This window comes from Alteromonas sp. 5E99-2 (assembly GCF_017368475.1).
Classification (GTDB): Bacteria; Pseudomonadota; Gammaproteobacteria; order Enterobacterales; family Alteromonadaceae; genus Alteromonas_F.
Window position 1 is genome coordinate 288,358 of the sequence record NZ_JAFNJE010000001.1, and the last position, 115,343, is coordinate 403,700.

Annotated in this window: 93 protein-coding genes, 1 tRNA gene and 1 pseudogene (2 of these 95 only partly in view); 46 read left to right on the top strand and 49 right to left on the bottom strand. The window is 40.3% G+C overall.

The genetic code is table 11. The annotated features are described in order from the left end of the window. The 4 genes in view from J3L16_RS01365 to J3L16_RS01380 are tightly spaced (at most 19 nt apart) and all read right to left on the bottom strand, a layout consistent with a single transcriptional unit that may run on beyond the window. On the bottom strand, positions 1 to 453 hold the 5' portion of the coding sequence (locus tag J3L16_RS01365) for a glycosyltransferase family 9 protein (RefSeq protein WP_207611070.1). Its footprint begins 666 nt before the window's first position; only the first 453 of its 1,119 coding nucleotides appear in the window; its start codon is at positions 451 to 453; the stop codon falls past the left edge of the window. A 4-nt stretch (positions 454 to 457) separates the two neighbouring features. Beyond that, a complete protein-coding gene (locus J3L16_RS01370) occupies positions 458 to 1,873 on the bottom strand; it encodes a capsule assembly Wzi family protein (RefSeq protein ID WP_207611071.1) in 1,416 nt (471 codons plus the stop codon). Between the two features lie 19 nt (positions 1,874 to 1,892). Continuing rightward, the gene (gene lysC / locus J3L16_RS01375; RefSeq protein ID WP_207611072.1) at positions 1,893 to 3,239 is read right to left on the bottom strand and encodes a lysine-sensitive aspartokinase 3; all 1,347 of its coding nucleotides are present in this window, start codon (positions 3,237 to 3,239) and stop codon (positions 1,893 to 1,895) included. 4 nt (positions 3,240 to 3,243) lie between these two features. Further along, the gene (locus J3L16_RS01380; RefSeq protein WP_207611073.1) at positions 3,244 to 3,702 is read right to left on the bottom strand and encodes a DUF192 domain-containing protein; all 459 of its coding nucleotides are present in this window, start codon (positions 3,700 to 3,702) and stop codon (positions 3,244 to 3,246) included. A gap of 621 nt (positions 3,703 to 4,323) precedes the next feature. Here J3L16_RS01380 and J3L16_RS01385 point away from each other — a divergent pair. Continuing rightward, a complete protein-coding gene (locus J3L16_RS01385; RefSeq protein ID WP_207611074.1) occupies positions 4,324 to 5,274 on the top strand; it encodes a D-2-hydroxyacid dehydrogenase in 951 nt (316 codons plus the stop codon). 10 nt (positions 5,275 to 5,284) lie between these two features. Here the strand turns inward: J3L16_RS01385 and erpA are convergent, their stop codons facing one another. Beyond that, complete coding sequence (gene erpA / locus J3L16_RS01390) at positions 5,285 to 5,629, bottom strand: iron-sulfur cluster insertion protein ErpA (RefSeq protein ID WP_207611075.1); 345 nt, start codon at positions 5,627 to 5,629, stop codon at positions 5,285 to 5,287. A gap of 227 nt (positions 5,630 to 5,856) precedes the next feature. On the opposite strand from erpA, the gene J3L16_RS01395 reads away from it, so the two are divergent. After that, entirely contained in the window at positions 5,857 to 6,552 is a 696-nt protein-coding gene (locus J3L16_RS01395) for a glutathione S-transferase N-terminal domain-containing protein (RefSeq protein ID WP_207611076.1), read from the top strand. Between the two features lie 19 nt (positions 6,553 to 6,571). Here J3L16_RS01395 and J3L16_RS01400 read toward each other — a convergent pair whose 3' ends face one another. Continuing rightward, a complete protein-coding gene (locus tag J3L16_RS01400) occupies positions 6,572 to 7,240 on the bottom strand; it encodes a DUF6776 family protein (protein WP_207611077.1) in 669 nt (222 codons plus the stop codon). 86 nt (positions 7,241 to 7,326) lie between these two features. On the opposite strand from J3L16_RS01400, the gene J3L16_RS01405 reads away from it, so the two are divergent. The 3 genes from J3L16_RS01405 (at position 7,327) to J3L16_RS01415 (ending at position 9,702) form a co-directional block, all read left to right on the top strand. Then, on the top strand, positions 7,327 to 8,997 hold the full coding sequence (locus tag J3L16_RS01405) for a chloride channel protein (RefSeq protein WP_347564629.1): 1,671 nt from the start codon (positions 7,327 to 7,329) through the stop codon (positions 8,995 to 8,997). 21 nt (positions 8,998 to 9,018) lie between these two features. Then, positions 9,019 to 9,447, top strand: coding sequence for a CopD family protein (locus J3L16_RS01410; RefSeq protein WP_207611223.1), 429 nt, complete (start codon positions 9,019 to 9,021; stop codon positions 9,445 to 9,447). Between the two features lie 90 nt (positions 9,448 to 9,537). After that, entirely contained in the window at positions 9,538 to 9,702 is a 165-nt protein-coding gene (locus J3L16_RS01415; protein ID WP_207611078.1) for a hypothetical protein, read from the top strand. Positions 9,703 to 9,719: 17 nt separating this feature from the next. Here J3L16_RS01415 and J3L16_RS01420 read toward each other — a convergent pair whose 3' ends face one another. Beyond that, positions 9,720 to 10,328, bottom strand: a complete 609-nt coding sequence (locus J3L16_RS01420) for a UPF0149 family protein (RefSeq protein ID WP_207611079.1) — start codon at positions 10,326 to 10,328, stop codon at positions 9,720 to 9,722. A 91-nt stretch (positions 10,329 to 10,419) separates the two neighbouring features. Here J3L16_RS01420 and J3L16_RS01425 point away from each other — a divergent pair, with 91 nt between their 5' ends. Both J3L16_RS01425 and J3L16_RS01430 read left to right on the top strand, forming a co-directional pair. After that, positions 10,420 to 11,613, top strand: coding sequence for an Nramp family divalent metal transporter (locus tag J3L16_RS01425; RefSeq protein WP_207611080.1), 1,194 nt, complete (start codon positions 10,420 to 10,422; stop codon positions 11,611 to 11,613). Between the two features lie 189 nt (positions 11,614 to 11,802). Next, positions 11,803 to 12,957, top strand: coding sequence for an HDOD domain-containing protein (locus J3L16_RS01430; RefSeq protein ID WP_207611081.1), 1,155 nt, complete (start codon positions 11,803 to 11,805; stop codon positions 12,955 to 12,957). A gap of 8 nt (positions 12,958 to 12,965) precedes the next feature. On the opposite strand, the gene J3L16_RS01435 is transcribed toward J3L16_RS01430, so the two are convergent. Beyond that, positions 12,966 to 14,087: a PatB family C-S lyase gene (locus J3L16_RS01435; protein ID WP_207611082.1), complete on the bottom strand. Its 1,122-nt coding sequence runs from the start codon at positions 14,085 to 14,087 to the stop codon at positions 12,966 to 12,968. Positions 14,088 to 14,232: 145 nt separating this feature from the next. Beyond that, entirely contained in the window at positions 14,233 to 16,059 is a 1,827-nt protein-coding gene (typA, locus tag J3L16_RS01440) for a translational GTPase TypA (protein ID WP_207611224.1), read from the bottom strand. Between the two features lie 451 nt (positions 16,060 to 16,510). Here typA and glnA point away from each other — a divergent pair, with 451 nt between their 5' ends. The 4 genes from glnA to glnG all read left to right on the top strand — a co-directional run bounded on the left by glnA (position 16,511) and on the right by glnG (position 21,181). After that, entirely contained in the window at positions 16,511 to 17,920 is a 1,410-nt protein-coding gene (gene glnA / locus J3L16_RS01445) for a glutamate--ammonia ligase (RefSeq protein ID WP_207611083.1), read from the top strand. A 131-nt stretch (positions 17,921 to 18,051) separates the two neighbouring features. Then, positions 18,052 to 18,603: a DUF4124 domain-containing protein gene (locus J3L16_RS01450; protein WP_207611084.1), complete on the top strand. Its 552-nt coding sequence runs from the start codon at positions 18,052 to 18,054 to the stop codon at positions 18,601 to 18,603. A gap of 80 nt (positions 18,604 to 18,683) precedes the next feature. Continuing rightward, on the top strand, positions 18,684 to 19,760 hold the full coding sequence (glnL, locus tag J3L16_RS01455; RefSeq protein ID WP_207611085.1) for a nitrogen regulation protein NR(II): 1,077 nt from the start codon (positions 18,684 to 18,686) through the stop codon (positions 19,758 to 19,760). After that, positions 19,760 to 21,181: a nitrogen regulation protein NR(I) gene (gene glnG / locus J3L16_RS01460; RefSeq protein WP_207611086.1), complete on the top strand. Its 1,422-nt coding sequence runs from the start codon at positions 19,760 to 19,762 to the stop codon at positions 21,179 to 21,181. Before glnL ends, glnG begins: the two co-directional genes overlap by 1 nt. Positions 21,182 to 21,215: 34 nt before the next feature. On the opposite strand, the gene J3L16_RS01465 is transcribed toward glnG, so the two are convergent. Next, positions 21,216 to 22,352, bottom strand: coding sequence for an HD domain-containing phosphohydrolase (locus J3L16_RS01465; RefSeq protein WP_207611087.1), 1,137 nt, complete (start codon positions 22,350 to 22,352; stop codon positions 21,216 to 21,218). A gap of 165 nt (positions 22,353 to 22,517) precedes the next feature. On the opposite strand from J3L16_RS01465, the gene J3L16_RS01470 reads away from it, so the two are divergent. From J3L16_RS01470 to J3L16_RS01485, 4 genes are all read left to right on the top strand, one after another. After that, entirely contained in the window at positions 22,518 to 23,198 is a 681-nt protein-coding gene (locus tag J3L16_RS01470) for a 1-acylglycerol-3-phosphate O-acyltransferase (RefSeq protein WP_207611225.1), read from the top strand. A gap of 17 nt (positions 23,199 to 23,215) precedes the next feature. Beyond that, complete coding sequence (gene rraB / locus J3L16_RS01475) at positions 23,216 to 23,584, top strand: ribonuclease E inhibitor RraB (protein WP_207611088.1); 369 nt, start codon at positions 23,216 to 23,218, stop codon at positions 23,582 to 23,584. Between the two features lie 91 nt (positions 23,585 to 23,675). Continuing rightward, complete coding sequence (locus tag J3L16_RS01480; RefSeq protein ID WP_207611089.1) at positions 23,676 to 25,004, top strand: nucleobase:cation symporter-2 family protein; 1,329 nt, start codon at positions 23,676 to 23,678, stop codon at positions 25,002 to 25,004. Positions 25,005 to 25,006: 2 nt separating this feature from the next. Beyond that, positions 25,007 to 26,368: an 8-oxoguanine deaminase gene (locus J3L16_RS01485; RefSeq protein ID WP_207611090.1), complete on the top strand. Its 1,362-nt coding sequence runs from the start codon at positions 25,007 to 25,009 to the stop codon at positions 26,366 to 26,368. Positions 26,369 to 26,420: 52 nt separating this feature from the next. Here the strand turns inward: J3L16_RS01485 and J3L16_RS01490 are convergent, their stop codons facing one another. Genes J3L16_RS01490 through pepA form a run of 3 tightly spaced genes read right to left on the bottom strand, consistent with a single transcriptional unit; the run spans position 26,421 to position 31,149 of the window. Then, a complete protein-coding gene (locus J3L16_RS01490; RefSeq protein WP_207611091.1) occupies positions 26,421 to 29,195 on the bottom strand; it encodes a valine--tRNA ligase in 2,775 nt (924 codons plus the stop codon). Positions 29,196 to 29,203: 8 nt separating this feature from the next. Then, complete coding sequence (locus J3L16_RS01495; protein WP_207611092.1) at positions 29,204 to 29,632, bottom strand: DNA polymerase III subunit chi; 429 nt, start codon at positions 29,630 to 29,632, stop codon at positions 29,204 to 29,206. A gap of 11 nt (positions 29,633 to 29,643) precedes the next feature. Further along, positions 29,644 to 31,149 (bottom strand): leucyl aminopeptidase, encoded by a 1,506-nt coding sequence (pepA, locus tag J3L16_RS01500; RefSeq protein WP_207611093.1) that lies wholly within the window; start codon positions 31,147 to 31,149, stop codon positions 29,644 to 29,646. A gap of 182 nt (positions 31,150 to 31,331) precedes the next feature. Between pepA and lptF the strand changes: the two genes are divergently transcribed. Together lptF and lptG are read left to right on the top strand one after the other, a co-directional pair. After that, on the top strand, positions 31,332 to 32,432 hold the full coding sequence (lptF, locus tag J3L16_RS01505; RefSeq protein WP_207611094.1) for an LPS export ABC transporter permease LptF: 1,101 nt from the start codon (positions 31,332 to 31,334) through the stop codon (positions 32,430 to 32,432). Then, positions 32,429 to 33,493: an LPS export ABC transporter permease LptG gene (gene lptG, locus J3L16_RS01510; RefSeq protein ID WP_207611095.1), complete on the top strand. Its 1,065-nt coding sequence runs from the start codon at positions 32,429 to 32,431 to the stop codon at positions 33,491 to 33,493. The genes lptF and lptG overlap by 4 nt, the downstream gene beginning before the upstream one ends. A gap of 5 nt (positions 33,494 to 33,498) precedes the next feature. Here lptG and J3L16_RS01515 read toward each other — a convergent pair whose 3' ends face one another. Further along, positions 33,499 to 34,500 carry a GGDEF domain-containing protein gene (locus J3L16_RS01515; protein WP_207611096.1) on the bottom strand — a complete coding sequence of 334 codons (1,002 nt, stop codon included), beginning with the start codon at positions 34,498 to 34,500 and terminating at the stop codon, positions 33,499 to 33,501. 545 nt (positions 34,501 to 35,045) lie between these two features. On the opposite strand from J3L16_RS01515, the gene J3L16_RS01520 reads away from it, so the two are divergent. The 4 genes from J3L16_RS01520 (at position 35,046) to J3L16_RS01535 (ending at position 40,359) form a co-directional block, all read left to right on the top strand. Continuing rightward, on the top strand, positions 35,046 to 36,374 hold the full coding sequence (locus J3L16_RS01520; RefSeq protein ID WP_207611097.1) for a dihydroorotase: 1,329 nt from the start codon (positions 35,046 to 35,048) through the stop codon (positions 36,372 to 36,374). 8 nt (positions 36,375 to 36,382) lie between these two features. Continuing rightward, positions 36,383 to 37,288 (top strand): GTP cyclohydrolase FolE2, encoded by a 906-nt coding sequence (folE2, locus tag J3L16_RS01525; protein WP_207611098.1) that lies wholly within the window; start codon positions 36,383 to 36,385, stop codon positions 37,286 to 37,288. Between the two features lie 32 nt (positions 37,289 to 37,320). Then, positions 37,321 to 39,552: a M3 family metallopeptidase gene (locus J3L16_RS01530; RefSeq protein WP_207611099.1), complete on the top strand. Its 2,232-nt coding sequence runs from the start codon at positions 37,321 to 37,323 to the stop codon at positions 39,550 to 39,552. Between the two features lie 90 nt (positions 39,553 to 39,642). Then, complete coding sequence (locus tag J3L16_RS01535) at positions 39,643 to 40,359, top strand: HupE/UreJ family protein (RefSeq protein ID WP_207611100.1); 717 nt, start codon at positions 39,643 to 39,645, stop codon at positions 40,357 to 40,359. Between the two features lie 20 nt (positions 40,360 to 40,379). On the opposite strand, the gene J3L16_RS01540 is transcribed toward J3L16_RS01535, so the two are convergent. Next, positions 40,380 to 44,678: a DEAD/DEAH box helicase gene (locus tag J3L16_RS01540; protein ID WP_207611101.1), complete on the bottom strand. Its 4,299-nt coding sequence runs from the start codon at positions 44,676 to 44,678 to the stop codon at positions 40,380 to 40,382. A 121-nt stretch (positions 44,679 to 44,799) separates the two neighbouring features. Continuing rightward, positions 44,800 to 45,303 (bottom strand): RDD family protein, encoded by a 504-nt coding sequence (locus J3L16_RS01545; protein WP_207611102.1) that lies wholly within the window; start codon positions 45,301 to 45,303, stop codon positions 44,800 to 44,802. Positions 45,304 to 45,394: 91 nt separating this feature from the next. Here J3L16_RS01545 and J3L16_RS01550 point away from each other — a divergent pair, with 91 nt between their 5' ends. Together J3L16_RS01550 and fghA are read left to right on the top strand one after the other, a co-directional pair. Beyond that, a complete protein-coding gene (locus J3L16_RS01550) occupies positions 45,395 to 46,501 on the top strand; it encodes an S-(hydroxymethyl)glutathione dehydrogenase/class III alcohol dehydrogenase (protein ID WP_207611103.1) in 1,107 nt (368 codons plus the stop codon). Between the two features lie 15 nt (positions 46,502 to 46,516). Continuing rightward, positions 46,517 to 47,359: an S-formylglutathione hydrolase gene (fghA, locus tag J3L16_RS01555; protein ID WP_347564625.1), complete on the top strand. Its 843-nt coding sequence runs from the start codon at positions 46,517 to 46,519 to the stop codon at positions 47,357 to 47,359. Here the strand turns inward: fghA and J3L16_RS01560 are convergent. The 4 genes from J3L16_RS01560 to J3L16_RS01575 all read right to left on the bottom strand — a co-directional run bounded on the left by J3L16_RS01560 (position 47,348) and on the right by J3L16_RS01575 (position 53,259). After that, positions 47,348 to 49,594, bottom strand: coding sequence for an FdhF/YdeP family oxidoreductase (locus J3L16_RS01560; protein WP_207611104.1), 2,247 nt, complete (start codon positions 49,592 to 49,594; stop codon positions 47,348 to 47,350). The genes fghA and J3L16_RS01560 overlap by 12 nt on opposite strands. Further along, positions 49,591 to 50,379, bottom strand: a complete 789-nt coding sequence (gene fdhD, locus J3L16_RS01565; RefSeq protein ID WP_207611105.1) for a formate dehydrogenase accessory sulfurtransferase FdhD — start codon at positions 50,377 to 50,379, stop codon at positions 49,591 to 49,593. Before fdhD ends, J3L16_RS01560 begins: the two co-directional genes overlap by 4 nt. An 81-nt stretch (positions 50,380 to 50,460) precedes the next feature. After that, the gene (locus tag J3L16_RS01570) at positions 50,461 to 51,372 is read right to left on the bottom strand and encodes a sulfotransferase family protein (protein WP_207611106.1); all 912 of its coding nucleotides are present in this window, start codon (positions 51,370 to 51,372) and stop codon (positions 50,461 to 50,463) included. 9 nt (positions 51,373 to 51,381) lie between these two features. Further along, complete coding sequence (locus tag J3L16_RS01575) at positions 51,382 to 53,259, bottom strand: tetratricopeptide repeat-containing diguanylate cyclase (protein WP_207611107.1); 1,878 nt, start codon at positions 53,257 to 53,259, stop codon at positions 51,382 to 51,384. Between the two features lie 342 nt (positions 53,260 to 53,601). Here J3L16_RS01575 and J3L16_RS01580 point away from each other — a divergent pair. Beyond that, positions 53,602 to 53,688: transfer RNA gene (locus J3L16_RS01580), tRNA-Leu, on the top strand. A 293-nt stretch (positions 53,689 to 53,981) separates the two neighbouring features. On the opposite strand, the gene J3L16_RS01585 is transcribed toward J3L16_RS01580, so the two are convergent. Beyond that, a complete protein-coding gene (locus J3L16_RS01585; protein WP_207611108.1) occupies positions 53,982 to 54,431 on the bottom strand; it encodes a hypothetical protein in 450 nt (149 codons plus the stop codon). A 274-nt stretch (positions 54,432 to 54,705) separates the two neighbouring features. Here J3L16_RS01585 and J3L16_RS01590 point away from each other — a divergent pair, with 274 nt between their 5' ends. Next, entirely contained in the window at positions 54,706 to 55,788 is a 1,083-nt protein-coding gene (locus J3L16_RS01590; RefSeq protein WP_207611109.1) for a purine nucleoside permease, read from the top strand. A gap of 39 nt (positions 55,789 to 55,827) precedes the next feature. On the opposite strand, the gene J3L16_RS01595 is transcribed toward J3L16_RS01590, so the two are convergent. Beyond that, positions 55,828 to 57,762 (bottom strand): BNR-4 repeat-containing protein, encoded by a 1,935-nt coding sequence (locus J3L16_RS01595; RefSeq protein WP_207611110.1) that lies wholly within the window; start codon positions 57,760 to 57,762, stop codon positions 55,828 to 55,830. Positions 57,763 to 58,458: 696 nt separating this feature from the next. On the opposite strand from J3L16_RS01595, the gene J3L16_RS01605 reads away from it, so the two are divergent. Beyond that, positions 58,459 to 60,342 (top strand): acyltransferase family protein, encoded by a 1,884-nt coding sequence (locus J3L16_RS01605; RefSeq protein ID WP_207611111.1) that lies wholly within the window; start codon positions 58,459 to 58,461, stop codon positions 60,340 to 60,342. Between the two features lie 80 nt (positions 60,343 to 60,422). Here the strand turns inward: J3L16_RS01605 and J3L16_RS01610 are convergent, their stop codons facing one another. After that, complete coding sequence (locus tag J3L16_RS01610) at positions 60,423 to 61,835, bottom strand: alpha/beta fold hydrolase (RefSeq protein ID WP_207611112.1); 1,413 nt, start codon at positions 61,833 to 61,835, stop codon at positions 60,423 to 60,425. A 481-nt stretch (positions 61,836 to 62,316) separates the two neighbouring features. On the opposite strand from J3L16_RS01610, the gene J3L16_RS16515 reads away from it, so the two are divergent. Further along, a complete protein-coding gene (locus tag J3L16_RS16515) occupies positions 62,317 to 64,104 on the top strand; it encodes a tetratricopeptide repeat-containing diguanylate cyclase (protein WP_207611113.1) in 1,788 nt (595 codons plus the stop codon). Between the two features lie 85 nt (positions 64,105 to 64,189). Here J3L16_RS16515 and J3L16_RS01620 read toward each other — a convergent pair whose 3' ends face one another. Genes J3L16_RS01620 through J3L16_RS01630 form a run of 3 tightly spaced genes read right to left on the bottom strand, consistent with a single transcriptional unit; the run spans position 64,190 to position 66,220 of the window. Beyond that, positions 64,190 to 65,137 carry a hypothetical protein gene (locus J3L16_RS01620; protein ID WP_207611114.1) on the bottom strand — a complete coding sequence of 316 codons (948 nt, stop codon included), beginning with the start codon at positions 65,135 to 65,137 and terminating at the stop codon, positions 64,190 to 64,192. Positions 65,138 to 65,163: 26 nt separating this feature from the next. Next, a complete protein-coding gene (locus J3L16_RS01625) occupies positions 65,164 to 65,664 on the bottom strand; it encodes a hypothetical protein (protein WP_207611115.1) in 501 nt (166 codons plus the stop codon). After that, positions 65,657 to 66,220 (bottom strand): sigma-70 family RNA polymerase sigma factor, encoded by a 564-nt coding sequence (locus J3L16_RS01630; RefSeq protein WP_207611116.1) that lies wholly within the window; start codon positions 66,218 to 66,220, stop codon positions 65,657 to 65,659. The genes J3L16_RS01625 and J3L16_RS01630 overlap by 8 nt, the downstream gene beginning before the upstream one ends. Before the next feature lie 169 nt (positions 66,221 to 66,389). Here J3L16_RS01630 and J3L16_RS01635 point away from each other — a divergent pair, with 169 nt between their 5' ends. Beyond that, positions 66,390 to 67,553 carry a tetratricopeptide repeat protein gene (locus J3L16_RS01635; RefSeq protein ID WP_207611117.1) on the top strand — a complete coding sequence of 388 codons (1,164 nt, stop codon included), beginning with the start codon at positions 66,390 to 66,392 and terminating at the stop codon, positions 67,551 to 67,553. A gap of 33 nt (positions 67,554 to 67,586) precedes the next feature. Here the strand turns inward: J3L16_RS01635 and J3L16_RS01640 are convergent, their stop codons facing one another. From J3L16_RS01640 to J3L16_RS01660, 5 genes are all read right to left on the bottom strand, one after another. Continuing rightward, a complete protein-coding gene (locus J3L16_RS01640) occupies positions 67,587 to 68,537 on the bottom strand; it encodes a hypothetical protein (RefSeq protein WP_207611118.1) in 951 nt (316 codons plus the stop codon). 290 nt (positions 68,538 to 68,827) lie between these two features. Then, on the bottom strand, positions 68,828 to 72,097 hold the full coding sequence (locus J3L16_RS01645; RefSeq protein ID WP_207611119.1) for a glycosyl hydrolase: 3,270 nt from the start codon (positions 72,095 to 72,097) through the stop codon (positions 68,828 to 68,830). A gap of 128 nt (positions 72,098 to 72,225) precedes the next feature. Beyond that, positions 72,226 to 72,690 carry a transcriptional repressor gene (locus J3L16_RS01650; RefSeq protein WP_207611120.1) on the bottom strand — a complete coding sequence of 155 codons (465 nt, stop codon included), beginning with the start codon at positions 72,688 to 72,690 and terminating at the stop codon, positions 72,226 to 72,228. Positions 72,691 to 72,713: 23 nt separating this feature from the next. Beyond that, positions 72,714 to 73,328, bottom strand: coding sequence for a DUF1826 domain-containing protein (locus J3L16_RS01655; protein ID WP_207611121.1), 615 nt, complete (start codon positions 73,326 to 73,328; stop codon positions 72,714 to 72,716). A gap of 168 nt (positions 73,329 to 73,496) precedes the next feature. After that, positions 73,497 to 74,390: a dienelactone hydrolase family protein gene (locus J3L16_RS01660; protein ID WP_207611122.1), complete on the bottom strand. Its 894-nt coding sequence runs from the start codon at positions 74,388 to 74,390 to the stop codon at positions 73,497 to 73,499. Positions 74,391 to 74,725: 335 nt separating this feature from the next. On the opposite strand from J3L16_RS01660, the gene J3L16_RS01665 reads away from it, so the two are divergent. Further along, on the top strand, positions 74,726 to 76,225 hold the full coding sequence (locus tag J3L16_RS01665; protein WP_207611123.1) for an oligosaccharide flippase family protein: 1,500 nt from the start codon (positions 74,726 to 74,728) through the stop codon (positions 76,223 to 76,225). Between the two features lie 134 nt (positions 76,226 to 76,359). Here J3L16_RS01665 and J3L16_RS01670 read toward each other — a convergent pair whose 3' ends face one another. The 7 genes from J3L16_RS01670 to J3L16_RS01700 form a co-directional block, all read right to left on the bottom strand. Continuing rightward, positions 76,360 to 78,357 carry an EAL domain-containing protein gene (locus tag J3L16_RS01670; protein ID WP_207611124.1) on the bottom strand — a complete coding sequence of 666 codons (1,998 nt, stop codon included), beginning with the start codon at positions 78,355 to 78,357 and terminating at the stop codon, positions 76,360 to 76,362. 112 nt (positions 78,358 to 78,469) lie between these two features. After that, the gene (locus J3L16_RS01675; RefSeq protein ID WP_207611125.1) at positions 78,470 to 79,735 is read right to left on the bottom strand and encodes a DUF1835 domain-containing protein; all 1,266 of its coding nucleotides are present in this window, start codon (positions 79,733 to 79,735) and stop codon (positions 78,470 to 78,472) included. Between the two features lie 199 nt (positions 79,736 to 79,934). Further along, entirely contained in the window at positions 79,935 to 80,300 is a 366-nt protein-coding gene (locus tag J3L16_RS01680; RefSeq protein ID WP_207611126.1) for a hypothetical protein, read from the bottom strand. A 153-nt stretch (positions 80,301 to 80,453) separates the two neighbouring features. Then, a complete protein-coding gene (locus J3L16_RS01685; RefSeq protein WP_207611127.1) occupies positions 80,454 to 81,731 on the bottom strand; it encodes a PepSY domain-containing protein in 1,278 nt (425 codons plus the stop codon). 20 nt (positions 81,732 to 81,751) lie between these two features. After that, positions 81,752 to 83,845 (bottom strand): TonB-dependent receptor, encoded by a 2,094-nt coding sequence (locus J3L16_RS01690; protein WP_207611128.1) that lies wholly within the window; start codon positions 83,843 to 83,845, stop codon positions 81,752 to 81,754. A 65-nt stretch (positions 83,846 to 83,910) separates the two neighbouring features. Beyond that, on the bottom strand, positions 83,911 to 84,336 hold the full coding sequence (locus tag J3L16_RS01695; protein WP_207611129.1) for a hypothetical protein: 426 nt from the start codon (positions 84,334 to 84,336) through the stop codon (positions 83,911 to 83,913). 84 nt (positions 84,337 to 84,420) lie between these two features. Next, positions 84,421 to 84,759 (bottom strand): hypothetical protein, encoded by a 339-nt coding sequence (locus tag J3L16_RS01700; RefSeq protein WP_207611130.1) that lies wholly within the window; start codon positions 84,757 to 84,759, stop codon positions 84,421 to 84,423. Between the two features lie 174 nt (positions 84,760 to 84,933). Here J3L16_RS01700 and J3L16_RS01705 point away from each other — a divergent pair, with 174 nt between their 5' ends. After that, complete coding sequence (locus tag J3L16_RS01705; RefSeq protein WP_207611131.1) at positions 84,934 to 85,761, top strand: sterol desaturase family protein; 828 nt, start codon at positions 84,934 to 84,936, stop codon at positions 85,759 to 85,761. Then, positions 85,754 to 86,272 carry a rhodanese-like domain-containing protein gene (locus J3L16_RS01710; RefSeq protein ID WP_207611132.1) on the top strand — a complete coding sequence of 173 codons (519 nt, stop codon included), beginning with the start codon at positions 85,754 to 85,756 and terminating at the stop codon, positions 86,270 to 86,272. The genes J3L16_RS01705 and J3L16_RS01710 overlap by 8 nt, the downstream gene beginning before the upstream one ends. Positions 86,273 to 86,286: 14 nt before the next feature. On the opposite strand, the gene J3L16_RS01715 is transcribed toward J3L16_RS01710, so the two are convergent. Continuing rightward, positions 86,287 to 87,780, bottom strand: a complete 1,494-nt coding sequence (locus J3L16_RS01715; RefSeq protein WP_207611133.1) for a methyl-accepting chemotaxis protein — start codon at positions 87,778 to 87,780, stop codon at positions 86,287 to 86,289. Positions 87,781 to 88,089: 309 nt separating this feature from the next. On the opposite strand from J3L16_RS01715, the gene J3L16_RS01720 reads away from it, so the two are divergent. From J3L16_RS01720 to J3L16_RS01730, 3 genes are all read left to right on the top strand, one after another. Beyond that, positions 88,090 to 88,701: a FlgO family outer membrane protein gene (locus J3L16_RS01720; RefSeq protein WP_207611134.1), complete on the top strand. Its 612-nt coding sequence runs from the start codon at positions 88,090 to 88,092 to the stop codon at positions 88,699 to 88,701. Between the two features lie 91 nt (positions 88,702 to 88,792). Then, positions 88,793 to 89,359: a FlgO family outer membrane protein gene (locus tag J3L16_RS01725; RefSeq protein ID WP_207611135.1), complete on the top strand. Its 567-nt coding sequence runs from the start codon at positions 88,793 to 88,795 to the stop codon at positions 89,357 to 89,359. 138 nt (positions 89,360 to 89,497) lie between these two features. Continuing rightward, positions 89,498 to 90,805 (top strand): DEAD/DEAH box helicase, encoded by a 1,308-nt coding sequence (locus J3L16_RS01730; RefSeq protein WP_207611136.1) that lies wholly within the window; start codon positions 89,498 to 89,500, stop codon positions 90,803 to 90,805. A gap of 50 nt (positions 90,806 to 90,855) precedes the next feature. Here J3L16_RS01730 and J3L16_RS01735 read toward each other — a convergent pair whose 3' ends face one another. Beyond that, positions 90,856 to 91,704 (bottom strand): hypothetical protein, encoded by an 849-nt coding sequence (locus J3L16_RS01735; protein ID WP_207611137.1) that lies wholly within the window; start codon positions 91,702 to 91,704, stop codon positions 90,856 to 90,858. A 213-nt stretch (positions 91,705 to 91,917) separates the two neighbouring features. On the opposite strand from J3L16_RS01735, the gene J3L16_RS01740 reads away from it, so the two are divergent. Further along, entirely contained in the window at positions 91,918 to 92,292 is a 375-nt protein-coding gene (locus J3L16_RS01740; protein ID WP_207611138.1) for a PH domain-containing protein, read from the top strand. A 45-nt stretch (positions 92,293 to 92,337) separates the two neighbouring features. Here J3L16_RS01740 and J3L16_RS16380 read toward each other — a convergent pair whose 3' ends face one another. Both J3L16_RS16380 and J3L16_RS01750 read right to left on the bottom strand, forming a co-directional pair. Beyond that, positions 92,338 to 93,435 carry a methyl-accepting chemotaxis protein gene (locus J3L16_RS16380; protein WP_207611139.1) on the bottom strand — a complete coding sequence of 366 codons (1,098 nt, stop codon included), beginning with the start codon at positions 93,433 to 93,435 and terminating at the stop codon, positions 92,338 to 92,340. Positions 93,436 to 93,562: 127 nt separating this feature from the next. Continuing rightward, complete coding sequence (locus J3L16_RS01750) at positions 93,563 to 94,342, bottom strand: hypothetical protein (RefSeq protein WP_207611140.1); 780 nt, start codon at positions 94,340 to 94,342, stop codon at positions 93,563 to 93,565. 252 nt (positions 94,343 to 94,594) lie between these two features. Here J3L16_RS01750 and J3L16_RS01755 point away from each other — a divergent pair, with 252 nt between their 5' ends. From J3L16_RS01755 to J3L16_RS16165, 8 genes and pseudogenes are all read left to right on the top strand, one after another. Beyond that, the gene (locus J3L16_RS01755) at positions 94,595 to 95,671 is read left to right on the top strand and encodes a class I mannose-6-phosphate isomerase (protein WP_207611141.1); all 1,077 of its coding nucleotides are present in this window, start codon (positions 94,595 to 94,597) and stop codon (positions 95,669 to 95,671) included. Next, positions 95,671 to 97,119, top strand: coding sequence for a mannitol dehydrogenase family protein (locus tag J3L16_RS01760; protein WP_347564626.1), 1,449 nt, complete (start codon positions 95,671 to 95,673; stop codon positions 97,117 to 97,119). The genes J3L16_RS01755 and J3L16_RS01760 overlap by 1 nt, the downstream gene beginning before the upstream one ends. A gap of 24 nt (positions 97,120 to 97,143) precedes the next feature. After that, on the top strand, positions 97,144 to 98,409 hold the full coding sequence (locus J3L16_RS01765; protein ID WP_242698586.1) for an Nramp family divalent metal transporter: 1,266 nt from the start codon (positions 97,144 to 97,146) through the stop codon (positions 98,407 to 98,409). Between the two features lie 242 nt (positions 98,410 to 98,651). After that, complete coding sequence (locus tag J3L16_RS01770; RefSeq protein WP_207611143.1) at positions 98,652 to 99,098, top strand: hypothetical protein; 447 nt, start codon at positions 98,652 to 98,654, stop codon at positions 99,096 to 99,098. A gap of 3 nt (positions 99,099 to 99,101) precedes the next feature. After that, on the top strand, positions 99,102 to 100,535 hold the full coding sequence (locus J3L16_RS01775) for a PepSY-associated TM helix domain-containing protein (protein ID WP_207611144.1): 1,434 nt from the start codon (positions 99,102 to 99,104) through the stop codon (positions 100,533 to 100,535). A gap of 158 nt (positions 100,536 to 100,693) precedes the next feature. Beyond that, positions 100,694 to 101,374 (top strand): polymer-forming cytoskeletal protein, encoded by a 681-nt coding sequence (locus J3L16_RS01780; protein WP_207611145.1) that lies wholly within the window; start codon positions 100,694 to 100,696, stop codon positions 101,372 to 101,374. 111 nt (positions 101,375 to 101,485) lie between these two features. Further along, positions 101,486 to 102,073: a hypothetical protein gene (locus J3L16_RS01785; protein WP_207611146.1), complete on the top strand. Its 588-nt coding sequence runs from the start codon at positions 101,486 to 101,488 to the stop codon at positions 102,071 to 102,073. 329 nt (positions 102,074 to 102,402) lie between these two features. After that, positions 102,403 to 102,522 (top strand): annotated as a pseudogene (locus tag J3L16_RS16165) (IS982 family transposase); the annotation flags it as partial. A 104-nt stretch (positions 102,523 to 102,626) separates the two neighbouring features. Here J3L16_RS16165 and J3L16_RS01790 read toward each other — a convergent pair. Further along, positions 102,627 to 103,247: a glutathione S-transferase family protein gene (locus J3L16_RS01790; RefSeq protein WP_207611147.1), complete on the bottom strand. Its 621-nt coding sequence runs from the start codon at positions 103,245 to 103,247 to the stop codon at positions 102,627 to 102,629. Between the two features lie 81 nt (positions 103,248 to 103,328). Continuing rightward, positions 103,329 to 104,150, bottom strand: coding sequence for a hypothetical protein (locus tag J3L16_RS01795; RefSeq protein ID WP_207611148.1), 822 nt, complete (start codon positions 104,148 to 104,150; stop codon positions 103,329 to 103,331). A gap of 461 nt (positions 104,151 to 104,611) precedes the next feature. Between J3L16_RS01795 and lepB the strand changes: the two genes are divergently transcribed. Genes lepB through J3L16_RS01810 form a run of 3 tightly spaced genes read left to right on the top strand, consistent with a single transcriptional unit; the run spans position 104,612 to position 108,006 of the window. Next, positions 104,612 to 105,259, top strand: coding sequence for a signal peptidase I (lepB, locus tag J3L16_RS01800; protein WP_207611149.1), 648 nt, complete (start codon positions 104,612 to 104,614; stop codon positions 105,257 to 105,259). A gap of 8 nt (positions 105,260 to 105,267) precedes the next feature. Further along, positions 105,268 to 107,091 carry a GNAT family N-acetyltransferase gene (locus J3L16_RS01805; protein WP_207611150.1) on the top strand — a complete coding sequence of 608 codons (1,824 nt, stop codon included), beginning with the start codon at positions 105,268 to 105,270 and terminating at the stop codon, positions 107,089 to 107,091. Continuing rightward, on the top strand, positions 107,092 to 108,006 hold the full coding sequence (locus tag J3L16_RS01810) for a histone deacetylase family protein (RefSeq protein ID WP_207611151.1): 915 nt from the start codon (positions 107,092 to 107,094) through the stop codon (positions 108,004 to 108,006). On the opposite strand, the gene J3L16_RS01815 is transcribed toward J3L16_RS01810, so the two are convergent. From J3L16_RS01815 to J3L16_RS01835, 5 genes are all read right to left on the bottom strand, one after another. Then, a complete protein-coding gene (locus J3L16_RS01815; protein ID WP_207611152.1) occupies positions 107,998 to 108,990 on the bottom strand; it encodes a phosphotransferase in 993 nt (330 codons plus the stop codon). The two genes, J3L16_RS01810 and J3L16_RS01815, sit on opposite strands and share 9 nt — an antisense overlap. 18 nt (positions 108,991 to 109,008) lie before the next feature. After that, positions 109,009 to 109,749, bottom strand: coding sequence for a glycosyltransferase (locus tag J3L16_RS01820; protein ID WP_207611153.1), 741 nt, complete (start codon positions 109,747 to 109,749; stop codon positions 109,009 to 109,011). Positions 109,750 to 109,844: 95 nt separating this feature from the next. Beyond that, positions 109,845 to 112,334: a hypothetical protein gene (locus J3L16_RS01825; RefSeq protein ID WP_207611154.1), complete on the bottom strand. Its 2,490-nt coding sequence runs from the start codon at positions 112,332 to 112,334 to the stop codon at positions 109,845 to 109,847. Between the two features lie 238 nt (positions 112,335 to 112,572). Beyond that, a complete protein-coding gene (locus J3L16_RS01830; protein ID WP_207611155.1) occupies positions 112,573 to 114,909 on the bottom strand; it encodes a TonB-dependent receptor in 2,337 nt (778 codons plus the stop codon). Positions 114,910 to 115,075: 166 nt separating this feature from the next. After that, positions 115,076 to 115,343 carry the final stretch of an FtsX-like permease family protein gene (locus J3L16_RS01835; protein WP_207611156.1) on the bottom strand. Its footprint extends 965 nt past the window's final position, so the window shows 268 of its 1,233 coding nt (coding positions 966-1,233); its start codon lies beyond the right edge, outside the window; it ends in the stop codon at positions 115,076 to 115,078.

Here is a 115,343-nt window from a genome sequence, read left to right on the forward strand (position 1 = left end):
AACATGACGTAAATAACGTGCACTTTTTATTTTATTTACAAAGCCACTCGGTGAACTTCCCATCAAAATCGCTTTTGATGAAATACTGCGAGCTATATAAGCAAAGCGTTCAATACGTGTAGACGCGAGATAAAAAATAATATCGTAATTACGTCGGCTTGCTCTGCGTACCAGCATATCCCGATCGTTATTCCCAGTAGCAATGGGAAATATAACTTCTGCAATATCTGTTTTAGAAACCCAAGAGGTTAGAGTGCTGCTGCGCTCGCTGTGCCATTTCTTCTTTTTATCTCGGCAATCATCCATCCAAATATCAATTTCTAAATTTGGATATGCTTTTTTCAATGCTTTCAGCAGCGCCCCGTGGTAAACAAAATCACCAAGGGCTAAATGCGACATAAATAACAGGCGCTTCGCAGAACTAAGTTCCTCTTGGCTCAACAAAGTATTCAAAAAATCACCACCTGTAAAAAATTGAAAGACGACTGACTGAGTCGCCTAAAGGTTCTTTGGCATGCATACCTTCTACGCCAAAAATTCCGTATTGTGTTGCATAACTGTAGGCTACAGATACAAAGGCGCCAGTTTCATAGCTTTCATTAACCGTATCATCCAGCTGTATTGCCCGTATACGTACATCAAGCAACTGATTTGCTTTAATGTTCCATAAGCTTCTTAGCGCTAGTGTTCTACCAGATGTTCCTGAACCAGATTCACGAAAGCTAGCAGCGAAGTTGCCAATGATTTGCCCATCATTTGTGTACCCGTCAGGATACAAGTGATGAACATACCAGGCATCTGAAAAGTCTACATACTCTGCGCGAAATGAAATATCTTCAGTAATAAAAGGGAAAAATACACCTAAAGAGGTCGCAACATTACCAAGACTAAAGTTACTGTTGTTTACCGTATCTTCACCCGCATACTCACCATAAACCGAAAATGGTATTCCCCAATTTAAATTCAAACGGGTAGTTACCGAGGCCTGCTGGTTACCGAATTCCAAATTAGGGTCGTCCGATTCGATATCTCCAACGTTATCTCGCCCAGCAGGATCAAAAAATGCACCTATAAAATCTGAAAAAGTAACATCTCTTGCCCCGCCACCAAATTGAAGAGTACGATTAAAACCAACTGTCCAATTATCTAACGGATTAACACTAAGATGAAAGCCACCTAATCGTGGACTCCCCGGAAATAATCCTTCTCCAAGGACAATGCCATCAACAGGCTCCAAAATAGAATAAAATAGTTCATACCTCAGCCCCCATTTTGTTAAAGGAACAGCATTACTTACAGTTAATGATGGTGATGATTTGGCATTAGTGCTAATTAACATCGCGCTATCTTCAAAAGGAGAAAACCAATGTTCTCTGTAGCCAAAATCAACTTGGAACTGACTCCATCCAACTGCGAGATAAGTGTTCTGGTGAGTAATTTTATTATCTTGGGAAAACGTACTACCAACACTGGCTAGAACATTGGGGGTTAAGTAAGCATGAGCACTGGCTGAAAAAGAATAACTTTCATCAACGCCTTGATTTCGTCTATTCGCTAATGCTGAATCCGTATCACTACTAACACTAGCCTCTGCTGACACATTGGTAATTGCCGCACGTTTACCATAACGACTTAGATATCCATTAACTCGATAAGCTAGTGCGGGATAATTTTCTTCTATTTGTTTTACTCTGATAGCTATGTCAGCTGCACGATAAGGCTTAATTACTGGAGTATCTGAAGTGAGCGCCACAACTTGTTCAATATGGTGTTCTATTTCCGGCGCAAGATTAAGCGGAAGATAAGGAGAAACCCCCTTTGCCAACACAAAAGGACTAGATATTAATATAAATACAAAAATTAGTGTTTTCACTTAGTTTGTCCTAGTGTGATTAAAACAACACGTCATGTAAGGTTCTTACAACATCAGAACTTTGTTTATCCTCGACTAAAAAAGCCATATTATGTGGATTAGCGCCAAAACAAATCATACGAACTTCAACAAAATCTAATGCTGCAAACACCTTGCCTGTTAAACCTTTAACACTTTGCATCTGGTTACCAACAATAGTGACCAAATCAAAACCGTGTTCAACGTTCACTTCACACATATCTTCTAGCTCAGCTAACGCCTGGTAATTCAATTTCTCCGCTACAGAGTTAGCCGGGTTATCGAGTGTAAATGATACCGAAATTTCAGAGGTAGTAACTAAATCAACGCTTAACTTATTTTTAGCAATGACTGCAAAAACCTTTTCTAGGAAACCCTGAGCATACATCATTTTCGGTGTTTTAACTGTCACCATAACTTGTTCTTTGCGGCGAGTAATCGCTCTAAAGGCCGGTTCATCATCGCAATCTTTAACTAGCCAAGTCCCACCACTTTTAGGGTCTTTACTAGAACCGACAAAAACGCGGATATTTTGTCTTAATGCTGGTTCCATCGTAGCAGGGTGTAACACTTTTGCACCAAAGGTCGCCATTTCTGCCGCTTCTTCAAAACTTAATTCGGCAATAGGTCTAGCTGCAGAGGTAATACGAGGGTCTGTTGTATAGACGCCATTCACATCAGTCCATATCTCGCAACATTCAGCACCTAAACCTTCAGCGAGCAAAGCTGCGGTAAAATCAGAGCCGCCACGGCCCAGTGTTGTGGTAACACCGTTTTCATCTGAACCAATAAACCCTTGAGTCACGATAACTGCACCGCTAAGTTGCGGGTATAACAACAATTCTGCTTGTTTTTTTATTTGCGCTAAATTGGGTACTGCTTCGCCAAATGTGCTGTCAGTTTTCAGTACATTTCGCACATCAAAGTTCAGTGCTTTTACGCCAAACTCAGATAAACAGGCAGCAACAAGCAGCGACGACATACGTTCACCCAAGGACAATAATTGATCTTTTAATGCGTCGTTATGGTTGATTTCTTCGTGCAGTGCAAGGGAAGAGAGTTCTTCAAGTAAGGCATCTAGCTTAGGCTTAACTATGCTTGGTTGAGATAAGCGATTTAAAATTGCATACTCTTTTTCTTTAATAGTCTCGCAATGCTCGAATATTACGTCCTGTGTATTTGCTTGATGAGCCAAATTCACAAGCAAGTTTGTGACGCCTCCAGCGGCACTTACCACAACCACTCGGGTTTTTTCATTATCCGCTATGACCCGAAGACAATTTTGAATAGCTTCAAAGTTGGCGACACTAGTGCCGCCAAATTTAGCAACATTAATTGATTGATTCATGGGGTCAATTCCTATCATTTATATTCTTGCGCTTCACTTTAATGCTATCGCCTACATTTACACCTTGCTTGGCAAACCAACCTTGATTCATTTCAATGGCATATGAAATAGGCTTAGACGACCTAACAGGAGTAAGATCATGAGGAGTTAAAGGGAAAATATCAGTGATGACACCGTTATCATCTACATAGGCTAAATCTAATGGTATTTGAGTGTTTTTCATCCAAATACTGCCAATACGCGGTACTTCAAAATTAAACAGCATGCCGCAATCGCTACACATACTTTGCCTAAACATTAAGCCTCGTGCTCGTTGGCTTAAGGTTTTTGCATACTCCAATTCGTACTCTGTATCGGCAATTTCTACCACAATACGTTCAAATTCAATGGGCGGAAGTACGGCTTTTACAGAAAGAGACACAGTACACAGAAATACTAAAACAGCGCTTAATATAAACTTCATATAGATTCACAACATAAATTAGTAGAGCAACAGCGATAGAATATACCTAAATGTTAGGAAAAATGCTGCCCTAAGTAGCTTGAAAGTGGGAATACTAGCAAAATTTATCAGCTGCGGCACTTGTCCATTAATAGAATGAATTTTACTAGCATATTCCAACCAATAAAAATCACTTAGCTTTATCAAACTATAACGCCGATTTAGCGACCGTTAATGGGGTACCATAGCCTTTTTTCAGAATGAAAACGCTACCATCACAGGCCACTCGCCCCCCTTACTCGTTCAGATATAAGGGAAAACCGATGTAACCTTAGGAGTTTGTTATTGAACATCTGATGAAGAAATCCTTTAATCAACTCTTTTTTATCAACTCTTTTTTATCAACTAAGGTTTCATACTGAACCTCGCCAACCACAGTTTGGTTGAAAAGTGGGTCAAGTGCAGAGATAAAAAACCAAAAGTACCAATATTCCGGTTTTCACTTGAGTCACATTAAAGGCTCCGCCAGCGTGACGAAATAAGTTACCATGAAGTCCATCGTGAACATGACGCTTATTGCAGGAGCATGAGGTTATGGTTTTGATGCACAACTCTTTTCAAGCTTAATTGGAGGAACTGTATTTGCTAACGTCTAAAAAAATAAGAATAAATCTGAGTATTTGTAGCCAAGATGCCGAGGAATTAAATGCCTTATTAGCAAATGATGAGCGAATAAATATAGTCCAGCTCAGTGACAACCCGGCGGACCTTGATCCCCTTAAAGTAGAAGTACTACTCGCTTCCCCCAACCTTGCTGCGCAATGTGTGAATCAATGTAACCAACTTACATGGTTGCAATCAACGTGGGCTGGAAACGCGCCTCTAACATCCCTTAACAAACGAGATTACACATTAACTGTCGCGGGCGGCATATTTAACACACAAATACGTGAGTATGTATTCACTTACCTTTTAAATCATGTAAGAAAGGTTTTTGAAATAGAACGGCAAAGAGATGATGGCTCAACTTGGCAAGGTGTTTTACCTAATTATTTGTCTGGAAAAACATTAGGGGTACTAGGAACAGGCTCACTTGCACAAGCACTCATTCCAGCCGCTGAAGTGTTTGGATTAAACATGATTGGTTTGTCTCGTTCTGGTAAAAACATAAAAGGTTTCACGCAAGTATTCGCTTTAGAAGACAAATTATTATTGGCAGAACAAGCTGATTTCGTCGTTAGTTTGTTACCTGATACCGCCCAAACAACGCATTTACTAGATAATGAATTTTTCCAAGCAATGAAGTTCGATAGCTTACTTATTAATGCTGGAAGAGGAAATGTTATTGATGAGCAAGCGTTAATAGACAACCTCGCTCGAAACAAGCCATCAAAGGCGGTACTAGATGTATTTGAACAAGAGCCGCTGCCCTCATCTCATCCGTTTTGGCACAGCGATAATATTCACATTACCCATCACACGGCTGCGATTACAAGAGTAGAAGATGTTGTCGATTTATTTTTGAAAAATGTCGACCGCTACATAAACGGTCAACCACTGTATTGCCAGTTAGATTGGAATAAAGGCTATTAAATAAAAGCTATTAAACGCTGAAACTAGAGCCGCATCCACAGGTGGTTGTGGCATTTGGGTTGTTAACTAAAAAACGAGCACCATCTAGGTTGTCAATGTAATCCACTTCGCCACCAACAAGGTATTGCAAACTCATTGGGTCAACAACTAAAGTAACTTCATTTTTATTAATCGTTAAGTCACCATCATTGACTTTCTCATCGAAAGTAAACCCATATTGAAAGCCACTGCAGCCGCCTCCGGTTACATAGACTCTCAATTTTAATTCAGGGTTTTCTTCTTCAATCACCAACTCTCTTACTTTCTCGGCGGCCGTGTCTGAAAACTCAATAGGTAACGCGGTTTCTACAGTCATAACAATCTCTATTTTAATTACATCCCTAGTATCTAATACCCCAGTAATTCAATCAAGTATTAACCATACTAACTTTTGAAGCTTTATCATGTTTAAACTACGCGTAACTTGTGTAAAACCTATACGACAGCGATAAACTGCTTCAAAATTTAGCTAAGAGTGATTGATTACGCTGCAATGACTGGTTACAGTCTATTTAGAATTTTTCCCTATTATTTGGAGTTCCAATGACAATAAAACTTTATGAATTAACCGGTAAAGACGAAGATATCATGTTCGGCCCGTTTTGCTGGCGTTCTCGTATGTCAGTTTTACACAAAGGGCTCGATTTTGAGCTTGTTCCTTGGTATTTCACAGATAAAAGCGGTACCGAAGATGCAGGGTTCACCACAGTCCCGACGATAAATGACAACGGCGTTTGGAAAAGCGACAGTCTTGAAATTGCTCAGTATCTAGATGAAGCCTACCCAGACAAGCCAGCACTTATCAATGGCGAAGCTGAACTAGCACAATTTCAATTAGTTAATGCCGTTATTAATTCTAACGTATTCGCAGCAGCAGTACCTGCTGCCGTCATGCAAGTTTACAACTTACTAAGAGAAGAATGCCAAACCTATTTCCGACAAACTCGTGAAGAAGCATTGGGTAAAACATTGGAAGAAATACATGGAGAGCCTGAAGAAGCAAAAGCAAATTTAGCGCAATCTCTCTCTATTTTTGACGCCACCTTTGAAAATACCCCATACCTTGGCGGTAACAAACCAAACTACTCAGATTACACCTTGTTTGGCGTATTAAAGTGGATTGATATTGTAAGTACCTACGACCCAATTTCTCACGACACGCCGACAGGCCAATGGTTTGACCGCATTTCTAACTTATACGACGGTTATGCTGCTAAAGTAAAAACCGTACGTAGCTAATGACCAGTATTTAAAGGCCTCACAGAGGCCAATCAATTTCAATGTTAAGCGTGTCTTTGACACGCTTATATTGCATAACCTGAGAAGAAAAACTCAACTTAACTGGCACTCGTTCATCAGGTAGCTCAAAGGAAATGGTAGGCTGTTGAAAGAACTTAAATCTATACGGAACGGCATCTAGTTCAACCAATTCTTCGCTATTTTCATATTTCGCAGAGATGTTCAAATCACCGGAAATAACCATTTTTTGTAATCTTGGTTGTAAAAGCACGATCTCTAACTCATAGAGTCTGGTTTCTTTACTCTTTAAAATCAATGAGACAAATTCAACCGAAAGTAAATCACCTGAGAGCTCAGGCGCCATCACATGCTGAAACAAAGATACATCTTGGTTACAGGCTAATAGTTGATTAGACTTCTTAGTCAGTTCGTCTGCATGTAGTTGCTGCTGTGATTCACAAACCAGTAGCTGAGCATGATCTCGGTTTAATTGTTGTACCAAGTTGTGGTTGTCTTGGTTCAGATTTACAATTGTAAGTGCTTGTGCATCTATTGTATGGATCAGCTGATCTTGGTAATAAGAGGCCATTGTGTAACCTAACCAAAGTGCTGCAATTAAACAAAGAAATACAGTTAATTTTCTGTAGCGCTTAATACGAATAATACGTTTTAATTTCAAATTTCCCATAACTAAACCTTTCGCACTAACCACTATTTTTGCTATTGTGCCTATAGCTTAAGGATTTTACATACGTGTCTCAAGCTTTGACCTTTATTCAACAACTTCGATGTGCCCTTGCTCAACCCAAAACCAGTGTGCACCTTTGCGCTCTGGGGATTATTGGTGGCGTTTTCGCAGCATCTATCATTATATTGTTCCGCATCGGAATTGAAATTATTCAAATATATATATTCGAGGCACCTAATGCATATCCCAATGCGCATTGGTCTGTACGCATGATTGCGCCTTTTTTTGCTGTCACAGGTATTTTACTCGTCGCCTTTCTTACTGGCTTCAAGCACTACCGCTTAGGTATTCCTTTTGTTATTCATAGAATAAAAGCTCATTTTGGCGTTATGCCGCTACGCACGACTATCAATCAATTTTTTGGCGGTATGTTAGCCTTAGCAAGCGGCTTTGTTGTGGGCAGAGAAGGCCCTTCAGTCCATTTAGGTGCTGCAAGCAGTAGCTTTATGGGACAAGCCTTGAAATTACCCTACAACAGCATAAGAATACTTACAGGCTGCGGTATTGCAGCGGGTATATCAGCGTCATTTAATACTCCTTTGGCTGCTATCGTTTTTGTTATGGAAGTCGTATTACGAGAATATCGAATTCATCTGTTTGTTCCGGTCATGCTTGCCGCGGCCTGTGGTTCGGTTATGACAAGAGCTGTGTTTGGCGTATCCACTGAATTGCAATTGTTTAGTTATACCCATATTAATCAATGGATGTTTTTGTACCTCATACTAGTAGGTATAGGCTTAGGTGCGTTAGCAACTCTTTTCAATCGCCAACTCATGTTCATTATGACTCTATTCCGCCCGGTGAATATGGTATGGCGGTTAGCCATAGCGGCTGCAGTTACGTCAATAGCGGGGGTTATTTTGCCTCAAGCCCTAGGTGCCAACTTTGAATCTATTAGCCATTTATTTAATGACAATCCAGAAACTCAGTTTATAGCGCTCATCTTGGTGTTCAAGATGACATTGGCTATTGTCGCAATTGGTTTAGGGATACCGGGCGGTATTATTGGTCCTGTCATGGTGATTGGCATGTTAGCTGGCGTTCTTTTTCTTGTACCATTAAGTTATTTTATTGACACGAATGAATTTAGAGGAAGCTTCGCACTTTTAGGTTTAGCGGGCATGCTCGCTGCGGTGTTACATGCCCCTCTTGCTGCATTAACTGCAGTAATGGAATTAGCTTATAGCCCTGAAGTCATATTACCTGCCATTTTAGTTATTGTGCCGGCATACGTAACCTCAACCCAATTTTTCAAAAATAGATCTGTTTTTTTACAACAGTTGGATTATCAAAAATTACCTTATGCCGTTAATCCAGTTAGAGAAACATTAGAAAAGATTGGCGTTCTCGCAGCGCTGGAAACCGATTTCAAGTTGTTTCATGATGCCCCTCAAGGAGCAATAGAAAAGTATCATCAATCACACCCTACCTGTTTAATCGTACAAAAATATGCATTTGAACTCGATATCAGCTTTAAATTTGTGATGTGTAAAACACAATACAATAGCGGCACTGTGTCTGTACACAATTTGGATTTGGAAGGGGTTAACGCACAGGCTACATTGGCCGAAGTTTATGACAATTTGAAACGAGACAGGCGAGGGGCTGTTTACATATACGGTGACGATCCAAATAAAATAATAGGCCTTGTCACCTGGAATCAGGTACAACAATACCTACAACAAACCTACATTTAAATAAATAGATAGTGAGTACCCATTATGATTTTGTGGATTAAAGGCCTACACATTTTTTTTATGCTAGCTTGGATGGCTGGCCTATTTTATTTACCACGCCTATTTGTTTATCACGCAAGTACGGATATTCAGGCAGTAAAGGACGCATATAAAGTAATGGAACGTAGGCTTTGGCTGTTTGTTACTCCCTTTGCACTACTAACCTTAGTTTTTGGCGTAGCACTTATTGCTAGCTATGGCTCAGCCTGGTTTAGGATATCCGGCTGGCTGCATGTGAAAATGACCTTACTTATCTTTGTGTATGCCTATCATTTTTACTTGTTTGTTTTATACAAAAAGTTTGAAAAAGATGAAAATCAACACAGCAGTCGATTTTATCGTTTTCTTAATGAAGCCCCCGTCATCATTATACTCGCTGTTGTATTGTTAGCGGTCGCAAAACCATTTTAAATAAACTGCTGGTTATTTACACAAAGCAACTGTTATATTATAACCACTAATTTTTCAGTGAAGTTTTTTGTTCAATGCCACGGAGTAAACATGGATGTTAGTAACGAACACTTAAAAGCCTTATTAGAACAAACTGACAGAGCATTTAAAGAACTGCTGAGAGACCCCGATTCGCTAATTTTAAATGACAAGTATGAAGATGCTAAAAAAGAGCTTAATAGCTATGTTTTAAGTGTGAGAAAACATTTAAGGTAATAAGCGAACCATAAGCACTAAGATTGAAACGGTTTGGGTATTTCGTTGTACATCTCAAATTGTCCTGGCAAACTTGCCGCCAACTCTCCAGCTAAATTGACGTAGTCTTTTAGTAGTGGCTCGAGTTGTTTTGCTAAAATAGGTAAGTTTTCAGTTAGCGCCTTTTGCTTTTTGTCATCAAGGCCAGACATAGCAAGTTCAGTATCTGCAAGCACACTAAAACACTTTAAACACCGGGTTAAACGAGATTCAGCCTCGTTTAAGTCAGCTTTTTGCCAAGCATTAAACCACACTTCCTCCAACTGACTATGAGCGAATAATACTCCCTGTAACCATTGTTGCAACGTTATGCGTTCTGCTTCACTCTCTGACCAAATGCACGCTTCAGGCAAAAAACGCTGCTCATCTTTTATTATCCTTAACTGCCATTGAAGTTGAGATACCAGCCCATCGGCTAATTTATTTACATCAGACGCAGCCAAAGGCTTTTGTTGTTTAGTTCCTTTTAATACCCACGGCATCCATGTTTCAGGCATGGGTATTTCAGGTGCAGCACTCACCCCAAAGACAATGCCACTAACAAACCCTATTGAATGAATATGGGCTTCCAATTTAGGTAATTTCATTAAAATTAATAATGTGTCACAAATCATATTTGAATAAATCTTATTTTTCCTTCAGCATGATAACTCTACTAATCATTGTCAACGGAACTCTATGAAAAACAAAAGTGGATTTATTATTGCTGCAGCTTTTATTGGACCGGGTACAGTAACAACAGCCAGTATCGCTGGGGCCTCAGAAGGGTTGCACCTTGCTTGGGCATTAATCTTCTCTGTAATCGCAACCTATGCTCTTCAAGATATGGTGATCCGCATTAGCGCAATTACCAAGCTTCCGCTAAGTGAAAATATATTATCGGTGTTTTCTAATCAGAATGTGAAAAAAGCAATCGCTGCACTCATTTTCCTTGCTATAGGTGTAGGTAATACTGCTTATCAATCCGGTAACTTAACCGGAGCGTCCATAGGGTTACTCAGTGCAGTAGATATAAATATGCCCTACTGGCCAATCGTTATTGGCGTGGCTGCAGCGTTACTCATTATATCGGGTTCATACAAATTGATAGAACGCAGTTTAGTCATACTCGTTGGCATCATGTCTATTGTTTTTGTTGTCACATTAGTTGCCATGCAACCTAATATGCTCGATTTAATCAAGCAAATTGCAACGCCATCTTTCGATAAATCCACATTGAGTTTGGCCTTAGCGTTAATAGGTACAACAGTGGTTCCTTACAACTTATTTCTGCACGCCAGTTTAGTTGTTCAAACCGCTCGAGATGTTCCTATGAAACAACACGTTCAAGCGTTACGTAATGACAGCGCTATAGCAATTGGTGTTGGCGGCTTTATAAGTTTGGTTATTATGACAACTGCGACAGTGGCATTTTTTAACACTCAAACTCAGTTGGATGTCGCAAATATGAGTGCACAATTCAAACCTATATTGGGTGAATATGCAGGATTATTTTTTGGCTTAGGTTTATTTGCTGCAGGCGTCACTAGCGCAGTTACGGCTCCTTTAGCTGCAAGTTATGCAATAACAAGTTTGATGCAATGGGATAACACGCCCAAAGGTAAAGCTTTCCAGCGTATTTCATTGAGTATTATTGCAATAGGTGTTTTGTTTGCGACGCTTGCAACTAGCCCCTTGTCTCTTATTGTTATAGCCCAAGCTACAAATGCATTCTTACTGCCCTTTGTTGTGTTTATTTTACTATTGGTTATGGCTCGCCACCCTCGATTATCTCATTACAGGAACTCAAAAGTGTTCCATATATTGGGCGTACTCATATTGGCGGTGTTGCTTTATCTCAGTGGTATTAAGCTACTAGGGTTAGTAGCTTAATCGCAACTAGAAGCCAACTAAGTTCTTTAACTTGACTCAACACATTGTTTAAACTGATTCAAATATTCTGGAAAACAGCAAAAAGATAAAAATAGCTAGTTGCCATTAATTAAATTATGAATACGGGCTTTTTTTGTATAGTATTTATTCATTGTGTTAGATAGTTCTATTTGTAGATATGGATGTACTTTGAATATTACTCTCGTTGTTGTTTTGTTATTGATACTTGCTGGCTTCTTTCTATTTAAGGTGAAAAGGCCCGCATTCGATGCGCAAAGCTTAAGGAATTCTTTACTTAAACACAGGGAACGACGGAAAAGCAGTGGTAGCCCTGCTACGCATGAGCCTTTATTAAAAAATGACGAATGTCCAATTCCTCTTCCAAATAAAGAAACTCAACTTCCGAAACCCAAAGCTCTGGAGCAGTTTTTTTTAGTTTCACCAGACAACGAACTCGAGTCAGAATTACAAAGGAATATAGTTGAAAAGCTAAATAAACCGCACCCTGTTTTGGCTGAACTTAGCACTCAAATTACATCTTCTAAACAACTTAATAAGAGTATAAAAAAAGACCCTGAATTAGTGGCAAAAGTCATAAAATCGGCAAACTCCCCTGCCTTTGGCTTAAAAAAACCCATAACTAACATCAATCACGCAATAAATTATTTAGGATTGAATCAAGTTCATGCAATCGCGATGCAATTTGCTTTAAAAACAACTGTTAGCTTTAACACAAAAGAACAAAACCAAGCATATCAAAAAGTTTGGACTGCAGGTTTTATTGCAAGCACGATAGCCCTAGAGCTATCACAAAGTTTGTCTTTGGAATCCGCAGGGGAACTCGCGACTATTTGCCAATTAAATTATTTAGGCGACTTAGCCGTCATTCAGCAAGACTCCGCTACTTCGGAGCTTTTCATATCACCCTCCAATTGCTTGAAACGCACCCATTATATCCAAAGCAAATTTAACATTAATCAAGCAGCGCTGGCCTCACTTGTTGCAAAGAACTGGGGCTTGCCCAAAAAACTGCAAGACTCACTAAAAATCAACTTACTCCCGCTTGTAGGTACTAGCGTTGAAAATGTAAACCAGAGCCCAATTACAGACGCAGAGTTAATGGTGTGCTATATAAGTTGCCGAATAGCTGAACTGCTAGCATTTAATGGCAAAGCAGATGTTATCGAGTACAACTATTTAGACTGGCCCAATACCGAAGAAGTTGAGTTCTATTACACAGGCGAGCAGCTCGAAAAAGCAAACTTAGAAAAGTTAAACAACGCTTATTCGAGCCCAGAGTTTAAACGTAAACTACGTGCTATTTACACTGATATGAAACTCTAACAACTAAACTATTTTTTTTGCAGTCTATACAATGCTTCTTTGAGCATATCTTGGCTGCAACCAAAATTAATCCTAAAGAAATCTTTACTGCCAAAATCGCTACCCGGTGAAGGCCCAACCCCTCGTTGTTCACACCATGCTTGAGGACTAGGTGCATCTAATTTGGAAGCATCTACCCAAGCTAAAAACGTGGCTTCAGGAGACAACACAGATAAACCAGGAATATCGTTAATACCATCAACAATGAATTTACGGTTACTGCGCAAATAATTAAGCTGCTGCTCTCTCCACTCATCGCACTGTGTAAACGCGATTTCAGTGGCAACCAAACCCAATATATTGACCCAAGGCACAATCCCCATTGCCGCTTTGTTAAATTTACGGCGTATCTCTTCATTGGGAATAATAGCAAACGAAGCACCAAGGCCCGCTACGTTAAAGGTTTTACTTGCAGCCATTAAGGTAATGCTATTGTCTTTCAACTCCCGATGCGAAGATGCGGGAATATGTGATACGCCCTCTTCTAAAATCAAATCACAATGAATTTCGTCGCTGCACAATAATACGCCATTTTGATTGCAGATTTGAGCAATTTTATCTAACTCACCCTGCGTCATTACGCTACCCACTGGATTCATAGGATTACATAAAATCATTAAATGGCAGTCGGGGTGTGATGCTTCTTTTTCTAATTGCTCAAAATCCAATGTCCAACGACCGTTTTCAATTACGGTTTGAATGGCAATTCTCTGACTATCATTAATCCCAGGCGCGGCTCTTAGCGGTGGATAGTTGGGCTCTTGGACCAAAATGCGACCCGCGCCAAACGCTTTACTAGCTACATTAAACGCAGGCACAACCCCTGGCGTCCAAACAATCCAATCGGCATCAATAGACCAACCATATTGACGCTCACACCAAGATACAATGGCCTCGTTTGCAGGTGTATATTGAGAAGGTAAAGTATAGCCCAAAATACCGTGATCAACGCGAGACTTAAGGCCATCCAAAATAGGTTGAGCACAACCGAATTCAGTATCAGCAACCCATAAAGGTAAAATATCTTGCCCTTTATACTTTTCCCACTTATATGAATACGTTGGTTTACGATCAGGTAAATTTGGAAACATTCTCTTTACACCCTTAATTGAATATACAACAAGAATAACAAACAGCCGTCTAGATGGCTATTTAATATTTGCATTTAGAAATGCCGTAATACAAACAAAAAAGCCAGCTGCAAAACAACTGGCTTTTCATTTTACAAGTCGCTAGTTACTTTGAGCGACCTGCACGTTTTCTTTCATTTTCAGTAAGTAGCTTCTTCCTGATACGAATGCTCTCAGGTGTTACTTCTACTAATTCGTCATCATCGATAAACTCTAGTGCTTGTTCTAGTGTCATTACAACAGGAGGAACCAAGCTCTGAGCTTCATCAGTACCAGATGCACGAACGTTAGTTAACTGCTTACCTTTAAGCGCGTTAACGGTTAGGTCGTTGTCTCTGCTGTGAATACCGATAACCATACCTTCATATACTTCAACACCATGACCAATAAATAAACGGCCACGCTCTTGAAGGTTAAACAAGGCATTGGTTAAGGCTTTACCGGCTGCGTTCGCAATCAATACACCATTTTTTCTTTGACCAATTTTACCGCCTTTATGAGGGCCGTAATGATCAAATGTATGGTAAAGCAAACCTGATCCTGATGTCATTGTCATGAAATCAGTTTGGAAACCAATTAAACCACGGCTAGGTACCATAAAGTCTAATCTTACACGGCCTTTACCATCTGGAGACATATTAGTTAGTTCAGCTTTACGCACACCTAACTGCTCCATAATTGAACCTTGGTGCTCTTCTTCACAGTCAACAGTCAAAGTTTCGAAAGGTTCTTGTAGTTCACCATCAATTTCTTTAATGATAACTTCTGGACGAGATACAGCTAACTCGTAACCTTCACGACGCATGTTTTCAATCAAAATACCCAAGTGCAATTCACCGCGACCGGATACGCGGAACTTATCAGGATCTTCAGTTTCTTCTACACGTAACGCTACGTTGTGAACTAATTCAGCATGCAAGCGTTCTAGGATATTTCTAGACGTTACGTACTTACCTTCTTTTCCTGAGAAAGGAGAGGTATTTACTTGGAACGTCATAGTTACGGTCGGTTCATCAACTGATAATGCAGGCAATGCTTCTACATTGTTCACATCACAGATAGTGTCTGAAATTTTCAGCTCACCTAAACCTGTAATCGCAATGATGTCACCGGCATTTGCACCATCAGCTTCATAACGATCAAGTCCAAGGTAACCTAGTACTTTACCTACTTTACCGTTACGAGTTTTGCCTTCTTTATCAATAACAGTTACCGCTTGATTAAGCTTCACACTACCGCGAGTAATTCGACCAACACCAATAACACCTACATATGAGTTGTAATCAAGCTGAGAGATTTGCATTTGGAATGCGCCCTCAGGGTCGGCAGCAGGAGGAGCAACTTGTTCAACAATGGTTTCGAACAACGGCGTCATATCCGTGCCTGGCTCATCAGAGTCGTTTGACGCCCAACCGTTCAATGCAGACGCATAAACAACTTGGAAATCTAGTTGCTCGTCAGTTGCACCTAAGTTATCGAACAAATCGAAAACTTGATCCATAACCCAATCAGGACGTGCCCCTGGCTTATCAATCTTGTTGATAACAACAATTGGCTTCAAACCTTGAGCAAAGGCTTTTTGAGTAACAAAACGGGTTTGCGGCATTGGACCTTCTTGAGCATCCACAAGAAGACAAACTGAATCAGCCATTGACATTACACGCTCTACTTCGCCACCGAAATCGGCGTGTCCCGGAGTGTCTACGATATTAATACGGTAGTCATTCCAGTTGATCGCAGTATTTTTTGCCAAAATTGTGATGCCACGCTCTTTTTCGATATCGTTAGAGTCCATCACCCGCTCTTGGGTTTCACCACGACTCTCTAAAGTGCCTGACTGTTGTAATAACTTATCTACCAAGGTTGTTTTACCGTGGTCAACGTGCGCAATAATCGCAATGTTTCTTAATTTACTTATATCTTGAGACAAAATTTAGGCCTTTACAAAAATACTATCTAGGAACATGACTATCTAAAATGGTCGCGTATTGTACACGTTCTTTCATTACAATTTGACTAATTTTATGCATATAAGAGAAAAAACTTTAGAATCCTTGAAATTAAGGTCAAGCTCACTTAACGTGCATTAGCTCATTTGGATAGTTAAAATTCGTATCCAACATTTGATTTGCACTAAAATAATCGCATCCGTTCTATTTTGGTGCACATCTATTGAGCAACGTTAATTTACATTTGTACTATTCGTTGCTAAAACAGCGATTCACGTTATGGCTTGAATATTGCTTTTACGTATTAACTAAAGCACAAGATTAAGTATTACTCAGTAATTTAATCTGGGACGCACATCAATACATTATTGTTGATGAACGCACCAAGGTGCTATATCCGATAGCACTTTGAAAAATCAAAACTAGGAGGACACCATGTCAATCGACAAGGCATTAGAGCTTATCAAAGAAAGCGAAGCTAAATTTGTAGACTTACGCTTCACAGATACCAAAGGTAAAGAACAACACGTTTCAATCCCTGCACACCAAGTGAGCGATGACTTCTTCGAAGAAGGCAAAATGTTTGATGGCTCTTCAATTGCTGGTTGGAAAGGTATTAACGAATCAGACATGATTTTAATGCCAGACCCTGAGACTTGCGTTGTTGATCCATTCGCAGAAGAAACTCAAGTTAATATCCGTTGTGACATTTTAGAACCAACTACTATGCAAGGCTACGAGCGCGATCCTCGCTCTGTCGCTCGCCGCGCTGAAGAATACCTTAAATCTACAGGTATCGGTGACACATGTTTAGTTGGTCCAGAGCCAGAGTTTTTCTTGTTTGACGACGTACGCTTCCATACAGACATGGCTGGTTCTTTCTATAAAATAGATTCAACTGAAGCTAAATGGAATTCTGGTTCAGAGTACGAAGAAGGCAACATGGGACATCGTCCTGGTGTTAAAGGCGGTTACTTCCCAGTACCACCAGTAGATTCAGCTCACGATACTCGCGCAGCAATGTGTATGGTTATGGAAGAAATGGGTTTGACCGTTGAGGCCCATCACCACGAAGTTGCTACTGCTGGCCAAAACGAAATTGCATGTCTTTTCAACTCGCTTGTAAACAAAGCAGATGAAATTCAAATTTATAAGTATGTTGTTCACAACGTTGCACACGCATACGGTCAAACAGCAACCTTTATGCCTAAGCCTCTTGTAGGTGATAACGGTTCTGGTATGCACGTTCACCAATCCATTTCTAAAGATGGTAAAAATATCTTTGCTGGTGACAAATACGCTGGTCTTTCTGAAGATGCGCTTTTCTACATTGGCGGTATCATTAAACATGCTCGTGCAATTAACGCATTTGCAAACGCGTCAACTAACAGCTACAAGCGTCTAGTTCCTGGTTTCGAAGCACCTGTAATGCTTGCATACTCTGCACGTAACCGTTCTGCTTCTATCCGTATTCCATACGTAACTAGTGATAGAGCTCGTCGTATTGAAGTACGTTTCCCTGACCCTACAGCTAACCCATATTTAGCATTTACAGCAATGCTTATGGCTGGCCTTGACGGGATCAAAAACAAAATTCATCCTGGTGAGTCTATGGATAAAGATCTATATGACCTTCCGCCTGAAGAAGCGGCTGAAATCCCAACTGTTGCAAGTTCTTTTGAGCAAGCGCTTGAAGCACTTAACAACGACCGTGACTTCCTTACAGCCGGTGGTGTTATGACCGACGACATGATCGACGCTTATATCGCACTTAAAGAAGAAGAAGTTGAAACGCTTAACATGACAACTCACCCAGTTGAGTTCGACATGTACTATAGCTGCTAAGATTATCTTATGAATTAAAAGCCCGACGTTATGTTGGGCTTTTTTTTACACAGAAGAAAAAAAAGAGTAAAGCTGCTATTGTGTATTTAGTATCAAATTTTAATTCTTAGTTTGTTTAGGAGTGTTAAAAAGTGACACAGATAAGAAGGTCGATAGTTCTAACCACTATGACTTTATGCTTATTAGATTTATCAGCATCGGTAACCGCACAAACTGTTTATAAAATTGTCCAAGATGATGGAACAGTCATTTATTCTGACCAAGCTGGTCCAAATGCAGAAGCTGTCGATCTATCGTCAGTTAAAGGTTCTACTGTACCTAGCTTAGCCACACCCAAAGCAAAAAAAACAAAAACCATTTCTCCTACTGATCAAACAAATTATCAACTAAGAATACTCACTCCTGCTCCAGAGATAACACTCAGGAACAATAATGGGCAAGTTACAATTAGTGCAGAGTTAGAGCCTGCTCTAGATTCAGTTGAATATCACCTGCACTTAGATAACAACAAAGTCATATCCCAACGTCTTAGCACGTTTTTAGTTGATGACATCTATCGTGGCGAACACAGTTTTTTTATTTCAGCATCTGACAATACAGGCAAGACTCTTGCATCGTCACAACCTCAAACATTTTATATGCAAAAGGTGTCGGTGATTACCAACCCGAGCCGTGCGAATTAATTAAATTTGCACGTAATGCTCACCACATCACCTAAGCATTAACTCTAGCGCACCATTTTGGTGCGAAATTTAGGATGAGTATGAGCGAGTCAAATATCGAGGCAAAAAAAATACTCGATAATTTAAACACCGCTATTATTGTTATAGATAAAGCTTTAACCATACAATTTGCAAACGATGCAGGGTTAGCTTTGTTTGAAACCGGATATAAGCAACTCCATGCACAGCCTCTCAATGACTTTCTAACTCAAAATGTTATCGACGCATTACCAATAGAGAGCGCTATTGACGAAGGGGAAGACTTTACCGAAACTGAAGTACGTTTGTCATTTAAAGATAAGCGTCAAGTATTAGTCGACATTACGGTTACCAATATAATATTGAACAAAAAACCACAATTGATGTTTGAAATAAAGGTAATTGAAAAACAGCAGCAAATATCGCGGCAAAACCAACAAAATGCACAACATTTCGCGGCAAGAGAGCTTGTTCGTGGGCTTGCTCACGAAATAAAGAATCCACTAGGGGGAATTCGTGGCGCAGCGCAGTTGCTGGAAAAAGAATTGGACCATGAGCAAAAAGAATATACTCAACTCATCATGGAACAAAGTGATAGGCTCAGGAACTTAGTCGACCGCTTACTTGGTCCCAATTCCCGCCCTATTATCGCAAATTACAACGTTCATCAAGCGATTGAACAAGTGAGAATCCTGACTCGTGCTCAGTTTGGTGAAACCATTAATATAGTAAGAGACTACGACCCGAGTATACCACAGGTCATGGTCGACAAAGACATGCTACAACAGGCCGTGTTAAACATTGTTCGCAACAGCGTACAAGCATTAACCAACGCAAAAACCACCAATCCGCAAATACGTTTAGTCACCCGTGTTGACAGACATGTCATTGTTTATAAGGAGCATCACCCTTTAGTTGCGAAAATAAAAATAATCGACAACGGGCCCGGTATTCCTACAGAAATAAGAGATACGCTTTTTTATCCCATGGTGAGCAGTAAAGACAATGGAACCGGTTTAGGCCTTTCTATTGCACAGACACTCGTTAATCATCACAGAGGAAAAATAGAGGTAGAGAGCCGTCCCGGTCATACCGAGTTTGTTATCTATCTTCCCATCGAAAAACAGGAGTTTATATAATGCATTCATCATCTTGGGAACCCGTGTGGATTGTCGACGATGACAGCTCAATTCGGTGGGTATTACAAAAAGCACTTCAAGCAGCAGACATACCTTGTGTAAGCTTCGAAAATCCTAATGATGTATTGATACAACTGGATTCAGGGCAGTTACCCGAAGTTATTATTTCTGATATCCGTATGCCGCAAAAAGACGGTATGGCATTAATGCGAGATATACACGACCGCTTCCCTGATATCCCAATCATTATTATGACTGCACACTCAGATTTAGACAGTGCAGTTAAAGCCTACCAAAAAGGCGCGTTTGAGTATTTACCCAAACCCTTTGATATCGACGAAGCTGTCACGCTAGCACAACGGGCATTAGCCCATGCAAGAGAGAATAAAGATAGCCCAGAAGTTCAAAATCAAGACTCAGGTACAGAAATTATTGGCGAAGCGCCGGCAATGCAGGAAGTCTTCCGTGCAATTGGTCGCTTGTCCCGATCTTCCATTAGCGTACTGATTAATGGTCAATCTGGTACAGGTAAAGAACTGGTTGCTCAAGCACTGCATCGCCATAGTCCACGTGCAGCAGAGCCTTTTATTGCCTTAAACATGGCTGCTATTCCAGCCGATTTAGTAGAATCTGAGTTGTTTGGCCACGAGAAAGGCGCATTTACTGGCGCACAAACCTCTCGACAAGGACGATTTGAGCAAGCCAATAACGGCACCTTATTTTTAGACGAAATTGGTGATATGCCGTTAGATGTGCAAACTCGATTACTTCGCGTTTTAGCAGACGGGCAGTTCTATCGCGTTGGCGGCCACCAATCCGTGACTGTGAATGTTCGAATAATCGCTGCCACACACCAAAATTTAGAAAAACGTGTTAGCGAAGGTAAATTTCGTGAAGATTTGTTTCATCGACTGAACGTAATAAGAGTACACATTCCCTCGCTGGCCCAGCGTCGTGAAGATATTCCATTACTTGCACGGTATTTCTTACATAAAGCGTCAAAAGAGCTTGAGGTAGAAACGAAAGTGCTTAGTAAAGATACTGAGAAAGTCATGGCGGGCTTGTCTTGGCCTGGAAACGTTAGGCAATTAGAAAACGTATGTCGATGGTTATCGGTAATGGCCAGTGGCGTAGAGATTTTGCCTTCAGACTTGCCACCTGAAATCGAAGAAGATCAAACCTCTACAAGTAATGCCGACGGCAACGACACCTGGCTAAGTTTATTGGCAAAGTGGGCTGATTCAGAGCTCATTAAAGGCAAGAATGATATTCTGAATGACGCCGCAATGTCTTTTGAAAAAGTGTTACTTGAACGAGCATTGCACCATACTCGCGGTCATAAACAAGAAGCAGCTAAGCGTCTAGGTTGGGGAAGAAATACCCTGACTAGAAAGTTGAAAGAACTCGACTTTCCTTCATAAAAAAAAGCAGCGAAACGCTGCTTTTTTTTACATTCTACCGAGCCAATAGCTTAGTCATAGTCACATTAAAATGGCGCATCCACTTAGCGCTATACTTACCTTTTTCACTGCGGTTAAGTTCTATTACCGCTTTCTTTTTAGAAATCGATGAGACATTGTTATAGTCAGAGGATTGCGTCATGGTGTCAAATGCGTCAAGAATGGATAACAATTTAGCACCTTCACACATATCTGCTTCTTGGATACCTAACGGATACCCTGAACCATCTGGGTGTTCATGAACTTGCATTACAATTTTTCGTGCGCCATCCCATTCATTTAAATGCTCTAAAAGCCGTGCGCTTTTATACACATGAGAACGCATTAAATTACGCTCTGCATCAGTATATGCCTCTTTTTTGTGTATCAATGATACTGGCATAAATGCCATTCCAAAATCATTCACATAACACGCAACAGCCAATTGGTCTTCTTCGATTGGCTTTCCTGCGACTTGATTAATCAGCTGAGCTAATTTGGCGATACGATCCCCTCGACCTTTCCAATATTCAGAACGTTTTTCTATGGTCATCATCATATCGCGAAAGAACAGCACGTCCATTTGCTTTTCCGCACTAAGGTCTTTAGGTATACCTGATTTTGAAAGCACAATACCATCATCTTTAGGCTTAACTTCTAGACCTCCAACACCCTCTTCGACCACAAGCGCTGGGTTCAGTATTTTTACCGCAATGATTAATTTAACTTCATGCTCATCATGACAATCAGGTTTAATTTCTTGAATTGCACTTACGAGTTGTTTTTCTAGTTCAGGATCATATTCCGCTTCACCTTTGTGTAAGATGTTTTCAGCAAAGTTCTTAACAATATCCATGGTTAAAAGAACCAAATCACTCAACAAGCTGCTATAAACCATTTGTCCTTTGCGCAAATAATCCAACAAGTCTTCTACGTGTTGAAGCAACGGAAACATCGGCCTAAAACCAACTAATCCCAAGTCACCTTTAATAGTATGAACAGACCGGAACAGAGAGCGTTGGAGCTCGTTATCATCTGGTCGAAGTTCAAGTTCAATTAATGTCTGTTCACTGGATTCGTATAGCTCGTTAATTTCTTCTATTAAATCAGCTAAAATATCGTCTTCTAGATCATCGGGGCGAAATGTTTGCATACAAATAAGTCTCTTTTTTTGCAACTATAGACACGCTGCTGTTATATAAATGGCTAACAAAGTTCTTTTCTATCCTCTAAATATAGCTAAGGAGTGACAGAGTACGTATACTTCGCAAAATTTTTTTTGAGAAAGTACGTGTTAGCCCTTATTCGATGCTTATTAATGCTTCCTACATTTTTGCTGATTAATACCATTGTATTACTTGTTTGTATATTTCGCCCATTTCACAGAGACAATGTCTACTTCACGGGGCAGGCCTACAACAAGATGGCTTGGCTACTTGGTGTTGATGTAAAAATTACTACTGATAGCAGCGTAATCGAAAATACCCCCTATATTTATATTGCCAACCACCAAAATAGTTATGATGTGGTTACTGTGTGTAAGGCGGCAAAAAGAGGGGTTATAACCATTGGTAAAAAAAGCCTGATTTGGATACCTATTTTTGGTCTGATTTACTTTCTATCGGGCAATATCATGATAAATCGAACCCATAGAGGCAGCGCACAAAATTCTTTAGGTAAGGCTGCAAGGCGAATAAAAGACAAAGCCTTGTCTGTTTGGGTCTTCCCAGAAGGAACACGAAGCTACGGCAGAGGTTTACTGCCATTTAAAACCGGCGCATTTCGCCTAGCACTAGAAACAAAGGTTCCTATTGCTATGGTGTGCGTAAGTAATACACACAATAAAATTCGGTTGAACCGTTGGAACAACGGCACAGTCTCAATAAAAATATGTGCTCCTCAGCCTATTGATGACACGAAAACAGCACGAGAATGGGCGAATAGTTTTCATCAAAAGATGAAAGACGAAATATCCCAACTCGATAACGAACACCAGTAAAAACAGTGAGAGAAAAAATGTCACAATTCGACGAAAGAGAAGAATGGTACGAATTTAACGAAGACACCATAGAAGCGTTAATAGAAGACGGAAGCCAAGCTGATGCCACGTATACCCTTGAGCACCACTTAGCCAGTAGCGATTTTGATATTTTAGAAAAAGCCGCGGTAGACGCGTTTAAAGCAGGATTTGAAGTCACTGACGCTGAAGAATTAGTATTAGACGATGGCGGTTTAGTTTTCTGCTTTGACGCTATCGTAGAAAGAAAACTAGACGCTGAACTTTTACGTAAAGACACGGATAACCTGCTAAAAATCGCTGACAAACACCAAGTTCACTACGACGGCTGGGGAACTTATTTTATTCCAACCGAAGGTGAAGAGTAATCGCTAACATTAGACTCAAGCGGCTTATGCCATTGTGTGGCACTAAATTTGCGTTCATTGTCTAAAATAATGATTAAAACGAGATAACACAATGACACCTGAGCAAAAACGTGACCCCAACTTTATGCCACCGCTAACCGTGGCGGTTCCACTTGGTATACAACACGTTTTAGCCATGTTTGTCAGTAATGTTACCCCTGCTATTATTATTGCTGGTGTAGCAGGGTTTGGCTATGGTAGTTCAGACACCAGCCACCTAATTTATATGCTGCAAATGTCTATGTTGTTTGCAGGTATCGCGACTTTATTCCAATGCATTGGCGCAGGCCCTGTTGGCGCCCGTTTGCCCATAGTTCAAGGTACCAGCTTTGCGTTTATCCCCATTATGGTGCCTTTAGTAATAGGCCAAGGCGAAGATGCACTGGCTGCGATCATGACTGGCGGTATTGTAGGCGGTTTATTTCATGCGAGCTTAAGTTTATTCATGGGTAAAATTAAGTTTGCATTTCCTCCGTTAATCACAGGCTTAGTGGTTGCCATGATTGGCCTGTCTTTAATTAAAGTAGGCATTCAATATGCTGCTGGAGGTATTCCCGCTAAAGGGACAGAAGCCTTTGGTGCTCCCATAAGCTGGCTACTGGCTAGTACCGTTATCATAGTGACACTCGCATTTAATTTTTACGCCCGTGGCTGGTTATCAAACGCCGCTATCCTAATTGGGCTTCTTGCTGGCTACGGATTAGCATTCGCTTTAGGTCGAGTTAGTTTTGATCCAATCGAGTCTGCGGGCTGGTTTACCGTACCTGAACCTTTTTATTTTGGCGTGTCCTTTTCAACCGCTGCGATACTTAGTTTTTGTTTAATGAGTATTGTATCTACCATTGAGACCATGGGCGATGTCAGCGCTATTACTCAATCAGGAGCAGGCAGAGAAGCCACTGAAAGAGAAATTTCGGGTTCTATTACCGCCGATGGTTTAGGTACCGCATTGGCTAGCCTTTTTGGCGCACTACCTAATTCGTCGTTCAGTCAGAACGTGGGGCTTATCGCTATGACAGGCATAATGAGTCGCTATATCGTTGCTATTGGTGCGGTTTTTCTTGTGGTTTGTGGGCTCATCCCCAAAATAGGTGCGCTTATTGTCACTATTCCCATAGAAGTTCTGGGCGGCGGTGTCATTATTATGTTTGGTATGGTTGCATCAGCCGCTATGTCTATCTTATCTGAAGTCAACTGGAACCAGCGTAACATGCTTATTTTTGCCCTTTCTTTGTCATTGGGTTTAGGTCTGCAACTAGAACCGGAAGCCCTTCAGCATTTACCTCAAACCTTACAAATCTTCCTTTCATCTGGTTTATTACCCGCGACATTTTTAGCAGTTACGCTAAACCTAATGCTACCGCACACTAAAGAGAATTAGCTATGCCTCGCCATCTTATTGAAAACGCCGATACTATCCTATGTATGAACGACGCTAAGTCTGAATTCAAGAATGGTTATCTCGTATTGGCCAATGGCATCATTGAACAAGTAGGCAGCGGCAGTGTTCCCCCGCAATTAAAAGCAAGCTGCGACACAGTGACAAATGCAGCAGGTTGTGTGGTAACTCCGGGGTTAATTAATACCCACCACCATTTATATCAAAGTATTACTCGAGGTGTTGCAGGGGGCCAAGATGCGCTTTTATTTGGATGGCTAAAAACCCTGTATCCCATTTGGGGCCATTTACGCTCTGATGATGTCTATAACGCTGCCCGCTTAGGGTTGGCTGAACTTGCGCTAACGGGTTGCACTCTAACCTCGGATCACCATTATTTGTACCCCAATGACGTCACGCTTGATGACACCATACATGCGGCGCATTCTGTGGGAACGCGACTAACCGCAACCCGAGGGAGCATGAGTATAGGTGAAAGCAATGGTGGATTACCTCCAGATAGCCTTGTAGAAAATGAAGACGCCATTTTACAAGACAGTATTCGTTTAATAGACCAATACCACCAAGCCGAAGCTGGTGCCATGATACAAATAGCCTTGGCACCCTGTTCGCCATTTTCTGTCAGTACTGACTTAATGAAAAGCGCCGCGATTCTAGCTCGAGAAAAAGGGGTTCGTTTACATACTCACTTGGCTGAAAATGTTGAAGATGTCCGTTATTCTCTAGAAAAATTTGGTTGTCGTCCTGGCCAGTATGCTGCGGATTTAGGTTGGGTAGGCCCAGATGTCTGGCATGCTCACTGCGTGCAACTCGATCCTCAAGAAATAGCATTGTTTGCTGAAACCCACACGGGCGTGGCTCATTGTCCCTGCTCTAACTGTCGACTAGGCTCAGGTGTCGCGCCAATTATTCATATGAAAGCACAAGGTGTTCCCGTAGGCATTGGTGTAGATGGCTCTGCGTCCAATGATATTGCCCATATGTTAAACGAAGCCCGCCAATGTATGCTGCTTCAGCGCGTCCAATACGGCGCAAATGCGATTACAGCTAGAGAAGTACTTGAACTTGCCACTCGTGGTGGCGCCAAAGTCTTAGGCCGAAATGATGTGGGGCAATTATCCATAGGATACCGAGCCGACGTTGCAATTTGGGATATGAACAACCTGCACAGTGCTGGAAGCTGGGATCCAGTTACCGCGTTAATATTCAGTGGCCCACAAACAGTACGAGACTTATTTGTAGAAGGGAAATGCATTATAAAAGAATGTGAGTTCACTCATTTAGACAAAAACGAAGTCATTACAAAAGCGCAAGAAAGCACGTCGTACTTAATGAGTAAGGCATAACCGCCCCGTTTCACCTTCTGGTTAAAACGGGACGTAATTTAGATCTAGGGTATTACAAACTAGAAATGGTGTCTCTTTGCGCATTTAACGTGCGTAATTGAGATTGAAAATCGTCACACTTAGCCCGTTCTTTTTCAATAACCGCTTCAGGTGCATTGCTCACAAACTTCTCGTTTGCTAATTTACCTTCAACACGCTGAATATCTTTTTGCAATTTATCCAAGGCTTTGTCGATTCGAGCGAGCTCTGCATCTTTATCGATTAAACCCGCCATAGGAATCAATATTTCCATCTCACCTACAATTGCCGAAGCACTTGCTGGAATATCATCGCCGTCCACTACATGAGTGATAGACGCTAACTTTCCAAGACGAGTTAAAAACACATCCATTTTCGCAGCTCGTTCACTGTCTTTTGCCGTGGCATTTTTAAACAGCACATCAAGAGGCTTATTCGGTGAAATATCCATTTCCCCACGAATGTTTCTTACCCCAACAATGCACTTTTTCAGCCATGCAATATCATCTAAAATATCATCGCGAATGAGCTCAGGCTTTTCTGCAACGAATGATTGCGACATGACACTTGATTCTTCAGTAACCTCAACACCACACAATGGCGCAAGCTGTTGCCAAATAGTGTCTGTAATGTAAGGCATAAATGGGTGTAACAAGCGCATCACTTGTTCAAGTACATTAACTAACGTATGACGTGTACCACGCTTTTCAGCTTCACTGGCGTCATCGTTATTCAATACGGGTTTGGTTAATTCTAAATACCAATCGCAGAACTGATTCCAAGTGAATTCGTACATAAGCTGGGCAGCAATATCAAAGCGATAATCGGCCAAAGCCGTCTCTACTTCTGCACGGGTTTTTTGTAGCATAGCTAAAATCCACTCGTCAGCTACCGACAACACTTTTTCTTCACCGTTAACCCCAACATCTTCGCCTTCAGTATTCATTAATACAAAGCGCGATGCGTTCCAAATCTTATTACAGAAGTTGCGGTAACCCTCGACTCGGCCCATATCAAAATTAATATCTCGACTGGTCGAGGCCATCGCCGCAAAGGTAAAGCGCAGAGCATCAGTGCCATAAGCATTAATGCCTTCAGGGAACTGCTTGCGAGTGCTTTTACCCACTTTTTCAGCCATTTTTGGCTGCATCATGCCCGATGTACGCTTTTCTACTAACGCATCAGCACTAATACCGTCAATTAAGTCAATGGGATCAAGTACATTGCCTTTAGACTTTGACATTTTATCGCCGTTTTCATCTCGAATAAGGCCTGTGATATAGATGTCTTTAAAAGGAATTTTACCTGTAAATTTCTTGGTCATCATTATCATTCTGGCAACCCAGAAGAAAATAATATCAAAGCCTGTTACCAATACCGAAGACGGTAAAAAGGTTTCTAATTCAGGGGTTTCTTTCGGCCAGCCCATAGTGGCAAATGGCCAAAGCGCCGACGAAAACCAAGTATCAAGTACATCGTTATCTTGTGATAGCTTAACCGAGTCGTCTAAATTGTGCTTTTTACGCACATCAGCTTCGGTCGCAGCAACATACACTTTACCCTCTTCGTCGTACCATGCTGGAATTCGGTGTCCCCACCACAGTTGACGAGAAATACACCAGTCTTGAATGTTGTGCATCCACTGGTAATAGGTTTTGTTCCAGTTTTCTGGCACAAAACGTATTTCACCTGACTCAACAGCTTCAATAGCAGGCTTCGCCAAAGACTCTACCGCAACGTACCACTGGTCCGTTAAATAGGGCTCAATAACTGAACCTGTGCGATCACCACGGGGTACTTTAAGTTTGTGATCTTCTATTTTTTCCAGTAAACCTTGCTCATCCAAATCTTTTACGATTTGTTTTCTGGCATCGAACCTGTCTAACCCTTGGTACGCTTCTGGAGCGTCTGCATTAATTTTCGCATCATCGGTTAGTACGTTGATGACGTCTAGGTTGTGACGTTTGCCCATTTCATAATCGTTGAAATCATGAGCGGGGGTGATTTTTACGCAACCTGTACCAAATTCTAAATCAACATAGTCGTCGGCAATAATAGGGATAAGACGTCCTGTTATTGGCAACTTAATGTGTTTACCCACAAGGTGTTTATACCTTTCATCATCAGGATGCACAGCAACCGCTGTATCACCTAACATGGTTTCAGGACGAGTTGTTGCAACGACAAGGTGACCAGAATCGTCGGCAATGGGATAGCGCATATGCCATAAGAAACCGGCTTCTTCTTCGTTGATAACTTCTAAATCGGAAACCGCGGTATGTAGAACAGGGTCCCAATTTACCAAGCGCTTTCCACGGTAAATCAAACCTTCTTCATGTAATTTTACAAATACTTCGGTTACCGCTTCTGACAAATTATCGTCCATGGTAAACACTTCACGAGACCAATCAGCAGAGGCGCCCATGCGACGCATTTGATTGGTTATCGTACCGCCGCTTTCTTCTTTCCATTCCCAGATTTTCTTTACAAAATCTTCTCGACCTAAATCGTGACGGGTTTTGCCTTGTGCGTTCAACTGGCGCTCTACCACCATTTGAGTTGCAATACCTGCGTGGTCAGTTCCCACTTGCCACAAGGTGTTATCGCCTTTCATTCTGCGATAACGAACCAGAGCGTCCATAATGGTATGCTGAAAAGCATGACCCATATGCAAGCTTCCCGTTACGTTAGGAGGTGGAAGTAAAATACAATAAGGACTGCCTTCACCACTGGGTGCAAACAGGCCTTGGTCTTCCCATCTTTGGTAACATGAAGATTCAATACTCTGGGGATCGAAGGTTTTTTCCATTAGTTCTCTCAAGAATCAGCTTGGGTAAAGCGCATAGTGCACCCTGCCCTTTGGTAATATTTGTATCTTTCCCTTGCCAACGCTTTTTCAGCGTCAGCGGCAGGAACGAAATCGATGATGTGTTGAAACCCATTTGGGTTTGAAATAGTTGCATTACTCAGCACAATAACAGTGCCATTAGGGCGAAGCTGTTCCGGCTGCCAGCACACTTGTACTGGAGTGCCGCCCTTAGGGCCTTCGCCTACCAAGTTATGTGGAATAAACCTATCTGTAGGCAATTGCCACAATAGCTCATCAATGGCTTCAGCCTGTTCTTTATCAGCGCACCATACATTGACACGCTGTTTTTTTGAATAGGCTTCACAGGCCAACGAGCAAGACAGCGAATGCCCTACGTCGTCAGCGTCAGTTAATGAATAAAAAGAAACGTGGGTCAAAAGTTAACCTATTAATCTTCGTGAGCAAGCCCTGAGCGATTTAGCAAAAATTGTGTCAGCATAGGCACAGGACGGCCAGTAGCGCCTTTCTTGGCGCCGCTATTCCAAGCTGTTCCAGCGATGTCTAAATGCGCCCAGTTATACTTTTTAGTGAATCTAGCTAAGAAACAGCCAGCAGTAATTGTACCTGCGGCACGTCCGCCAACATTAGCTATATCAGCAAATGGGCTTTCGATAAGCTCTTGATACTCATCCCACAAAGGTAAACGCCAAGCGCGATCAGAGCTTTGCTCAGAGGCATTCAACAACTCGTGTGCCAGTGGATTGTGCTGGCTCATCAAACCTGTAGCAAAGCTACCTAAAGCGACAATACAAGCGCCGGTTAATGTGGCAATATCAATAACCGTCTCAGGTTGATAACGCTCTACATAAGTCAATGCGTCACATAATACTAAGCGACCTTCCGCATCCGTGTTTAACACTTCAACAGTTTGACCAGACATAGTGGTAAGTACATCACCGGGACGATATGCGTTCCCATCAGGCATGTTTTCACAGCCTGCTAACACGCCTACAACGTTCAACGGTAAATCTAATGCAGCAATGGTATGCATTAAGCCAAGTACGGTAGCGGCTCCGCCCATGTCGTACTTCATTTCGTCCATGCCTGCGCCTGGTTTAATTGAAATACCACCTGAGTCGAAGGTTAAACCTTTACCGACGAAAACAATAGGCGCTGCGTCTTTTTCACCACCATTATAATGAATAAGGCTCATCATAGATTCATTTTCAGAACCACGACCAACCGTTAAGTAGGAATTCATACCCAACTCTGCCATTTTTGCTTCATCGACAACATCGGTGGTTATTTTTTCATATTGCTCACCCAGCTGCTGAGCTTGTTCCCATAAATAAAGTGGGTTACAAATATTTGGCGGCATATTGGCAACATCGCGAGTTACTTTTGCACCTTTAGCAATTGCAATAGCATGCTCTATAGCTTTTTCACCTTCTTGCAACTCTCGACGAGTAGAAACATTAAATACCATTTTACGCAATGGACGGCGAGGCTCGTCTTTTTTCGTTTTCAATTGCAAAAAGGTGTACAGCGAATCTTGCGCTGCTTCTACTGCTTGACGAACTTTCCAATACGTATCTCTGCCTTTAACATGTAATTCAGTTAAAAAGCATACCGCTTCCATAGAGCCTGTTTCGTTCAGCGTTTTGATAGTTTTAGCAATGATTTGCTTGTATTGGCGCTCATCTAGTTCACGCTCTTTTCCACAACCAACCAGTAATACACGTTCGCTAGGCACATTGGGTACTTGATGTAAAAGCAACATTTGGCCTGCTTTGCCTTCTAGATCACCGCGACGCAGCAAATTACTGATATAGCCGTCACTCAGTTCATCTAACTGTTCTGCAACGGCAGAAAGACGTCTTGGTTCAAATACACCTGCAACAATACACGCGCTGCGCTGTTTTTCTGGACTTCCACTTTTTACAAAAAATTCCACTGGATTTTACCTTGTGTTCTGACGCTAACTGACTAATCTTTGGCTTAAGCGTTTTTATTATTTTATTATATCGACGCAATAGTTGATAATACGCATTGTTCGCCAAAAAGCTTCAAATCATGTAGTTTACTCAACAATAGCGAGTTTTTCATTATTAATGCCTATTTTCCTACACAAATAACATGCTAATTGCACGATATCTAATTAAAGAAACAGTAAAGTCACAAGTTGCCGTGTTTTTCATACTCATGGCGATATTTATAACCTTGCGCTTCGTACGTGTTTTAGGCGACGCATCTGATGGCGACATTCCCGCGGGACTAGTGCTAGGTTTTTTAACACTTTACACCCCAATACTCGCCAGTTTGGTTCTGCCGATTAGCGCCTATTTAGGGGTTATGCTTGCTCACGGAAGGCTTTACGTAGACAGTGAGATGACCGTATTTCGGGCGTGTGGTGTTAGTGAATGGTACGTTGCTAGGGTTATGCTGAGCTTAAGTGTGGTGGTGATGGCCGTCACCGCGACAATAACACTATATTTTGCGCCCCTCGCCGCAGAAAGTGAGTACTCACTAAAAGAAAAGGCTTCGTCTGAAGCAGGTTTGACTGCGTTAATCCCTGGAAGATTTCAACAAACAGGAAACCAGCAAGCGGTCATATTTGCCCATGATATCGATGCAAAAAACGAAATATTGCAACGGGTATTTCTATCGCAAAAACAAACCGATGATCAAGAAGTAAGAGTTGTCTATGCAAAGAGTGGAGAAGTCCAGTTAGATAATGATGGAACTCGACACTTAATTTTAAGAGATGGCATTCAATATGAAGGAAACCAAGGGCAAGCAGACTACCGCGTTCTAACCTTCGATGAATATAAAATACAAATTAGTGAAGAAGCAGAGAAAACAAAACGAAAAAAAGCCACTGCACTGTCGACTCTTGCGTTACTAGAAGAGCGCAACCAAGAAAACTTTGCCGAGTTACAATGGCGACTTGCTATTCCACTATCGATTCCCTTGCTGATGCTGATTGCTGTTCCACTGGCCGCGGTAAATCCTAGAAACGGTCGATTCGGTAAAATGGTTCCTGCTATTATGCTGTATTTAGGCTACTTTTTGTTGCTACTAGCTAGCCGAAGAGCATTAGAAGATGGAAAAATTCCCAATGAACTAGCACTTTGGTGGGTACATTTTATTCTATTCATTATTGCTCTTGCTTTTCTAGTTAGAGACAGAAAAATAGGCTCGAAACTACGGGCATTGATAACGAGACGTGAATCATGATCACAATTCTAGATCGCTATATTGCAAGGACGTTATTATCCACGGTCACTCTCACTTTATCGATATTAGTAGGTCTAAGCGCACTGATTAAATTTGTAGAGCAACTTAGAAAACTAGGCGAAGGCGACTATAACATGACGGTTGCAGCCCTATATGTTCTACTGAGTTTACCTAGAGAAATTGAACAGTTTTTCCCAATGGCTACACTTCTCGGCGCATTAGTCGGCATGGGCGTATTAGCCAGCAGTAGCGAATTGGTTGTTATGCAAGCATCGGGAATGAGCCGCTGGAATATCATTAATTCAGCTATGCGCGCCAGTGCAATCATGATCATAGTAATCATGGCTGTGGGTGAATTTATCACTCCAATTAGCGAAGCCAAAGCCAAGCAAATCCGCACTGAAGCCTTATCCGGCGGTAGCCTTTTTGCCTCTGACGAATTGACGTGGGCAAAAGACGGATCTGATTTTGTCAGTATCGGCCAGGTAATCACTCAAAACTTATCTGCTGACGTTACAGTGTATCGCTTCGCCGACAACCTGCTACTAGAGCAAATGATATACGCCAAACAAGCAAAATATAACCAAGACGATGGGTGGCAATTACAAGATGTCACTGTGACCAGTTATCGTCCAGAGCACATTGATGTGGTATCCCTAGATAATGCAGAGTGGCGTTCTAGTCTTACGCCAGACAAATTAGGTATTGTGGCGGTAAAACCAGAAGCTCTTTCTATACGAGGGTTAAATGAATACATCAGTTATCTCGATAACAACCGACAAGACTCTTCTCGTTACGAACTGGCTTTTTGGCGCAAACTATTTCAGCCCCTTTCTGTGGCGGTTATGGTACTGATGGCGTTGTCTTTTATTTTCGGTCCTTTGCGTAGTGTTTCAATGGGGGCTAGAGTAATAATGGGTGTATTAGTTGGTTTCAGCTTTTTCATTTCCAATGAAGTATTCGGCCCACTAAGCTTGGTATATCAGTTACCGCCCTTGTTAGGTGCTGTTTTACCAAGTGTATTATTTGCTGGTGTTGCGGCATTTTTACTTAGGCGTTAGCACGTTTACACAACCACTAGGTTACGTCCATTTCGCTTAGCCATATACAATTTTTCATCAGATGCCTTCATCCATTCTTTCCAACCGAGAACAGAGGCTACTTCGGTTACACCTATGCTAACGGTTACGGAATGATTTGGTATTAATGACAATTGTTCAACTCCAGCACGGATATCTTCTGCAGCTCTATGTCCGTTTTCCAATTCGATCCCTGGCATCAATATTAAGAACTCTTCCCCGCCCACTCTAAATAGCTTATTTTGATCACCTATCACTGACATTAAAAATTGTGATAATTTAATTAAAACCTCATCACCAATATCATGACCGTAGCTATCATTTATGCTTTTAAAATGGTCTACATCCAATAAGCACAGTGCTGCATCTGTTCTTGCGCTGCCATACTCTTCGATAGCCATATCTAAACGCTCAGCTAAAGTAACTCGGTTAAATGTTCCGGTAAGAGGATCAGTAACAAGTTGTTTTCGCAGCCTATTTTGATAACCCGCAATTTCCCTTGTTGAAATGTAAATAAAGAAACTGACGCCTAATAACACCGCGGTAAAACGAGTATAAACGTCGAAATCTAATGAAAACCAAGCTGCAAACGCTAAGCTTAAAAAAACGGCAACACTTGCATATTTAGCCTTATCTAATGGCAAAGTGAAATAAACCGCAAAAATAGCTAAATATGACCAAAACGAGCCAACCACCCCTAACGTTAGTACTGCATTTGCACACCCCAGAGTAATTGCTGGCGCAATAACAAAGAAATTCAACGGAAAAGAATACTTTCCGCGCCACCCTAACCACGCATTATATAAACATAGCAAGGCAATACTCACCACTAACACACCACTAATAAGACGGCTTTGGATAAAATTATTAATACCAAATGGTAAGAGAATAACAAAGGCAACAATAGAAACGCCAAAGGCTGATTTTATGAGAAAATCCGCTCCATCTAACCATTTATTGGTCTTGCGAAAAAAATTTAAAATACTCAATTTAACAGCTCAATCCCTAATGCATTTTGAATATCCTAGCTCGCTCGGATATTAATTTGTTTTGTTTGTCGTATAAATTAATATATACGTTATCACTGCGTTTTATATCGGCCGTGATTACAGGTTTCACCCAAACATTTCCCAACAAGATTAAAGTCAAGATATAAACCTATTGCTGAAAGTAGCGTAAAAGAATTCATTACTCTATTTTTTTGAAAATTTCATAAACATTCAATTTAGAAGACAGGATTACAACCTGGTCATATTTTATTCAAAAGTAGGCTTATTTCCAATCAATATCTGATAAAAAAGTAACACTAAATTACGTACTGCTTTGCCCACGCTATAGACTTCACATAAAACGCAATGAAAGCCTAGTCCAAAGTTTATTTACTTAAGCCGCTATTCTCGTGCTCTAGCGATTTAAATAGCTTCATTTTATTAGTTATGATTGCTGCCATTCAAGCTATGTTATAACATAACTAAATTGTATTTGGCTTCACTAACTAGTTTGTCAGCCTGTCGCCGTTCACCTAAGTAGATATATGCCAAAATTGATCATAAAAAACGCAACAATCGTGAATGAAAATCAAACTTTCGAATCTGATTTAGCAATTGAGAACCAACGTATAATACAAATAGAAAATCATATTTCGGTAAATCAGAATGATCGTGTGTATGACACCCAAGGATTGTTGCTATTGCCAGGCATGATTGATGACCAAGTGCATTTTCGCGAACCTGGTTTAACTCATAAGGGCACCATAGCTAGCGAATCTCGCGCAGCAGTAGCTGGCGGTATCACCAGCTATATGGAAATGCCCAATGTGAACCCATCAACTACTACCATTGCCGCATTAAAAGAAAAACACACCATTGCGAAGCAAACGTCTTTAGCAAACTATTCATTTTATTTAGGGGCCACGCCCAACAATATTGAACAAATCAAACAAGTTGATTCAAGCTGGGTGTGTGGCGTGAAGGTATTTATGGGGGCCTCTACGGGCGATCTTTTAGTAGAGCATCCAACCGCTTTAGAAGCAATTTTTAAAGAATGTCCAACCCTCATTGTGACCCATTGTGAAAACGGAGAGGTCATTCGTAACAATTTAGCGGCTTTATCAACACGTCCATTAGTTCCCGCTGTTCATCCTGTAATACGAGATGCCGAAGCCTGTTTTCAATCTTCATCTTATGCCGTGGATTTGGCAAAAAAATTCAATAGCGACCTACATGTACTTCACCTTACAACAGCAAAAGAAATGGCATTATTTGAAGCAGGTCCTATTGAACATAAAAAAATAACAGCGGAAGCCTGTGTTCATCATTTATGGTTTAATCAAACACATTATTCAGCATTAGGAAATCTAATAAAGTGCAACCCTGCCATTAAAGCTGAAAGTGACCGACTAGCCCTGATACAAGCTATAAACGACAACCGTATTGATATAATTGCCACCGACCATGCGCCCCACACATTTGCAGAAAAAGCCGTCCCTTACTCAGAGGCCCCAGCAGGGTTGCCGCTAGTACAACACGCATTATTGAGTTTGCTCGACCACACTCAATCCGGCGCATTAAGCCTGACTAAAATTGTTGAAAAAATCGCACATAACCCAGCAAAACGCTATCACATAGAGCAGCGAGGCTTTATTCGCGAAGGCTATTTTGCTGATTTAGTATTAATCGACCCTAACCAAACCACTTCCGTTCATCACGATAATTGCCATTATTTGTGTAAATGGACACCATTTCATGGTCATACTTTTAGCCACAAAATTGCTGCGACCTTCGTCAACGGGCAAAAAGTGTTTGATGGTAGTTCGTTTAGTCGGACGTCTGTCGCGCTTCCTCTTGCATTTAACCGTCAGTAGTCAAACTTATGAAAATAGAAACTCAACTTCCCGATATTACTCGTCACTCCTCTGATCATCTAAATTCTCCCCTACAGTGGGTTGGCATGGAAAAAATCGGCTTGCCAGTTACACTCAAGCTTTCTGATGGAAGCCTAGTCGCCACCAGCGCCATGGTGGATATATTCGTTAATTTGGCTGCCGATGTTAAAGGCATTCATATGTCTCGGTTATATCTACAACTGAATGAGCAATTTGCACATAAAGTTCTAACCCATGAACGACTTGAGCATTTAATGGGCACACTTTTAGACTCTCATAAAGACATTAGCGACTCTGCTAAAGTGGTATTTTCTTTCGACTTACCAATAAACAAAAAAGCACTTAAAAGCGGCTTGTCTGGTTACCAATCTTATTCTTTTGTCATTACCCACCAGCGTTGCCGAGAAAAAACAACGTCTTGGGTAGAATATACGATTCCTTATTCAAGTACATGCCCATGCTCTAGCGCCCTTGCTAATCAGCTTATCGGTGAATCTATTGCTCAGGAGTTTCCAGATGAAAAGGTTAAAAAGTCAGAGTTATTAAGCTGGATCACTTCGAAATCTAATGCATTGGCAACGCCACATAACCAACGTTCCTATGCGTATATAAAAATGCAGGTGTCTCAGTGCCAATTAGGTACTCTTGACCAGTTAATTTGGCAGTTTGAACATGTCATAGGTACTCCAGTTCAAACCGCAGTAAAGCGCGAAGACGAACAAGAATTTGCAAAACGCAATGGCGCTAATTTATTGTTTTGCGAAGACGCAGCAAAGCGCATTAAAAGTTTTATGGAATCAGCAACCTTTATTATTGATTACTGGTTCAAAATAGAGCACCAAGAAAGCTTACATGCGCATAATGCAGTCGTTATTGATCAAAAAATAAAATAGTATGTAGTAAAACACGACAGGAAAAATAAAAAATGAAAATAATAAATACGCAATTTAAGACGTCATTGTTGGCGCTTTCGGTTGTTGCTGGGTTAGGGGCTTGTTCTAAACAGGCGGATACAGAACAAAATCAATCTAGCACGCCCAGTAGCGTTCAGAGCGAACAAAGTTCAGCTGCTACCGAAGTTAGTAATCCATTTTTTACCCCTTATAAAACTGATTTTGAAATACCGCCGTTTAGCCGGATAAAAGACGAACATTACATGCCAGCCTTTGTTAAGGGCATGGATGAACATCTTGCTGAAATCGATGCAATTGTAAAAAATCCGGAACCTGCCACTTTTGCAAATACCGTTGAAGAATTAGAACGGACAGGAAAATTATTAGTTAAAGTACAGCGCGTATTTTTTAACCTTGCAGGCTCAAACACAAACCCTCAGCTGCAAGAGTTACAGCGAGAGCTAAGCCCGTTATTGTCAGCACATTACGACAAAGTAAGCTTAAACGAAGATTTATTTAAGCGTATTGAAACCGTATATCAAGTTCGCGATACCCTTAGCCTAACGGCTGAACAAACAAAATTTTTAGAAGATACCCGTAAAGGATTTGTAAGAAGTGGTGCACTACTCACCGAAGAACAAAAAGCAGAGATCACTAAGGTCAATTCTCAGTTATCAGAACTCACCACAGAATATGGCCAAAACCTATTAGCAGAAACCAATGGCTTTGAGCTAATCCTAGACAAAGCCGATTTAGCAGGGTTATCTGATGGCATCATTCAAGCTGCGGCAAATTCAGCCAAGCAAAAAATGGATGGAGCCGAGAGCGAGGAAGACAAGGCTAAGTACAAAGACAAATATGTATTTACTCCTCACCGCTCAAGTATGTACCCATTTCTTACTGAATCTTCTCGTCGAGATTTAAGAGAAAAGCTCTACAACGCCTATATTTACCGCGGCGATAACAACAACGAAAACGACAACAAAATTGTCGCCGCCAAGATAGCTCAGCTCAGAGCGCAGCGCGCTAAAATTATGGGATATGAAACCCATGCCCATTTTGTGCTTGAAGAGCGCATGGTGAAAACTCCAGAAGGTGTATACGATTTACTTATGCAGTTGTGGAACCCAGCTCTGAACCGAGCAAAACAAGAAGTTGCCGACATGCAAGCAGTAGTAGATGCTGAAGGTCACGACTTTACTATTGCTGCGTGGGATTGGTGGCAGTACGCAGAAAAAGTACGCAAAGCCAAATACGACTTAGATGAAGCCAGCTTAAAACCTTACTTGTCACTAGATAACGTATTAAAAGGCGTATTCGACACTTCGAATAAATTATGGGGGCTAACCTTTACTGAACTTCACGATATCGACGTTTATCACCCAGACGCACGAGTATGGGAAGTTAAAGACAAAGACGGCAGCCATTTAGGTGTCTTTATTGGCGATTACTTTACCCGTTCGAATAAACGTGGCGGCGCTTGGATGAGCAGCTTCAAAGGGCAATCAAACTTAGATAAAGTTGAACGACCTGTTGTGGTCAACGTCTGTAATTTCCCTGGCCCTGTAGGCGATGCTCCTGCGCTACTTAGCTTTGAGAACGTCACTACCTTGTTCCATGAATTTGGTCACGCATTACATGGCTTGCTTACCAATACAACCTATCAAAGTATGTCTGGTACATCGGGCCCTCGTGATTTCACCGAATTCCCAGCGCAAATTATGGAACACTGGGCATCAGAGCCTGAAATTCTTAAAACTTTTGCGACCCATTATGAAACCGGTGAAGCCATTCCTGATGCGCTAATTGCTAAACTTTTGAAAGCGTCTAAATTCAATCAAGGATTTTCAAATACGGAATACCTAGCGGCATCCTTACTTGATATGGACTGGCACACACTCACTGCCGATGATGAATTGCAAGACACTGCCAAATTCGAAAAAGCGTCTATGGAAAAAATTGGTCTGATTGGTGAAATTAGTCCTCGCTATCGCTCAACCTATTTCTCTCACATCTTTGCTGGCGGATATGCGTCGGGTTATTACAGTTATGTGCATTCAGCTGTGTTAGATTCTGATGGGTTTGCTGCGTTTAAGGAAACGGGCAATGTGTTCGATCCTGAATTAGCACAAAAGCTGCGTACTCATATTTATGAAAAAGGCTCTACCGAAGAAGCCATGACCTTGTATAAGAAGTTCAGAGGACGTGAGCCACAAATTGAGGCCTTACTGAAAGTGCGCGGATTAGACGGAAGCACTGACTAGCCCATGCATTTATCAAGCTTTAGGCCCGTTTTCGGGCCTTTTATTTCATTTAGCCCAATTAAATCTTGTATTCAAATGTGCGTTCTCATAATGCTTTTGTTTACGGCAAATGTGCACGCCCACCCTCAAGATGAAGACATCATTTTAGATATCGAAGAGGGCCAGCTAAAACTTCAATCATCTGTCATCGACTCAGAATATCAAGCTGCGCTAAAACGTAAACGACAACGAAAGTTAGCGTCTATGTCATGGCAGCAAAAGTTTTCTTTATATGTGAAAGCAGGCTTCGAACACATTATTCCTAAAGGCTTAGATCATATTCTATTTATTTTAGGTTTGTTCTTTTCCAGCTTAGTATTGGCGTCTTTGTTGTGGCAAGTGACAGCGTTTACCCTAGCTCACTCCATCACATTGGGCGTAGCGTCCTTGGGCATAGTCGCAGTACCCGCTCATATAGTAGAACCATTAATCGCACTCTCCATTGTCTGGATTGCAGTTGAAAACTGTATTTTCAAACAAGCATCTAAATGGCGCTCGCTAGTGGTATTTGGTTTTGGATTACTCCACGGTTTAGGTTTTGCCGCGGTATTAAGTGAATACGGCTTACCCAAAAACGATCTAATTCCCTCTTTACTCGCGTTTAATATTGGCGTTGAACTCGGCCAAATCAGTATTATTTTAGCCGCATTCGTATTGACCTACTTTATTCAAAAGAAGGTTTGGTATAGACGCTGGGTACAAATTCCAGTTTCCATTTTTATTGCCGCTGTCGGGGTATTTTGGTTTATTGAAAGAACGGTTTTATAACCGTTCTTTTTATTCGCTAATCAAAACGTCTCTTTTAATAAATTGAGCATATCGTCTACTGACAGCTTGGTTGCCGTTTCATTGTCTGATAACAATTTATCAGCCAAATCCCGTTTATGTTGATGTAAGGCCACAATTTTTTCTTCAATTGTACCTTGGGTGATTAAACGGTATATGGTTACAGGTCGTTTTTGCCCCATGCGGTGGGCTCTATCAGATGCTTGCTCTTCTACCGCAGGATTCCACCAGGGGTCCATATGAATAACATAGTCTGCTGCAGTTAGATTTAAACCGAAACCTCCGGCTTTTAAGCTAATTAAAAACAGTTCGCCTTTTCCTGCTTGAAAGGCGTTTACTCGTTTTTGGCGATCTTTTTGTGGCGTCGCGCCATCTAGGTATTGATAGCTGAATCCCTTAGCTTCAATGTGCTGTTTAATTAATTGCAGGTGCCCTACAAATTGACTAAAAATCAGTGCTTTGTGATTGTTCAGCCTAAGCTCATCGAGCAATTCATCTAGCGCAGCCAGTTTAGCACTGGGTAATGTTGTTTCTGCCATAACCAGTTTTGGATTACAGCATGCCTGCCTTAGCTTCATTAGCTCGGCCAGCATTTTAATGCGCTGTGTTCCCCCATGAGATTGTCCACCACTTTGGCTAATGTTGTCGATTGCATTTAACCTAAGTGCTTCATAGAAGTCTTTTTCTTTTTGGCTCATCTCTACGTGAATATTAATTTCTGTACGCGAGGGTAATTCAGTTAATACTTGGTTTTTCATACGCCGCAAGATAAACGGCTGAATAAGCGCTTTTAACCCTTGGCTAGCCTTTCGAGCCGCAAGTTTGTCTTCTTTTGCGTTTTCAATCGGGAATGAATAACGCTGACCAAAACGTTTTACATTGCCCAGTAATCCGGGGTTGATAAATCGAAATAAACTCCACAGTTCAGTTAAATCGTTTTCGATAGGCGTACCTGTGGTGATCATTTTAAAATCACCTTTTAGGGCATAAGCTGCTTTAGTGCGTTTAGCTAATGGATTTTTAAGGGCTTGTGCTTCGTCGGCGACTATGCTGTGCCAGTGTACTTGTTTTAACAAATCGCTCTCTCGCTGCAATAAACCGTAACTCAAAATTACGCAATCGAAGGGTTGTAACCCGCTTAGCAGTGCTTCGCGTTGTGACGTATTGGTTGCATCAGCAAACAGCTTTATATTTAACGTTGGGGTAAATTTTAGCGCTTCTTGTTGCCAGTTAAAGCACACTGATGTGGGGGCAATAACTAAACTTGGTCCTTGGCTCGCTCTAGACAACAGCACTGCCAACGCTTGCAAGGTTTTACCTAACCCCATGTCATCGGCCAAACAGGCTCCCGCTCCCCAGTGAGCCAAACGAGATGCCCAATCAAACCCTTCCAGTTGATAGTCTCGTAGCTGTGCTTTAAAGGTAGACGGAACAACAGGCTGTATCTGGTTAGCCTGATGCATTTTTTGAGTTTGTTGATCCCATGCATGCAGGGTTTTCATGCGCATACCCGTAGTGGCATCTTCTATATGTAAACTGGCTAACGGGTGAAACGTCCCCTCATCGGTCACTTGGTTAATCTGATCTAGTTTTTGTCGCAGTTCCGCAGATAAGGCAATAATTTGATCGTTACCCAACTCAATAAAACGTCCACTGTTTGAACTCACTAGTTCAAGTAATTTGCGTAACTCGATAACCTGTTCGTTATCGACTTGCAGGTTACCCGTAATGTCAAACCACTCACTTTTTTTACCGAGTGAAAGGGTTAGCTGTTCACTATCAAACGTGCTCGTTAGATTGAGTTTTTTACCTTTAGGCCAGCGTAGCGTTAATTCAAAACTATTGTGTTTAATACAGGTTTCTAGTTGTTCTAATACTTCTAATGCTTGCTGAAAATCGTCGACGGCTAATACGTTACCAGACATATTTAAAAAAGCGGGGCAGGCTTTATCCAACTCGTCCAAAAGCACTTCTTCATGTACCAAATCTCGCTGAGTCGCAACCCGCTTTCCGGCAATATCAGTAGTTAGACTAGCGTTGCCAACACCGGGCTTATACGAAGGCCCGTCTTCACCAAAAGGCATAACCACACAGGTAAAACTAAAACCGGTTTGATTCGGTTGAATATTAATAAACAAACTTGGATCACAGGCTTGGTTGTCTAACCCTGTGTCTAATTCCATAATGTCCGATTGAATATTCAAAAAAGGAGCAATGGCCGCAATGCCATCAAGGGCTTTTTGTTTTGCACTCACAGGTATAAGTAAACCGCTTTCACCTATAATTTTTGCGACTTTAAGGTGCTCAGTAGAAAACACGGTAAGCTGATACTGGTATTCTGAAAAAGGCTTTAAACTATAAGCTGGCTGATCATTAAAGTCTTCCTCGTCGTGCTCTTCATCCACTGCCACAGCGGCAGACAAATCTGCAATACTTAAGCAAAGCTCATCCCCTTGCTCTGTTACCAGTAATTCAGGCTCACGCTTAGTTAGTTCAATGGGACGTGTTAAATCGTCTTGGTTGTATAAGTTATCTATACCCACTGCAGCTTCTAAACCATTGACTCCCTGCAGTACATATTCCGTTTTTGGATAATACCCCCAGCTTTGATAAGCTTCGATAGCACGGCACAGCTTTTTGTCGCTATCGGTTAAATACGCAAAGGTGTCGGTTTCTTCTTTCAATCGTTTTAGCGATACAACACGACCTTTGCTCCACCCCGACTTATTCAACTTTTGCTCTCTAGGCGTAATGCGATTATCAAAGCTATTGTCTAGCTCCCAAATTAAGCGAACCGACTTAACAGGCAGGTCTGCTTTATCTGATGTTAAAGCACGGGTATTTGGGTTAAGTGCGATGAGTTTATCTAGGGCTAAATCCCACTGCGCTTTAACCGTAACCTGCGCCGAAATATCCATTAATTCGGAAGTTGGTACCGGAGCATTGTTAAAGCGATTCGCTAATTGTTCGCACAGTTCAGCAAACAAGGTATAACCTAACTGCTCAAAGTGCTTTTTATAGGTTAAAGATGCCTGAGCAAGTTCAGATTCACGGCTTTGGTTACACCAAATGTGAGCCAATAAATAGTTAAAATAGCCCAACTGATGATTGAAAAAATCAATCTCTTCGGACACACAATTATAATCAATATGAACACTGTATTTGCTGCCCGTTGATAGGCAATGTGCGGGTTTAGCAACGCCTAAACTCAGGCTATAAAAGTCACTATCAACCCTTCGGTCAGCTTCTTCGTTGTCAATTTGCTGTAAAACGGCCCCGAAGTAATTAGCTTCGGATTGATTTGCCTGTATCAGTAATGCAAGTTTGTAAAAGTAACCAAGCACTTCATTTAAATACGGCTTTTTGCGTTTTGTAAGTTTATTTTTAGCTAATAACGCTTTTTCAAAATACTCGATAGCACGCTGATTGTCTCCGGTTAAAAAAGCATAGGCGGCCCAAAGCTGTAAACCGTAAGTGCTGGGATCTTGGGTGGATAGCGTGCGTTTGAAATCATCAAAGCGCTTTTGAAAAAGGTATTGTTCCGCTAGTAAATGCTTACACGCATTATCAAAAACACTCTCTCTGCTTGCAGCTAGTGCTCCGCACACTTGCTCTAACAAATGAATGGGGTAATCAAGATTCTGCCCTTCAACCTGAAACAGTCGAATTAAACTCGCAAGAGCATTAAATCGCACAACAGCAGGCAAGGCCATAAAGGAAGAAAAATCAAAGGGTAAAAATAACGCTTCAATTAATATTCTATTATTCCCATGAGACACAATTTGCGGGTTTTTATTGAATGCCAACGCTTTTTCAACCAAAGGCATATTATTGGTGAAATAAAAATCCCGAATAACCCGCTGTTGATCTGCATGTTTATCTTGCCATGTGTTAGTGCGCATTACCGGTACCACTTTTTCTGCAAGACTTATCACATACTCAAATTTGGTCAGTAATGTACTATCAAAATCACAAGGTAGCTGCTCTATTTCTTGTGTTAAGCGATTCGCTAACAAAGGGCTAACAGTCACCCCTTCTTTGCCGCTTATGAGCAGTTTTAAAGTAACAAGGTGCTTTTTACGTTCTGGTGTCAGGCGGTAAGCGGCTCTTTCTTCCAATAAAAAACCATGTCCGCGAAGTGTATCTACAAGTTGTTCAAATTTAGCAACGCCAATGGGTTTATAAATCACAGCTAACACCATTAATAAATGTTGCTCTGATGAAGGCAGACGCGCATAAACTTGGTATAACTCGTCAATTTTCTGGTGAGTATTAGGCTGGATTAAATCCGAAAGGCGCATAGAAATAATAGGTAGGAAGCTGATACTAGAAAACTATCAGAAATGTGTAAGGCAAACAATTCGCCAGACTTGTTTTCTTCGTAATTGATGAAGGGAAGCTAATTCACTCTACAAGTGATGGTTACCAATTCTTATGATCATTATCATGCTTAGTGAGTTCGAGTATTTCAATGCTCGACACTTTGTCTTGCAGTGCCAACTTTTGTTTTCTGTTTACCAACAACCATAAGGTACCTAAACCCAGCAGTGATGATATTGCACGCGACAGCAAACGAGTCCATGTGACGGGTTTTTCGTTAGATGAAAACAAGCGTAAACGCCATGCTCGCATACCAAGGGTTTGCCCTCCATTTTTCCAAAACCACAAGAAAAAGCATACCATCCAAAGTAAGCTCCAGATTTGAATAATACCTGTGTACAACCATGACTCTTGAATGGCTTCACTAGGGTGCTGTGCCGCTCCCATAGGTAAAATACCCGTATTCAACAAGAGTACTAATATTCCTGACATTAACATTGCAGACAAGATAGCAATTGCCGTTGCAACTAAGGTGTCGTAAACCATGGCCGCTAAACGTTTGAAAAAGCCTGCCCTTACTTTTGCGCTGTTCTGTGTATTTTTCATGATAAAAACGTCAAGGTATTTAATGGAATGTGTGTCACACTTAAGGTCTGCGTAATAACGCATAAGTATTATTGATATCCCGGAGAATAACATGAAAACCCGCGCTGCTGTTGCCTTTGCACCTAACCAACCTCTTGAAATTGTAGAACTGGATTTAGAAGGACCAAAAGAAGGCGAAGTATTAGTAGAAATTATTGCTACTGGTATTTGCCACACTGACGCTTACACCTTAGATGGTCATGATAGTGAAGGCATATTCCCTTCTGTTTTAGGCCACGAAGGTGCAGGCATTGTTCGCGAAGTCGGCAAAGGCGTAACCAGTGTAAAAGAGGGTGATCACGTTATTCCTTTGTACACGCCCGAATGCCGTGAGTGCAAAACCTGTTTGAGCCAAAAATCAAATTTATGTACCTCTATTCGCGCTACCCAAGGTAAAGGTGTTATGCCCGATGGTACATCCCGATTTAGCTACCAAGGTAAACCTATTTTCCATTACATGGGGTGTTCTACCTTTTCAAATTTCACTGTATTGCCTGAAATTGCCTTAGCCAAAATTCGCAAAGACGCGCCGTTTGAAAAAGCCTGTTATGTGGGTTGTGGTGTAACAACAGGGGTAGGCGCTGTAGTTAATACAGCCAAGGTCACTGCAGGTTCGAATGTGGTGGTATTTGGTCTAGGCGGTATTGGATTAAATGTAATTCAAGGTGCTCGCATGGTTGGTGCTAACAAAATCATTGGTGTTGACCTAAACGACAGTAAAGAAGAATGGGGTCGCAAATTTGGTATGACCGATTTTGTAAACCCGCTAAACGTTGAAAACGTAGTAGAACATATTGTTGCCTTAACCGACGGCGGCGCTGACTATTCCTTTGACTGTACAGGTAACGTAGATGTTATGCGTCAAGCCTTAGAGTGTTGTCACCGTGGCTGGGGAGAAAGTATTGTCATTGGGGTAGCCCCTGCTGGCGCAGAAATATCGACCCGCCCGTTTCAACTGGTCACAGGCCGCGTATGGAAAGGTACCGCTTTTGGTGGCGCTAGAGGTCGTACTGATACACCTAAAATAGTTGATTGGTACATGGACGGGAAAATTGAAATCGACCCTATGATCACTCACACATTCAAATTGGAAGATATCAACAAAGCCTTTGATTTAATGCATAAAGGTGAATCTATTCGCTCGGTTGTGGTGTTTTAAAGGAGCTTAACAACAGTGATTAAGATTATTTCACAAGTGCGTGCCAATGGAGGCACCCAATACGTTGTAGAACACCCGTCTAAGGTTACAGGAACCACGATGACGTTTTCGGCCTTTGTTCCCAACCACCAAGCCGGTACTAAGTTACCTGTATTATGGTATTTATCAGGGCTAACCTGTACTCACGCAAATGTAACCGAAAAAGGGGATTTTCGCCAAGCTTGTGCTAAGCACGGCATTATTTTTATTGCGCCTGATACTAGCCCTCGAGGTGATGAGGTGCCCGACGATAAAGACGGCAATTACGACTTTGGCTTAGGCGCAGGGTTTTATGTGAATGCCACAGAGCCGCCTTTTAACCAGCATTACCATATGCGTGATTACATTGAAAAAGAACTCCCTGAAGTGGTTGCTCAAACCTTTCCCGTAGATTTAAAACGCCAAAGTATTACCGGTCATTCAATGGGTGGTCACGGCGCCCTCACCATTGCCCTTAGAAACCCTGAACAGTTTAAATCTGTATCTGCTTTTGCTCCCATTGTTGCACCTATGCAATGCAGCTGGGGACAAAAAGCGCTGTCGGGTTATCTGGGAACAAACCCAGAAATTTGGCGGGAATACGACACCTGCGCATTAATTGAAGACGGCGCAAAAGTACCTGATATATTGGTAGACCAAGGTACTGCCGATAATTTTTTAGCGGAACAATTAGGTACAGAACACTTGCGCACTGTGTGTGAAAACACAAACCAAACAGCCACAATTCGGATGCAAGAGGGCTACGACCATTCCTATTATTTTATTGCCACTTTTATGCCAGAACATATCGCCTGGCATGCCGATAAACTAAGCGGTTAATATCACAGGAATCGATTTAGATGTAGGTGTGAAAGAACGATCACCTACATTGTCTAAGGCCAACAAAATATTGGTTTCAGGGTAATACGCAGCCAAATTTCCTTGGGGAATATCGTAAAAAACCAAGGTAAACCCTTCAAGTAAACGAGGTATACCTCCATCTTCGACATCAACCGCGGTAAGGGTTACTTTTTGCCCATCAGACATATTCAGTTTTTTAGCATCACTTTCATTAATAAACACCACATCTCGAGCTTGTTTTATGCCTCTGTAACGGTCGTCTAATCCGTAAATAGTGGTATTGTATTGGTCGTGAGAACGCAAAGTCTGAAGTGTGAACACAGTGGATTTATGCGCTTGTATGGCAGCCTCTAGCGCGTCATCAAATACACTTTCGGGTAAGCTCGACGCCGAAAATTGTGCCTTACCTGATTGAGTTTGCCAATTGAACTCTCGCGCACTATTGCCTAAGTAAAACCCTCCTGGTTGGGCAATTTTACTATTGAAGCCATTAAAGCCCTTTACTGTTTTTTCAATAAGATCTCGTATGCGGCTGTAATCGTCAACCAAACTCAACCAATCAACAAGCTTATTGCCTAAAGTGGCCTGAGCCAAGTTGCCCACTATTGCCGTTTCAGATAAACAATCTAAACCTTCAGGCGGAGTGCTGCCCTTAGACCCATGTACCATAGAGAAGGTATCTTCCACAGTAATAACTTGTGGCCCAGAGGCCTGCATATCAATTTCAGTTCGCCCCAAGCAGGGTAAAATAACGGCATTTTCGCTGACCAACAAATGGGTTCGGTTCAACTTGGTTGCAATGTTAACGAGTAACTCCCCTTGGCGAATGGCATCAAAGGTGAATAATGTGTCTGAGGCTGCCGCCGCTAAGTTCCCACCTAAACATATTAACGCTTTACTTTGTTTGCTATGCAGCGCCTTTAACGCTTGCACAACGTTATGTCCGTGGGCTTTTGGCATAGCCTGCCCTGTTGCCTTTTCTAGCGTGTTTAAAAACGCCATGGGAGGCTTTTCATTTATACCAACAGTGCGATTACCTTGTACGTTGCTGTGTCCCCGTACAGGGCATAAACCCGCGCCCTTTTGGCCAATTTGCCCAAATAACAAATGCAAATTAATGATTTCTTGTATGGCAATGACCGAATGCTTGTGTTGTGTCAGTCCCATAGCCCATGTAGATATCACGCGCTTAGCGTTACTGAATAATTCAGCAGCCTGAAAAATAGAGGCTTTATCAATACCCGATTGCGCCTCGATAAGTGACCATGAGGTGCCTTTTATCGCATTCAGGTAATCATCAACACCTTGCGTCTGGCTTTCTATGAATTCAGTATTAAAAGCCGTGTTTTGCTCCACCAGCGCTTTAACCATACCTCGCACTAGTGCAAAGTCGCCGCCTAATTTAGGAGTTAAATACAAATGGCTTATTGTTGTTGCCGCAGGAGTGAGTAATTCAATAGGATCTTGAGGGCTTGCAAACCGTTCTAGGGCCACTTCCTTCAAATTATTTACGCTAACAATAGTGCAATTGTTACGGGCTGCCTTTCGCAGTGCATTCATCATTCTTGGGTGATTTGTGCCTGGGTTTTGCCCAAATACAAAAATAGCATCAGCGTGGTTAAAGTCGTCTAAGGTAACCGTCCCTTTGCCAATTCCAATAGATTCAGTAAGGGCAACACCACTGGCTTCGTGGCACATATTGGAACAGTCAGGGAAGTTATTCGTCCCCAAGCTACGGGCGAATAGCTGATATAAAAACGCAGCTTCATTGCTTGCTCGGCCCGAAGTATAAAACTCAATTTGATTGGGAGACAGTTTTTGAATAGCCGTTGCAACAAACTGAAAGGCCTTTTCCCACGTTATGGGTTCGTAGTGATCTGTACTTTTATTGTATTTAACTGGCTGTGCTAAACGCCCTTGAGATTCTAACCAATGGTCGCTTTGTTGCATTAATTCACTAACTGAATATTGCGCAAAAAATTCAGCGCCTACTTTTAAGTCGGTGGATTCCCAAGCAACCGCTTTTGCGCCATTTTCACAAAACTTAAAACGCCCCGTTTTATCATCACCCCAGGCACAACCTGGGCAGTCAAACCCGTCTGTTTGGTTAACCTTGAGTAAATTTTTAATATTTTGTTTTACTCGCTTACTTCGCAGTAACGACGATGCAGTCGACTTTAATGAAGGTAAACCACCGGCTTTATTTTGGCTCATAGTTTTAACTCACAAATTTTTTCAAAATCAGGCGCTTCAACACCCTTATTTACATGCTGCACTAAGTAGTAAGGTTCGTCCTGCTTAGGAACGTGAATAAGAGTTAAGCCATATTTTCTCGCAAAAGTAACGGCAAACTGAGTAGGTGACGCAAGGCTAATTAACGTAGGAACGCCCATCAGCACGGTTTTTTGCACCAATTCAATGCCACAGCGGCTAGTTACCAACACAGCACCACTTTTCACTGAAATGCGTTGAGCTAACAGATAGCCAAGTAACTTATCCAGTGCATTATGACGGCCAATATCTTCTCTGCAAATGCTAATTTCACCGACGTTAGATAACCAAAACGCTCCGTGTAATGCCCCCGTAGAATCAGCTCTATGCTGATGTTCTCTTAATTGTTCCTTTACCCCACTTAAACTAGCTAAAGTGATGTTTGAGGAGTAGTTTATCGCGGTTAATTCTGGAAATGCTGCGACTAAAGATTCAGTACCGCACAACCCACACCCCGATGCGCCTTTTAATGTGCGTTGTCGTTTTTGGAGCCCACTCAAACTACGATTAGACAAAGTAACTTCAGCAATTAATGCCCCGTAATCAGGCAGTTCGTTACTCACATGAATATCAATATCGTGAATGTCATGTTTGGCCCTAATAACAGATTCACTGTGCAAATAGCCAAAAATAAAATCATCTAAGTCGAAGGGGCTAACCAGAATGACCGAAAAATTAATCCCGTTTAACACTATGGCTAATGGCACTTCTTGGGCTAAATTATTCATAACACTCAGTAATACGTCAGATTAGCAATAAGTTAACGGCACTCTAATGCAAATGAGAGTACCAGACAATGTGCTATAGCATTAAAATGCAACTGGTTTCGCCATAGCTAAAATTCGATTTTTAATGCGGTCATCAACTAATGAGGTGTTTTTATGGTTTGTAATACGATTAATCTCTTTAAGGTGAGGTATTAACTGCTCTTTGTCTTTTGCCGAAAGTTCAAACTGGTTTAAAGTTCTTAACAATGCAATAGAAACACTATTTAAACTTTGGTTTTGTCTTGGTGTTGGGTTGTCATGAGGTGTAGCCAAACCCAACTTAGCCATCACTTCTTGTACTATGTCGCCGTGATATTGAAAGACTGACACCTTGGTTTCACCAAATAGAGCTTCGCATTGAGAAACAAAACCTTGGTAATCTAAATGTTGAGAAAACCATTCAATCTCTAACATCTGAGAAAGGGATAAATCTTTTCCATAACAAGGGTTTCCCATCACTTCTGGGTTGCGTATACATTGCTTATAAAAACTCTCAATAAAGCCCACTGGCTCTCTAAACCACACCCAAATATGGGTATCAAACAATTCAGCTAAAACGGATAACAATTCTTTTGACGCTTCGGGTAAATCCCACCATGAATTATAAATACCTTCAGATGATAGTATGATGGTGTGGGTATCGTCTTTAATTTGGGATATTAGGTTTTTAATGTTTTCTAAGAAATGAGTATGGTGTGTTGTCACCAAGTTCTTTTCAAACCAATGGTGCCTTGGCGCAGTGGGGTTTTGCACTTTATCTAGGTTATGAGGGTATAAAATTCCTTTCCCTCTGAGTTTTCGCTGCTTTTTATCAAGGTAAGTTTGTAAACTTGTAGTACCCGTTTTGGGCGTCCCCACATGAATAATCAGCTTTAACTTTTTTTGATTTGATTGAGTGAAAGGTTTCAGTAATCCGTTTATTTCGTCGTGAAATTCAATTGTTTTATTTCGCATTTAGAACCATTAAGTACTGCTAATTAGTTTGTTGCGGCCCGTTGTTTTAGCCTTGTACATCATTGCATCAGCACAGTTGATTACGTCTCTTAAACTGTTCCCCGAGTTTGCATCAAATTTAGCCACGCCCATCGAGAACGTAATGTCATAACTATCGGGTACACCTTGAACCACTTGTTTTCCTAAATACGTTTTTATATTTTCAAATACGGTTTCAATTTCACTTTCAGTGGAATTGCAAAAAACAAACAACCATTCCTCGCCACCAAATCGACCAAATTCATCCCCTTTTTTCATCGTTTTTTTACATGCTTTGGCAAAAAGTCGTAAAATAAAATCGCCCGCATCATGACCATAGGTGTCATTAAATTGTTTAAATTTATCTAGATCTGCAATTCCAACAAAAAAGTTATGTTTCGGGTTTAATTCGGTTTTAGTGATTTGCTGATCTGCGAACGCTAAAATGGCCCTGCGATTGGGAGCCTCCGTTAAAGGATCGGTCATAGCTAATCGTTCAAATAGCTCCCTTTGCTTTTCTTTATTGTGAAGCGCCCAAAATATTGTCAAAACAAGTAAAACTCCCAAACAGAAAATTAGAAACCAGGCTTTCATCATGTTTTGTTGCTTGGAGATAATAATGGCGTCTAATTTTCGGCTTTCTATTAAGGCTGTGTTGCGACTCTCTATAAGCTCTGTATCAAACCTTACCTTCAGTTTCTGTGCGTTTTGTTTTTGCTGTTCTTCAAACTGTTGCTCAATTAATTCAATATTTTTATTTAGTACCTCGAACCCTGATTTGTATTCACCTTTCTTATAGGCTAAAGATGCAGCAACTGTGTTGTGCATTATTTGCCTTCTAGGAGTATGCAACTCTGTCAGTAATGCCTTACTTTTTAATAAATAAGTCGTTGCGCTATCTAGATCTGACATTCCTATATAGGCTTTAACAATATCGTTGATAGCATCAAACTGAAAAATATTGTCATTAGTTTTGGCGTAATATTGCTCTACCCGTAAAAGAAGCGAAACCGCTTCTTCCCACATTTCTTGAATTAAATAAATTGAAGCTGTGCGGTGCTCTGAAAAAAAGCTTATTGCGGCAAAATCTGCGCTTTCGCCAGAAGTTTTAGCTTTCGTATAAAATTCGATGGCATTAGAATAATCCTCTAATTTGGCGTAATTCCCTGCAATATTGTATTCCAAAATACTTTGTGCATAGGTATTGCCTTTGTCTATCACATAATCATAAGCTTCATTGTGATATTCTAATGCCAATTTGTAATCTTTTAACTCTGTGTATACAGATGCTAACGAATTTAACGCATCTATCATTCCAAATTGATTGCCATCGAGTTTATATATCTCATACCCTTTGGTTAACTCTTCAATTGCCCCATCGAAAAGCTCTAATAAATATAGGCTAGCACCAATACTTAGGTACACTTTGGCTTTTATAAATGAATCGTCCGAAGTCGATATTTGTTGATAAAGCGTCTTGTGCAAATTCAATATTTCCATAACTTTCGCTTCATTATTCAACAACTCTAAATGCAATAAATTAATTCGAATAGATGTCGTTTCGGGAATATTGTTGTTTGCTAACAGTTTTATTTTTTGAAGTACTTCTTCTGCTGTTTTAACTTCATTTAAATAAAGTAAAAGCTCAGCCTTCAACACTAAGCCTTCAATACGCGCCAAATCCCAGTGGTTATCTTCGATGCTTTCTAATAGTGGCTCTAACGAAGATAGGGAATCAACCGGCGAATCAGTTTCTTCACTATGAAGGGATGAGATGGTTGAAATCATCTCAACTTCCGTGGAAATTTTATCTGCTACTGCATATGCACTGAAAGTAACCAGAAAGCACTGCAATAAGATGCCTAACATAAATAGTTTAATTACAAAAAAACCTTGTTACGTAATCTTGCGTTATAAATCAATATAACAACAAGGCTAGTATTATGCATTTAAAAATCAACATGGAATAAATATGTTATCTGTCAATATTATTGAACACAATCTCGATAAAGCATCCATTTACTGAATCAAAATAAAGACACGATTACCAATAACACTTTGTTTTTTGCAATAGTTAACAATGCTTAGGTCACCATAAAAATCGAAATAACGATTAACTTATAAACAATTAACACTAGAATGCGAAAAACGACTTGCAACAAGCAATCACCTCGCTATAATTCGCGACCTACCCAAAATGTAGTCCTCAGTGCCAGAGTGGCGGAATTGGTAGACGCAGTGGATTCAAAATCCACCGCCAGTAATGGTGTGCCGGTTCAAGTCCGGCCTCTGGTACCATATCTTATCGAAGATATAAGTTTAAACTCTATCAGCTAGACAAGAGATAATCATTCATCTCGTTATTTCTAATACTGTTAAAATTCCTAAAACTATACTCTCTTTGTATGCTAACGAGTTAATAAATTCATTCGCTACTTCAGCCTTAATATTCTGAAAATATACAAATGATGGAATAATTAGCGCCAATAAAAAAGGCAGGCTAAATAGCCTGCCCAAACACCATAGTAAGAGGCATGTGGAAATAATGCCTACAAACTATGTTTCTATAGTCACCTCGTTCATAAAAGTGATTAAGCCGTAACACTAATAAGTTGTTGGTCTTCACTTAGGCCAAATTGTTGTGCAATTTGGGTTGCGATATCGGTTGACGACAATGAATCGTCTGACTCAGACGTTAGGCTATCTAGATAATCTGCGACCGATGAAAGATCAACACCTTGATCTTGTGCTGTCGGGTTAGGACGCGGAGGTGGTGGTCCGCCCGCACCGGCTAAATCACCGATTGTTTGTGCGTCAAACCCAGACTCTTCTAACAAGCTCGCGAATTCAGCACTGGGGGTTACGCCAGCATCCGAGAAGGTTTCAACAATGCTCGCCGCATCTTCACTGCTTAAATTATTTGCATCGAAGTTACTCAGAGTATCCTGAATCAACGCGGTTTGTTCTTCATCTAGTGAAGCTTCCCGAGCTTGGGGTGGAGGTGGTGGTCTAAAACTGCTATTACTTACTGAATCTACCATAATGTATTCCTACAAAATATTGTGATTAAAATGCGTTTTACGACGTTGCCTGACTACCCTTATTCACCTCATATCGGCAATTCGCAATATAAAGTATATATAAGGTAATAAAAAACAATGTGGAGAAATTGTGGAGGTTACATGTTGCTAAAACTTGTTCTTGTAAATAACCGCTGAATTTATTATCTATGTGGTATCTTTGAATTTTGAACTTAGCAATATCATTTTAATAAACGGCATGATCAGTAAAACATGCTTTTTAAGGTACGAACCCATGAAAAAACTTATAATATTAATATTGAGCATGGTGGCAATTACCGCTTGCACTTCTGAAGCTCCAACAAGTGAAAGCGGCTCACCTATAGAAATTAAAGCCGTGGTAATTACCATGTTTGAAATAGGTGAGGATGAAGGAGACAAACCCGGAGAATTTCAATTATGGAAAGAAAACTACGGACTAAATAAAAAATTTGAGTTCCCACAAGGCCATCATGACTTGTATCTCAATACAGAGAAAGGCGTTCTTGGCATTGTCACAGGGATGGGTATGGCTAAAGCATCCACAGCGATAATGGCATTAGGTTTAGACCCTCGCTTTGATTTTACTCATGCTTATTGGTTAGTTGCAGGGATAGCAGGTATCGATCCTGAGGATGGCACCCTTGGAACAGCAGCGTGGGCGGAATATATAATCGATGGCGACCTCGCACATGAAATAGACTCAAGAGAAATACCTAAAGATTGGACCACTGGCTACTTTCCTCTTTTTGCCAATGAGCCCTACCCCACGCAACAATCAACAAACACTCATCACGCTCCAAATGGTGAGTTCTATCAGTTAAATGGTGGACTAGTAAACTGGGCCTTTGACTTAACAAAAAACATTAAGCTTCAAGACACAGATGCAATGCTCCATCTTCGTTCCCAGTATGTTGAACACCCACTAGCATTAGAGCCGCCAAAAGTCATTAAGGGCGATCAGGTCGCCGCATCGACTTTCTGGCACGGTAAATTAATGAACCAGTGGGCAAATGACTGGACCCAATATTGGACTAAAGGCAAGGGTAATTTTGTAACTTCAGCGATGGAAGATACGGGCAGTTATCAAGCTTTGATTTATCTCACCAATGCAGGAAAAGCAGATAAATCTCGATTCATGGTATTGCGAACGGCAAGTAATTTCACTATGCAGCCTCCAGGGCTAACCGCAGCACAAAATTTAGCCGCTGAAAGCGCAGAAGCTGGCTACGCTGGCATGAACCCCGCACTTAACGCAGCTTATGTGGTAGGCAGCACTGTTTTAGACGAAATTGTCGATAATTGGGACAGCTATAAAATAGATCCCCCATCTAAGTAGCGCCAAAAGGCGCTTTCAATTTATCGTATATAGGTATGCTTATTTAGCTGCGAAAGCGCCTTCAGATGCAGCAAACCACGGAGATAGATATTCAGCTTCAACAACCTGAATGTCGTCGGTGTTTGGTTTGCGCCACCCAACGGCAACACCTTCTGCGCCTTCGCCTTCTTTGTGCATAACTTCAAAGTAATATCGTTTGCCAGCTTGCAACTTGATTGGCGTGGATTCTTGATAGTCGTAATCGAACCAGCTATACGGTGGTGTCCACCATTTAACTTGAGCTCTCATACTCGCATTTTCAACACTAGTATCGCTACTTAGCCAAAATTCACAGTGATTATCTCCTGAAATATAGAAGGTATAATCTCCATCCTCTGGGGCTTCAATGAAACCTCTTAAACGGCTGCCAAAATTATCGGCAATTTCACTCGAAACCACCTCTAAATCTCCACTCACTTCTTCGACTAAATCTGGAGAATAAGGGAAATTAGGCGAATTCGACAACGCATCTAAACTTCCACCAGCCACATTTGACCACACTTCACGTGTAAAACTGCCGTTGTTTTTAAATTTAATGTCAATAACCGACAGTGTGGCGGGGTCATCCTTAAATGACACCATTCGATAAACCCCTTCGGTTCTTAGTGCAAGACGGTCAATGTTCGACAATGTGGAACTAAATACATAGCTTTTCTGATTAATAGATAAGTCTATACTTCTACTGACTTGCCCCCACCGTTGATCAGAAAAGTAAGTTATCACACCGCTATGATCTACCATATGTTGCACTGTGGTGTTACTGGCACCAACTGGTGATTCAAAAGCAGCTCCCCATGTTTGAGTGTCAGGATCCCAGGTATTTATTTTTGCTTGATAAGGTAAATAAGTTGAACCGGAGTCGTTTGAATACCATCGCTGTACCGTAATAGATGGAATATTTTGACCATCTGTAAAAATGCCTGCAAAGTTCCAATAATACTCGCCATTCCCCGCAGTTTCGACTATATCAGCTTGACTATCACCAGCATCAACACGCATTGGAAGGCTAGAAATTGTGCTCCCGTCAGCACGATGAAATGTAACACCACCATCATCCGAATAGGCGTAAACAATATGACTGGCATTAACGACATTAGGGTCGTTATTTATGGTAGCTGCGAAATGCATACGATTGTTCGTATCAAAATCAAGCGTAGTCATAAAACCTTGATAAGGCGTACCATCATTGCCATCGTCTTCCCAAAGAATACTTGGATATAACGCAGTAAAACTCGTTGAAGGTGCAAGTCCACCTCGAGCCGTCCAACTTTGGCTGTCCGTATCGTAATAGTATAGACTGACCGCTCTTACCCCGACAAAGTAACCACTTTTCAAGTTAGTCCGAGCAATCATATACAGGCCCATATTACGATCATTATAGAAGCGTGAATAGGTAAAACCGAATCCAGGTATAGAACGGCTGCTGTTGTCGCCTTGAAACGTGAAACTCGAAACATCTTCGGCTGAATCAGACACCCAATACATAGCATTTGCACTAGTAAATTTTGATAAATATGTAGGGGTATTTTCGCCGACGACAGTGGGGTTGAAATTATGCATGTCTCCCACTACATGTATAAATCCATTTTTATCGATCCCAAGAGAAAAGGTATGATGAGAATCAGCATGCACTTGGTAGTTATCATCAGGGTCTAAACGCTGAGTCGTTGTGCCGCTAGACGTGATTTTTGTTAGTTGAGGATGCCTATTCCCATCAACCCAAACAAAATAAGTTGCGCCATTAAATGTTGTTAACGCGCTGTTCAAGTTAGTTGGAATTAAACTCACATTGTTTTCAATGTCATGGGTAACATCGGTTGTTTCAAACAGTGTTGTTACTGTGGCTTGCTCACTCGAAACATCATAAGCTATCGCTACGTTCGTATTAATAATCAGAGCTACAAAAATCAGAAGGGAGTAAAACGTTTTTTTCATTATCATAATAACCTTTTCCAGTTTAATTGATTAAGCGATAAGAAGGCTTAATGCCACTTACCTATTTCACTTTAAAACTGTATAAAGTATAGGTACGTTTTTACCCAGTTAACGTTATTCGGCCCCTGGCTTTTTGCCTCCCAACGCATTTCTGAGATTAAAAGTAATATTTGCTAAGTCTTCCAAATGTTCACTTCCGATTAGATCTTCAATATAGTTATCTATCCCAGTCCAAACACGTGATATGTCATCAATGGTCGCAGTGCCCTTGCCGGTTAGACATTAATAAATGTCTTTTCGCGTTCCTAGCATCTTTTTCGACCTTAATGAAGTTCAACGCAATTAATCGCGCTACCGTTGCTCAAGAATAGGTAGAAGTGATAGAGGCGTAAATGCAGCCCGCATTGCTGATTTCATTGAAGCATTTAATAAGTGAGTTATTCTCTCTTAAAACATGTGTCTTAAAGTATTGAGCTTAAAAGTAACTTAAGCTCAATACTTTAAAAATGGATAGGTGTAGTACTCAAAGGGAATTAGCTTGTTTTTAGGTCTGCTTGTAATAATGGCTATGATTATACTCAAAATGCTTCTTCACTTTGAGCAACGTTTTTTGCTGTCTATTGCTTATATATTATCCTTGTTTTGCCCTTTCATTCGTATAAAATATTCCGCTAACAATTAACCGAGCATGCTATTTTGCAATTCAGAAAAGATATAAATGGGCTTAGAGCCATTGCCGTAATAGCTGTTGTGTTATTTCACTTTAATTCCTCTTGGATGTCTGGTGGTTTTGCTGGAGTTGATGTCTTTTTTGTTATCTCAGGTTTTTTAATGACAGGGATAATATTCAGAGGAATAGAGCAAGATAACTTTTCTATATTGAAGTTCTATGTCGCCAGAGCAAACAGGATTATTCCCGCATTGGCAGCGCTGTGTTTCGTTTTATTAGCGTTTGGGTTGCTCTATCTGCCCCCTTTAGATAATGAAGCATTAGGTAAGCATGTGGGAAGTAGTATGGGCTTCTTATCTAATATTATATATTGGAGAGAGTCAGGCTATTTTGATGCATCATCACACGAAAAATGGTTATTACATACTTGGTCTCTATCAGCTGAATGGCAGTTTTATATAATCTACCCATTAGCGCTTGTCGCTATGCGACGATTTATGTCGGTAAAGGCGATGAAAGTAGCTTTGTTACTTGGAACTGCTTTAGGTTTTGCTTTTTGCGCCTTCGCTACCTCCAAATGGCCTGACCCTGCTTACTATCTGTTACCAACAAGAGCTTGGGAAATGATGATAGGAGGTGTTGCCTATCTTTACCCCATCACTTTAAAAGAAGAAAGAAAAAGATTTTTAGAATGGTTTGGTTTAGCATTAATCATCGGCTCTTACTTTTTAATTTCAAAAAATACCCCTTGGCCCGGTCATTTAGCCATTTTTCCTGTTTTAGGGTCTTTTCTAGTTATTCAAGCACAACGTAACGATAGCCTTATCACAAGCAATGTGATATTTCAGAAATTAGGCACTTGGTCTTATTCTATCTATCTATGGCACTGGCCTTTAGTTGTCGCTATTTTCTATTTTTCATTAAATGAAATGTTTATTTATCTCGGCATAGCGCTATCAGTGTTGTTTGGATTTTTAAGCAATAAATATATTGAGAAAATCAAATTTAGAAATGACTTTAAAAGTTTTAAAACCTATTTTAAATGCAAGCCACTTTATATGGTTTTGGTCATTGGTTTTGTAGGTTTAGTAACGTTTAAAGAAAATGGCTTTATTAAATTAGCACCTGTTGAGTATCAATCACTAATTCTTAATGTAAAACCAAGCCCGTATAGAGATAAATGCCATATAAAGCAATATCAAAACCCTGCAGACGCTTGTGAGTATTTTACAGGTGACATATCGTGGGCAACGTTTGGGGATAGTCATTCTATTGAATTAGCCTATGCCTTAGCAATGAAATTAAAGCATGATGGTGTTGGCCTGAAGCATTTCAGTTTTTCTGGCTGTAGACCATCTTACAATGAAGATGAAAGTTTTAGCCAATGTGCAAAGTGGTATAACGAAACTGTAACCTATATATTAGATGACAAAAACATAAGGAATGTTGTTTTTAATCATCGATTTACCTCTACTTTACTAGGAGGAAATCCTGCAAATTATCCTTTGCATGATAATTCAGTACTAACAAATGAAGTAACCCGAATAGTTAAACATATAGATGAGCTAATCACTTTACTCGCTTCACATAAAGATAATGTTTATGTGTTTTATCCTATACCTGAACTGCCGCGAAATGTATCTCTGTTAATCGGGCGAGCATTTAGAAATAAAAGTAACACACATGATATACCAGGCACTGATGTAGCTTGGTATGAGGAAAGAAATAAATTTATTATCAATCATTTTGATAACGCTAACTACCCCAAAAATGTTCACCTATTGAAGCCTCAGGATGTCTTTTGTGATATTCGTAGTTGCTATGCCGTAAAAGATGGTATTCCTTTGTATTTCGATGATGATCACCCTTCAATATTAGGCGCGCAGAAGTTAGTTGAGCTTATAAAATAGGCCAACAATAAGTTGTCAGATTTATATAATACTTCTGATAACTTATATCTTGTGTTCAGCAATAACGTTTCCCTAACTACCTAAAACCGCACTAGCGTTGCTTCATCTTGGCAAACAGCCTGCCTCTGCTCTTTATTCGACATAAATAAACCTACATGTTGCTTGAAACAGTCGGGCGCAGTTAATGCAATAAAATGTACGCCGTCAGTGATATCAACAAAGGATACTTGACCCAGTTTAGCCAATTCAGAAGCATGTGTTTTTGCCGCATTAAAATGCGTTTTGGGATCTAGCGTTCCTTGCAAAATTAAGGTTTTTGGCAGATTAGTGGGTAATTTTGCGTAATAGTCGTCTTTTTCATAGGTGGGCATGCTATTTTCTGCCATTAGGCCGGTTAATGGGCTAGTGAACAACAATCCTGCTTCTTCTTTTTTCACATCGCTTTTGGTTAAATTGGGCCTGAGATTATTTTCTGAAGCAGTAATAATTTGAACCAAAGGAATAGACGAACCAAAATTAGCGTAACCTAAATTGAGCTCAGAGTAATAAGCAGTCACATCGTTTATCGCTTTTTCTAACGCTGATGTATTGCCATTCGACAATGAGCGAATAATCTTGGGTATCTCATTTCTAATAGAAGGAATATCTAATAATACTCCCAATGTATTCGACAGACTTGCATCAGGTAAATTTTCCGAAAAATCTTTTAGGTTATTTGATTTTGCAATTAATTTGGAAAGAGACTCTTTTATTGACTCTGACGTTTTACCACCACATTTACCTGAATGATTGCATTTATCTAATAATTCTTTGCCAACGGAATCAACAACGTGAGACCGCTTACTGAGCCCATAACGACTATCGTTTTGCATAGGAACCAAAGAATCCAAAATTAACCCGTCAATGTTTAAACCGTCTAATTGCGCAGTTCTTAATGCCAATTGAGTACCATAGGAGACACCGTAGATAAAGGTTTCCCCTTCCCCACTCATGGTATTCACAAGCTGACGTAAATCTTTTGCCGCATTAGTGATAGTAAATCCCTGTACATGCTCTACATTCCCATACATATGTGCAAAGCACGCCCCCCATTCTTCTCCGACAAGAGACTTCCCTGCAACTGATTCAACATCTTCTCCAGGGCAGATAGAACTAGAAAACCCCGTTCCTCTATGATCGGGAACAAAAATATCAAAATTAACAAATACGTCTCTGTAGGTATCAATGATTGAATAAAAGCTGGCGCCAGATTCGCCGGGACCACCGGCTATTAACCAAACCGACCCGTGACGTTCTTTTAAAGACGGAAACTTCCTAACAAATAAATCAATTTGTGTTTTATCGCTCGCTGTATATGTCAGAGGAACCGAAACGACAGCACATTGCGAGGAGGTTAGCTCAGCATTTTCTGCTGCATCATTACAGGTTGTAAACTCATTCGCCCAGCTCGTCTTTATAAAAAGAAAACACGTTAGAAAGACAAGTTTTTTCATTTTTAATCCTTTAATTTTCACCCAGAATACATGAAATGCTGAATCCGAAGGTATCAACATGAAATCCACAGGTAAATTTGTTTTATGAAATTTAGCCCGCCTATTTCGTAAGAAAATGTTGCAACTATAGACTAGTGCTCATTATTTATTCACATTGGTACCAACCTTAATATCCTCACATACATTGTGCCACTGCCATCAAGTTCTCTTCAGTTAATGTATTGAATCGGCCCAGTTATATCGCGATATTGATTGAGGTGAAATCATACAGGGTGATTGTACGCTGGATTCTTCTATGATGGTTTTAGCTAATGAGCTCGAAAATGAAACTAAAATAAATGTAATAGTTACTCATTTTTTATACTAATATTTATTGGTATTGGACTCTGTATTAATTAATATAAGGATGTTGAACCTAAAATGAAGGTGTCTATGTATCGAAAAAAATCAAACTTATACAGACCTTCGCGGACGTTAGTTTGTGTGTAAATTAACTATCAAAATTGAAACTGACTGTATTGCCCTCCTAAATACTTTCTTCTTATTAACGTGTTTATACACTTCTTGTGTTTCTGCAACCGTATCGTCGAATGAAATCTCACAATCAGAAAAACTGGAACAAGCTTACGCATTGCGTAGCTCCTCTCCAGAGAAAGCAAAAACTATGCTAGCATCTGTTTCGCGCCGTCAGCTTAATCCTTTGCAACAAGATAAGTTCGATTATTTATTAGCTTATAGCTATTTCATTAATGGGGAAATAAACAGTGCAATTGAAGCCTTCAGCGCATTAGCAAATAACGCCCAAACAGAGGAGTTTATTCAAACATCACTAGCGTCTTTAGTGTCACTATACAGTGCAACGCAAGACTGGACCAATGCTCAAAAATTACTGGATCGTGTGTTACCTTTTACTAACGCTAGTAACACATTACCCTCAAGAGAAAATGCATTAACAGCAGTTATCAACTACTACAACCAAGTAGACGAACTAGAATTATTAGCGCAATTTATTAAGCCTCTGCTTAGTGAAAATTTGAGTTTACGATTTCATTGTCACGCCTATTTTGAATGGTTCAATGCTGTGGTTGAATTAGATCTTAACCAATTAAATGAACAACGCTTTGAAAGTGCGCTGGAGCAATGCAATGAATTAAATGAACCCATTATCACTTACGCTATTTATGAAAACTTTGCCAGATACCTTTTCTATTCAGGGAAAACTGACAAGGCGTTAAAAATGCTCAATATTCATCTTCAACAGGCCGCGGCAGTGGGTTACTCTGCACTCACTCAGGAATATTATGAGCTGTTAGGGAAAATATACCTTACTACAAATCAATTAATTGAAGCTCAAGTGTTTGCCAACAAGGCTATAGCGCTTGAAATACCTAATGTCGCCACACCATCAAATATTGCCGCCCATGAGACCTTATACAAAGTTGCAGAGAAACAAGGTAATTTTGAGCAAGCCTTTTATCACTACCGCACTTTTGCAGAATTAAACTCACGAAAAATAGATAACAAGAACGCTAAAACCCTAGCAATTCAAAAATCCAAATTCGATAGCGAACAGAAAACGAGTAAAATTGATTTATTAGATAAAGAAAATGCGCTGTTGAAAAGTAACGCTCTTTTAGCGAAAAAAAGTAATGTTATCCAGAATTTATTAATCGTTATTTTTATGCTCTTTTGTTTAGGGCTTGGTTACTGGTTGCTGAAAAAGCACAAAAGTTATATACAAGTGAGGGAGCTGTCCCAACAAGATGAATTGACCGGCTTAGCAAATAGCCGACACTTTAAAAGCCGTGCAGCGGATATAATCAGACAAGCCAAAGAGCAGAATAAGGCGATTAGTTTTGTTATGTTCGACCTAGATGACTTTAAAAATATTAATGACGAATATGGCCATCGAATCGGTGATTTCGCTCTTGAAGGCGCAGCAAAAGCAGCGAAGAGTCAATGTCGGCAAAACGATTTTATAGGTCGGCTTGGCGGAGAGGAGTTTTGTGTCCTGATGGAAGATTGTGATGCCTTACAAGCTCAAGAATTTGCTGAGTCATGTCGTGCTGAAATAGAGAAAATACTAAAAGAGGAACGGCTTTCAATTAAAGTAACTGCTAGTTTTGGCGTATCGGATACTCACATTACTCAATACTCATTCAAATCCTTGTATAACTCCGCAGACCAAGCCATGTACATCGCGAAACGCAAAGGTAAAAATCGTGTTGAATGCGCAAAAAAAATGGTTATTCAATCACTGGGTGAATAACGTTCATAAGCTGATAGTGTAGTTAAAGTAACGATGACATAAAGGTTATGACTCCAGTTTTCGCCTCTGGAGTCATACAACACAATTATTTATCTAGCTGAACTTGGCCATTTACAGTCGAGATATTCACCTTAGCACTACCGCCATTATGAGAGAATTTTAACCACCGACTAGGGCCGTACTTGGCTTTTTCCACCTTGTCGTCGGATAATTTATTGGTTATATTGCCACCTGCATGGGCCTCAATATCAAATCTAGCTGATACCTCTTCTTGAAAATACAATCGAATTGCCCCTCCTACCGATGAAGCGTTTAACTCTCCGTCATTTTGCATCTGTAAATGAGCTTCAATAGCCCCATTCACTGTTTCGATGTTTAGTTGGCTGATCTCTCCTAAGTTTAAATCGATATTTCCATTTACTGAGCCCACTTGAATATCACCGCTTTCAGTGGTGACATCGATATTACCATTCACCGATTTATAACTGCCTTCCTTACCATTTGAATCACGGGAGACAATAGAACCATTCACTGTTTCTATTTCCACATCCCCCTCTAACTTATCAGCCTCGATGTTACCGTTAACAGACTCAAGGCGAACTCGGCCTAACAGTTCTTTGGCATCAATAGAGCCGTTGACCGTTTCAATTCTACTGCCACCTTCAACCCCTTTAAACACTACATTTGCGTTAATAGCGTTATAAGAAACCTTGCTTTGTTTTGGAACATATATGGTCAGGTCATCGCCATCATCGGCGCTATTTTTCTTCCAATCACTCCCCTTTTTCACTTTAACCTTAATCAAAACCTCGTTATCGTCTTTCTCAAAAATGAACTTCTTAGTTCTATCCCCCAAGGTACCTTCTACCTTCACCTCAGCCTTGTCCCACACTTGCACATTGGCTGAACCATTCACATGTACTATCTGCACATGAGCATCTTTTGCTGCATCTAAAGACCGATCAATTTCTTCGCCAGCCAAGGCCAACCAACTCATACCAAACAAACTTACGCTTAATAACAACCTTTTCATTTTTGCTCTCCTGCCCATCAAAGGACTTAAATTTGTGACCACTTAGGTGAATGCACACGCTCAATTAAATTAATTTGCTGCTGATGCACACTTTGCAACATCCTCAACAAAGCCATGTTGTTAGGTTCATTTTTTAACGCCATCTTTATCGCATCGGCGGCGTCATCTAATTCCGATAATTGCTGTTGCCAGTTTTCAGTTAAAGCGGGTTGGTCTTGAAATGTCACCAACAAGGCCTCTTTTTGCTTAACGTGTTGTTCGCTCAACGCCCTAACTAAGTCTTCACCACTTAACCTGTTCGGTTGGTAGTTAAGCGACAGCCAACCAATCAGTCCAAATACGGCGACGGTCGCAACCAATAAATGTAACTTTTTGCCAACCAAACTATTAGTATTTGTTTCTTGCAATCTAGGGTCATGGGTTAACGCCAATTCAATGCCTTGCCATAAATCCTTTTCTGGCTGTTTTTCTTCTTTTATCTCAGTTAACTGCTTCTCTAACTTCTGTTCAAAAGAGCTATTAGTCATTTCCCATCCACTCCTTCAACAATTGTTTAGCACGGTGAAATTGCGCCTTGCTTGACCCCACAGCCATACCTGTCATGGTGGCAATGTCATCATGGCGATAACCTTCAATAGCATGTAACACAAATACAATACGGGCTCTTTCCGGCAACCTAATAATATGCCCTTCTAGATCGACGCTACAGGAGGACGCTTCAGCTTCTGCATTCATAGCGACCGAATCTTCTATATTAAATATGTTTTGTATCCAGCTTTTTTGTTTGCGTAAATACGAGATAGTAATGTTCGACGCAACTGTGTGTAACCAAGTAGAAAACTTGCTATCACCTTTGTAATTACCAATCTTTCTCCACAACTGAATAAACACTTCTTGAGTCGTATCCTCAGCTAACATCTTGTCACCGGTTAGCCGATAACAGAGTCCATACACCCGCCCAATATATTGTTGGTACAACATGTGATAAGCCTGTTTGTTTCCGTCTTGCACCGCTTTTATTAAGTCCCACTCAGTTTTAGTGGCGAACTTATTTTGGGCAGCAACATTTCCTTGATTATTCAAATGGGTGTCTTGTTATCTTGTGTTAAAAGGTTAGTCGCAGGGTAAGTCACAAAGGTTTAAATCGCCTAAAAAAATTTTATAAAACAAAAACATTGTGTTTACTATTGGAATAAGTAAAGTCGAGGTGATTTTTTAATCTAGTGCAATTGCATTGAAAATAAGGGTGAAAATGAAATTTATACTTGTTTGTTTATTACTGTGTGCATCCTCACATGGCTTAGCCGAAAATACCACAACGACCATTGAAACCATTCAAGTATTACCAGAAGGGTTCGAAAAGCCCATTGAATATAAGGTTACCCTGCCCCAGAATTATGCCACCGATCTAGATAAAGAGTACTTCGTTCTATTTGACTTACACCCAAAAAGCCAAATGTATATTTCAGGTATGCACGATTGGTTAAGCCACAACGGTGAATGGCCTTGGTTAGAAACCATTATTGTAACGCCAGCTGACTACCACGAAGAATTTGCATCGACCTTTACCCGTTTAGTTAATGACCCTAAAGACCAAAGTATTTTAGATGTGATTGAAAAAGGGGTTTTAAGAACAGTAGACGAGAAATACCGAACCAATGGGTACAAAATATATAACGGCTTTATGGGTAATGGCGCCCTTGGCTTATACGTTTTATTGAATAGACCAACTATGTTTAATGCCTATCTGATAGCCAGCCCCGCATTAGCCGGTGACTTCGGAAATGTAATACTAGATGCGCCTGAAAAATTAACATTAAGCAATAAACAAAGTACCTTTTTATATATGGCAATAGGTAACCACGGTTACGAACGTTCTCATGTACTTCCCTTTAAACAGTTTGAACAGGAATTACAAAACCTGCCGAAGGGTAAACTGCAATGGACAACCAATAACAGTGAACACCACGCTTATATGTCTCGTCCAGTCATCACCTTACTCAACGGTATTGAGGCATTATTTGACGATATCCACAATGACCTTTCGCCCGATTCCGATATTTCCAAACAAGGCCCTGACGCAATCATTCGCTATTATGAAACACTATCGAAAGAGAAGTATGGGTTTACCGTATCGGCAGAAGGCTCTTTAAAAGCCTTGGCGAAATCACTTGTTGAACAAAACCCTAAAGCGGCCATTGAAATATATGAAAGAGTGACACAACGCTACCCCAATTCTGCGTATGCTTATGCTTCATTAGCAAAAGCCTATGCCGACCAAGGGGAAATTCATAAAGCAATACAGATACAGCAAATAGCCGTTGAGAAATCTAAATCTATGGTGCAATGGCACCAAAACAAACATCAACAATATTTAGATGAATTTAAGGCTATGTTGGATAATTCATCTAAATAACTTTTATAGATTGGTTAATTTACATAAAGAACGCTAAAAATGCTGTTCCACACGTGTTTGATAGGTCTCAGCTATTTTATACTTGTCCCCACGTCTTATTATTTCTGCCAAAAAGCCGTCTTGAATGAGCACTTTCAAAAACTTTCTTTCAACCTCAGGTAATGAAAAATTCAATGGAGATAAAAGCTCTTTCGAAAAGCCGAAAGCTCTTGGACGGCGCTGTAACTCCACGCGATATAACAAACGCATATCTTCATTAAGCTTATTAAACGTATTCGCTAAATTATTAGAAGGGCCTTGAATACGTCGATTGAAAATCGAAGCGGCACGCAATAATTGGGCACTTTCGCTGTTTAAGGATGCATTAGATTGTTGCTGCAACTGAAACAAGTTCAAAGCGGGTGGAATACCTAAAGACGTACTGATTTCTTGATTAGCCACATCTGGCGATGAAATTAACCTTTCAAAAGGATACACAATGACATTATCCTCACCAAAAGCATCATCCCAATGTTTTAAGAAATCATTTAAATTTAAAATATTCGCAATGTAACTCCGCTGATGTCGAATAAAGCGAGTGAAGCCAAAATTTTTACCCTCATGAATCATTTGAAAATACACTGACCTAAGCCAACTTTCAGGTGAACGTATAAACACTAATACTTTCCCATCGGGTACATTTTCTTTACACAAATTAGCAAATAGATAGTGACCATAGTCATACTTATGTTCACTCGTTTGATTTCCCCATGGGATCCCTGACAACCCTTCTGAGGAATAAAGCGTTATCGATTGTTTGCCCAAAGCTTTTGGCCATAAATCCAACAATAAATTAGGATCTGTTTCAATTTTTATCGCTTTTCTCGTTTCCTCAACTAAGGTGTTTAGCCCATCTGAAACTAGGTTTATGTCGTTTCTTTTATACCACTGGGATTGGAAAGAGGTACTTCCAGTCTTGGGTAAACCAATGTGAATGAGTTTCATATATGTCCATTTTATGAAGAGCTATTAATCCAAGATATAGTAGCACCCCTGATAACACAATAATCGGTGTTATTGACTGTATTATGTATCTTGACCGTCTCCAAACGTCTCCACTGACTCTGTTGCAAAACTTACAGTCAAATTATTATCATCATTGTTACGCTGTAATTCACAAGTAATTATTACTCACTATTCAGTGCTATTTGATGGTGTACAGTAGAAGGTAATTAGACGTAAAAATGCCACTCATCGTAAATGAGTGGCAGTAACATCAAAGCACGTTTCTAAATTTAATCAATAGTAGGAATTCGCCCTGGTGTCCAAGGCGCGCCTATTGCTTCTAGCTTGTCTTCCAATGCGGCTAAATCACTACGTAAGCTTTTTAACTGTTCCGCAACTCGGGTGTATTCTGCTTCGGCAATATCAAGAGACGCTAAGTGATTCCCTGACACCTTGTTTTGACTGCCGCTAATGGCAGAGTACAAACTACGTGTTCGACCGGCAACTGACCACAATACAGGCTCGTGACGAGCTCTTACTGTTGCATCGCCATTTAACAACACAGTTAGCTGAGTCATACGGGCCGCTAATGCGCGCACTGCTTGAGCATCACTTTCAGTAGCGGACGGAGTCACATCAATAGCGACGGTTAAGTGCTTAATTCGACTGCGCAATTCAGCTTGGGCTTTTGATGCGCCACTTACTGAACGATATAAGTTTGCAGCGCGCTTTTGTACGGCAAGTAAGGCTTCGCGATCGGTCGAAATTTCAGGGCTATTATTCAGTAGCTTCAAAATGAATGTTTGAGGCTCAGACAAAGTAGACACTTCACCAAACTGACGCTTTTTCAAGGTAACCGTATATTCACCTGGTAAAGCAATTGGCCCTTTAGGTGGAATTGCCCACGGAGCAACGTAACCTGATGGTTTCTTTAAAGAAGGTGGAGCAGAAGACGGATAATGCATGTCCCATGCAACACGGTGAAAGCCTTTTTTAGTTGGTCCATCAATACGGCGAACTAATTTACCTTGGGCGTCTTTCACCTCTAAAAACACAGTTGGTGCTTCTTCTTGATCTTCTTTACGTAAGGTATCCCAATTTGGATAAGGCGTGTCGCCGCCTTCTTTCTCAATCGCCTTTTCTTGCTCACGGCGTATTTTTCTTAGGGTTTGATAGCTGTCTTTCAAGTAGAAAGAAAACACCGCTCCGTAGTGAGGGTTATCTGCTGTGAAGAACTCATTGCCATTTGAACCTTTGCTTTCACGACCATATTGATAGCCTTGTAAATACAACCAGCTGTCTTTCACTGGGAATAGTGTTGCACTTTGCTGACTCAAGTCACTTGCAGGCGTTCGCAATGGCGAATAATCATCGAGAATGTAAATACCACGACCAAACGTCCCCACAATTAAATCGCTTTCACGGCGCTGAATTTCCAAGTCACGTACTGCGATGGTTGGGAAATTCCCTTTCATTTGCGACCAGCTTTCACCCTGATTTTGGCTCACAAAAAGGCCAAACTCCGTACCTACAAATAACAAGTTCGGGTCGACGTGATCTTCTGCAATAGTATGAGCGGCCCCAGATGAAGGAAGATTGCTGTTAATTAACTTCCAGCTTTTCCCTTTATTTGTAGTCTTTAACACATAAGGTGTGTAATCCCCTTGTTTGTGGTTATCAAACACAGCATAGGCGACATTTTCATCGTGGGTAGAAGCAATGATATCTTCCACCAACGCCATCTTAGGCACCCCTTTAAAGCTACTGGTTGTGCGCCAATTATCGCCACCGTCATCCGTTACGCTAATTAAACCGTCGTCGCTTCCAGCATATAACAGCCCTTCTTTCACCGGGCTTTCGTTTATAGCAATAATAGAGCCGTACATAGACGTAGAGGCATTTTTCGCAACAGTATCCACGCTCCATACTCGGTCCATTACTTTTAATGTGTTGCGGTCTATTTTACGGGTTAAATCTGGACTAATCACTCGCCAATTCTCACCGCGATCGTCAGACTGAAAGACTTTTTCGGCGGCATAAAATAAGCGAGTCGATTTGTGTGGACTTATCAATAAGGGAGAATTCCAATTCCACTTATACGCATTTTCACCTTGCTTAGGGTGAGGTGTAATTGACACTCGTTCTCGGGTGCGTTTGTCGTATCGTGCTAACCCGCCGTACTGAAATTGAGCGTAGATGATATTGGGGTCATTCGGGTCGATTTGAGGCTTATAACCATCACCACCTATGACAATATTCCAGTCGGCATTTGTGATCCCATGAACCACTGTGGTTCGAGACGGAGCACATAGAGAGCTGTTATCTTGGGTACCGCCACATACATTGTAAAACGGTTCTGCGTTGTCAGGTTGCGCACGATAGAACTGACCTAAAGGCAAGTTTTTCGCATGTCGCCATTTCGCACCTCGGTCCCAACTTTCATACACACCACCATCACCGCCGATGCGAATATGTTGGGTATTGTTTGGGTCTATCCATAACGCGTGATCATCAACATGACGAAATTCGCTTGAAAGTGGTGAAAATGATTTCCCGCCATCTTCCGACACCTTAGTAAAGGTATCGAGTGAATAAAGCCTGTCGGGATTTTTAGGGTCGACCACTAATTCATTGTAGTACTGTGGGCTACTGGTCATATGCCCAGAACGTTTCTTCCATGTTTGACCAAAATCTTGTGACCGATACACGCCTTTATCTTTGTCGTTCGACTCAATAATGGCATACAAGGTATCAGGAGCTGACGGTGCCATTGTAATACCAATGCGCCCCATGTTGTCTGAAGGTAGGCCCGATGCGATTCGCGACCATGTTTTCCCCCCATCCGTGGTTTTGTGAATACCACTACCCGGACCACCGTTAATCAAGGTCCAAACATGGCGTCTACGCTGATAGCTAGAGGCAACTATTTCGTTGGGATTGTTTGGATTAACAACAAATTCATTAATCCCTGTGTAGGTATCTATTTCGAGTATGCGCGTCCAGTTTTGGCCGCCATCAGTGGTTTCATATAAGCCTCTGTCGCCGCCATTGCTCCATAATGGTCCTTGAGATGCGACCAGCACGTGATCAATATTGTTTGGATCTATCCAAATTTGGGAAATATGACGAGAGTTCTTCAACCCCATATTCTTCCAGCTTTTGCCGCCATCTAATGATTTATAAACACCATCACCATAAGCCACCGAGCGCTGAGCATTGTTTTCTCCTGAACCAACCCAAAGTACATCTGGGTTTGTTGGCGCCATTTCAATAACGCCAATAGAATAGGAACTTTCCTTCTCAAACAAAGGTGTCCAGGTGGTCATATTGTTCGATGTTTTCCAAAGGTTACCCGATGCGGTAGCAACATAAAATTCACTGGGATTGGACGGGTTGACTGCAAAATCGGAAACTCTTCCCGAAATCATCGCAGGCCCTATATTTCTTAGTTTTATGTTAGCAAGAGGATTAGATTCTGCGTCTTTAGCAAACGACACACTGGGAGAAACAGACAAAGCAAATGCCAAGCTTCCCCATGCTAAATATTTCGACATAGACATGATGTTGTTTCCTTTGGAAGCCATGGCATCCCTTTAAAATAGTTGGTAATTAAACGAGTTACCACGCTAACATTTTAAAGGAATTTTTACATGTTGCCCGCAGATAAGATTGAGCGTCTTACCGCAAATTAAATCTGAGGCTCACAACTATGACAAATACACGCCAGTTCCAAATGAGGGCTAACCATTGAGTAACCCGATTCAGACACGCGCTGCGTGAGCGAATGCAGTAATTCTTTTGGCATAGCCACTTCTTCTACTTGTCCACACTCAGTACAAATCATAAATTGGGACATGCCGTGATCATGACAACACTGAATATGGCTGCATGAAATAAACTTATTGTTAAAATTCAGCTTGTGAACAAGTTGTTCTTCTTGCAAAAAGTCGAGAATTCGATAAACCGACATAGCCCGAATTTCCTCTTTGTAATGCACTTGATATTGGTCGACTAGCTCATAAGCAGATAGAGGTATGGGTGATGCAATGAGTACTTCCAATACTTTTTGCCGTTTTTCGGTAAAGCGAACACCCGCTGACGAACATATGTGTTTGGCGGTTTGCACTGTACTTGATAATTGTTCAGGTGACATATCACTCTCCACTTACACGCATCTTACATAGGGTCTAAAGTTAGTAACACACGCCATTGCCCCTCCTCAACACTACATGAACGATGAATAGCCCCTTCGTGCCCTTCTTTAAATGCACTTCCTTTTAGAAGCGCAACATCAAATGCCTCTAGCAGCGTTTTATGACCGACAAATTCACCTTTGTTACGGCGAATATCGTCGATATTGGTACTTTCATTAGGAATAAGCTCAGTACCCTCGCCTAAATAGGTTGTCACCATACGAACGGGAATGTTGTCCACATGAAAACGTGGGCACATAGCGGATTTGGTTGCAGTTAACCTTAACCCGACTTCTTTACAATCGAATAAACAGGTCAGCATCTCTGCTAATTGGTATATGTCATTAATGGCTTGTTCTTTGCCAAGGCCTGTTGGCAACAAAGTGTCGAGATTATGCTTTAACGATTCAATATCAAAAACATGTCTTAGCTCTAACCGTGAAGTGGCAGCAGCATGGTTAAAGTAAGCTTCTACCACATTATTTTTGGGCCTTTGCCAACAACACAAACTGGTGGTTTGGGCAAATATATCAGCCAGTACTAAAGGCGACTTATCATAGTGAAAAGACGTAGTTAATGAAGAAATGTTCGGTTGCATAAATCTTTACAGTCAACTTTACGTGCAGTTACATTATAACATAACACAAGTAAGCCAGATTACGTATGCCTTTGTGAACACTTTTTCGGACAAATAAAAACCGGCTTCACCACAAGGTGAAACCGGTTTGTTCATTTTTACTTGAGTTTAATTTAAACGAATGCTGCTTTATACAAGTGCTGTTTTATAAAGATGCAGCATGCGAGACCACGCTTTCTCAGCTTGAACTTTTTCATACACACTTGAGTCTGGCGGACACCAACCGTGTAACGTGCCTTCGTAAACTTCAATTTCAGCTGGCACACCTGCTGCTTTATACGCTTCGGCTAATACCTTTTTCGCGTCAGGGGAACGCTTGTCGTCGTTCTCAGCAATAGCATGTAAAACATGGGCTGGAGACGTTGGAATTAGTAAATGAGGGCTATCGTCCTGATCAGTGACTAAGCCACCACCATGAAAAGACGCCGCAGCGCCAACTCTTTCTGGTACCGCACCAGCTGTACGCATAATCAAAGGACCACCCATACAATAACCCGCAGTTCCAATTTTACGTTTGGTATCAACGCCTTCTTGTTTATCAATAAAAGAAATATAAGCCCGTGCATCGGACATACTCGCTTCATGTGTCAGCTTGCGATACATAGGAATAACCGTTTCTCTTACCCCTGGGTCGCCAAACCCTTTACCTGGGTCAATAACCGGTGCTTTGGCATCGCGATAAAATGGATTCACTACCAACACAGAATAACCTTCTGCCGCAAGACGTGTTGCCATAGCTTTAAACGCAGGTCTAAGTCCACGAATATCTGGCCACATTAATATACCTGGGTGTGTTCCTTCAGCAGGGCGAACAAAAAAGCTATCTGACACGCCTTCAGGCATAGGAACATTGACATCAGACTCTATTAATTTGCCTTCATACTTGCCCGCAGCTTTAGCTGAACTTGCAAAATACAGAGAAAAAATGCCCGCGGCACTTAATTTACCAAAGTCTCGGCGATTTAATTGACCGCCTGTTTGTTTAAATTTGTCATTATCTTGTTCAGTAAAATCATCACACATGGCTTTCTCCAAAAAAGGAATACTATTGATGATTACCAACTTAACGAGTTTTTAACACAATTTCTATTCCGCCCAACGTTGGAAATCTTAAATTCATCGGTAATAATTATTATCTCACTTTAAAAATAACCATTTCAGTTGCATGATTAGAGGCAATACTTACTTGCAAAAGAGCAGTAAAAAGTACAAATAGTGTTAGTTCGTGATTAATTTATCATGGTAACATCGCGGCGATACTACACTTGTCCTGTCTGTAACAAAGTTCTGAACGAGTAGACTCACATACTACTAAATAGTTATTTGGTAAAAACCAGTGCGGTAAAAAAGGGTAAACATTGAGTAACTTAAAAAAAACCATTACAAGTAGCTTTTTGCTTAGTTTTCAAGCTGTTTTAAAGAAACTGGTTGGGCTTATCAGCACGTTAATCTTAGCTCGTATGCTTGTACCGGAAGATTTTGGCATCATTGCCATTGCTCTTATGACAATGGGCCTGTTAGAAGCGGTTAAAGAGTTTGGTGGAGCTTCTTACTTAATGAGGTCAAAGGAGGTCACCGAGGACATGCTCAATACCACTTGGACATTGAGTATTATATTGAGTGCTACCATTACAATTATTTTAGTTCTAGTTACCCCTCTAATTGTAAACTTTTTCGAAGATGAACGTCTGTATGCAATACTCTGGGTCTATTCATCTTTGTTCCTGATTAAAGGAAGCGGTAATCCTGCAACTGTATTTTTAAAAAGAGAGCAAAACTACTTACCCATAGTGAAATTATCTATTTTTGGTAAAGTGATTTCTGTCGTAGCTGCCGTCGCAGTAGCGCTAATTTATCAGAACTATTGGGCCCTTGTTGTAGGCCAATATGTTATATCGGCAACAGTTGCTTTGGGATCATTCTTTATTCACCCATATCGTCCAAAGTTTTCTTTAATCAATTTTAAAGAACAATGGAATTACTCTGGTTGGTGGCTATTACAATCTATTCTTGGCTATTGTAAATCTCAGTTAGATACATTTTTGGTTAGTACTATGTTTAGTAAAGCGGCATTAGGCTCTTACTATACAATGAAATATTTAGCGTCAATACCTACAACATACTTAATAGGCCCATCAACAGAACCTTTGCTGGTTCAACTCGCCAAAATTAAAGATTCCGGCGACTACTTTTTTAAACAATACAATATCAGCTTAATTGTGCCCTTATGCATTGCGATACCAGGGTGCATCTTTTTGTTTGCGAACCATCAATTAGCCACACTTACAGTTTTAGGAGATAACTGGATAGAATATTCCGAATTATTTGCAATTTTTTGTACCGCAATAGTCTCCTTACTTGTACAACAGCATGCATCTCGTATATTCGTTATTCATGGAAAAACGAAAGGGCTTTTTTATTACCAGCTTATCTCTTTCATCATTATTTATAGCTACTTAATTTTCTTTGATTTAAGTGATTTAACGCAATTTTCAACTGCGAAAATTGCCTTAGAATTTGCATTCTCCATGTTATTTTTTACTTATATCACTATCAAATACACTTCTTTTTCAAATTATTTGATCTGCTTAATCAATTTAACACCAATTATTGCCGCTTCACTATTAGCGTCATATGGTTCCCAATATATCAACATCCACTACGCAAACTTGTACGACAATACCATTTTGCAATTTATCGCTATCACTGCTGTTTTCGGTACTATTTACTTTTTGGCCTTACTTTTACAAGCCGGTTTATTACAAAAAGTAAGCAAAGAGTGGCATTATATTTGGGATCTAATTATGAAGATAAAAGGCCTCGTGATCGAAAAATTGACATCAAATCCAACAAAATAAAAGCCGCGAAGCGACCTTGAAGTAATATAAAGAGCAAAACACAGGATGGAATGAACACAAGAAAAATGGTGGCGAGCTAACGACCGTATCTGTAATTAAACGTCGTTAAATAAGCATGAAAAGCTTACTTTTAGCTATTCTATTTCCACCAATTTTTTATACTTTTCATGCCATTGTTTAAGCTCTTCTAACCTCATAGGTTTACTAAAATAAAACCCTTGTAGGCTATCGATCCCCATGGCTGACAAAGTATCAGCTTGAGCTTTACTTTCGACCCCTTCAGCTACCACACTATAACCTAATTCCTGTGCCATATACTGAGTTGCTTGAATAATAGCTTTACCGCCTTTATCAATAGTTGACACAAAACTGCGATCAATTTTCACCACATCTGCCGATAATGATTGCAACAAAGCCAAAGATGAAAACCCTGTCCCGAAATCATCAAGGGATACTTTAATACCTAAGCTCTGTAACGCTTGCATTTGATTTAATACATACTCAATATCATGAGCAAAAATTGATTCTGTAATTTCTAGATGCAAATTTTGGGCAGGAAAGTTTGATTTATTCAAAGCACTTTTTACCACAGACACTAAATCGCCTTGCATCAACTGTGCAACCGACACATTAACTGACAAGTTAACACTGTTATCAAACGACCAAGCAGCGGCTTGTAGGCAGGCTTTGTGTAGCACCCACGAACCAATAGAGTTAATTAATCCATGTTGTTCAGCCGCAGGAATAAACTCCTCAGGAGAAATATGTTCTCCATTTAATTTCCAACGCAGTAGTGCCTCGCAAAAGCTTACTTCACCTGACTGACTTTGAATAACAGGTTGAAAGGTCACATAGAACTCGTCGTTCTCAAGTGCTTGAGTTAATCCTTCTTTAAGTAAAATATCTCTGCTTAGGGTTGCTCGCATCGCTTCTGTAAACAAACACACATCTGATTTAGCGAATTGCTTTTGTACATACATTGCCGTATCAGCCAGCGTAATGAGTTGAATATCATTTACCCCATGCTCAGGGTACATAGCAATGCCAACTGTCGCACCGACTTTAAGCGAATAGTGATCAATCTGGATAGGTTGTGACAACCGTTTGATTAAGGCTTTACCGTAATTGTAAGCGTGGTTTTTATCTGTGTTTTGCAGTGCAATTAAAAATTCGTCTCCACCCCAGCGGCACACACTTTTAGGTATTGCTGTCCTTGAAGTCAGCCTTTTAGCCGTTTCTATTAGAACTTTATCTCCAATTCCGTGGCCATGAGAGTCATTGATGCTTTTAAAACCGTCTAAATCAACAAACAATACCGCCAATGTCGAATCATTGAGAGCACAAGCGTTAATCAGTAGTTTTAAGTTATCAGAAAATGCCGTGCGATTACATAACTTAGTAAGAGGATCGATATGGGAGAGTTCAAAAATCTCCTCTGTTCTTTGTTTAACTTTTTCTTCTAAATTAACATTCGCTTCTACAATTTGCTTATTTTTTTCTTCCATTTCTTTAAGCAAATCACTGTGCTTATTTTTTATTAAAATAGATTCATGGGTAAATTGAAACGTCCTTCTCGCCGATAGATACATTATTACCGTAAATACCAGCCCTAACAGACCAAAGATAACTTTATAATCTACCCCAGAGAACAAGCACATCAACGAAAGAGGAGTCAATAAAATAACGGAATAACTCTGCGCCAACCATTTATTTGCAGATAAAATTGTCGCCGCTCCCCCGGCCATAGAAGACATAATGACTATGGTCGTTGCTAATTCGATAACATCCATAGAATTAAAAAACAAAACTGAGTAGCTACTTAACGATAGCGCCGTTAGATAACGAGAGATGGAAAAACGCAAAAGTGGTTTAGTCGCGTTGTATTTTCTGTCTTTTAATTTTGTTTTCCAGTGATGCCCTTCTATTGAACGCCACAATAACAACAAACACATAAACGAAAACCAAACGATCTTAAAATGCTGTTGTTCATTGTTAGAAAAACCAAAAACCAGCGCAATGCAAATGCTCAAGGTAACCGTAATGCTGCCTGAGTTATTACCATAAAGCAGATTCAGTGCATCTCGTTTACTACGTTTGGCGAGTTTAGAAGATTCCTCGACGATAACTTGCACTCCTATGCAATGATTTCAAAACAAATTAATCGGTGTAAAAAACACCTATGCACTAAGCGTAGATGACAAACAACGTTACCTCAAGAGGCCTGATTCATACTTCACCATACCGTTAAGGAAAATACACTAAACTGCCAAAATCACTATGGTCCCAAGACCAGGTACCATTCGACCTAACCTGTATGCTTCCCACCCAATATTCTTGTTCTACCCGCGCCCTGTTTGCAAGAATCAAATGCCCTTTATCAGTCAACAAAAAAGTTTGTTCTCGCCAAGGTTTATGTAAAGACTCGCAGCTGATTAAAGGTTTATCTAAATGCGCTAAAGGTAAAAGTAAGGCGAAAAACATCATGTCGCCTAAAAATGGAAGAGGTTCCTGTTTTTGATATTCAACAAACCATTCTTTAACTGTCAGCTTATCTTTTTTGTTTTGAAGAACCTTGAGAGCAAGATGCTGAGTTAAAGAGAGTCCGGTTTCACAGTGAGGTAACTCTTGTAACATACGTGTAAGTACGTTTTTCATATTTGGTAAGCAATCGAGGCCATCTTCCTCAATCATCTCAACCAACGTATTTGGGTTACTCGATACTAATGCTTTCCAGCATCGTAAGGCTTGGGTTTCGAGTTTTCCACTAATCCGTTTACGCTGTTGCCAGCATAACCTAAAAGCTTCCTCTGGCAATTGCCCTAGCCCGATAAATCGCTGGCTACCAGGAAAACTATTTAGTTCTACAATTTCAATAGTTTTGTTTGAGTTTCCCGCTAACAGGGTCAAACAACGCAACAACATTAATTGATCGTAAGCATCGTGTTCGACCCAAAATACAAGACGCTTAAAACGCCTATCAAACAACATATCGATATTACCTTGTTCCGCTTCTGCAATCTGCTGAACCGAATCAGAACGCCCCGCAATAGGCAACAATGTCTCTTTTACATACTGAGCGCGTATCGCTACAAAGTGTTTTTCATTAGACGGAATTGGGCCTATACACAAGGGGTCAATTAGTGCCAAATACTCACCAGCAAACCCACTATTTTTAAGCCTATTTTGAATATCATGACCACAGCGAATATGCAGTGTAGAAATATCAGAATCTAAAGCTATATTTCTGTTGGAAAGTTCTGTTTTTTGTAACGATAAATCAAAACAATGGGCTTTCAATTTAGCCCAACTTGGCAAACCTAATTCTCTTGCTAACGCAAATTGAACATCGGCTAATTGAACTGTCTCCTTAGAGAGCGTATTTGGCTGTGTATGGAATGATTTAACTTGTGAAAGTACTTCCAAATCGTTGTTGCGAATAGACTTTAGGCGCCGCTTAGCGTTCAGTTTTTGTTGGTCAAAATTGATTGAAAATGGATTGTGAGATTTCATAATTCACCCTTTTATGACTTCTATGCTCGCTATGAATTGAAGTGTAAAAGAAGGTAAATGAGATGTTCCCAAATAAAATGGGGATACGCAAATTAGTAGCCTTGAACTGAGTTCTTTCCGCGAGCATGGGAGGCGCTAGGCATGCGCGTTATCACTCTAACGAGTATTTCAACACTTTACAACATGCTGTTGACGTTAATTAATCGTTCATCAATGCAATAAACCGGCTTGCCAAATTTGTGAGGCCAGATGCCGTAAAGATCTCTACGTTATCTGCATCAACTAGCATCCCTTTTCGATATAAAACAGTTCGTGGAAAACCATGCCCTCCAAGCGCTAATACAAAAGACTCGTGTTTTTCCGATATATACACTTTTTTTTCTATCTGAACTTGCAAACAAACTACATCAAGTAAGTGAGTACCAAGAGACTCAGAAAAGCTCTGTAAATTTGGCAACTGTTTTTCAGTACAATCTGGGCACCATGCGGCAGTAATATTCAAAACGAATGATTCTTTGCGGTTAATACGCATGAGTACGTTAGTTAATTCTTCTTCTGTCAGCATCTTATTCTCATTTTGAATTGTGTGTGATGAATATTATCACCAAACACAATTCAAAACTGAGTGTTTACTTGTTGGATTGGAATCATTTTTCAACTGTGATGCAAACAATAAAGGCTATCATTCACACCAGAGTTAATATTCAGAGAAGAAGCTCTAAGCCACTTCTTTGGTTTTTCTAAATGTACTTTTTAAAATAGAAAACACAGTGATCACAACTAAGCTGATGCCAAACATTGGAAATACCACGCCCAATAGAACAATGATACCTACCAAGGTTTTATCTGCGTTAAAACGCTGTGGCACTCGGGGTATCCCCCAACTTCCTTGGGGTTTTCGCTTTAAATATGACAAACATGCCCCTGTTGCAGATATAAACAATAAGACGGCCACAGTCAGTACTGCAATCCAATTTAACAACCCATATTCTCCCTGATGTAAACGCATAAACAGCTGTCTCGCATCCATGAGTATGCCTACTTGATCCCAAGTTAGATGCTTAATGGTTTCACCCGTGTACTGGTTTACATAAAGTACCGATTGGTCTTCAGTATAAAAAGCGTGGTTGGTTATTTTATATGTCCCTTCCGTACCTTTAGGCAGGGTAATCGATATGTCACCGCTAAGTTGGTAGTCTTGTATTGCAATTTTCGCTATAGCATCTAAATTCAGAGGCTCTACATTATTCGGGTTTGTTGATTCAAGGCCTTTGCCGCTTTGCCAAAGCATGGGGTAACCTGTATTCGTTTGCTTTTGTACCCATTTTAATTGGCTGCCAAACATATCAGTCCAAGGCATTCCTCCTGCTAAGAACATCAACAAAACAAGGGAACACCAAAAACCCAACACAGCATGTAGGTCTCGGAATAGTTTTTGTTTTCCTTGGTCAAAGCGAATGCTAAATACACCACCATTGCCAGCCCCTTTGTGAGGAAACCAGACATATACGCCAGTAAGAATAAGTACAATAAACCAACTTGCTACCAACTCTACGACCAAAGTTCCCGGTTTAGCTAGTAACAATTCTCCATGTAACTTACGCACATCGTACATAAAGGTTTCTTGTTGGTTTACTGCACCTTTCACTGCTCCAGTATGGGGGTCGACAAACAGTTCGTTACCCGCACGACTTTTACCTTTTAACTTAAAAGCCGTGTTGTACTTCTCATCCTCAGCAAGAGTAACCCCAGTAATGGTTTTATCTGTAGATGCTTTCGCTAAAGCAAACTGCTCCGATAAGCTTAATTTAGGCTGGCCTATATTGCCTTCAGGTACAAAATACTGCGCGGCATAAACCTGATGATTTACATTATCCTTAAATAAATAAATCGTACCTGTTATGGCTAATAGCGCGACAAAAGGCAAGGTGATTAACCCGGCTATCACATGCCATTTCCATAACCAAATATTGAGTAAATTATTTTTTTGCAACATCGTCTCTTCCTTATTGAGAATTAAAAGCTGTACGACGCGCCCGCATAAAGGGTACGACCTTCAATTGTTCTAAACGTAAACTCGCCATTGCTAAAGGTCGCTCGGTCTTCTTGGGTATCAGTGAAATTAAGCAAATGCGCCCAAATTCGCCAATTGTCCAAATAATAGTTCACTCTTAAATTAAGACGCTCACCGCGTGTAAAGCGCGACTCCGCAGAATTTTCATCATCGGCAAAATAATCACTGTAATAATCCGCTTCTAATTCAATACTTAATGCATCTACAGGCTGCCAAGCAATTCTGGCATTCACATGATGATCAGGAGAGCGACGTAAAATATTGCCACTTAAATCGTCATCCGCACCGGGAGTGCTTTGTACAAATGAATCGTATTTATTACGAGTATAGGTATGGGTAACACCAAAACTCACAGGTAAACCTTGAGGTGCATATTCAACAACGCTTTCAATTCCTTTAACGGTAACGCCACCTGCATTGGTCGTTAATTCATACTCAAATTCACCACCAAATGATTCATCAAAACCAAAGAACTCTTGGGTTACTAGGTAGTTATCTATCTTGTTGTGGTAAGCCGAGGTATCAAATCGCCATGCCCCTACACTTCCCCGTAAACCGAATTCAATATTTAACGCTTCTTCTGGCTCAAGTAGGTTAGTTGTGGCGTCTAAACCGAGGAAATTTCTAAGCTGTGCATCAATGAAGAGATCGTCTAAATCGGGCGCGTAAAAACCTTCGGAAATACTTCCCCATACTAGAATATTTGAGCTAACTTCATAGGTAATACCAAATTTAATGGAGGTATCAGAAAACCTTGCGTCTTCATCAAAGTCAGTGTTACTGCGCTCTATATCTTCATGTCGCAAACCTGCTGTCACTTCAAAGCCATCAGCGAACTCATTTTGCACTTGCACAAAATATGCGTTGATCTGCAGCTCATTTAAAAAGGTATCGAAGTCTCCTTCTAAATCAAAATCATTGCGACCAAATTGTCGTACATCTTGCTCGCCGTCATATAATTCATACCCCCCGATGATATTAGCGGTATTGAAATCATGTCGATATTGAACGCGCACGTTATAACTCAAATCATTTTCGTCTTGGGGCCCACTAAAACGAGAGGCGCCAATGGTGTCTTTTTCTCTTCTTACGAGAGTTGTATTTAACTCACCACTTTCCATTAAGTGGTCATAAGACAGACTGAACGTTGTTTGTTCCAAATCTGTTGAAGAGCTTAAGCTTCCAGCTTGAGTTGGATCTTCTCTTAATTCTTGAGCAGTGAGATCGCCACGTTCATTTTCATCTTCTTCAAGATATTCAGCACGGGCAGTTATTTTGGCGTAGTCATTCAAGTTAAAAATTAGCTTACCACTGGTTTGTTTTCTGTCGTCTTTTACCAGCTCTCGCAAACCGTCTAAATGTCGCGTATTCACATCAAAAAAATAACCAACAGAATTGGCTGTACCCGCTGTACTAAACCGCGCTCGCAAGCGATTAAAATCACCCGCTTCTAACGAAACCAAGGTCTCAGTTTCTTTTGGCGCATCTCTGGTTACAACATTGATAACACCACCAAATGCATTATTGGCAAACAGTGCAGAGGTTGGGCCTTTAATGACTTCCACCCTTTCAATATCAAAGGTATTAGTACGATCAAGACGCTGTGTTGCGCCTTCGTAGGGGTTTTCAAGAGGAATACCGTCAACCAAAGGCACGGTGTAACCTTTGCCACCATCGGGAATACGCAAGTTGCGCACTTGGGTTTCACCTGGGATGCGGTCTAAAAATTCATTGGGATCAACAAAGCGAATACGCTCTAATTCAGATCTGCCAACAACAAAGGAATTCAATGGCAACTTTTTCAAATCGATGCCGCCTAAAGTTGCGCCTTCGGTATTAGTGTCTCCTAATACCGTAATCCGCTCGATACGAGCTACGGAGTCATTTAAAGAAGACTCTTCTTCAGCTGCAGTCGATGCAGAAAATAATAAAAAAGCAGATGAAAGTCCCAGAGTCAGGGAAGTTTGTATGCATGTCGAAAATCTGTACGCACGTCTAACAGACGCACATAATAAAGTATGTGTCTTAATAGTCATTTTACATTCTTATTTTAAATATTTGCTCAAATTCGAACCGAAGTCCAAAGTGCTAATGTGTGTATTTAAAATAAAATGCTAGGGGGCCCACGAGAAAGCGCCGAGGAATATTGAGCGCTTAAATGAGTAAAAAACAAATACTCAGAGAGTTGAGTGAATTTCTGCGATGCAAGTACATTGTCTAGCAAGACGATAGCATCAGTATTCATATCAGATAAGAAAGAGTAAACACAGTCAATCTCATCTGAGCCACTTTGATAATCAGTAGGAGGTGCAATTTCTACAATATCGCCAGTTAACAAATAAGCAGTTTCCGACACCCATTTTATAGTACTGCCAGTACAAATAAGCATGACATCAGCTTTCGTAGAGGCCACTTTCTGTGCTGCATTCATAGAATAAGATGCGAGTAGAGGTGAAGCCATACTGTTAAACAGTATGCCAGCACACAACAAAAAGGCTATAACATGACGGTAACGAATTGCTGTCATAGTTTAAAGCTTGCTCATAGTTAACGGTAAAAAGAAAGACTTAGAGCATTGTAACGATGTCTGTGTTTTCAAAGCAATATTTTTTCACTCTCTTTCGAAAAACTCTTCAACTAAATCAGCCAGTTGTTCATCTAATTCATCTTCGAAATCACTAATATCGATACTAAACGCCTCAAAAAACGCTTCTGCTTGTTGCTGCTTGATCGTAGCTCTTTTTATTTGGTATTCAACTTCTGGTAGGGTCTTGTCATACCTAGGTTTAATAACCCAATGTAAAATATTCGAATACATTTGCTTTAACTTAGGTTTCGCATAGGTGCAGAATTCTTCAACATATTTAATTCCTTCAGGCCCCAGACAACCTGGCTCCAAACGGACCAAAATATGCATTTTTTTGTATAGTGGTAGTCTTTCTTCTAACATTTAATTCACGTACAGTAATTCCTATTACACAGTATTGTAGGACTATGACTAAAATACAAACTCAACCTCTTAAACAACGTTAAATATTCTCAATAAACTAGTCTGAACAACAAACAAACTTTACACGGTCTTATAAACTAATGACTAAGACAAAATGTAATAGAGCTTTATGAAATGACATTTTTAGAAACCCATGAACTCTGGTTAAGGTTGGCAAGTTTTGTTGGCGTATTAGCATTCATGGCTATACTCGAATATATTCGACCTAAAAAAACTCGTGTTATGCCAAGGTTCGTGCGCTGGAGCACCAATCTTTTACTTGTGGTAATAAATAGTTTAGCCCTGCGACTAGTTACTCCTATACTAGCAGTTGGCGCTGCTGCGTGGGCTCAATCTCATAACCTTGGTGTGCTCAATTGGATACCACTCCCTCCTATCATTAGCTTAGTTCTAGCGGTGACTTTATTAGATATGGCCATTTACTTTCAGCATGTATTAAGTCACCGTGTTCCAATGTTATGGCGGTTCCATAAAATCCATCACGCCGACAGAGATATCGATGTCACTACAGGCTTGCGGTTTCATCCAGTAGAAATTGTGTTTTCAATGTTTTATAAATTAGCCTGGGTTGTACTTCTTGGCCCTAGTGTCAGTGCTGTAATTTTTTTCGAAGTTTTATTAAATGCGTCTGCAATGTTCAACCACTCAAATGTATCTCTGACTCAAAAAGTCGATTCATGGCTTCGAACCTGTATCGTCACTCCCGACTTTCACAGAGTACACCACTCGGTAATACCAAGAGAAACTCACAGTAACTTCGGCTTTTTCTTGTCTATTTGGGATAGGATTTTCAATACCCATATTCCGCAGCCTTTAGCCAAACACAAAGATATGGTGATAGGTCTGAGCGAGTTTCAAAGCCATGCTCCGAATACGCTCATTTGGTGTTTAACCGCTCCTTGGAAAAAAAAGGCGGCTCAAAAAGGAAAAAATGATGTTTAAATGGACATTTTTGGTTATGAATATAGCGCTAACTCTATTAACACATAGCGTTCAGGCAGATGAATTAGATGACATCCACCAGTCTATTGAAAAAAAATACACCAATGTTCAACATATTGATGGGCAATCGTTAAGAGAACTTAAGCAAAGCGATGTTTTGATATTTGATGTAAGAAAGCCCAAAGAATTTAAGGTAAGTCATTTAGCCAACGCCATACAAGTGGATCCAGATATATCAGAAAGCGATTTTATGAATCTATTCGCAAGTGACTTAAAAGACAAAACAGCCGTATTTTATTGCTCAGTGGGTAGACGTTCATCTGAGTTAATCACCCGTTTGGCTCACCACGAAAAAACTATCAAAATGGTAAATTTAGAAGGTGGTATATTCAAATGGACGAACAAAGAAATGCCAGTCAATGGTGTAGGCGTTCACCCATATAATTGGTACTGGAGCCGACTCATTGAGGACAAAGAAAAGATATTTTACTCCCCACCGGTTGCCAAATGAACCCCCAGTCAACTCTATAAACAAGCACTAAGCGTTATTTTAAAAAAAGAAAGTTCATTATCTTGTTTAGCCACCAGTTCAGATAAACCTTTTATAGAAAGTTCCGTTTTCTTCACTGACTCCACGTTCTCATTTACCAAATCAAATGTGTTGCTGGTATTTTTATTAATGCTCTCTGTTACTTGATCTTGCTGCTTAGAGGCAGTAACAACCAGCTCATTCGCTTTTGAAATCGACTGTACAGATTCTGCAATATCATCAAAATAGTTTTTGACATTTTTCGATAACGACACAGATTCACGAATAGATTCTACATTCGCAACCATATTGTTATTTGCTTTTTCAGCTTGGCTTTGAAGCTTACCAATGATCTCTTGAATACTTTTCGTTGAACTTTGAGTTTTTGCAGCCAGATTTCTGACTTCATCAGCTACAACGGAAAACCCACGACCTTGCTCTCCTGCTCTTGCAGCTTCAATGGCTGCATTCAGTGCCAGTAAATTAGTTTGTTCTGAAATCGCATTGATAACATTAGTGACTTCACCAATATCTAACGCGCTATCTTTCAACTGTTTAAGCATGGAAGCAGTTTCTTCTACAGATTGATTAATATTTTCCGTTAAAGAAATAGATGCTTCTAACGTCTGGTAACTCTCACGAATATTATCTATGGTTTTGTTAGTTTCATCATCAGCCTGAATCGCACTCACCGACATTTCTTTAGACGTAGTCGATAATTGACTTATCGCCCCGGATATTTCATCAATTTGAGCAAATTCATCCTTTGTGTTTTGAGCGGTTTTTTCCATAACATGGGTTAAATCATTAGACGATGACATGACACTTTCTGACACCGTATTCAATGTTGTTACTATTGTGGTTAGCTGTGTATTTAGTTGATAGCAGGAGGACATTAACTGAGAAATTTCACTTTCGCCTTTTACGAAATCCCCCTCCATTGCATTTAATTTACCCAATGACAATTCTGACAATATTGACGAGACTAAAGATAAGCTGCGAATGAGGGATCGAGTAACAACAATAATGGCAGCGCTCAGAATAAAGAAAATCAAAATAGTGATACCAATGATCACACGCTTCGCATCACTACTCGTACTAAGAATATTATTAGTGAACATTTCTAATTTTGAATTTGCGAACAATTCAAATTCGTTTGAAATCTTTAGTGCCTGCTCAGCATCTTCACTTTCAATCGCCATTTTTAATTGATTAATGGTCGCTTTATCGCCCAGAAATCGCTCTTCTATTAAATCTATGGATTTGCTGGCTTCAGTAAATTGATTACTTAAAATGAAATTTTTAATGTCTTTTATCGTCATTAAAACCGTAATGGGATGCCTGTTCATTTTGACTAAATTGTCTTCAACATCAAGAAATTTACTATTCACAATTAAAGAGATAAAAATAAAGCTAATCAGCATTAAAGTGCACAAGGAAAAAATGACCGTTTTTAATTTGTACCTAATAACCAAACCTTCTAATGACATGTTTTATTTTTCCTCTAATTTCAATAGAACGGCTATTTTGCAACCTACATGTGTTTACCTGTAAGTCCATAACGTAAAATATAGCAAAAATATGAAGATATTATTTACCATCTCTAATAGCAGTTTGATTATTGCGAACGTTCGCATTCAGCTGTGATAAAACAATGAGTCTTCGTCTCTAGTCGTGTTACGTCAGCAAAACAGCCACACTGGTTATATGATAAAAATATAACCTTTTACCTAATGTTTTTCCAAAATTCAGCCGATATAAAAATATTGAATATCTTTATGTAGACGGCAAAATCCAAAATGAAATATAAAAGTGCGTTATCGATTGTTGTAAGCCTAAGTTTTTGGGCGTTGTCTTGCAATAACACATACAGTATGGATGAATTTGAATATGTTCCCGCTGCAGCAAGTACGACGTCGGGTTTTCAAACCTCTCGATTTAACAGTCACTCTGGCTACACTAGCGCAACGAAGTTATTCAAAAGAAAGGTAAGTAATCTTGTTTCTGATCTTATGATGAATATGCGAACGTCTGAAACTCAAGGCAACATAATCGTTACCAACTTCTTACGCACCACTCAAACAGACAACAGCAATGTTGACTCAGAGCCATTAAGCTATCAACTAGCCGAAGAATTCACAAATCAACTTCACCGAACGGGTTTTCATGTCATTGATTTTAAAATTACCGATTCAGTGCGCGTTACGCCCAAAGGCGACTTCATGCTAAGTCGAGATTATATTGAATTGAACAACAATATCGATGCTCAGTACGTTTTGGTTGGGTCTTACGATATTAATTCTGACGGGGTGATTGTGTATAGCCGTGTTGTGGATATTCAGTCGAAAGCTGTACTAGCCACCAGCTCCACACTTCTTGAACACTATACAGTTAACAGTTGGTTGTACTAACATTATGAAAATACAAATTTCACTGACGAATTCCATACGATATATGCTAATTGCGTTTATAACGCTGTTTTTAGGTGGGTGCGTCAGTACAATGCCTACCAATTGGTTTATCGCTGAAAAAGAAGAACATAGTGTACCCAGCCATGTCACTAAGGCTCCTAGCCCTTTAGCTGAAGAAAAACAAATACCGCTAAGAGATTATTCTTACGGGCTAAAGCAGAAACACTACAAAAAATTAAATGACTACGCCAACCAAATTATTTTACAGCTGAATATGCAAGCCCATAAAAGTAAATCTATTGTGGTTGCCTCTTATGTTGAATTAGACAGCACACTTAACAACACCAACATTATTGGTAATCAACTTGCTGAGGCACTTCTCGTCGAACTAAGCCAAGTCGGCTTTCATGTGGTTGACTTGAATACAGCGTCTCAAGTCAGCATCACCGAAAGAGGCACATTTGCGTTTACTCGCGATGCTTTGGCAGAAAACACCGATTATTGCTGCGTTATGTCTGGAAATCTCATTTATGAACCACGAGGTGTAAGAGTAAATAGTAAGGTCTTCGACACAAGTTCAAAAAAGTTACTCGGTGCAAACAGTATTTTAATACCCTACTTTGTTCTTGATGGCGCGAGCACTATCGCGTATCGCTGATCATTCGAGATTAAATAAAACAACTAAAAAGCCTGTTTTTTAATCAATTCATGGTAATTGGAGCCAGTGTCCTGTAAACTCCGGCTCCGCGCGAGAGAACCTACTCGCTTACATTATTATTTACAGAAGATCCCTCGATTGACAACATTTGAATCTCTTGGCTTAAGTGCCCCATTGCTATCTGCACTTGCAAAAAATAACTACACCGCCCCAACTCCAATACAAGAACAAGCCATTGGTCCTATTATGGATGGGCGTGACATCATGGCCGCGGCGCAAACTGGTACGGGTAAAACGGCTGCATTCACATTACCTATTTTACATAGGCTACAAGCCGCACCTAAAAAGGTGAGTAGTAATCAAACTCGGACCTTGGTTTTAACACCCACAAGAGAGCTTGCGTCTCAAATAGCTGACAACGTCGAAAAATACGGTTCCGGGTTAAACCTTAAATACAACCTTGTATTTGGCGGAGTGAAAATTAATCCTCAAATGATGAAGCTACGACGTGGAACTGATGTACTTATTGCGACACCGGGCCGCCTACTCGACTTGTATCAACAAAATGCAGTTAAATTCAACGAGCTTGAAACTCTAGTGCTAGATGAAGCCGATCGCATGCTGGATATGGGTTTTATTCGCGACATCAAGAAAATCATCGCTTTACTACCTAAGAAGCGCCAGAACTTATTGTTTTCAGCAACCTTCTCTGCAGAAATTAGAGAACTTGCTAAAAATCTAGTTAACGACCCAGTAGAAGTAACTGTCACCCCACCAAATTCTACTGTAGATCGCATTGAACAATGCTTGTACCCCGTAGACAAAAACAAAAAAAGTGCCTTACTCGTACATTTGATAAAAGAAAAAAAGCACACGCAAACCTTGGTTTTTTGTAGAACTAAGCACGGTGCAAATAGACTTACCACCACATTGAATAAAAAAGGCATAACAGCCGCAGCTATTCATGGGAATAAAAGCCAAAACGTGCGTACACGTGCTCTAGCCGACTTTAAAGACAACCAAATTCAAGTGCTTGTTGCCACCGATATTGCCGCTAGAGGTATCGATATTGCACAACTTCCCTTTGTTGTGAATTTCGATTTACCCAATGTAGCTGAAGACTATGTGCACAGAATAGGCCGTACTGGCCGAGCTGGTCGTTCGGGTTTAGCAATATCTCTTGTAAGCATGGACGAAGGCAAACAGCTAAATGATATTGAGCGCTTAATCAAACTCAACATTCCTAGAGAAAGTGTTGAAGGTTTTAAGCCTTCGCAGCAATTAGGGGAAACGGACTTAAGCCGAGCTGCAAAAAAGCCAAAAAAACCTAAAAAGCCTCGTAATAATTCAGATCGCAATCGTTCAGAAAATAAGCCTCGTTCTGAAAGCAAGCCTCGCCCTAATAAATCCCGTTCTGGCAATAAGCCAAAGCCTCGTAGAGCTTAATTCAATACGAAGTCCACTCAGTAAAATTCGTCGTTTACTTACTGAGTGGTTTAAGGCTTTATCACTTCAAAGTCAGCAAAACGTATTGTGTCTTCTTCAGACTCAAGCATAGACTTAGATTTAAGTGACCGATACAAGCCCCATTTAGGCCTAACAAAATGAGAGGCTTTCGTCCCTCTCCACATATCAATAGTATCCGATTGGTATTCCATAAGGATGACTTGGTCCTCTAAACGTTTCAATGTAACCTTTAGTGTCCCTTTGTTTGCATAAACGGCTGTAACTTCTGCCTCTAACCACACTCCAGAGACTTTATTCCAGCGATTTTTTTCTAAAATAGTCGTTTTTTTAACGGCTGCATGAGAAAAAGCAAACCATTTTTCTCCTCGGTAATGTCGACCTGAAAAAGTAAAAATAGGTGTACCCACGCCATCATCTACAGATTTGAGTTGGAAAAAATGACTGAAGTTCTTTGAAAGTGACATGTCGGGTTCAAGTTTAAACTTCCAACGATAAGTTAAGATTTCTCCTTCATACCCTTTTAATCGCCGTTTTGAGCCACTATATGCTTTAATTTCATTGCGTTGTCTGTCTGAAAAGCGCTTATATTTATCTCTGTCTCTATCAATATCTCGATGTAAAAGAAACACAAAATGGTGCCCAACAACATCGTCCGTATCTTCGTAGATATGTTGTATTTCGGGATGATTTTCAGGGTATAAATCCGGTGATTCAATTGGCCGCTTCCCCGCAAAATTCTTAATTAACTCATAAGCACTAAGCCCTTCATTGGGACCGTCAGCTTTTAATGTAGACACCTCCTCACACACTGAAACGTTAGAATGCAAAGAAGCAAAAACAAATAACACCGTTAAATTTTTTATGCCGCCATTTTTCATACTAACTTCGTCAAATACACCTTTTAATGTAAATTAATTGTAACACTTAGGCATTGTTAAATTGTTCTTTTTTCAATAACGACACAACAACATTTAACAAAGACTGAATCTCACTAAAAATTAGGCTTGTTGAAACGATTTTGTTAATCTCGAATAGTTATTTTTTACAGGTATAGAAAATCACTTCTACCGGGATAGACATAAGGAAAAAAAATGGGTCTTTTAGATGGCTTAATGGGCAAAGCGAGCGCCGTTGATACAGACGAAGTAAACGCTCAATTGGAGGATGTTTTAGCAGGCAATGAAACCGTTGCAAGCGCATATAAGTTAATTCGCGACATGCTTATTTTTACTAATAAACGGGTTATCTTTATGGATAAGCAGGGCGTTTCTGGTAAAAAAGTAAATTACCTTAGCATTCCTTATAAATCTGTCATCCGCTTTGAAGTGGAGACGGCAGGTACCTTCGACACTGATTCAGAGTTGCGTATCTGGATGTCAGGCGTTGCTGAGCCTCTTGAGCTGGAGTTAAAGTCTAACCTTGCAGCACCAGTACAAAAGAGCCTTGCAGACCAATTATTCAATTAAGCATTAACAAAGAAATGAATGCCCTACCTAAATAGGGCATTTTAATTAATTGTGCTGAATTTTTTCTAATAGTAATTTATCTAAATAAGAGAAAATTTGAACACCGGCTTGTTCCATTCCTTCTAAATAACGGCTTACTTTGTCTACGTCTAGAGACGTGTCTTCTAGGCAACCGAAAATGGCTTTTGTATTTTTATGAAGGTCAACATGAGGCGCTTCAAGTGCTGCGAAAGTAGATGAGTTAGAGAAAAATTCATTCCCCTCTCCATGATAATACCACTGCCCTAGTCGGCATTTAGTGTGATCCACCCAAGTGTACGCAGCCTGTCCCATATTAACCGATAAGTAAGTACTGGCTTTTATTAACAAGTGATCTATTTTCGCTAAGGATACAAACACCCTATATGACAAATCTTGTACACCTTGGGTTGAATTAGTGACAAGATTATCGATATTGCCCACTGCTTGTTCAAATTCGGTAATCTGGCTTGAGCTGACTTCTACTCTCTGAATAAGGTTATCGGAAATCTCAGATACTGACTGAACGTTTTTGTTCATTGCAGCGATAGACTCGTTTGTGTTGCTAATGGCCGATTGCGTTTTGGTTGCTAGGCTTCTTACCTCATCGGCAACAACAGCAAACCCTCGCCCTTGCTCACCAGCCCTAGCGGCCTCTATAGCAGCATTAAGTGCAAGCAAGTTTGTTTGTTCTGCAATCCCTTCGATTAAAGTTAATACTGCGGTAATCTCTTCCGCTCGTGAACGCATTTCCACTAACGATTCAGCTGATTGACGCGCAAGTACCACTAACTCATCAAAATCTTGAGCTGTTTTTCCAGTGATCCCACTTAAGGTATTAAACTCTTGTCCAATATTAGTAATCGTTTCAAAGCTCGACTTAGCTGAACTTGAGGCTTCAGCCATATTACCCTGAACGTCTTCAAGACCCACCTGCAGCCGCTGATTTTCAGACAACATTAATTCGTTGTAATCATCTTTTTTTTCGTCCTTTGCTTCCATGAGTGTGTCCATTTCTAGCTTCAAACGAGCGATCTCGTCTCGTAAAACCCGCTCACGTTGTTCCGCTTCAGACACTTTTGCATGTAAAGCAACAATCTGTTTTTTCTTGGTAATGAATTCCATGCCTATGCCTTAGTCTTTGAATGAAAATAAAATTAAAGCACAATCGTACAAAATATCTATAGAAAAAACTATTTTATTCAGTGCCTTATAAAACTGTATAACGGCATAAGACGCAGTCTCCTAGTGATTACTCGATAATGTTAAGTGTTAACGTCTCAATAAATTCGTACTCTCCAAACGTTGAATCCGTCCGCTGGATTCCCTCGTCTTTTACTCTAACCAAGCGTCCGTTGTATTCTTGAAATTCAGTATCTATGCTTCCAGACGCAGCAACTTTTATTACAATGTACGCCCGCCCCGAGCCTTCATAATCTAAATGCTCCTCCACTGGCACACCATTTTCATCGATTAACACTTGATAGCTACTAGAGAATTTACTCGCATATTTTCGTGCTTGTTTATCCCGAATAAGACTTTCTAATGGCAACGTAAAGTTGAGTTGCCTAAGGCTAATACCATCCCGTTCTAGGGTCGTTTCGTTAACAAAGGTTGCTTGCTCTAGCGTTCGCTCTATCTCCTTCGCAGCTGTCAAATATCGATTAATATCTACCGCGTCAACATTATTTAACGCCATAAGTGTAGGTGTCTGCGCATCTTCATTTTCATTTCTTAGTGCGGCTTCTTCGTTCAGTTTTTGCATGACTTGCGAACTAACCTGTGTATCTAAGCCATTTTCATGGCTGTGCACAGAAAAATCTACAACGCCTTCTCTATACTGGGACTCTCCGCTTTGTACACTCTCTGTGGACAACTGGTAATTAATGTCAGCCCGTATTTCAACGTCCTTGTTCAAACGAGACAATGCCGATTTGAGGTCATCGAGACCATCGGCCGATACACTAAAACTGGATAGCCCTGAAAACAAAACAAAAACGGAAAGAGAAATAGATGAGTGGAATAAATTCAAGAAAAACTCCTTAGAAAACATAAGTGATGATTAAGTTACCAAGATTAAATTACCAAAGCCGCAATTGGTTCGCCAAAAAAAGAATGTAACAAAACGTATAGATTTCACTTAAACGTCTGCCTTTACCACGCCTTTCAAAAACAAAAGTCCATTTGAAATTGTTAATCCCTTTAAATTACCATTAACATTCTGTTTTAAAAATATGACAATATGCTTTACAGTAAGCGTTCATCAAAAAATGTATGTGTTTCAATGAAAAAAATCATCAAATTTTCTGCAAATCGGGTTTGGCGCACTTATGTCGGCGGCAAAATGTTAGATACTATAGAAGGAAAAACTAATCCAGAAGATACCCATTTTCCTGAAGACTGGATTGGCTCCATTGTTGAAGCAAAAAATGTCGGCAGAGAGCATATTACCGAAGGGCTTGCCAACGTTCTCAACGATCAAGGTGAAAGCCAAGTATTTCGCGAACTTTTAGCGCAAGATAAATCCCGCCTATTGGGTAACTCAGAGCACGAAGAATACGAGTTAGACGACATTCCCTTGGTAAAATACCTCGACAGTGCAACTCGCTTACACTTCCAAGCTCACCCCACTCGAGAATTTGCCCAGCAGCGTTTAAATTCACCAAGAGGAAAAACCGAGGCCTATGTAATTTTGGCAACACGAGATGACATTAAAAACCCTTATATTTATGCAGGCTTTCAGCGCCCTCCCAACCGAGCACAACTAAAATCGTGGATTGAAAATCAAGATATTTCTGCCATTGAAGACTGTTTTGACAAAATTCCGGTAAAGCCAGGCGACGTATTTTTAATACCTGGAGGGCGACCTCATGCCCTAGGTGAAGGCATTCTAATGCTGGAAATTATGGAGCCTTCTGACTTAGCCGTAAGGTTCGAATTTGAACGTTGTGGTTATGTTATTCCAGAAGCCGCACGCTTTATGAATAGAGACATCGACACCGCCTTAGATGTATTCAACTTTGACCCGGTTCCTCCTGAGGATATAGAACAAGAGTTTAAATGTAGTCCTCAGCTTGTTTCAGATGACGGCAAAGGAAATACCTTAGAGAAATTAATAGGACCAGAACAGACCCCGTGTTTCAGTATTAAACGCACGAAAGTCAAAGGTACTTTTAAACGTAATAACGACGCCTTTTTCTTAGGCGTTGTTGTTGAAGGCTCGGGCACAATGCGACTAGGCGATGAAACTGTATCACTGACCCAGTTTGAGCGATTTTTCTGCCCTGCTCACGTTAATGAGTTTGAATATGAATCGTCTGAAGGCATGCAAATACTAGAATGTTATCCGGGGGGCGTATAGTGAGATTAAATACAAAAAACCTCTCTCTGTTAGCAAAAGACGTAATCACTCCTAAATACAATAAGAATGACATTAATTCTGCCATTGTGCACTTTGGCGTAGGTAATTTTCACCGCGCTCACCAAGCCGTTTATTCTGATGATTTGCTCAATTTAGGCGAAAAAAAGTGGGGAATTACAGGGGTATCGCTGCGATCTTCGTCTATGCGAGACAAGCTAAAGCCTCAAGACTACTTATATACCCAACCTACTTTAGGTTTATCCACTGAGTATAGAATCATTGGTGCTCTCACCGAGATATTAGTGGCACCAGAAAACCCAACTGCGGTAATCAATGCAGTTGCCAATGCCAGAACACAGCTAGTCACGCTCACCATCACCGAAAAAGGGTATTACGTTAAAGACGGAAACGTAGACACAAACCATGCTGATATTTGCCACGACTTAAACAATATTGACACACCTAAAACCGTATTTGGTTATTTGGCAGCGGCCCTTATTCAGCGTGCCTCGTCAAATAGCAAAGCGATTACCATATTATGCTGTGACAACATGAATGGCGGTGGTGAGTACTTACATCAAGGCGTTCAATGTCTACTAGAGAAACACAGTCCTGATACTCTTAGCTGGGTAAAAACCAAGGTGAGCTTCAGTGCGTCTATGGTGGATAGAGTCACGCCAGCAACTAACGAAAAATTACTGCACCAAGTGTCAAATCATACACAGCTTGATGATGCCGCTCCTGTGGCTGCCGAGCCTTTTAGCCAATGGGTTATTGAAGATAACTTTGCTGGTGAAAGGCCGCCTTTCGATAAAGTTGGCGCCTTGTTTGTAAAGGCTATTGCACCCTACGAACAAGTAAAACTCCGTTTTTTAAACGCATCTCATTCGATATTGGCGACATTGGGTTACTTACTGGGAGACACCTATGTTCATGAAACTTTGCAACGAAATACATTAGCCCAGTTTACCGAGCAGGCCATTAAGCAGGATGTGTTGCCTATTACCCATGTACCTGATGATATTAACGGCTCTGATTACATCGACCAAGTCTTCGAGCGTTTTCACAATGCCAATTTGCCCTATGCATGTTTGCAAGTTGGTAGCGACAGCTCGCAAAAAATTCAACAACGCTGGCTACCCAGTATTGACGATGCATTAGCTCAGAATAAACAACCTCGTCATCTTGCCTTTGCGCTAGCGGCTTGGGTGGTTTATATACGCAAAGCGTTGGAAAACGGCGATTTGAGCGACCCTTTAAACGCTGAATTTAGCCACTACTTACCTGCCTCGCCAAACAACGACATTCAACACTTTTTATCTTTAGCTGGCGGTCAACACTTTCAGTATTTCACTCATCTTGGTTTTATGAATCAAGTCGAAGGCTATCATGCACATATTCTCGAAGCAGGTGTAGAACAAGCCCTAAATACGTTTATGACTCAATAAAAACAAGTAAAGGCGGTACTAAGCATGTCAGGTCATTCCGAAACATCATTAATGAGCAGGTTCTCAAAAGGTATCGCCCTATTTTTACCCGGCATTTTCCTACTTGGTTTTAACATTGGTACAGGAAGCGTCACCACTATGGCGAAAGCTGGTGCTGAATACGGCATGACCTTATTGTGGACCATTATTGCTTCCTGCTTATGCACCTTTTTTCTGATTAACTTATACGGTCGATATACGCTCATAACTGGGGAAACAGCGCTACTGGCTTTTCGCAAACACATTCATCCAGCGGTAGGGATTTATTTCATTATTGCTTTAACCATGGGTGTTGTAGGCAGTGTTATGGGTGTAATGGGGATTGTTGCCGAAATATGTTACGAGTGGTCTAAAACGGTTTTCGCAGAGGGAATTTCTCCCGTTTATTTTGCCGCATTTTTTATCTCTTTGGTGTACTTTATTTTTTGGAAAGGGAAAACGCAATTTTTTGAACGCAGTCTGGCTGTCGTCGTCGCTTTAATGGCAGCCTGTTTTGTTATCAATTTTTTTATTCTTATGCCTTCTCCCATAGCCATTGTAAAAGGCCTGATCCCCAGTATTCCTGAAGTATCAGAAAATACAGGAAAAGGGCCTTTGTTAGTTATCGCTTCTATGGTGGGAACAACGGTCTTTTCTGGTTTATTCATTATGCGCACAACCCTAGTCAAAGAAGCGGGTTGGACTATAAAAGACTACAGTCAACAAAAGAAAGATGCCTTAGTTTCGGTTATTCTCATGTTTGTAATTAGCGCCTCCATTATGGCAGCAGCAGCTGGCACTTTGTATGTTGAAGGTATTCAACTTACCAAAGCATCTCAAATGATTAGTTTACTCGAGCCTTTTGCCGGCGCTTTCGCTGCGTCTATTTTTGCTCTGGGTTTAGTTGCAGCAGGCGTTTCTTCACAGTTTCCCAATATCTTAATGTTACCTTGGCTATTGTGTGATTATTGCGGTGAAAGCAGAGACATGACCTTGCCTAAATTTCGTATTATGGTCTTTTTTATATCATTACTTGGGTTAGTTGTGCCTATATTCGATGCTCGACCTATTTCAGTTATGATTTTATCTCAAGCCTTTAACGCGGTTATTTTACCCGTCACTGTCGGGTGTATATTTTATCTAAGTAACAAAAAAACAATTATGGGGGACTATAAAAACAATTGGATTACAAATATTGCTCTTGGTGCCATTTTCATATTTAGCTTGTTTACTGCTCTGATTGGTGTCAAAGGCGTAATTTTAATGCTTTAACGATACAGGAAATCCTTTACCAGCATCGACCAAGTGCATTCTATTAGGTTGCACTAGATTAACTTCAGTAAGCGGCCTTATTGAACCCAATGCACTCTAGATGTTAGAATTCCAGTTAATAAAAACTATTATCATTAGCAATTACTATTGGGTTTTCATCTATGATGGTGTTTGTAGCTTGCACACTTTGCCTATTAAGCTCATATTTACTTTTCGTTGGCTGGAAGAGCCACAAGCATACTGTGGCAACGTTAGGGTGGGTATGTTTACTGGCTTCTTTTTATTTTTGGCATGTCGCTCTTGGCAGTGAATTTGGTGTTTTATTTGGTTTAGGAACCTTATCTGTTTTTGTTTGGATATGGATTGTTAGCCAATATAAATGGCAAAAAAATAGCACTCTCAATAAACAATCAAAACCATTAGCGTGGAATAACCAAAGTGTGTTGAGAAACACAGCTTGGGTACTACATCACTTCATTATTTTAATGGTAATAAGCAGTTTGTTCACCATAGCATTCATTAATTTGCTTCCAATAGAACGAACAACGCAAGTTGCTGCGGGAATTATTAGTATTCCTATTGTTTGGGCAATTTTATCACTTTGGCAACTTGTCACAGTGAAACCTTGGCAAACTTTTATTATCACTCTTCTAGGTGGCACTGCCTCAGCGCTCTATTTATTTGTTTAACTTATGCAAAATACTCAAGAAATAACAAAACAACCTCTCACTCGTCGTGCATTAAAAGCTCACTCTTGGATGGGACTTTTTATTAGTGCATTTATGTATATCATTTGTTTATCTGGCACAATTGCGGTGTTTCACAATGAATTTGAGCGTTGGGAGCAACCTCAAATTCAAGAATCCCATGAAATAGATACGGTAGCCGCTGAACGTGCCCTTTCTACATTTATTCAACAATATCAAGAAGAAACAGAACACTTTCATTTAGTTTTCCCTACTTCTGGGATTCCTAGGTTAGTTGTAGAAAATGACCATATAGCCCACTTTGTAAATGCTGATGGATCTCTAGGGGAAATAGAGCGGTCACACTGGACTAAAATGTTAGTCGACATGCACTTATATCTACATTTGCCGAATAGTATTGGCGTTTTTATTGTCAGCGCATTTGGTGGCCTGCTTTGCGCTATTATCTTATCTGGATTTTTGTCTCATCCTCGCATTATTAAAGACGCATTTCGGTTGAGAAGAGGCGGTACAGGGTTACAAGAAAACATTGACATGCACAATCGTTTAAGTGTTTGGGCCTCTCCTTTTCATTTGATGATAGGTGTGACTGGAGCTTATTTTGGCCTTGCTAGCTTGCTGATTATTATTTTATCTCAAGCGTTTTATGGCGGTAACAACCAAGCCGTTGTGGACGAAGTGTTTGCACCAGAGCCTAAACTAGAACAACCCTTGCAAACACCTAATATTACAAAAGCACTCCAATATGTGTTAGACAACGACCCCGATAGCGATGTGTTATTTCTAACCGTACACGAACCCAATACACCAACCCAGTTCATTGAAATATATGTACAAAAACCTCAGCGCTTAATTTACTCTGAGAATTATCGTTTCAAAGCAAATGGCGAATTTTTAGAGGTCGGTAACTATGAACATGGGCCCATGGGAACCCAAATTGTGTTTTCATTTTACCGTCTACATTTTGGTGATTTTTATGGCCTTCCAAGTAAAGTTTTGTATTTCATACTTGGGCTTATGTTAACCGTAGTCTCTGCCACTGGTATTAACATTTGGCTAAATAAGCGAAAGACGAAAGATATTGTAAACTACACTTGGCCTGCCATAGTCTGGGGAACACCTGTAGCGCTAGTGATGAGTGCTTGGCTAAATTTGTTCGTACACACAAGATTAGATGCAGTAGTCTGGGGTGTACTGGTGATAATATCAGGTTATGCTTACTTTCAGAAAAACGAAGTAAAGTTCCTCTTTCAAATTAAGACCCTACTCGGCATGGTTATCTTAGGTTTTGTTGCTACATATATCGGTATGTTTAACACGGCGGTTTTATCAGTTGCATCATTACAAATAAATATACCACTTATCATATTCGCGCTGTATTTAATCATTAAGCAGTATTTAATGCGCCACCATCAATAACTAAATAGTGTGTAAAATCGCGCAATTTTAGTCTATTTCACTATCCGTTAAAAATCATTGATTTTTAACCTTATGTTTTTAATAGGATTTATATTTGGCATCTTTATTGATTACTCATCATAAATAAGTAAGTAGTCAATAAAGAAAAGGATAAACCTATGCCTAAGTATGTAAAAAAGCCCGTTTATAGTTTTATGTGTGCAATGACGGTATTTATTACTCTTACCGGTTGTGTATTACATGCAGGTAATGCAAGTGCTCACGACGATACTTCAAAAACCAAGCGATACTCTAGTGTCAATAAATCAATCACTATTGAGGATCATTCTCACACTAAGAACATTTCTAATGTTAACGGCAGAATAACCCTTGGCGATTTCATTAATGCTAAAAAAATATCCAATGTTAACGGAAGAATAGTGCTTGGAAGCCAAGTATCTAGTGATGCCATTTCTTCAGTCAATGGTGGTATTGTCAGTAAAGATCAACTAGAGGTTGATGGCTCAGTTTCCACGGTTAATGGCGATATTCACATTGAAGATAATTCAAAAGTTGAAGGTAACATTGAGACCGTAAACGGCGATATCGAGTTAATTGGCGTAAACCTAATGCGCAACATTGAGTTGGTCAATGGCGATATACACCTTACCAAGGGTACAAAAATTCACGGTGATATCATATATAAATGGGACAAGAAAAATCGCAGTAAATACCGCTCTAGCCCAAAACTAGTGATAGAAAAAGGTGTTGTTATCAATGGCAATATCATTTTGCAACGCCCTGTAGAATTGGACTTTGAAAATGATGAGTTACACGACAAGGTCGTTACTGAGTATTAGGTTTCAATACGCACTCTAGTTGAGTTTTAAAATTAGTCGCAATACTCTCCCAGCTTAATCTATACTTTTAAAGTCTAATCCAAGGCAGTCTATTACAAGGATTTATTAACAATGAAAAAGCATCGCATTCTGGCAGCAATCATCATGACGCTTCCCACTATATCCCATGCATATGAAATTAATACAAATTTATGTACTGGTATAGAACACATATATGACGAATCAGGAGAACTAGTGCCTTATGACTCAACAACACATATATTTGTAACTGAGGAGACTCCTATTTCCTATATGGGGCATCAGAAAATACCTTTTATGGAATCAGATGGCCAGAGACACACTACAATATTCGTTACTAACACAGCGCCTGATACGGTTAATTTTCATTTCAGCCCCACGTTTTATGACAGAACTACTGGCTTAGAAATATCCATATCTACTATTGAATATTGGGGGGTATTTAACGCATCCAACACTCCGCTAGCGAACTCTGGTGCAACACTGCGCCCGAACAGCACGGGAACAATTTACTACCCAAGAGGCACAACCTACTTCAACGGAATCGCTGACATATACTGGAGTTCTTCAACTTGCTTAAACGAGGCACCGCTCATAACTTCCGTCAGATATGAATGGCATAACTATAATATTGGTACCTCAACTTCATTTTACATGGTTAATAATGGCGAAAATTGGTAAAACAAATCCCTCTCATGCTCCTTATTAACCGGATTCTTGTTTAAGGAATTGAACTAATAGCCTGTTCCGCGATCGGGTATTTCGACTAAGAAACATTCAATCACAAAAGGAACGGGCATTACGGGTTTAATTAAGTTGTAATTCGATGTCAATGATTTGTGCAAAGGAATTGTTACACAATAGCAGTAATTACTCCAAGACGAGACGAATAAGCGACAGCGAGAAGGCAGCATGGCAACCAGTGAAAATTATGACTATTGTGGTCGGTTTTCACATGTCGCCTTATCGAGATTTTAAGAAAAATTAATTAGGCCATTTATCCGCTTTTTATAAAGAATATTTCCTTCATAGAGCACTCAAGACATCGAAGTCTAAATGGTTCTATGCTCAATTTACCCCCTCGATTAATGGCTTATTGCTTAAAGAAAGGTAAGTCTTCTCTTAATTGACGTAGATCGCAACGCTATGGTTGTTGCTTAATCCATTCTGAAGCTTATTAGTAATAGGGGAAATGAAAGTAGGCATCGCAGTTTAACGATACCTCTTTCCAAGATTACAGCTCTATTTTTGCGTTGAAGCAAGGGTGATCATAAATACGCTGAATATAACTAGCCAGCTTAGACCAGCGTGTTGCATCCACGGTAAGTCCAGCTAAGCCTGCATTAACAAACGGAGATACAACCGCAAAATCAGCGATGGTTATCGTGTTATCCACAAGGTAGTCGTTATCACCCAGCTCTGATTCTAAATAGTCAAAAATAGGAGGAACGGCTTCTGCGATTGTTTGACTAACCAATTCTTCATCGGCTGGCGTATCAAAAAATTTGGGGTTTAACACTCGTTGAAAGAACACAGTACCCAATGTTGAAACCATTGTTGAGTCTGCATATTCTTCAAACCAAAGCGCTTTTGCGTAACTTACCGCATCGCTTGGATATAAAGCCACTTCTGGATATTTTTTTTCTAAATACGCACAAATAACCGACGAATCACCTATGGTGAGATCGTCATCTTGTAATACGGGTATTTTCCCTAATGGATTCAGCGCCTTTAACTCAGTGGTATCACCAAAAGGGATAATCGGATTAATTGTATAAGGAATTTTTTTAAGTTCCAACACAGCCTGAACTTTACGCACGTAGGGAGAAACTGGAACACCATGAAGAATTGTCATTATGTCACCCTTTTGTTTTGTTAACTTTACAAATCAACGAATAAGTTAATTCAATATTTACTTTCCATTTGAAACTAGTGGTTAGACTTTCTCACTGGTTTTCGAAGTAATCGCCCAACCTAAATAAGAAAATAGACGGTATTTTTGCTCTATAATTTTATCTAAAACACTATCTTTATTCTCAGATTCAACTAAATCTTCCATTCCAAAGGTGCTTAGAAATTTATGGGGCATCGAAACACCAACACCTTTTGCGGTTACACCTGAACGATTCTCTCCTGTATTCACCACCCAGCAAATTGCAGGTATATCGATAGGTTTTATATTCATCTTCATCTTATGCAGTGCACCTAAGTAAAAACGGTGATGCCCTAATAAATAGACAATAGAATGTTCACTGACTTGTTCTTTTATTTCATCTAAAGACGACTCGGCCGTTACACTGCTAGGTATGCCGGTTAACTTAATTAAATCTTGATAATCAAATATTACCGTACTACCACAATAACGCACCAACCCACTTTTTCTAATATACTTTTTCAAGCCGAAATCAACTAAGTATCCTCCGTCTACATACCAATTATCTACAGACGGGTTACTCATTATATATTCAACTAAGTTCTCATTTATCCAGTCATCAGCATCCATAACAAATACTTTCTCTGGCGGGTTTTCACGAACATGTGCAAGGCCAGCAACTACTTTGGCCCCTTTATCTGTCCAAGCCGCAATTTGCGGTTGTAACTCTGCACCACCTGAACCACTAACAGGAAAGTCAACCTTGAGAAACTCTAATTTATCACTAGTAAAACCCAGTGTTGGAATTTCGTTACACACCACCAGTATTTTGTAATCAAATGACGTTTTCTGATTTAAAATGGAAGACAAAGTCAGTTTTAACATTTTTATATTTCGCTCATAATTTCGAGCGTTCGCTGGATGTCGAATTTTTAGTAAAAATAAAAACACAGTCTTTCCTTCTTAAGTAATTAGAGTAATTTAGATACTCCTTGTAGCCTAGATTATTCGACTACCTACGATTTATATTATTAGTTGAGTCAAACTCTTCCCAAATAATAGCATTAGCGGCTAAATAAGTGCGACTATTTGTTCGAATGATTTGAAGGTGATGTGCAAACCAAAACACAGTTGTCAGCAGAAAAGCGAATAAACGGTATCTAAAGCAAAACTAAATAAACGGCAACTCTAAGTATTCAATTTTATACGCTATAACCTAATTATAATAAGCTCTAACCAGACTCTGCCTAATAAGGTCAATTTAACGATATGTTACAATATTGACCCTTGCATTCCCGTAATTTACATTCTAATTTAACCATATAACAGCAAATCAAGGTAACACGATGCGGTGGCTTAAAAAGACAGTAAAAGAAAACAAAGGTTTCATTTTATTTATCGTTTTAATGGTTGTTTTTCGCAGTGCCATTGCCGATTGGAACGATGTGCCTACAGGTTCGATGAAACCAACTATAGTTGAAGGCGATCGTATTCTTGTGGATAAACTCGCCTATGATATCCGCTTACCGTTTTCCAAGGTTTCATTAAAAAAATTAGCTGATCCTGTGGTAGGTGACATTATTATTTTTGACTCACAAGCCGCAGACAAACGCCTTGTAAAACGTGTAGTAGGTGTGCCCGGCGACACAGTTGCCATGGTCAACAACCAACTCATTATTAATGGCAAGGCGCTGGATTACCAAATGGTTTCATCTTCATTTGAGAACCAAGAGAAAATAGAAATCCTAGGTGGCATTACCCATAAAATTTATACTCACTCTTTAGGATCTCAATTATCTAACTTTCCAATGGTCACCATTCCTCAAGGGCAATATTTGGCGTTAGGTGATAACCGTGACAACAGTGCCGACTCAAGAGTTATTGGTTTTGTACCTCGAAACGAAATCATCGGCCGCTCAAAGAAAGTCGTTGTATCCTTCAACTACGATAATTACTTCTTACCCAGAGCCGAGCGATTTATGCATACACTATAATGAGTAACATGAGTTCGTCGATCCCTTGGGGTGAAATAATAAAATCAGGCGATAGGATTTTTTTAGGCTCCAACGCTGGCGTTCCCAATGCGTTAATCGACAGTTTGATAGCTTACAAAGGGCATTTAGAAGATATTGAAGTTACCCATATCAATACATTATCTGATGAACGTTGGGCAAACATAGAGTATCGGCACAGGTTTAAAGTCAATACGTTTTTTATATACGGCGATGTTATTCGTCAAGCCGTAGATGAAGGCCGAGCGGATTACACACCTTGTTTTTTATCTGAAGTATCTAGCCTGTTTACTGACGATATTTTACCTCTCGATGCGGCACTCATTATGGTCGGCCCACCTGATGACCAAGGCTATTGTTCATTGGGTGTTTCTGTTGATGTGGTCATGTCTGCGGTGAGGTCTGCCAAAAGAGTCATAGCACAAATTAACCCATCTATGCCCCGTACCAGTGGTCATTCGTTTTTACATATTTCCGAATTTGCCGCGGTTATTACAGAAAACCAAGCCTTACCAGAATTACTCCCTGCCCCTTCATCCAGCATTTTAGAGCGTATTGGTCAGTACACTGCGTTGTTAATCGAAAATGGCGCAACGCTGCAAATAGGTATAGGAAAAGTGCCCGATGCTGTACTAGGTGCATTAGTTAACCACCAAGACTTAGGGGTACACAGTGAGATGATCACTGATGGCATGATCGATTTAATTAAATCTGGGGTCATAAACAACCGCAAAAAAACCTTTCATCCAGGTAAATGTGTGGTGAGTTTTTGCATTGGCTCTCAACGGCTCTATGATTTTGTGCACAATAATGCCCATGTCGAGTTTTACCCTTCAAGCTATGTAAACAAACCCACAAACATTGCCAAAAACGACAATTTAATTGCCATTAACAGTGCATTAGAAGTCGACTTAACCGGACAAGTTGTTGCAGATTCCATTGGTTATGATTTTTATAGTGGTATTGGTGGGCAGGTAGACTTTATTTCTGGAGCGAATATCAGTAAAGGTGGGAAACCCATTATCGCCCTGCCTTCTACGGCTAAAAATGGCACAGTGTCTCGTATCGTTGCCACCATAACAGAAGGCTCAGGGGTTGTTACCTCAAGAGGTAACGTCAATTATGTAGTGACTGAATTCGGTATTGCCAGTTTAAAAGGCAAAAGTATTCGCGAGCGTGCGTTAGAGCTGATCCGCGTGGCTCACCCTAAATTTAGAGAAGAGTTACTCAATACAGTAAGAACCCATTATTGGGTACCGGATTATCAGAAAAAAGCGCCGACGGAAATTCCGGAATTTGGTGAACTACAGGTCAAAACACTCACTTTTAAACATGAAGAGTATTACCTTCGGCCTTTGAATCCTTCTGATGAACGTATTTTACAAGAATTCTTTTATTCTCATACTAAAGAGACATTGAGACTTAGATACAACCATGTGCCCCAGCGTATGAGCAGAGAGAACTCCTATGAGTTAGTCAGCGTTGATCAAACAAAAGATTTAGCTCTCACTATTGTCAGCACCAAAGCATCCAAGTTTAAAATTCAAGCGGTTGGACGTTATTATCTAAACGCCAACAATACGTGTGAACTGGCTTTTGTTACCCGAGAAAGCCAGCAAGGTAAAGGCATGGCCACGTATTTACTATCGCAGCTTATCGACATTGCAAAGCAACGAGGGTTAGACAAAATGTTTGCTTATGTGAGGCCTGACAATAAAGCCATGATCACAGTGTTCGAGCAATTTTACTTTAAGCGACTGATGAGCGCAGATCACCAAGAGGTTGAACTGTGCCTAGATTTAAAGGATAACTAAATGCCGGTAACCTTTATTGAAAGTCACTACTGCTTGTTGCACGACATGGGTGATGATCACCCAGAAAGCCCCGACCGCCTGCACAGTATTAGCGATCAATTAATTGCTTCAGGGCTTGAATTAGCACTGCAATACCAAGATGCTCCCCCCGCATCATTAGCACAGTTAAAACGGGCTCACAATGATGACTTTGTCGATAGCCTAGTTGCCAAATCGCCAAAGGAAGGCAAGGTTCAACTCGACGACGACACCTTTATGATGCCCCACTCTCTCAATGCCGCATTACATGCCGCTGGCGCTGGGGTTCAAGCCGTCGACACGGTTATGAAAGAGCAATCTCTCGCCGCCTTTTGCTCTGTTCGGCCGCCAGGTCATCATGCAAACGCAAGTGCATCTAGTGGATTTTGCCTGTTCAATAATATTGCTGTGGCAGTTTGTCATGCATTAGAGCAATATCAGTTAAAACGGGTTGCCATCATTGATTTTGATGTCCACCACGGTAACGGCACAGAAGACATTTTTAAGCATGATGATAGAGTCATGATGTTTTCGTCTTTCCAGCACCCTTTTTACCCTTTTAGCGGCGATGAACACACTAATACCAATAGTGTGAATATTCCTTTGAATGCAGGTATTAAGGGAGAGGAATATCGCTCAATGGTATCTCCGTGGTTTGACACGTTAAATACATTTAAACCCGAAATGGTGTTTATCTCTGCGGGGTTTGATGCACATAGGGAAGACGAACTTGCCCACGTCATGCTAACAGAAGCTGATTTTGAATGGCTGACTCAGAAAATCAAAGCCATTGCAGATGAACACTGTAACGGCCGTATTGTATCAATGCTAGAAGGGGGTTACGCACTTAGTGCATTAGGCCGCAGCGTTGTAGCCCACTTAAAAGCGTTACTTTAAGACTGACACACTTGGGTTGCACACCAGTTGATAACTTTGTTCAAGCCACCTTTCTTTTTGTTTGAGCGAGCACTCTATGGGTAACTGAGCGTAGCCTAACAGTCTGCGCATGATTTCGGTACCAGCAAACATCAATGCAAAATCTTGATGGACTGAATGTTGGGGCTTATAACCAGTTAAAAGCTCATCAATCACCTGACCGTTTTGCCCACTTAAAACCATATGTGCAAGAAGGTTACCTAAATCGAATTCCACTGCCCCTGTAAAACAAAACTCAGGGTCGATTACGGCAACACCTGAGTCACCTTTCAGCCAACTACCGGGATAGTAATCCCCGTGTAACAAGTAATCACCGGTTTTTAAATATTCCTGCCCTAATTCATAAGCAAGTTGCTTATATTTTTTATCGGTAATCAGTGGCTGTGCCGATTGAGCGAGTCCCTGTGTTATATCATTTAAATCAAGTCCATTGTCTTGTTGTAATGGGATATCAAAGATATGCGCATGATTGAGCTCGCGCATACCCATATTATCAATAGGTGACTCAGGCTTTTGCTTGTGAATACCGTTTAAAATACTAACAATGTGATTCGTGTCTTTACTAGAAAGTGGTTCTCCGCTGTATAAACTTACGAAGTCTGTCGCTCTGCCTAAATCTTCTAGTAAGATAATATGTTTATCGTTATCTGTATTCAGCAAAGAAGGAAAGTAAGTACTTACATCAACATCAGCATTTACTAGCTCATAAAATACTGACTCCACTCCCACACGTTGTTGCGGAGCGGCAATAGTAGGAAACTTTGCACAAAATGGCGGAGCTTGCTTAATAATAATGGAAGGATGATCGTCGAATAATAACCTATAGGTGTAATTCATGTTACCTTCCCCCGCACTTTCCACAGCAACAATTGGTGATGCAATGTCTAGCAGTTGGGTATTCAGGTACGACTGAAAATCGTCTATGGTAAATTCATTTATGTACATTAAATGGGATCTCGTTAATTACTTTGGCTGAGACGTTTGGCTTTTATCTTCACGTTTAATTTCATAGTGAGTATTTAACTCTAAGCCTTGTTCGTAACGCTTATTCATAGACTTATCTGAACTTTTCAAATAATACTGCCATTTTAATTTTTGATTTAGCATGGCCTGCTTATATAAATTATTTGAAACAAATCGCACCGCTGACGTCTCACTAAGATAGGCCAACCGCTTTGCTTTACCTTCTTTTCTTAAGCGTAAACACAAATCCGTGTCTTCAAAAATATCCACATCAGGCACTAAACCTACTTTTTCTAAAAGTTGTTTTTGGGCAAAAATACAATGGTCCAAATAGTAAATATGACGCAAACCGCCACGAATAAAATTGGAATACCAAGAGGTAAAAACAAGCAAAGGGTGACTCACATCGAACTTATGGGTAAAAGCCCCCCACTGGACTGAATCACGCTGCTTGATGAGAGCGTTAATACCCTCAATGTCCACAACACTTCTGGGGTGATTAAGTAAGACCATATCAAAACGCGCAGCTTTTATTCCTTCGTTCTGACGGCCCGCCCTTGAGCGAATATCGGTTTGAATTAGTCGCGCATTGAAACTTTGTATCACTGCCAATGTGTCATCTTGGCTACCGCCATCAACACAAATAATTTCGCAATTTTCCAAAGATGAATACGCTTCAAGGATCTTCTTCAAATACCCCGTTTTCGATTCATCCAATGTAGGGATAACAATACTCAACATATAATTCTGGCTCTAAAACTAGGTACACAAAACACACTATACCAAAGACCTTATGTAGTGTGAGTGTACCCCGAGTGAGATTGAAATTATATTATTTAATGCGCCACAATTGCCCGCTCCCCAGAAGGGATATCAATGACGTAAATAGCGTCGTGCGTTATATCTGTCGTGAACAATCTATTATTTTTAACGTCTAATACCGGACTAAATAAATCGTTGAATGGTACATTTACAGAGGTATCAGATAAAACACTGCGGTTGCCTGTAGTTAAGTCTACAGCAATCACTTGATTTAACCCCTCATCAGTGACCAAAACACGATTATTAGCTTCATCGTATACAACACCTTCAGGTTCAATGAAATCTAGACCTGAACCTACGCTATTATTTGACACAATGATCGCTGAGCCCGTATCAATATCAACTGACAAAACGGTTCTTGTTATCGCAGATACCGCTATGATTCGGTTGTTCTTAATATCAAGCGCAAAATTTAATATAAAAGAATAAGTACGGTTGTTTATGTCATCTCGTACGTCCTTTGCTAACACTGTAAATTCTTTACTATCCACGTCTATTGCAACAAATGCATTATTTATGTAATCAGCATAAATGATGCGGTTACTACTATGATCATAAGTGAAATCGCCAATTGCACTTCGACCATAAAGTGTATTCACATCCAGGATATCGGTACGATTTCCCGTATTTAGATCGATAGCGATCAGAGTTTTAGTCCTAGTAAAATATGCTTCTCCGTTAAACACTGGCTCTTCCAACAAAAAGACTTTGTTGTTCTGTTCATCAAGACCAATTCGGGTAAAATGATGCGTGACTCCATTACTAGCTCGAGTATTAGCTACAATATCAATAGCACCTGCATTTTCTGTAGCACTTACATCTACGCTATACAGAGTTGTTGAATCAGAAACCAATATTCGTTGTTCAGCTGTATTTAATTCTATATCTATTGGATCAGCGAAGGTTGACGACTCTGTTACTGGTAATAAAGTTCGTTTTCCAGTAGCCAATTCAGTATATATAATACTTTCAACTCCCCCATCTAAAATCCAAGCATTTTCCCCGGTATTATCTAAAATAATATTTCTTAACAACAACAGATTAATACCCTCACCTGCAGATGGTCCAGATACTAATGTTCGCTCTAAAGTAGCTAAATCAACCGAAAAAACACTGTCTTCGCCCATTGATTCCCCTAGTACGAATAACTGGTTTTTTTCTGCATTAAAAGCAAGCGTGCCTGGGTTTTCTATTGTTATACCAGCCCCTGTTGTTACGTCAGCAATAAGGGTTCTATTTCCCGTATCTAAATTAATCCTATATATTTTTCCTTCCGACGTACTTGATAGATAACCAATGTTATTGTCGATATCTAAAACAGCATCAGTCCAATCTAAAACACTATCTCCAAAAAACGCACTTCTATCGGAAACTATTTCCCTATCACCCGAATCAATATCAATTTTGATTAACGCATCTAAAGTGCTGTCCATCACATAGAGAAGATTTTCTGTGTTATCAAATGTAATACTCGAAGGGGATGAAAGTGGGAATCCAAAACCAGTAGTATCGTCAGAAATAACGACTCTGTCGCCCGTTGACAAATTTATCGATACAATTGCGTCTAAATTAATATCAGATACGAATACACGGTTATTATTGCTATCCCAAGCTATAGCTTGAGGCATCTCTAATATTGGCCCAGTACCACGTATTGCATTGGAAACAATGTGAATTTCATTCGTCGTTAAATCTAACTCAAAAATAGTTCTATATGCTCTATCAACCAGTATTAAACTATTATCTTCACTATTAAAAAAACCGTCAGTCAGATTTTCAAAATCGATAGGTAATGCTTCGCTTTGTAGTTGATAATTGACGGACTGAGTTGTCACCCCTTTTTGAACAACACCTACCTCAATTGTTGAGTCTACCTCTGTGAGATTCGCTGTTGCTGACCATAAAGTATTTGATTCATCTAACACAGCGGTTAAACCATTTACTTGCACTGCGTCAACATCATCAGAAGACACATCTCCATCTTCCAAATCAACCAAGGTACCTCTAATCGTTGTTTGAGGGCTTCCGCCTAAATTGGCATTGGGTGTGGGGTAAGTCATAGACAATTGAAGATTTGACTCATCGGTCACATTCACATCTAAAAGTTTAGATGACGAATCACCATGACTATCGGTATACACCACTTCTACTTGGTAAATGTTATTACTGCCTGCATCAATAGGCGCTTCAAAATCTGGTGCTGTTTTAAAAAGAAGCTCGCTGCTATCAGTGTCTAACAAAAACAGTGCACTATCTCCTTGCTCCCCTAAAGCAAACGTAATGGGGTCTTGTTCTGGATCAGACGCGTTACCCAATAACTCAATATTGGTTTCCACAGTGTTTTCAAGCACGCTATATTCGTCTAACAAAGAAATAACGGGAGCAAGATTAACGGAAACAACAACCGGTGAATCATTTGATTCTTCGTCATTTCCGCCGCCTCCACACCCATAAAGCAGGACCAAGCTGATAAAAAGAAAAAAGGTTTTATTTGAATATTTCATCCATGTTCTCTTATTTTTAAAGGTAAATAAATTGAGGAAAGAAAAGCTGAAAAACAATAGAGGGTATTTCAACGTCCTTGGTCAAAATGTCTTAACATTGTAATAGTGAATTTGACTTCACTTTGAGGCCAGTGAGTCTACTATTTATTAGCCTTTCTCACAAACCCCCCACCTTTAAAAAGTAAAACGCCCCACAAATGTGAGGCGTTTTGTCTTATAACCGAGTTTCTAAATTAACTTAGAAATGAGCGCGTACACCCAAGGTAAAACTGCGACCAGGAAGTGGCGCATCATCAACCAAGAATGAACTGTGTACTCGTGCTTCTTCGTCAGTAAGGTTAGTACCTCTGGCAAAGAAAACCCAATCAATTTGCTCTGTAGCTAACGTATAGTTAACACCTAGTTCTAAAAGCGTGTACCCATCAGTTTCAGTTTCAAAATCAGCAACTTGATCTTGATCATCATACCAAGTTACGCCAAGGTCACCTTTCCAACCGTTGTAATCAAATGCAACTTCACCACCAATACGCAATGGCGGGATACGCGGCAAATCGCCACTATCAACCTCTGCACGGATGAAATCACTAAATGCAGATACATCCCACACTTTATTTACTTGATAATGTACTTCAGCTTCAAAACCGTATAAATCGGCATCTTCTTGACGGAAGTTTAACAGCGGTAGTTCGCCGCCTTCTAGCGCAAACCCTGTATCCACTTGATAAATGTAATCGTCAATTTGATTGTAGAAAGCAGAAATAGTGAAACCCCAATCTCCCGAGAACTTACGCAAGCTAACATCGATATTGGTTGAGACCTCTTCTTCAATGCCAGCGTCGCTGAAGATAATACCGCCTTCTTCATTCACACTATAAAATAAACCCAAATCGAAAGTTCGGGTACTAACGTGCTCACCTGCTGAGTACAACTCTTGTTGTGTTGGTGCACGCTCTGAACGAGCAATATTGACTGCAAACGAATAACCGTCAGTGTACTGCCAGTTGTAACCCGCAGATAGCGACAAACTAGTGAAATCTAAATCATCAAAAAGGACTGTAGTAACGTCTGTAGCTTGATTAGCAATTTCTACATCAAATGGGTCTGCAGAAAGGTCATTGGTTTCAACCCTTGCACCTAACTCCACAATTAAGTTATCGAAACGTTTTTGTTGCACAACAAACAATGCCAACATGTCGGTTTCACTTGGCGGAGTGAATGCTTCTTCACCCAAGGCTTCAAATTCAACGCCTGCGTAATGAAAACCAAACACGCCATGCCATCCCGCTATACTTTCATTAGCGGCTGTTAATCGTAGCTCAGTGGTTTCATTGGCAAACAAGGTCCCAATTTCGTCACCTTCTAGTTCAACATGCTCGTAATCCGTGTAACCTGCAGCCAATTTAATGCTATTAACGCCTTTAAATGGGCTTAACAACTCACCGGCAATTTGATAACGAGTGTTATCTACGTCTAACGTTACGGTTTCTTCCTCTTCACCTTCATGCTCGTCTTCGTCGTGTTCATCTTCGTCATGTTCGTCTTCTTCCTCTTCATGCCCATGACCACCGGGAATACCATATAAGTTATCTAGCTGTTGAACCGAAAAGCCTAAGTAGCCTTTTTCACCAACATAAGACAAGCCTAAGGTTACACTTTGGTTGTCAATTGAGCTATTTTCCAGTGTTCCCGGCTCTTCTCCTTCATCGGGTTCACGCTCTGCAAATCCTGGAATCTCAATATCATTGGTTTGACGATCAAACGCATCCAAGTGAAATGCCCATTGACCTACACTCGTATTTAAATCAACTTTAGCGAATTTTTCATCAGAGGCAGTCTCATGACGAAGCTCCGCTTGCCCTTCAAGCCCTGTCGGAAGCTGAGACAGTATACGGTTATCAACTACGTTAATAACACCACCAATTGCACCACTACCGTATTGCAAAGTTGCTGGACCGCGAAGTACTTCAATTTGAGTCGCTGTAGAAGCATCGGTACCAACATTGTGATCAACACCAACAACCGATGCATCTGAAACATCTAAGCTATTTTGCGTAATTTTAACTCTAGGACCATCGTTACCACGAATAATGGGGCGTGCCGACACTGGACCAAAATAACTACTGTTAATACCAGGTAATGATTTTAGTGTTTCACCTAGTGTGGGCGCTTGACTATCTCTAAGGGCTTCACCGGCCAACACACTAACAGGCATAACAGAATCAAGCACTGAGTTGTGTAACGCATTTGCTGTTATAACAATATTTTCGATTGAAGATGGAGTTAATGCAAAATCAGCAGTAATCGCGCCTGATGCATTTTCAATTTCTCTGTCGCCGTGCACATATGACGGAGAGTAAATATGTAGATGAACGTGACCATCGCTAACTTGATCGAAACTGTAACGCCCTTTTTCGTCAGTAGTTGACTTTGCACTACTACCTAAAACCGATACAACCGCACCTTCAATAGGCTGGCCCGCAGTATCTTTTATTACACCGGATACACTTGCTGCTAGAGCACTGCTTGATAACAATGGCAGCATCATCAGTGCTGTAATCTTATTTAACTTGTTCATATGTGGTCTTAATTCTAATGTTGAGAGAAATTTATCACGTTGATGATGATATGTTATAACATTTTTCAAAATCAACCAAGAGTGATGTTATAACATTTTTAAATTAAAACCCTATGAACAAGGTAGCTTTGCTAAAAACCAAGGTGAATCGTATCAATTTTAGTCACTACGTTGATAACTGGCTGTGTAACGCTTTACGGTATGCTTCTATTGCGGGAAAAATCGCAGAAAAAATGGCCGATAACAAAACTAAAAGCAGTAAAATTAACTGTTCTTGCGACATTAGGTTCGTAGACAAAAACAAACCATACGTCTGACTTAACCAATCAGATAACACTACTAGCGCTCCACTCACAAGTACACATGCACTGACGCTCGCGAGAAGCACAATAAACACGGCTTCACTCAGAATTAGCAACAAGACAAAACGCGGA

Coding starts and splice junctions, on each gene's coding strand:
- J3L16_RS01540 (WP_207611101.1), bottom strand. CDS start 44,678: ATGCGCCTTTCGGATTTAATCCAGCCTAATACTCACCAGAAAATTGAC.
- lptF (WP_207611094.1), top strand. CDS start 31,332: ATGCTAATTGCACGATATCTAATTAAAGAAACAGTAAAGTCACAAGTT.
- J3L16_RS01710 (WP_207611132.1), top strand. CDS start 85,754: ATGTTTAAATGGACATTTTTGGTTATGAATATAGCGCTAACTCTATTA.
- J3L16_RS01735 (WP_207611137.1), bottom strand. CDS start 91,704: ATGAAAAATGGCGGCATAAAAAATTTAACGGTGTTATTTGTTTTTGCT.
- J3L16_RS01810 (WP_207611151.1), top strand. CDS start 107,092: ATGCCGGTAACCTTTATTGAAAGTCACTACTGCTTGTTGCACGACATG.
- J3L16_RS01425 (WP_207611080.1), top strand. CDS start 10,420: ATGAAAAACAAAAGTGGATTTATTATTGCTGCAGCTTTTATTGGACCG.
- J3L16_RS01545 (WP_207611102.1), bottom strand. CDS start 45,303: ATGAAAAATACACAGAACAGCGCAAAAGTAAGGGCAGGCTTTTTCAAA.
- J3L16_RS01740 (WP_207611138.1), top strand. CDS start 91,918: ATGGGTCTTTTAGATGGCTTAATGGGCAAAGCGAGCGCCGTTGATACA.
- J3L16_RS01625 (WP_207611115.1), bottom strand. CDS start 65,664: ATGACTAATAGCTCTTTTGAACAGAAGTTAGAGAAGCAGTTAACTGAG.
- J3L16_RS01550 (WP_207611103.1), top strand. CDS start 45,395: ATGAAAACCCGCGCTGCTGTTGCCTTTGCACCTAACCAACCTCTTGAA.
- J3L16_RS01595 (WP_207611110.1), bottom strand. CDS start 57,762: ATGAAAAAAACGTTTTACTCCCTTCTGATTTTTGTAGCTCTGATTATT.
- erpA (WP_207611075.1), bottom strand. CDS start 5,629: ATGACTGTAGAAACCGCGTTACCTATTGAGTTTTCAGACACGGCCGCC.
- J3L16_RS01570 (WP_207611106.1), bottom strand. CDS start 51,372: ATGCGAAATAAAACAATTGAATTTCACGACGAAATAAACGGATTACTG.
- J3L16_RS01685 (WP_207611127.1), bottom strand. CDS start 81,731: ATGTTGCAAAAAAATAATTTACTCAATATTTGGTTATGGAAATGGCAT.
- J3L16_RS01695 (WP_207611129.1), bottom strand. CDS start 84,336: ATGACAGCAATTCGTTACCGTCATGTTATAGCCTTTTTGTTGTGTGCT.
- J3L16_RS01395 (WP_207611076.1), top strand. CDS start 5,857: ATGACAATAAAACTTTATGAATTAACCGGTAAAGACGAAGATATCATG.
- J3L16_RS01790 (WP_207611147.1), bottom strand. CDS start 103,247: ATGACAATTCTTCATGGTGTTCCAGTTTCTCCCTACGTGCGTAAAGTT.
- J3L16_RS01400 (WP_207611077.1), bottom strand. CDS start 7,240: ATGGGAAATTTGAAATTAAAACGTATTATTCGTATTAAGCGCTACAGA.
- J3L16_RS01635 (WP_207611117.1), top strand. CDS start 66,390: ATGAAATTTATACTTGTTTGTTTATTACTGTGTGCATCCTCACATGGC.
- J3L16_RS01755 (WP_207611141.1), top strand. CDS start 94,595: ATGAAAAAAATCATCAAATTTTCTGCAAATCGGGTTTGGCGCACTTAT.
- J3L16_RS01655 (WP_207611121.1), bottom strand. CDS start 73,328: ATGCAACCGAACATTTCTTCATTAACTACGTCTTTTCACTATGATAAG.
- J3L16_RS01420 (WP_207611079.1), bottom strand. CDS start 10,328: ATGAAATTACCTAAATTGGAAGCCCATATTCATTCAATAGGGTTTGTT.
- J3L16_RS01620 (WP_207611114.1), bottom strand. CDS start 65,137: ATGAAAAGGTTGTTATTAAGCGTAAGTTTGTTTGGTATGAGTTGGTTG.
- J3L16_RS01485 (WP_207611090.1), top strand. CDS start 25,007: ATGCCTCGCCATCTTATTGAAAACGCCGATACTATCCTATGTATGAAC.
- J3L16_RS01415 (WP_207611078.1), top strand. CDS start 9,538: ATGGATGTTAGTAACGAACACTTAAAAGCCTTATTAGAACAAACTGAC.
- J3L16_RS01795 (WP_207611148.1), bottom strand. CDS start 104,150: ATGTTAAAACTGACTTTGTCTTCCATTTTAAATCAGAAAACGTCATTT.
- J3L16_RS01645 (WP_207611119.1), bottom strand. CDS start 72,097: ATGTCTATGTCGAAATATTTAGCATGGGGAAGCTTGGCATTTGCTTTG.
- rraB (WP_207611088.1), top strand. CDS start 23,216: ATGTCACAATTCGACGAAAGAGAAGAATGGTACGAATTTAACGAAGAC.
- J3L16_RS01680 (WP_207611126.1), bottom strand. CDS start 80,300: ATGCTGACAGAAGAAGAATTAACTAACGTACTCATGCGTATTAACCGC.
- J3L16_RS01560 (WP_207611104.1), bottom strand. CDS start 49,594: ATGAGCCAAAATAAAGCCGGTGGTTTACCTTCATTAAAGTCGACTGCA.
- J3L16_RS01590 (WP_207611109.1), top strand. CDS start 54,706: ATGAAAAAACTTATAATATTAATATTGAGCATGGTGGCAATTACCGCT.
- J3L16_RS01805 (WP_207611150.1), top strand. CDS start 105,268: ATGAGTTCGTCGATCCCTTGGGGTGAAATAATAAAATCAGGCGATAGG.
- J3L16_RS01530 (WP_207611099.1), top strand. CDS start 37,321: ATGAAAATAATAAATACGCAATTTAAGACGTCATTGTTGGCGCTTTCG.
- J3L16_RS01490 (WP_207611091.1), bottom strand. CDS start 29,195: ATGGAAAAAACCTTCGATCCCCAGAGTATTGAATCTTCATGTTACCAA.
- fdhD (WP_207611105.1), bottom strand. CDS start 50,379: ATGAATAATTTAGCCCAAGAAGTGCCATTAGCCATAGTGTTAAACGGG.
- J3L16_RS01640 (WP_207611118.1), bottom strand. CDS start 68,537: ATGAAACTCATTCACATTGGTTTACCCAAGACTGGAAGTACCTCTTTC.
- J3L16_RS01470 (WP_207611225.1), top strand. CDS start 22,518: ATGCTTCCTACATTTTTGCTGATTAATACCATTGTATTACTTGTTTGT.
- J3L16_RS01705 (WP_207611131.1), top strand. CDS start 84,934: ATGACATTTTTAGAAACCCATGAACTCTGGTTAAGGTTGGCAAGTTTT.
- J3L16_RS01780 (WP_207611145.1), top strand. CDS start 100,694: ATGCCTAAGTATGTAAAAAAGCCCGTTTATAGTTTTATGTGTGCAATG.
- folE2 (WP_207611098.1), top strand. CDS start 36,383: ATGAAAATAGAAACTCAACTTCCCGATATTACTCGTCACTCCTCTGAT.
- J3L16_RS01725 (WP_207611135.1), top strand. CDS start 88,793: ATGCCTACCAATTGGTTTATCGCTGAAAAAGAAGAACATAGTGTACCC.
- J3L16_RS01785 (WP_207611146.1), top strand. CDS start 101,486: ATGAAAAAGCATCGCATTCTGGCAGCAATCATCATGACGCTTCCCACT.
- J3L16_RS01380 (WP_207611073.1), bottom strand. CDS start 3,702: ATGAAGTTTATATTAAGCGCTGTTTTAGTATTTCTGTGTACTGTGTCT.
- J3L16_RS01720 (WP_207611134.1), top strand. CDS start 88,090: ATGAAATATAAAAGTGCGTTATCGATTGTTGTAAGCCTAAGTTTTTGG.
- J3L16_RS01820 (WP_207611153.1), bottom strand. CDS start 109,749: ATGTTGAGTATTGTTATCCCTACATTGGATGAATCGAAAACGGGGTAT.
- lepB (WP_207611149.1), top strand. CDS start 104,612: ATGCGGTGGCTTAAAAAGACAGTAAAAGAAAACAAAGGTTTCATTTTA.
- J3L16_RS01765 (WP_242698586.1), top strand. CDS start 97,144: ATGTCAGGTCATTCCGAAACATCATTAATGAGCAGGTTCTCAAAAGGT.
- J3L16_RS01660 (WP_207611122.1), bottom strand. CDS start 74,390: ATGTGTGATGATTTTACTGAACAAGATAATGACAAATTTAAACAAACA.
- glnG (WP_207611086.1), top strand. CDS start 19,760: ATGCATTCATCATCTTGGGAACCCGTGTGGATTGTCGACGATGACAGC.
- J3L16_RS01775 (WP_207611144.1), top strand. CDS start 99,102: ATGCAAAATACTCAAGAAATAACAAAACAACCTCTCACTCGTCGTGCA.
- J3L16_RS01830 (WP_207611155.1), bottom strand. CDS start 114,909: ATGAACAAGTTAAATAAGATTACAGCACTGATGATGCTGCCATTGTTA.
- J3L16_RS01465 (WP_207611087.1), bottom strand. CDS start 22,352: ATGCAAACATTTCGCCCCGATGATCTAGAAGACGATATTTTAGCTGAT.
- glnL (WP_207611085.1), top strand. CDS start 18,684: ATGAGCGAGTCAAATATCGAGGCAAAAAAAATACTCGATAATTTAAAC.
- J3L16_RS01690 (WP_207611128.1), bottom strand. CDS start 83,845: ATGACTATTAAGACACATACTTTATTATGTGCGTCTGTTAGACGTGCG.
- J3L16_RS01675 (WP_207611125.1), bottom strand. CDS start 79,735: ATGAAATCTCACAATCCATTTTCAATCAATTTTGACCAACAAAAACTG.
- lysC (WP_207611072.1), bottom strand. CDS start 3,239: ATGAATCAATCAATTAATGTTGCTAAATTTGGCGGCACTAGTGTCGCC.
- J3L16_RS16380 (WP_207611139.1), bottom strand. CDS start 93,435: ATGGAATTCATTACCAAGAAAAAACAGATTGTTGCTTTACATGCAAAA.
- lptG (WP_207611095.1), top strand. CDS start 32,429: ATGATCACAATTCTAGATCGCTATATTGCAAGGACGTTATTATCCACG.
- J3L16_RS01585 (WP_207611108.1), bottom strand. CDS start 54,431: ATGGTAGATTCAGTAAGTAATAGCAGTTTTAGACCACCACCTCCACCC.
- J3L16_RS01700 (WP_207611130.1), bottom strand. CDS start 84,759: ATGTTAGAAGAAAGACTACCACTATACAAAAAAATGCATATTTTGGTC.
- J3L16_RS01825 (WP_207611154.1), bottom strand. CDS start 112,334: ATGAAATATTCAAATAAAACCTTTTTTCTTTTTATCAGCTTGGTCCTG.
- J3L16_RS01535 (WP_207611100.1), top strand. CDS start 39,643: ATGCTTTTGTTTACGGCAAATGTGCACGCCCACCCTCAAGATGAAGAC.
- J3L16_RS01480 (WP_207611089.1), top strand. CDS start 23,676: ATGACACCTGAGCAAAAACGTGACCCCAACTTTATGCCACCGCTAACC.
- J3L16_RS01575 (WP_207611107.1), bottom strand. CDS start 53,259: ATGTTAGGCATCTTATTGCAGTGCTTTCTGGTTACTTTCAGTGCATAT.
- J3L16_RS01815 (WP_207611152.1), bottom strand. CDS start 108,990: ATGTACATAAATGAATTTACCATAGACGATTTTCAGTCGTACCTGAAT.
- J3L16_RS01435 (WP_207611082.1), bottom strand. CDS start 14,087: ATGTTTCCAAATTTACCTGATCGTAAACCAACGTATTCATATAAGTGG.
- J3L16_RS01520 (WP_207611097.1), top strand. CDS start 35,046: ATGCCAAAATTGATCATAAAAAACGCAACAATCGTGAATGAAAATCAA.
- J3L16_RS01650 (WP_207611120.1), bottom strand. CDS start 72,690: ATGTCACCTGAACAATTATCAAGTACAGTGCAAACCGCCAAACACATA.
- glnA (WP_207611083.1), top strand. CDS start 16,511: ATGTCAATCGACAAGGCATTAGAGCTTATCAAAGAAAGCGAAGCTAAA.
- J3L16_RS01715 (WP_207611133.1), bottom strand. CDS start 87,780: ATGTCATTAGAAGGTTTGGTTATTAGGTACAAATTAAAAACGGTCATT.
- J3L16_RS01610 (WP_207611112.1), bottom strand. CDS start 61,835: ATGAAAAAACTTGTCTTTCTAACGTGTTTTCTTTTTATAAAGACGAGC.